Here is a 114613-nt window from a genome sequence, read left to right on the forward strand (position 1 = left end):
CACCTGCGCTTCGCGGCCCAACGTATTGCGCAGGTAATCATGCATGGCGAAGGTCAGGTAGCCCTTGCCCGAGCCAAAGTCGGCCACCCGCAGTACCTGCTGTGTCGGCACCGGGGCGCTGGCCAGGGCGTGGTCGAAGACCTCGATGAACTTGTTGATCTGCTTCCACTTGCGCGACATGGACGGGATCAGTGCCCCCTGCGCGTCGGTCACGCCAAGATCGCGCAGGAATGGGCGCGACAGCTCCAGGTAGCGTTTTTTCTCACGGTCATGGCCACTGGCGGGCGCGGCCTCGCGCGGGGCCTGTGCGCCATGGCGCTGAAGCATCGGCTTGCCCTTCTTGCTGAAGGTCAGCTGTACTTCGCCGTCGGCATCGAAGAGGTGGGCGTTACGGAAGCTGCCCGGCAGCAACTCGGCCACCAGCGTCAAGGCATCGTCCAGGGCCAGGTTGCGGGTGATGTCTCGGGCCTGGTGACGGTAGACCAGCGACAGGCAGGGCTGGCCCTTGACCTGCAGCGGCTTGGCGATGATTCGTTGCAGGGTCTGGTCGGCACCGACATGGCGTGCCAGCACCAGCTTGCTTAACGTGCCGCCCTGCAGGGCAGCGTTCAGCAGGTCGAGGAACTGGGCGAGTGCGTCCGGCGCGGCGGAAGCGGAATGACTGGCGGGCATGGACAAAGGGGCCTTGGGTAGCGGAACGCTCATTCTACCGTGTGCCGTGCGGCCAGGCATACCTTGGCCACCCACGGCCGCGTCACGCCCAGGCCAGGCGCTGCATAGCTTGTGGCAAACACCTGCCGCAAGCGCGACGCGGCCTGTGTGGGAGCGGGTGAGCCCGCGAAGAACCCAACGCGGTGGCTGGCACCGGCTACGCCGGTGTTCGCGGGCGCGCCCGCTCTCACATGGGCCCGGCTGAATCAACAAGTTATGGATTGTTCAATAGGAGCTGGCGATGGGCTGCACAGCAGCCCCTAACTGCCTGCCCTTATCCAAGTGCGCGCCTGCATGCTGCCTCAGTCGAGAATCACCAGGCGGTTTGGCAGTTCGTTACGCGCATGGGTCGGTGGCACCTGCTCGCTCAGTAACTCGCCGCAGGCCTCGATGCATTCGACAAAACCCTGCAGGGTCCGCCCCTGGCGCACCTGTTCGGCAAGCCGGCTGACGAGTGCCGCCCGAGCGCTGGCATCCAGGCAGTGCTCGATGCCGCGGTCAACCAGTATTTCCACATGCCGCTCCGCCTCGCTGACAAAAATCAGCACCCCCGTGCCAGCCGCCGTACGCTGCAGGTTCAGCTCGCGAAATTGCTGGTGCGCCAGGCGCGAAGCACGCCAGCGGCGCAGCACCCGGGGGATCAGCCAGCCGGCCAGGCGCGGGCTACGCAGCAGCAGGCACAAGCCGACAAACAGCAGCATGTTGGCCACCAACAAGCCACGCACGCCCGGCCAGCCCAGCAGCCACTGCAGCAGGCCCGGCACGGCCAGTGCCAGCACGGCAGCCCAGAGCAGCGGCCAATACGCATAGTCGTCGGCACGCCGCGCCAGTACCGTCACCAGTTCGGCGTCGGTGTGCCGCTCGGCACGGGCTATGGCTTCGGCAATCTGCCGCTGATCATACTCGTCAAAAGGGGTCATGCCGTCGGTCTCTGCGCTTTCTTATAGTTGTTGTCCCGGCATACGGGGCTTCGTCCGCGGGTGACATATTCAGGCATAATCGGCCGCTGGAAGCATTGCCTGCAAATCGTACAACAATAGCCGCCTGAAAACTTCGGCCGCGCGCGTACCACCCTGGATACGGCAGAGGCCCCACAACGGAACTGATGATGAAACTGTCTTTGCTGGGCCTGGCCATGGGCCTTGCCAGTCAGGCGGCCCTCGCCGCCACCTCCGCCCCGCCCCTGCAAGACAAGCAGGCCTTCATCGACCATCTGGTCAGCCAGATGACCGAAGCCGAGAAAATCGGCCAACTGCGCCTGATCAGCATCGGCCCGGAAATGCCGCGCGACAAGATTCGCGAGGAAATCGCCGCTGGCCGCATTGGCGGTACCTTCAATTCCCGCACCGCGCCGGAAAACCGGCCGATGCAGGATGCGGCCATGCGCAGCCGCCTGAAGATCCCGATGTTCTTCGCCTACGATACCGTCCACGGCGAGCGCACGATCTTCCCGATCGGCCTGGGCATGGCCGCCACCTGGGACATGGACGCGGTGGCCAAAGTGGGCCGCACCGCCGCCATCGAAGCCTCGGCCGACGCCCTGGACATGACCTTCGCCCCGATGGTCGATATTGCCCGCGACCCCCGCTGGGGCCGCACCAGTGAAGGTTTCGGCGAGGATACCTACCTGACCTCGAAGATCGGCCAGGTCATGGTGCGCTCGTTCCAGGGCAGCAGCCCGGCCAACCCCGACAGCATCATGGCCATCGTCAAGCACTTTGCCTTGTACGGTGCAGTAGAGGGCGGGCGCGACTACAACACGGTCGATATGAGCCTGCCGAAAATGTACAACGATTACCTGCCGCCCTACCGCGCCGCACTCGATGCCGGTGCCGGGGGCGTCATGGTGGCGCTGAACTCGATCAACGGTGTGCCGGCCACCTCCAACACCTGGCTGATGAACGACCTGCTGCGCAAGGAGTGGGGCTTCAAGGGGGTGACCATCAGCGACCATGGCGCCATCCAGGAGCTGATCCGCCATGGCGTCGCCCGCGACGGCCGCGAAGCCGCCAAGCTGGCTATCAAGGCCGGCATCGACATGAGCATGAACGACACCCTGTACGGCCAGGAACTGCCAGGCCTGCTGAAGTCTGGCGAGGTGAGCCAGCACGAACTGGACCAGGCCGTGCGCGAAGTGCTGGGGGCCAAATACGACATGGGCCTGTTCAAGGACCCGTACGTGCGCATCGGCAAGGCCGAAACCGACCTGAAAGACTACTACGGCAGCGACCGCCTGCACCGCGAAGCCGCCCGTGACGTGGCGCGTCGTAGCCTGGTGCTGCTGGAAAACCACAACCAGACCCTACCACTGAAAAAAACCGGCACCCTCGCGCTGGTCGGGCCCCTGGCCGATGCCCCGATCGACATGATGGGCAGCTGGGCCGCCGACGGCAAACCGGCGCATTCGGTCACCGTGCGCGAAGGCCTGCGCCGCGCCGTGGAAGGCAAGGCCAAACTGGTCTACGCCAAAGGCTCCAACATCACCGGCGACAAGGCCATCCTCGACTACCTGAACTTCCTCAACTTCGATGCCCCGGAAATCGTCGACGACCCGCGCCCCCCTGCGGTGCTCATCGATGAAGCGGTCAAGGCAGCGCAACAAGCCGATGTGGTAGTGGCCGTGGTTGGCGAGTCCCGCGGCATGTCCCACGAATCGTCGAGCCGCACCACCCTGGAGATTCCTGCCAGCCAGCGTGAACTGATCAAGGCCTTGAAGGCGACCGGCAAGCCACTGGTACTGGTGCTGATGAACGGCCGCCCGCTGTCGATCAGTTGGGAACGTGAACAGGCCGATGCCATTCTCGAAACCTGGTTCGCCGGTACCGAAGGCGGCAATGCCATTGCCGACGTGCTGTTCGGTGACTACAACCCGTCCGGCAAGCTGGCCATCACCTTCCCGAGGTCGGTCGGGCAGATCCCGATGTACTACAACCACACCCGTATCGGCCGGCCGTTCACGCCAGGCAAACCCGGCAACTACACCTCGCAGTACTTCGAAGAGCCCAACGGCCCGCTGTACCCGTTCGGCTACGGCCTGAGCTACAGCAGCTTCGAGCTGTCGGGCCTGACGCTGTCGGCCAACAACCTCAAGCGCGGCGATACGCTGCAAGCCAAGGTCACGGTGAAGAACACCGGCAAGCTGGCAGGCGAGACCGTGGTGCAGTTGTACCTGCAGGATGTCTCGGCATCGATGAGCCGCCCGGTCAAAGAGCTGAAGAACTTCCAGAAACTGATGCTCAAGCCCGGTGAGACGCGCACCTTGAGCTTCCGCATCAGCGAGGAAGACCTGAAGTTCTACAATGGCCAGTTGCAGCGGGTTGCCGAGCCCGGGGAGTTCAATGTCCAGGTCGGGCTCGACTCCCAGGCGGTGCAGCAGCAGAGTTTTGAATTGCTGTAACTGAACGGTCGCCTGTACCGGCCCTTTCGCGGGCTTGCCCGCTCCCACAGGTACTCACACGTGGGGGCGGGCAAGCCCGGGTAAGGGCCAGCCCCGATGCCCCAATGACCCGGATCCGCGCCATGCCCTTTTCCTTTCGCGCCCTGCGGCTGGGGCTGATTACCCTGCTGATCCTGCTAGGCACTGCCCTCAGTGCCGGTTGGGCGATGCACCAGGCCAAGCGCCAGGCCATGGAAAACGACGCACAACGTGCCCACCAGCAACTGGGCTTGTACGCCAATAGCCTGCATACGCTGATCGACCGCTACCGGGCCCTGCCAGCCGTGCTGGCGCTGGACCCGGAACTGATCGACGCCCTGCGCGGCCCGGTCAGCGAGACGGTGCAAGGCGCCTTGAACCGCAAGCTCGAACGTATCAACGGTGCGGCCAACTCTTCGACCCTCGAACTGCTCGACCACACCGGCCTGGCCGTGGCAGCCAGCAACTGGCGGCTACCCAGCACCTACGTCGGCTCCAACTACGGCTTTCGCCCCTACTTCAAGCAAACCCGCAGCCAGGGTACGGGCCGCTTCTATGCCGTTGGCGTGACCAGCGGGGTACCGGGGTACTTTCTGGCCAGCGCAGTCAACGACGAACATGGCCGTTTTCTCGGCGCCATGGTGGTCAAGCTGGAGTTCCCGGAGCTGGAACGCGAATGGCGCCAGGGCAGCGATATCCTGCTGGTCAGCGATGCCCGCGGCATCACCTTCATTGCCAACCAGGACGGCTGGCGCTACCGCGAGCTGCAGCCACTGAGCGGCGCCGACCGTGCCGAACTCGCCGAAACACGCCAGTACGACAAGCAGCCGCTGGTGCCGCTGCACCATCAGGTGCTCACGCGCTTCGCTGCCAACAGCACCCTCAGCCGCGTGCAAGGCCCCGACGGCAGCGCCGAGTACCTGTGGGAAAGCCTGCCGCTGGCAGGCGAAGGCTGGACCTTGCACCTGCTGCGCAAGCCGCAGGTGGCGGCAGACGGCCGCAATGCCGCCCTCGGCGCTGCTGCCGTATGGTTGAGCCTGGTGTTCGCGGCGTTGTTCATCAGCCAGCGCCTGCGCCTGGCACGGCTGCGCCAGCGCAGCCGGGAAGAGCTCAAGCGCCAGGTCGAGGAACGTACCCGCGAGCTGCGTACCGCCCAGGAGGGCCTGGTGCAATCCGCCAAACTGGCCGCGCTGGGCCAGATGTCGGCGGCCATGGCCCACGAAATCAACCAACCGCTGACAACCCAGCGCATGCAACTGGAAACCGTGCGCCTGCTGCTCGACAATGGCCGGCCTGCCGAAGCGCGGCAGGCACTCGAGCCGCTGGAGCAGATGCTCACGCGCATGGCCGCGCTCACCAGTCACCTCAAGACCTTCGCCCGTAACAGCCCGATGGGCTTGCGCGAGCGCCTGGACCTGGCCACCGTGGTCGATCAGGCACTGCACCTGCTGGAAACGCGTATCCGCAGCGAAGAGGTCGAGGTCGCGCTGTACCTCGCACGCCCGGCCTGGGTACGGGGCGATGCCATCCGCCTGGAACAGGTGCTGATCAACCTGTTGCGCAACGCCCTCGACGCCATGGCCGACAAACGCTACAAGCGCCTGGAGATCCGCATCGAAGCCGATGGCGCACGGTGGCGCCTGAGTGTGCTCGACTCCGGTGGCGGCATAGCCGAGGCCGACCTGGCCAAGGTCTTCGACCCCTTCTTCACCACCAAGCCCGTGGGCGAAGGGCTGGGCCTTGGCCTGGCGATCTCCTACGGTATCGTCCATGAGGTCGGCGGCCAGCTGCAGGCCGAGAACCTGTCTGGCGGTGCGCGCCTGAGCCTTACCCTGCCCCAAGATCTGGAGCCTGCATGTTCAATTCAGTGATCGTCATCGACGATGAAGCCAGTATCCGCACAGCGGTCGAGCAATGGCTGAGCCTGTCGGGTTTCAACGTGCAGCTGTTTGCCCGCGCCGAAGACTGCCTGAGCCAGTTGCCGAAGCATTTCCCGGGTGTGATCATCAGCGATGTGCGCATGCCCGGCATGGGTGGCCTGCAGCTGCTCGAACGCCTGCAGGCGGACGACCCCGACCTGCCTGTGATCCTGCTGACCGGCCACGGCGATGTCCCCATGGCCGTGGAGGCCATGCGCAACGGGGCCTACGACTTCCTGGAAAAACCCTTCACCCCGCAACATCTGCTGGGCAGCCTGCGGCGGGCTCTGGAAAAACGCCAGTTGGTGCTTGAGAACCGCCGCCTGCACGAGCAGGCCGACCTCAAGTCACGCCTGGAAGGCACGCTGCTGGGCATGTCCCAGGGCCTGCAACTGCTGCGGCGGCAGGTGCTGGACCTGGCCAGCCTGCCGGTCAATGTGCTGATCCGCGGTGAGACAGGCAGCGGCAAAGAACGTGTAGCCCGCTGCCTCCACGATTTCGGGCCACGCGCGGCCAAGCCATTCGTGGCGCTCAATTGCGCGGCCATTCCTGAGGCATTGTTCGAGGCCGAGCTGTTCGGCCATGAGAGCGGCGCCTTCACCGGTGCCCAGGGCAAGCGCGTCGGCAAGCTGGAATATGCCAACGGCGGCACGGTGTTTCTCGATGAAATCGAAAGCATGCCGCTGGCCCAGCAGGCCAAACTGCTGCGGGTGATCCAGGAGCAGAAGCTCGAGCGCCTGGGGGCGAACCAGAGTATCAACGTTGACCTGCGCATCATCGCCGCAACCAAGCCCGACTTGCTGGAGGAGGCCCGTGCCGGGCGCTTCCGTGAAGACCTTGCCTACCGCCTGAACGTTGCCGAGTTGCGCCTGGCGCCTTTGCGCGAACGACGCGAAGACATTCCGCTGCTGTTCGACCACTTCGCTCGCGCTGCTGCCGACCGGCTTGGCCGCGCTGCGCCGCCGCTGTCGGGCGCGCAACTGGCACAACTGCTGGCGCATGACTGGCCGGGTAACGTGCGCGAGCTGGCCAATGCGGCAGAGCGGCATGCATTGGGCCTGGGTTCACCCGGTACCGAGGTGGCCCCTGCCGGGCAATCGCTGAGCGAGCAGATGGAGGCGTTCGAGGCCCAGTGCCTGCGTGCAGCGTTGCGCCAGCATGGGGGCGCGATCAGTGCGGTGATGGAGGCGTTGCAACTGCCGCGGCGAACGCTGAACGAAAAGATGCAGCGGCACGGGTTGTCGCGGGACGATTTTACCGGCCAGTGATAAGCGGAATTCCGCCTATCACTGGCTGGCGATAGGCAGAATTCCGCCCATGCAAAGCACTTTCAGGGCCCGGCTCGCAGGCGCGCGGCCAGCGAAATGCCCGCAAAGCGGCCTATTGCCCCGATTTGGGTCGGCCCGCCCCGGTTTGGCACACCTTCTGCAAATGCTCGTGTCAGCTGCGCCCAGGCGCGCTCCACAACAACAACGAGAAGGTATCCCTGATGGATAACGCCACCTCCCTGCCCGCTGGGGCGGCCGCTGCGCCTGCCGCAGAAAAAACTACCGCCAGCCGCCTGAAGTCGATCTTCAGCGGGTCCATCGGCAACATGGTCGAATGGTACGACTGGTACGTCTACGCCGCATTCTCGCTGTATTTCGCCAAGGCCTTCTTCCCGGCCGGCGACTCCACTGCACAACTGCTCAACACCGCCGCGATTTTCGCCGTTGGCTTTTTGATGCGCCCGATCGGCGGCTGGCTGATGGGCCTTTACGCCGACCGCAAAGGCCGCAAGGCCGCGCTGATGGCCTCGGTACTGCTGATGTGCGCCGGCTCGCTGGTCATTGCCCTGACGCCTGGCTATGAAACCATCGGCTTCGCCGCACCGGTCCTGCTGGTCATCGCCCGCCTGATGCAGGGCCTGTCGGTGGGTGGCGAATACGGCACCTCGGCAACCTACCTCAGCGAAATGGCCAGCAAGGACCGCCGCGGCTTCTTCTCCAGCTTCCAGTACGTGACCCTCATCTCCGGCCAGCTCATCGCCCTGGCAGTGCTGATCGTCCTGCAACAGACCCTGACCACCGAGCAGCTGTATGCCTGGGGCTGGCGCGTACCCTTCGTGATCGGTGCGCTGTGCGCCGTGGTCGCGCTGTACCTGCGCCGTGGCATGGAGGAAACCGCCTCGTTCACCAAGAAGGAAAAAGCCAAGGAAAGCCTGATGCGCACCCTGCTGCGCCACCCCAAGGAACTGATGACCGTGGTTGGCCTGACCATGGGCGGTACCCTGGCCTTCTACACCTACACCACCTACATGCAGAAGTACCTGGTCAATACCGTGGGCATGAGCATCAGCGACTCGACCACGATCTCGGCCGCCACGTTGTTCCTGTTCATGTGCCTGCAGCCTGTGATCGGCGGTCTGTCCGACAAGATCGGCCGGCGCCCGATCCTGATCGCCTTCGGTGTACTGGGTACCCTGTTCACCGTGCCGATCCTCAGCACCCTGCATACTATCCAGACCTGGTGGGGGGCGTTCTTCCTGATCATGGCAGCGCTGATCATCGTCAGTGGCTATACCTCGATCAACGCCGTGGTCAAAGCTGAACTGTTCCCGACCGAAATCCGCGCCCTTGGCGTGGGCCTGCCCTACGCACTGACCGTTTCGATCTTCGGCGGCACCGCCGAGTACGTGGCGCTGTGGTTCAAGAGCGCGGGCATGGAAAGCGGCTTCTATTGGTACGTCACCGCCTGTATCGCCTGCTCGCTGCTGGTGTACGCGACGATGAAGGACACCAAACAGCACTCTCGTATCACCACCGAGTGACCCGGTAAGGCCGTTCTGCAAGGGCGCCCAACGTGCAGGGCGCCTTTTTTTATGCCCCCTAATGCCCCATGAGCCGATTAGCTGAGCTATTCGGCTCATGGGATGGGTGTGAAAGGCCGTTTGCTGGGCAAGCGTGAAAGCATTGACCCGTTACCGCATCAACATTCAGGACATTTCCAGCGCCTGACGCGGTTCACGACGCTGGTACCAGCTAGCCACCAGTACCAGTACCAGCAGCACGCCACCCAGCACGGCCGATGAACCGACCGTGCCGAAGTCCAGCTTGCCCTTCGCATGAGGTTTGGTCAGGAAGTCGCCCAGAGCGGTACCCAAGGTCAGCGGCAGGATCCCGATCAGCAGGGCCGTACCGGTGGCATAGACCATGCCCAGGGTAGGGTCCATGAAGTCGGACATCGTGGTGCCGACGGTGCTGGTGGGCTGAAAAATAGGTAGGTAAGCGATGAAAAAACGTTCATCGGTGATCTGCATCAGGTGTTCTTCTTAATCCCCTATTAATTGCCACCCTTCAGCCTTCACGGGCTGACTGATGAAGGGTGCATGCACCAACCCGTACCCGCCCAGGCAAACGCCTATACGACGATTACAGCACCTTAAAATATCGAATAAGTCGATTATTTAGTGCTTATATTTGCGCTTTTTAATCAGCATATTGGGCGTAATATTTAAGTCACGGAAACAAACAACCCACAAATCCCTGGAGCAATGACCATGAAAAACAAACTGATCCTCACCCTGGCCCTGTCGGTTTTCGCCACTAGCGCCTTTGCCGAAGATGGTTTCGACCGGACCAATGCCCACACCTTTGCCGCAGCCCAGACCCAGTCGGCCAGCTACGCTGAAGACGGCTTCGATCGTACTGGCGGCCAACGCTTCGCTGAAGACGGCTTCGACCGCACCGGCGGCCAACGCTTTGCCGAAGACGGCTTCGACCGCACCGGCGGCCAACGCTTCGCTGAAGACGGCTTCGACCGCACCGGCGGCCAACGCTTCGCTGAAGACGGCTTCGACCGCACCGGCGGCCAACGCTTTGCTGAAGACGGCTTCGACCGCACCAACGCCAACCGCATCAGCTGATCCCTGCTGCGAGCGCCCAGCCCGGCTTTTGCCGGGCTTGATCATTTGCAGGCAAGCAAAGGCTTGGCACACTAGGCTTCTTGTCTACCAGGAGGTAGGGCCAGTAAGCCCAGCACAATGTATTACTACGAACCCGCCAAAGGCCACGGCCTGCCCCACGACCCCTTCAACGCCATCGTCGGTCCACGTCCTATCGGCTGGATCTCTTCGCAAGACCGCGAGGGACGCTTGAACCTGGCGCCCTACAGCTTCTTCAATGCCTTCAACTACATCCCGCCAATCATCGGTTTCTGCAGTGTCGGGCGCAAAGACAGCCTGAACAATATCGAGCAGACCGGTGAATTCGTCTGGAACCTGGCCACGCGATCGCTGGCAGAGCAGATGAACCAGAGCTGTGCGCCGGTGGCTGCCGAGGTCAGTGAATTCGAGTTGAGCGGCCTCACCGCCACACCGTCAAGCCTGGTCAAGGTGCCGCGCGTGGGCGAAACCCCGGTCGCGTTCGAGTGCAAGGTCAGCCAGATCGTCCAGCTCAAGCGGGCCGACCAGGCGCTGGTACCCAGCTGGCTGATTCTTGGGGAAGTGGTGGCCGTGCACATTGCCGACCACCTGCTGAAGAACGGTATTTACGATACCGCGGCAGCAGAACCTATCTTGCGCGGTGGTGGCCCGGCGGACTATTTCGAGCTGGGCAACCTGTTCAAGATGGCCCGCCCGCCGGCCTGATCACCAGACCAGCTCACCCTCAGCGCTAACGCCTTGCAGGCGCTGCAGTTCGGCCGTGGCCGCTTCGTCGGCGGCCACGGCGCCCTTGAACACCTGGCCGTCGAGCACCTTGTGAAAACGCGGCGCGCCGCCCATACCCAGGGCTTTGACTGCGATGGCCGCGTGATAGCCACCACCTTCGGCCGGCACCATCGCCGACACCGCTTCGAACTGCGGGAATTCCCTACGTGCCATGTTGCTCTCTGCCTGCTTGATCATGGCCCGGCATGTTAACCCAAACCCCAGCCAGCGCGCGCGCTGTGGGAGGGGCCATGCCGTCAGTCGAATGTATGCAAGTCGAGGCTGCTGACCACCTGCGCCTGCACCAGCTCACCGAACATCTCCAGCGTGGGCGACGCAAAATAGCCACTCATGGCCTGTTGGTCCTGCCAACTGCCGCTGAGCAGCCACAGGTCAGCGTCGGCCTGCGAACGCTGTACGCTGAAACTCAGGCAACCCGGCGCACGCAGCGACGGCTCAAGCAGGTCACGCAGGCGCGCGCCAAGCTCCGCAGAACGCCCGCTGCTGGCACGAATGAACGCAAGATGGGTGACCGGTTGTTTTAGGGCCATTGCACTATCTCCTTGAAGCAAGCGGACGAAAAAGCCAGGCTGCCAAGGTTAGGGGTTCGCCCGCGCAACCCGTTAGGCCATTACTGCTTGCCGCTTGCCTGATCCTGCGGCGCGGCAGGATCAGGCAAGCGACGTGCAGCTTTCGACTAGCGTCGGCCGTTGCCCAAACCTATGCTGCGACCGTCAGCAGAGGAAAGCATCATGACCATCGCCACGCCCACCGACCCGACCCTGGAACTGCAGCGCCTGGAGCTGGCCGAGCTGATTACCCGCCATGCCGGCGAGCCCCACGGCCCGGCGTCGGCCATCGCGGATCTGTACCTGGTGCGCTACACCGAGAATGTGCGCTCGGTCCCTACCCTGGCGCAACCGGCCTTGTGCATCCTTGCGCAAGGCAGCAAAAGCCTGTTTCTGGGTGACGAGCAGTATGCCTACGATCCACTGCACTACATGGTGGTTTCGGTCACCCTGCCGTTGAGCGGCGTGCGGCTCGATGCCAGCCCCGAGCACCCCAGCCTGGGTTTGCGCATGGACCTGGACCCGGCCGAGATCAGCCAGTTGATCGCCGAAAGCGGCCCGATGCTGGTGCCCAACAAGCCATCGGGCCGTGGCCTGTACGTGGACAAAACCGATGCGGCGTTGCTCGACGCCCTGTTGCGGTTGCTGCGCCTGCTGGATAGCCCACGCGACATCTCCATGCTGGCGCCACTGGTCCGCCGTGAGATCCTCTACCGCCTGTTGCGTGGGCCGCAGGGTTATCGGCTGTACGAAATCGCCTTGGCGAACAGCCAGACCCACCGGGTTTGCCAGGCCATCGCCTGGCTCAACAACCACTACCAACAGCCACTGCGTATCGAGGACCTGGCCCGTGAGGTCAACCTCAGCACCTCGACCTTGCACCACCGCTTCAAGGCGGTGACCTCGATGAGCCCGTTGCAGTACCAGAAACAACTGCGCCTGCAGGAGGCACGGCGGTTGATGCTCAACGACGGGCTCGAGGCGGCGGTGGCGGCCTACCGGGTGGGCTATGAAAGCCCCTCGCAGTTCAGCCGCGAGTACAGCCGGCTGTACGGCGCGCCGCCGATTCGGGATGTGGCTCGGTTGCGGGCCAATGCTGGCTGAAGTTCAGGGTGGCTGTACCGGCCCCATCGCTGGCAAGCCAGCTCCCACAGGGATCGCCTTAGGGCTGACAGGTGTTTGTCAGAAGATATGCAGCGCCTGTTAGAGCGAGCGCCGCCCGCGCGGCGCATCGCGAGCTGCGCTCGCTCCTACGTTTGTTTCGGGCCAATTATTCCTGTGGGATTTGCGCGCGAACGCCTTGGTGCATGCCTCAATATCGCGCCGTACAAACAAGGCGGCCGCGCGCGCCTGTCACAGGCGTTACTGGCCCGAAACAAACGTAGGAGCGAGCGCAGCTCGCGATTGCGCCGCGCGGGCGGCGCTCGATCTCACAGGCGCTGAAGATGCTCCGGCTACCCTTGCCAGGAACCATAGAATCTCCCACAGGGTGGACTGCCCCCAAGAAATTGGATTGGTGTCCAACTTCTTGGGGGCAGTCCATTGGTGGGAGCTGGCTTGCCAGCGATAGGGCCGGCACCAGCAACCCAAGACTCAAGGTTCAACCGACAACCGTGCCCTGCCACTGGTGCTGGTCTACCTGGATCAATGTCGGCCCCTTGCGCTCCACCGCCTGCCCCAGCGCCGCCTGCAATTGCGCCACATCCGCCACGCTCTGCGCTGCGGCCCCCAACGCCCGCGCCACGCCGATGAAGTCTGGGGTATGGATATCCACCCCGACCGGCTCGATCGCCCGGTTGAGCATGTACTTCTTGATCTCTTCGTAGCCCTGGTTATTCCACAGCAGCACGATCAACGGCACCTGCGCCTCCACGGCACTGGCCAACTCCGGCAGCGTGAATTGCAGGCCGCCATCGCCAATCAGGCACACCACTGGCGCCCGCTCAGCAGCGTGCTCGGCACTGCCCAACCAGGCACCCATGGCCGCCGGCAAGGCATAGCCCAGGGTGCCGTACCCCGTCGAGGCGTTGAACCAGCGGCGCGGCTGGTCCATGTCCAAGGTCAGGTTACCGGTGTAGACCGGCTGGGTAGAATCGCCCACCAGCACCACACCGGGCAGGCGCTGCACGATGGCCGTCAACAAGCGTGTCTGGCTCAGGGTCGGCTGGTCCCAGCCGGTTGCCAAGGCTTCCCGCAGCCTGGTCACGCGAGCCCGCCCCCAGTTGCGGTCGTGTACCCCCTGCGGCTGCGCCTGCAAGGCCGCCAGCAGCGCTTCGGCAGCCAGTTCGGCGTCGGCCACCAGTGCCAGTTCCGGCAGGTAGTTGCGCACGGTCTGGTCCGGGTCGATGTCGATGCGCAGCAGGCTCCCCGGGATGTCGAAACCGCCTTTGAAGGTCACGTCATAATCGGTTTCGGCCAGTTCGGTACCGATCGCCAGCACCACGTCGGCCTCGGCCACCAGCGCCCGCGTAGCCGGTAGCGACTGGGTCGAGCCAATCTGCAGCGGGTGGCTGGATGGCAGCAAGCCCTTGGCATTGATGGTCAGGGCTACCGGTGCCTGCAGGTGCTCGGCCAGGCGGGCCAGCGCAGCACCTGCTGCCAAGGCACCCCCACCGGCCAGGATCAATGGCCGCCGCGCGCTGGCCAGGCGTTCAGCCATCTGCGCCACGGCCAGCGGTGCAGCCCCTGCACGGTTACCCCGTACCGGGCGGCCCGGCAACAGTTGGTCGGCGGGCTGAACCAGCACATCCAGCGGTATTTCGATATGCACTGGGCGCGGCCGGGCGCTGTCGAATACCGCGAAGGCCCGCGCCAATACCTGAGGCAGATCGGCTGCATTCATCAGGGTGTGCGAAAACGCCGCGACACCCGCCACCAGCGCCGCCTGATCAGGCAACTCGTGCAGCTTGCCACGGCCACCGCCCAACTGGTCACGCGACTGCACGCTGGAGATCACCAGCATCGGAATCGAATCGGCATAGGCCTGGCCCATGGCGGTGGCGATGTTGGTCATGCCCGGGCCGGTAATGATGAAGCACACCCCGGGTTTGCCACGGGTGCGCGCATAGCCGTCAGCCATGAACCCGGCGCCCTGCTCGTGGCGCGGGGTGATATGGCGAATGGACGAGCCCGCCAGGCCTCGGTACAGCTCCACCGTATGCACGCCGGGGATGCCGAAGACATGGTCCACGCCATAGCCTTCAAGGAGTTTGACCAGCACTTCGCCGCAGGTTGCCATGGGGTTCACCATCAATCTTGTTGGGTTATGCGCTTATTGGACCCAAGCCACGGCTATCGCCACAATGCAAAAAAACACATACTAGCCATGTCCTGAAGTCATGGCTTATTGCGATGAAACGCCTCCCGCCCCTACCCGCCTTGCATACCTTCCTGATCACTGCCCAGTGCTGCAATTTCACCCGCGCCGGGCAGCAGTTGCACATCACCCAGGGCGCCGTCAGCCGGCAGATCGCCGCCCTGGAGCAGCACTTGGGTTATGCCCTGTTCCAGCGCCAGGCCCGCGGTTTGAGCCTGACCCATGAAGGCCAGGACTGGCTGCCACGGGTGCAACAGGTGTTTGCGCTGATCGAACAAGGGGTGCGTGAGGTGGGAGAGCACAGCACGACCCTGCAGTTGAAGGCCCCCACGTGCGTGATGCGCTGGCTGCTGCCGCGCCTGATGGAGTGGCAGGCACTGCGCCCGGATGTACCGGTGGAACTGACCACGACCGTTCAGCATGGCGTGGATTTGCGCCGCGAGGGCTTTGATGCAGCGGTGGTCTATGGCGAGGCACCGAACCACGGGCTGCAGGTGCGCAAGCTGTTCGATGAGCAACTGACGCCGGTGTGCGCACCGTCTTTGCGTGAGGGGCCGCTGCCCTTGCAGCAGGTTGAAGACCTCGCGCGGCACATGTTGCTGCACCCCTCGCGGGATGAGCATGATTGGCGGTTATGGCTGCAGGCGGCTGGGGTAACGCTGGCTGCGCAGGGGCCGAAGCAGCACTTCGAAACGCTGGACATGGCCATGGCCATGGCGTCGCAGGGGACAGGCGTGGCTATCGGTGATTGGTCGCTGATTGGCGATGACTTGCGCGGCGGGCGGCTTTGCATGCCGTTTGCGCTGAAGGTGCGGACCGGTAAGGGCTACTACCTGGTTAGCCAGGCCAGGAACCTGCCGGCGGGGTTGCTGGAGTTGCTGGACTGGCTGGAGGGCCAGGCCAGCCTGTGAAGGCCTGTTCGCGGGCTCGCCCGCTCCCACAGGTGACGCACAGGATTTGAAACCTGTGCAATACCTGTGGGAGCGGGCGAGCCCGCGAAGCAGGCGACTCAATACCCGACCGTGAACCGCTGCCGCGAATGCTGCGGTTTCTCCAGCTCATCCAGCATGGCAATCGCATAGTCGGCAAAGGTGATCCAGCTCTTGCCATCCGCAGCGATCAGCAGATGGTCCTTGCCCAGCGTGTAGTGCCCGCTGCGCTCGCCTTCAACAAACTCCGCCGAGGGTGAGAGGAAGGTCCAATCCAGGTCCTGCTCGCCCTGCAACGCCTCCAGAAACCGCACACCGCCCGTGGCCTCGGCCTTGTAGGCCTCCGGGAAATCAGGGCTGTCGATCACCCGCTGCCCCGACGGCAGCAACAGGCTGGCGGCACCGCCAACCACCAGCAGGCGTTTGACCCCGGCACGCTTGACCGGCTCGATGATCGCCTGCGGCTCGATGGTGGAGAAGTGCGCTGCACTCAGTACTGCGTCCACACCTGTCACTGCGGCCTCCAGGGCTGTGCCGTCCTTGGCATCCAGCGCCTTGATAGTCACCCCGTCACGCCCCTGCAGCTGCGACGGGTCGCGGGCAATCGCGACCACGTTATGGCCACGGCGCAGGGCCTCTTCCAGCAACTGGCTGCCAGCACGACCGGTGGCGCCGATGATTGCAATCTTGCTCATGTCATACGCTCCCTCAATTGAACGGAATTACCACTTCATTTCGCCCTTGGCGACCTTGGCCCCCAGCTCCAGCGAGCTTTCATCGGCCAGGCCCGGGTAACGCTGCTTCATCGCCTTGATCAGCGCGCCGGCATCTTTCGCCTTGGCGGCCTCGCTGTCGAAATCGCGAATGTAGTTGGCCGTGAAACGCACGGCCTCCAACGAACGGCTGCTATCGCCCAGGTAGTGGCCCGGGACGACCGTGCGCGGCGCCAGCGCTTCGATGCGCGCCAGGGTGCTCAGCCAGTCGGCATGGGACTTGGGCGTTTGCGTATCCGCCATCCACACATGAATGTGCTCGGCTACCACGACACCGCCGACCACGGCCTTGATCGAAGGGATCCAGACGAAACTGCGGTCAGGCTGAGGGCCGTCCAGGCCGACCACTTCCAGGGCTTGCCCCTCCAGGGTCAGGCGGTCGCCTTCGAGCACCTGAGGCAGCACCAGCCGCGCCGGTTTGTCGGCCCCCATCTGCGGCCCCCAGTAGGCCAGCTTGGCCTCCATGGTCTGGCGGATGTGCGCAACGGTGGCAGCCGAAGCCAGCACCTTGGCGTCGGGGAACGCCTGGGTCACGGTATCCAGGCCAAAGTAGTAATCCGGGTCACCGTGGCTGATGTAGATGCTGGTCAGGTGCTTGCCACCCGCCCGCAGGCGTTGCACCAGTTGCTCGGCCTGGGCCTTGCCGAACTGGGCATCGACCAGCACCGCATCGTGCTCGCCACTGACGATTACCGAACTCACCGGGAAAATAGCGTCGTGGCCGGGGTTGTAGACTTCCAGGTGCAAAGGCTCTGCGGCCATGGCCGGCCCGGCGAGGGTGACGCAGGCCAGCAGCAGGCCACGCAGAGGGGTGAACAGGGACATTGGGTAAGCCTTCCGCTAGATCGATGACCCACAGCTTAGTTGCCCGATCCGTAACAAAAAATGCGATGCTTGGACATAGTTTGTTTCTGAAAGCGAGCAAGTCATGGACCGTCTGAACGCCATGCGCGTCTTTGTCACCGTTGTCGACCTGGGCAGCCAGTCAGCGGCGGCGGATCACCTGCAACTGTCGCGTCCGGTCGTATCGCGTTACCTGGCCGAGCTGGAAGACTGGGTGGGTGCACGCCTGATGCAACGCACCACACGCAAGCTCAGCCTGACGGCCGCTGGCCAGGAAACCCTGCCCCGTTGCCGGCACTTGCTGGACCTGGCAGGTGAACTGCAGGCCGCAGTACAACAACCGGACGATGCCCCCAAGGGGGCATTGCGTATCAGCGTCAGCACCTCGTTCGGCCAGGCCCAACTGGTGGATGCCATCGCGGCTTATGTGCAGCGTTACCCCGGTGTGAAGGTTGAACTGCAGATGCTCGACCGCACCGTCAACCTGGTGGACGAGCGCATCGACCTGGCCATCCGCACCAGCAACGACCTGGACCCCAACCTGATTGCCAGGCGGCTGAGCGTGTGCCGGTCGGTGGTCTGTGCGGCACCCGCCTATCTGCACGAGCATGGCACCCCGCAACAGGTCGAGGAACTGAGCCGGCACAACTGCCTGACCCATGCCTACTTCGGCCATAGCCTGTGGCACTTCGACGTGGCCGGCCAGCAGGTGAGCGTGCCGGTGGCCGGCAACATCAGCGCCAATGAGGCAATGACCTTGCAGAAGGCGGCACTGGCTGGGGCCGGCATCGCCATGTTGCCGACCTACCAGGCCGCCGACGCCCTGCGCAAAGGTGAACTGGTGCGGCTGCTGGCACACGCCAGGCCGCGCGAGCTGAACCTGAATGCGGTGTACACCTCGCGCAAGCACATGCCGGCCACCTTGCGCAGCATGCTGGATTTTCTGGTGGAGCGGTTCAAGGACGACCCAGAGTGGGACCGCGATCTGTCATGGGCATGATGGCCTCATCGCCGGCCAGCCGGCATGGCTATGCGCCTTGGTCCCACCTGTCGCTGTACCTTGAGCGCCGTCCGTTGAGTTGACGGCGCCCTGCCGGTCACTCCTCGACGCTCATGTACTCCTTGGCCCAGCGGATGTAGTCCTCGGGCTGGGTGTAGGTGTGCGAGAGTTCGGTGGCGCTGAGGTTGTCCGACTTGTTCTGCTTGCCGCGCTGCAGCCGCAAGCAGTCGTAGGTGGCTTTGATTGCAGCAAAGTACGCCGCGTGGCCATCGACGGCTATGCGCACGCCCAGGCGTGCCAGGCGCTCGTCGTCATGCAGGTTCGGGTTGCCATAGGTGACCAGCATCAGCGGCACGGTCAGGTGCTCGGCGATCTTTTCGAGCTGCTCGAAGTCCTTTACGCCCACCATGCAGATGCCATCGGCACCGGCCTTCTGGTAGCTCTGGGTACGCACGATGATTTCTTCGGTGGTGAGCACGCCAGCATTGGTACGGGCGATGATCGACAACGACGAATCGACCCGGGCCTCCAATGCCGCCCGGATCTTGCCAACGCCCTCATCAACCGGGATCAGGTCGGTGGACTTGCGCCCGAACTGGGCTGGCAGCAGGGTGTCCTCGATGGTCAGGGCAGCCACGCCGGCGCGCTCCAGCTCGATCACCGTGCGCATCACGTTCAGTGCGTTGCCATAGCCATGGTCGGCGTCGGCCAGCACCGGCAACTGCGCCACGCGGCCAATCCGGGTGGCCTGCTCGACGAACTCACTGAGGGTGATCAGCGCAAAGTCCGGCGCAGCCAGCACCTGCAACGAGGCGACCGAGCCGCCGAGGATACCGACCTCGAACCCCAGGTCAGCCGCAATGCGTGCCGACATCGGATCGAACACCGAGGCGGTGTGGTAACAGGAACCTGAAGCGAGCAGCTCGCGGAAGGCAAAACGCAGATCTTGATGGGAAGCCTTGGGCATGATCACTCCGCAATTATGTGCAAATTTTGAACGGTAACTACCGACCCCTGCAATCGGGTCTACCTGACCTGTTCCAACCGTCGCCATGTGGGCGGTCATGCTCGGCATGCAGGCAGAGGAATAAAAGGTGTGGGAGACAGAGGCCCGTGAAACCTGCGGCATAATGTTGCACCAAGCTGGTGCAACCCGCGGCATTCGGCCCCTGTGGCATACCAACGATATCACGCGGCCATGCTGCACTGGATGAATACGCCAATGCCGATTCGGCATAGGGGATGCAGTTAGTACATAGGAAGCTACCTAACTCGGGTTACAATTCGAGGGCCTGTTCGCGGGCACGCCCGCTCCCACAGATACGGCTCATGCTCGAGCCTGAGCTTTACCGGTGGGAGCCGGCATGCCCGCGAAGATGCCAAAACCGATAACCAAGGTACCCCCGTGACCGCCGCCCTGCCCCCCACCACCCTGCGCAACGTGCTCACCGCCCTGATGCTGGCGATCTTTCTCGGCGCCCTGGACCAGACCATTGTCGCCGTCTCGCTGCCAGCCATCTCGGCCCAGTTCAACGACGTCGGCCTGCTGGCCTGGGTCATTTCCGGCTACATGGTCGCCATGACCATCGCCGTGCCCATCTACGGCAAACTGGGCGACCTGTATGGCCGACGGCGCATGATCCTGACCGGCATCAGCCTGTTCACCCTGGCCTCGATCGCCTGCGCGCTGGCCCAGGACATGCAGCAACTGGTGCTGGCCCGGGTACTGCAAGGTATCGGCGCAGGTGGCATGGTTTCGGTCAGCCAGGCGATCATCGGTGACTTCGTGCCGCCCCGCGAGCGTGGCCGTTATCAGGGCTACTTCAGCAGCATGTATGCCGTGGCCAGTGTCGCCGGGCCCGTGCTGGGCGGTTGGTTGACCGAATACCTGTCATGGCGCGGCGTGTTCTGGATCAACCTGCCGCTGGGGCTGCTGGCCTTGTGGTCGATTCAGCGAGCCTTGGCGGGCATGCCGGTACAACGCCGCCAGGCGCAGGTCGACTACCTTGGCGCTGTACTGTTGATTCTCGGCCTGGGCAGCCTGCTGCTGGGCATTACCCTGGTCGGCCAGGGCCATGGCTGGGGCGACCCGGCCGTGCTGGCATTGTTCGCCTGCGCCGTGCTTGGCCTGGGCTTGTTCATTGCCCACGAAAGCCGCTGCGCGGAACCGTTGCTGCCACTTGGTCTGTTCGGCAATCGGGTAGCCGTGCTGTGTTGGGGGGTGATCTTCTTCGCCAGCTTCCAGTCCATTTCCCTGACCATGCTCATGCCCTTGCGCTACCAAGGCATCACCGGTGCAGGGGCCGACAGCGCCGCCCTGCATCTACTCCCGCTGGTGATGGGGCTGCCCATGGGGGCGTTCACCGGTGGGCGCATGACCAGCCTCACCGGGCGCTACAAACCGCAGATCCTTGCCGGCGCAATATTGATGCCGCTGGCCATCGTCGGCATGGCCTTCACCTCGCCGCAGTCGGCGTTGCCCAGCGCACTGTTCATGCTGTTGACCGGGATAGCCTGTGGCCTGCAGTTCCCGACCTCGCTGGTAGCCACGCAAAGCGCGGTGGCCAGCCAGGACATCGGCGTCGCCACCAGCACCACCAACCTGTTCCGCTCGCTGGGCGGGGCCATGGGCGTGGCATGCATGTCCAGCCTGTTGCTGGCACTGCTGCACCAGGGCGGTTTCGAATTGCTCGGTAACCCGTTGCTGGGGAGCTTGAAGGCAGGCGAGGTGGACGTGGCCACCCAAGGGCGGTTGCTGCAGACATTCCGCCAGCTGTTGCTGGGCAGCGCGGTGCTCGCGGTGCTAGGGCTGATCGCGGCGGTGGCGTTACCGGACCGGCAACTGCGCGGCCGTTGAGCACCTGGCCATGGTGCAGGCACGGTGCCTGGCTGAGGGAACGCAACGCATTAATCGTCCCTTAACACAAAGCGGAAACACTCCCTCACAATCCTTAACAAAGAGTCATTTGCACAGCGCCGGGCTCAAGCGCAGCATATCCAGCCCGGTGTCGACCCATTTGTCGACATCCGCCAACAGGTCAATGCTGTCCGGCAACAACAGCCAGCGCCCGATCAGGCCATCGACATAGGCAAACAGGGCCACCGCCGCGCGCTCGACATCCAGCTCGCCCGGCAACTGGCCCCGGCGCACGGCATTGGCCAGGGCCAGGGTAATGCCCCTGTGGCAATCCAGCACTGCGGCCTGGCGCTGCTGGCGAATCTCACACATGTCATCGGTGAACTCGCACTTGTGATGCAGGATCTCATTGATACGCCGGGTTCGGGCATCGAGCACCAGCTCGTTGAACACCTGCAACAGCAGCTTGCGCATGCAGCCCAGCGGGTCGACCTCGTCCTCGCTTTCGCTCGCGCGCGCCAAATGGTCATGGGTTTCATGCAGGCTGTCGAGCAACGCCTGCACCAGTTCGGCCTTGTTGTTGAAGTGCCAGTAGATCGCCCCGCGGGTCACCCCCGCCAACTCGGCAATATCGGCCAGCGTGGTTCGCGCAACCCCGCGCTTGTAGAAGGCCTTCTCCGCTGCCTCGATGATCTGGGCGCGGGTTTCCTGGGCTTCCTCTTTGGTTCGACGGACCATGGCAGTACAACCTCATCGGGCCCGAACGCGCGCTGCGCACGGGGGAACATTTCGCGGGCACCTCTGCAGGGCGCCTCGCGGCGGGGCTAATCACGGGCTGTGGCGGTACCTGGGTACAACCAAGCGGTATTTACAAACAACCATGAATGTAAGTATATTCCTTAGCAAGCTATTTATCTACCGGATAGCAAATTACTCCAGATCTCGACTCTTCCATTATTCTTGAGCGTCTACCTGCTCCTGCGACCCGAGGATCCTCATGCAATTCAAGCCAGCCGTTACCGCTCTGGTTTCCGCCGTCGCCCTGGCAACACTGCTCAGTGGCTGTAAGAAAGAAGAAGCAGCGCCAGCGGCGCAGGCTCCTCAGGTCGGCGTCGTAACCATCCAGCCACAACCTTTCACCCTGACCTCGGAATTGCCGGGGCGCACCAGTGCCTACCGCATTGCCGAAGTGCGCCCGCAGGTCAATGGCATCATTCTCAAGCGCCTGTTCAAGGAAGGCAGCGACGTCAAGGAAGGCCAGCAGCTCTACCAGATCGACCCTGCCGTGTACGAGGCAGCGCTGGGTAACGCCCAGGCCAACCTGCAAGCTACCCGCTCGCTGGCCGAGCGTTACAAGCAACTGATCGACGAGCAGGCCGTGTCGAAGCAGGAATACGACGACGCCAATGCCAAACGGTTGCAAGCAGAAGCATCGCTGAAAAGCGCACAGATCGACCTGCGCTACACCAAGGTGCTGGCCCCTATCAGCGGGCGTATCGGCCGCTCAGCGGTCACTGAAGGTGCGCTGGTGAACAACGGCCAGACCAACGCCATGGCCACCATCCAGCAACTCGACCCGATCTACGTCGACGTTACCCAGTCCACTGCCGAGCTGCTCAAGCTGCGCCGCGACCTGGAAAGCGGCCAGTTGCAGAAGGCTGGCGACAACGCCGCCTCGGTACAGCTGGTGCTCGAAGACGGCAGCCTGTTCAAGCAGGAAGGCCGCCTGGAGTTCTCGGAAGTCGCAGTCGACGAGACCACCGGTTCGGTGACCCTGCGTGCGCTGTTCCCCAACCCTGACCACACCCTGCTGCCCGGTATGTTCGTGCATGCGCGGTTGAAGGCCGGGGTCAACGCCAACGCCATTCTGGCCCCGCAACAGGGCGTTACCCGCGACCTGAAAGGTGCGCCAACCGCGCTGGTGGTGAACAAGGACAACAAGGTCGAACTGCGTCAGCTCAAGGCCAACCGAACCCTGGGCAGCGACTGGCTGATCGAAGAAGGCCTCAACCCGGGTGACCGCCTGATCACCGAAGGCCTGCAGTACGTGCGCCCTGGCGTCGAGGTCAAGGTCAGCGAAGCCACCAACGTCAAGAAGCCGGGCAGCCCTGATCAGGCCAACGCGGCGAAAGCAGACGCCAAAGCGGAGTAAACCATGTCGAAGTTCTTTATCGATCGCCCGATCTTCGCCTGGGTGATCGCCTTGGTGATCATGCTGGTCGGGGCCTTGTCGATCCTGAAGCTGCCGATCAACCAGTACCCCAGCATCGCGCCGCCGGCCATCGCCATCGCCGTGACCTACCCGGGCGCTTCGGCGCAGACCGTGCAAGACACCGTGGTCCAGGTGATCGAGCAGCAGCTCAACGGTATCGACAACCTGCGTTATGTGTCGTCGGAAAGCAACTCCGACGGCAGCATGACCATTACCGCCACCTTCGAGCAAGGCACCAACCCCGACACCGCGCAGGTGCAGGTGCAGAACAAGCTCAACCTGGCCACCCCGCTGCTGCCGCAGGAAGTGCAGCAGCAAGGTATCCGTGTTACCAAGGCAGTGAAGAACTTCCTGATGGTGATCGGCCTGGTGTCCGAAGACGGCAGCATGACCAAGGACGACCTGGCCAACTACATCGTCTCCAACATGCAGGACCCGATCTCGCGTACTGCCGGTGTGGGCGACTTCCAGGTGTTCGGTGCACAGTACGCCATGCGCATCTGGCTCGACCCGGCCAAGCTGAACAAGTTTCAGCTGACCCCGGTCGACGTCAAGAACGCCGTGGCTGCGCAGAACGTGCAGGTGTCCTCCGGCCAGCTTGGCGGCCTGCCGGCCATGCCGGGTACCCAGCTGAACGCGACCATCATCGGCAAGACCCGCCTGCAGACCGCCGAGCAGTTCGAGAAGATCCTGCTCAAGGTCAACAACGACGGTTCCCAGGTGCGCCTGGGGGATGTCGCCGAGGTTGGCCTGGGCGGTGAAAACTATGCCATCAGCGCCCAGTTCAACGGCAAGCCGGCCTCCGGTCTGGCCGTGAAGCTGGCCACCGGGGCCAACGCCCTGGACACGGCCAAGGCGCTGCGCCAGACCATCAGCGACCTGGAACCCTTCTTCCCACCTGGGGTGAAAGCGGTATTCCCGTATGACACCACGCCGGTGGTCACCGAGTCGATCAGTGGCGTAATCCATACGCTGATCGAAGCGGTGGTGCTGGTGTTCCTGGTGATGTACCTGTTCCTGCAGAACTTCCGCGCCACCATCATCACCACCATGACGGTGCCGGTGGTGTTGCTGGGTACCTTCGGCATCCTTGCCGCTGCAGGTTTCAGCATCAACACCCTGACCATGTTCGCCATGGTGCTGGCCATCGGTTTGCTGGTGGACGACGCCATCGTCGTGGTGGAGAACGTCGAGCGGGTCATGTCCGAAGAAGGCCTGCCGCCCAAGGAGGCGACCAAGCGCTCCATGGAGCAGATCCAGGGCGCCCTGGTGGGTATCGCCCTGGTGCTGTCGGCGGTTCTGCTGCCCATGGCGTTCTTCAGTGGCTCCACCGGCGTAATCTACCGGCAGTTCTCCATCACCATCGTTTCGGCCATGGGGCTGTCGGTGCTGGTGGCGCTGATCTTCACCCCTGCCCTGTGCGCGACCATGCTCAAGCCGCTGAAAAAGGGCGAGCACCACACCGCCAAAGGTGGCTTCTTCGGCTGGTTCAACCGCAACTTCGACCGCAGCGTCAACGGCTACGAGCGCAGCGTGGGTGCCATCCTGCGCAACAAGGTGCCGTTCCTGCTGGCCTATGCACTGATCGTGGTTGGCATGATCTGGCTGTTCGCCCGCATCCCTACCGCGTTCTTGCCCGAGGAAGACCAGGGCGTGCTGTTCGCCCAGGTGCAGACCCCGGCCGGCTCCAGTGCCGAGCGCACCCAGGTGGTGGTCGACCAGATGCGCGAATACCTGCTCAAGGATGAAGCCGACACCGTGTCGTCGGTATTCACCGTCAACGGCTTCAACTTCGCCGGCCGTGGCCAAAGCTCGGGCATGGCATTCATCATGCTCAAGCCATGGGGTGAACGGTCCCAGGAAAACAGCGTGTTCGCCTTGGCGCAACGCGCCCAGCAGCACTTCTTCACCTTCCGCGATGCCATGGTGTTCGCGTTTGCCCCACCGGCGGTGCTGGAACTGGGTAACGCCACCGGTTTCGACGTGTTCCTGCAGGACCGCGGTGGTGTCGGCCATGCCAAACTGATGGAAGCGCGCAACGAGTTCCTGGCCAAGGCGTCGCAGAGCAAAGTGCTCAGTGGCGTACGCCCGAACGGCCTGAACGACGAGCCGCAGTACCAGCTGACCATCGATGACGAGCGTGCCAGCGCCCTGGGCGTGACCATTGCCGACATCAACAACACCCTGTCCATCGCCTTGGGTGCCAGCTACGTCAACGACTTCATCGACCGTGGCCGGGTCAAGAAGGTGTACATCCAGGGCGAAGCCAACGCGCGGATGAGCCCTGAAGACCTGCAGAAGTGGTACGTGCGCAATGGCGCTGGCGAGATGGTGCCGTTCTCCTCCTTCGCCAAGGGTGAGTGGAGCTACGGTTCGCCCAAGCTGTCGCGTTACAACGGTGTGGAGGCCATGGAGATTCTCGGTGCCCCGGCGCCTGGCTACAGCACCGGTGAAGCCATGGCCGAGGTCGAGCGCATTGCCGGCGAACTGCCTAGCGGTGTGGGCTTCTCCTGGACCGGCATGTCCTACGAGGAAAAACTCTCCGGCTCGCAGATGCCGGCACTGTTCGCCCTCTCGGTACTGTTCGTGTTCCTGTGCCTGGCAGCGCTGTATGAAAGCTGGTCGATTCCGATCGCCGTGGTGCTGGTGGTACCGCTGGGTATCATCGGTGCACTGATCGCCACCAGCCTGCGCGGCCTGTCCAACGACGTGTACTTCCTGGTCGGCCTGTTGACGACCATCGGCCTGGCGGCGAAAAACGCCATTCTGATCGTCGAGTTCGCCAAGGAACTGCACGAGGAAGGTCGCAGCCTGTACGACGCCGCGATCGAAGCCTGCCGCATGCGTCTGCGCCCGATCATCATGACCTCGCTGGCATTCATCCTTGGCGTGGTACCGTTGACCATCGCCAGCGGCGCGGGCGCCGGCAGCCAGCACGCCATCGGCACCGGCGTGATCGGCGGCATGATCAGCGCGACCGTGCTGGCAATCTTCTGGGTACCGCTATTCTTCGTCGCAGTGTCGTCGCTGTTCGGCAGCAAAAAGCCGGAAAAAGACGCCACCCCTGAAACTCCACGTTATGAGGCTGGGCAATGACCAAGTCTTTGTTGTCCCTGGCGGTAACCGCTTTCATTCTGGGCGGCTGCTCGCTGATCCCTGACTACCAGACCCCGGAATCGCCGGTGGCTGCGCAGTGGCCGCAAGGCCCTGCATATTCCCCCACGCAGTCGGCAGACGTCGCCGCTGCCGAACAGGGCTGGCGCCAGTTCTTCCGTGACCCGGCACTGCAGCAGCTGATCCAGACTTCGCTGGTCAACAACCGCGACCTGCGTGTTGCCGCACTGAACCTCGACGCGTACCGCGCGCAGTATCGCATTCAGCGGGCCGACCTGTTCCCGGCGGTTTCCGCCAACGCCAGCGGTAGCCGCCAGCGGGTACCGGCGAACATGTCGCAAACCGGTAAGTCCAGCATCACCAGCCAATACTCGGCCACGCTGGGTGTCAGCGCCTATGAACTGGACCTGTTCGGCCGGGTACGCAGCCTGACCGAGCAAGCCCTGGAAACCTACCTGTCCAGCGAACAGGCACGGCGGTCCACGCAAATTGCCCTGGTGGCCAGCGTGGCCAACGCCTACTACACCTGGCAGGCCGACCAGGCGCTGTTCAAGCTGACCGAAGAAACGCTGAAGACCTACGAGGAAAGCTACAACCTCACCCGCCGCAGCAATGAAGTGGGCGTGGCCTCGGCACTGGACTTGAGCCAGGCGCGCACCGCCGTGGAAGGGGCCCGGGTCAAGTATTCGCAGTACCAGCGCCTGGTCGCCCAGGACGTCAACAGCCTGACCGTGCTGCTGGGCACCGGCATTCCTGCCAACCTGCCCAAGCCGCTGGAGCTCGACGCCGATCAACTGGCGGAAGTACCGGCCGGCTTGCCGTCCGACATCCTCCAGCGCCGCCCGGACATCCAGGAAGCCGAACACCTGCTCAAGGCCGCCAATGCCAATATCGGCGCCGCCCGCGCAGCGTTCTTCCCAAGCATCAGCCTGACGGCCAACGCCGGCAGCCTGAGCCCCGACATGGGCCACCTGTTCTCGGGCGGCCAGGGCACCTGGCTGTTCCAGCCGCAGATCAACCTGCCGATCTTCAACGCCGGCAGCCTGAAGGCCAGCCTGGACTACTCGAAAATCCAGAAGGACATCAACGTCGCCAAGTACGAAAAGACCATCCAGACGGCCTTCCAGGAAGTCTCCGATGGCCTGGCAGCGCGCAAGACCTTCGAAGAGCAATTGCAGGCGCAACGCGACCTGGTGCAAGCCAACCAGGACTACTATCGCCTGGCCGAGCGCCGCTACCGTATCGGTATCGACAGCAACCTGACCTTCCTCGACGCCCAGCGCAACCTGTTCAGTGCCCAGCAGGCGCTGATCGGCGATCGCCTGTCGCAGCTGACCAGCGAGGTCAACCTGTACAAGGCGCTTGGTGGCGGCTGGTACGAGCGCACTGGCCAAGCCAACCAGCAAGCCGCGGTGGATACGCCCAAAGGCTGACCTGGCTCGGTACAGCACAAGGCCCACCCTGGCGGTGGGCCTTTTTCATGGCTGCTGCAAAATGTGTCAGCAATTAACCAACTGGAACATTCCGTTCGATTATCGCCCCCTTCCGTTTGCGACGAATTGCCTCACCCCCGCCTCACGCAGCACCATCCCCCCACGCAACGCCCCATAAAAACAAGAGATCCACGACAGATGAGCACTTCGCAAACCGCACGCCAGCTGCTGCCCGGCCTGTTGGCCATGTCCTGCGCCCTCCCCGTCTTCGCTGCCGACCAAGGCGGTTTCCTGGAAGACGCCAAGGCCACCCTCAACCTGCGCAACTTCTACATCAACCGTAACTTCGTTGACCCGGCCAACCCACAGGGCAAGGCCGAAGAATGGACGCAGAGCTTCATTCTGGATGCCCGTTCCGGCTTCACCCAAGGCACCATCGGTTTCGGCGTGGACGTGCTGGGCTTGTATTCGGTCAAGCTCGACGGTGGCAAAGGCACCACCAACACCCACCTGCTACCCGTGCACGACGACGGCCGCCCAGCCGATGATTTTGGCCGCCTGGGTGTGGCGTTGAAGGCCAAGCTTTCCGAAACCGAACTGAAGGTCGGGGAATGGATGCCGGTGCTGCCGATCCTGCGTTCGGACGACGGCCGTTCGCTGCCGCAAACCTTCCGCGGCGGCCAGCTGACCTCCAGGGAAATCGCCGGCCTGACCCTGTACGCCGGCCAGTTCCGCGGCAACAGCCCGCGCAACGACGCCAGCATGGAAGACATGTCGATGAACGGCAAAGGCGCGTTCACCTCCGACCGGTTCAACTTCGGTGGCGGCGAATACACCTTCAACGACAAACGCACCATGATTGGCCTGTGGGATGCCCAGCTCAAGGACATCTACCACCAACAGTACCTGAACCTGACCCACAGCCAGCCGCTGGGCGACTGGACCCTGGGCGCCAACCTGGGCTACTTCATCGGCAAGGAAGACGGCGCCGAGCGTGCCGGCAAGCTGGACAACCGTACCGCCTCGGCGCTGCTTTCGGCGCGCTACCAGGGCCATACGTTCTACGTGGGCCTGCAAAAGGTCAGCGGCGACAACGCCTGGATGCGGGTCAATGGCACCAGCGGCGGGACCCTGGCCAACGACAGCTACAACTCCAGCTTCGACAACGCCAAGGAACGCTCCTGGCAGGTGCGCCATGACTTCAACTTCGCCACCGTTGGCGTTCCCGGCCTGACGCTGATGAACCGCTATATCAAGGGTGAGAACGTGACCGTCGGCAACGTTGATGATGGCAAGGAATGGGCCCGGGAAACCGAATTGGCGTACGTGATCCAATCGGGCAGTTTCAAGGACCTGTCGGTGAAATGGCGCAACTCCACCATGCGCCGTGACTTCAGCACCAACGCCTTCGACGAGAACCGCCTGATCGTGAGCTACCCGCTGAACCTGCTGTAAGCCCTGCCAATGTGCGCCATGGCCCCGCAGGATAAGCCCGCGGGGCGCCCCTGCCATTCGCCCCGCTGATGATAGTGGTGGCTGCGGGCTATCCTGAGCTATACCCATTGCCTGTACCGGGCCTGTCGCGGCGTGTAACCGCCGCGCAGGGCCCTGACAGGCAGCTTGACCAGCCCAAGCAAACCAGGGAGGCACAACAATGAAAACGCTCGTCGACCACCTGAGCCAGTACGCCAGTTACCACCGCGACCCGCGCAACATCGTCACCCACTTCATCGGCATCCCCATGATCGTGCTGGCAGTCACCATCCTGCTGTCCCGCCCCGGGTGGGAGGTTGCTGGCATATGGCTGTCCCCTGCCCTGCTGGCGGCAGCGGCTTCGGTCTGGTTCTACTTGCGCCTGGACCTGCGCTTCGGGCTGGTGATGGGGGCGTTGCTGGGCTTGTGCCTGTGGGTTGGCCAGGTGCTGGCGGTGCAGCCTACCGGGCTTTGGCTCGGTGCCGGGGTGGGCGCGTTCGTGCTGGGCTGGATCATCCAGTTCGTCGGCCACTATTACGAAGGCCGAAAACCAGCGTTTGTGGACGACATCAGTGGCCTGATCATCGGGCCTTTGTTCGTGGTGGCAGAAGCGGCCTTCATGTTGGGCTTGTGCCCGGCCCTGAAGCAGGCTGTGGAAAGCAATGCAGGCCCGGTGGCCATACGCTCGATGTAACCGTGGCACCTGAGCGGCCTTGTGTCGCGCTGTAACCCCGGCACCTGTGTAGGAGCGGCCTTGTGTCGCGATGGGCTGCGCAGCGGCCCCGGCAATCGTAGCTGCGAAGCTGATATTCCGGGGCTGCTGCGCAGCCCATCGCGACACAAGGCCGCTCCTACAGGCGGGGCCGCGTGAGGGTCAGCTACGCGACTCTACCCCTAGCTCGTCCCACACCGACTCCGCCAGGTGGAAGGTGGCGTTGGCCGCTGGAATGCCGCAGTAGATCGCGCTCTGCATCAGCACTTCCTTGATCTCGTCGCGGGTCACGCCGTTGTTGGCCGCCGCGCGCAGGTGCAGCTTCAGTTCGTCGTTACGGTTCATGCCGATCAGCATGGCAATGGTGATCAGGCTGCGGGTGTGACGTGGCAGGCCGGGGCGGGTCCAGATGTCACCCCACGCATGGCGGGTAATCATTTCCTGGAACTCGCCATTGAAGTCGTTGAGCTTTTCCAGGCTGCGGTCCACATGGGCATCGCCCAGTACCGCGCGGCGTACTTGCATGCCGGCGTCGTAGCGTTGTTTCTCGTCCATGGCAGGGTCCTCAGTGAGCCAACAGGAAAGCAAGCACGCGGCGGCTGAACGCCTCGCCAATCTCGACGTTGGACAGGTGCGCTGCCGGGAACTCGACGTATTCGGCACCGGCAATACCGGTTTGCATGAACTGGCCGTGCGCCGGGGTGGTTACCACATCTTCTGTCCCTGCCACGATCAACGTCGGCACCTGGATGCGACCGAGTTGCTCACGGAAGTCGGCATCGCGCACCGCCGCGCAGTTGCCGGCATACCCCTGGGGGCTGGTCTGCGCCAGCATCTGGCAGATACGCTGGGCCTCTGCGGCTTGTGCCTGGGCAAAGCCTGGGGTGAACCAGCGGGCAATGGACGCATCGCGCAGGTCGACCATGGCCTGCTGGCCGCCCTTGAGCACGGTGTCGATACGGGTGTTCCACACCTCGTCATTGGCGATTTTGGCGGCAGTGTTGCACAAGGTCAGGCTACGCAAGCGCTCACCGGCATTGATGCCCAGCCACTGGCCAATCAGGCCACCCATCGACAAGCCGACAAAGTGCGCCTTGGCAATGTCCAGGCCATCGAGCAGCGCCAGCACATCGCGGCCCAGTTGCTCGATGGAATAAGGGCCTTCGGTGACCAGCGATGCACCGTGGCCACGGGTGTCGTAGCGCAGCACCCGGAATTGCTCGGCCCACAGCGGCATCTGGGCGTCCCACATGCCCAGGTCGGTACCCAGCGAGTTGGACAGGACCAGCACCGGGGCGTCTGCCGGGCCATCGAGTTGGTAATTCAAAACGCCATCGGCCAGTTGCAAATGCGCCACAGCGGTCTCCTTCAGGCAGTGAAACGTTGATGTTCGGACACGGCGCGCGCCACCCAGACGCGGGCCTGGCCCAGGTAATGGGCAGGGTCGAGCAAGCGATCGAGTTCCTCGGCGGACAGTTCGGCGCTGACCTGCGGCTCGTCACCCAGCACGGCACGCAGGTGACGCTGCTCGGCCACGGCGCGCTGGCAGCATTGCTCCAGCAGGTGGTGGGCGCGGTCGCGGCCCAGGCGCTGTGCCAGCACAATGCTCACCGCCTCGGCCAGCACCAGGCCCTGGGTCAGGTCGAGGTTGCGGCGCATGCGCTCGGCATCCACCTCCATCCCCTCGGCAATCACCTGGGCCTGGCGCAGCGCACCGGAGACCAGGCAGCAGATTTCTGGCAGGGTTTCCCATTCGGCATGCCACAACCCCAGGCTGCGCTCGTGTTCCTGGGGCAAGGCGCTGAACATCGTCGAAACCAGCCCCGGCACCCGGGTGGCGGCCCCGATCAGAACGGCGGCCCCCACCGGGTTACGCTTATGGGGCATGGTCGAAGAGCCGCCCTTGCCCGGCGCGGAAGGCTCGAACACCTCGCCAGCCTCGGTTTGCATCAGCAAGCTGACATCGCGGCCGAACTTGCCCAGGCTGCCGGCGATCATGCCCAGCACCGAGGCAAACTCCACCAAGCGGTCGCGCTGGGTGTGCCAAGGCTGTTCCGGCAGGGCCAGCCGCAGTTGCTCGGCCAGCGCCTCGGCCACCGGCAGCGCCTTACTGCCCAAGGCCGCCAGGCTGCCCGAGGCGCCGCCGAACTGCAGCACCAGCAAGCGCGGGCGCAACGCCTGCAAGCGCTGGCGATGGCGGGTCACGGCGCCAAGCACCCCGGCCAGCTTCATGCCCAAGGTCACCGGCGTGGCATGTTGCAGCCACGTGCGCCCCACCATGGGGGTGTCGGCGTGCTTCAAGGCCTGCTGCGCCAAGGTTTCGGCAAGCTGGCCAAGGTCGCTTTCCAGCAAGTCGAGGGCAGCGCGCAACTGCAATACCAAGCCGGTGTCCATCGCATCCTGGCTGGTAGCGCCCAGGTGCACATAACGCTCGGCTTCGGGCACGCCGGTGGCGATCACCTTGCCCAACGCCTTCACCAGCGGGATTGCCGAGTTGCCAGCGCTGGCGATGGCATTGGCCAGGGCGCCTACGTCATAGCGCTCGGCCTGGCAGGCCGCCTCGATGGCGGCCACGGCGCTGTGCGGAACCAAGCCGACCGAAGCCTCGGCGCGGGCGAGCGCGGCCTCGAAATCCAGCATGCCCTGCAGGCGGCCACGGTCGGAAAACACCTCGCGCATGGCCGGCGCGGTGAAGTAGGCGTCGAACAGTTGGTTGCTCATGCAGCTTCCTTAATGATCATGGTGCAGGTACTCGGCCTGCTTCGGCAGGCGCAGGCTGAACAGGAAGGCTATCGCCATCATCGCTGTCACGTACCAGTAGAACGTATTCTCCATACCCATGGTCTTCAGCCCCAGGGCCACGTACTCGGCCGAACCGCCGAATGCTGCGTTGGCCACCGCATAGGCCAGGCCTACACCCAGCGCACGAACTTGCGGCGGGAACATTTCGGCCTTCACCAGGCCGCTGATCGAGGTATAGAAACTGACGATGCACAGTGCCAGGCTGATCAGTACGAAGGCCATGAACGGGCTGGTCACGGTTTTCAACGCCATCAGCAGCGGCACGGTGAACAGCGTTCCCAACGCGCCGAACAGCAGCATGGAATTGCGTCGCCCAATACGGTCGGACAGCATGCCGAAGAACGGCTGCAGCACCATGAACAGGAACAGCGCAGCCGTCATCACATAACTGGCGTTCTTCGCCGTCATGCCAGCGGTATTCACCAGGTACTTCTGCATGTAGGTGGTGAAGGTGTAGAAAATCAGCGACCCACCTGCGGTGTAGCCCAGCACGGTGATGAAGGCTGCAGCGTGGTTGCTGAACAAGCCTTTGATGGTGCCGGCATCCTTGTCCTGACGGGTTTCGGCGCTGCTGGTTTCGTGCAGCGAGCGGCGCAGCATCAACGAGATCAGTGCAGCAATGGCCCCGACCACGAACGGAATGCGCCAGCCCCAGGCACGCAGCTCATCCTCGGTCAGCAGCTGCTGCAGGATCACTACCACCAGCACGGCCAAAAGCTGGCCGCCGATCAGCGTCACGTACTGGAACGAGGCAAAGAAGCCGCGCTGGCCGCGCAGGGCCACCTCACTCATGTACGTGGCGGTGGTGCCGTACTCGCCACCCACCGACAGGCCCTGGATCAGGCGCGCCAGCAACAGCAGCGCCGGGGCCCAGGTGCCAATGCTGGCATAGGTGGGCAGGCAGGCGATCATCAGCGAGCCGAAGCACATCATCAGCACCGAGATCATCAGCGAGTTCTTGCGGCCATGGCGGTCAGCGAGGCGGCCGAAGATCCAGCCACCAATCGGGCGCATCAAGAAGCCTGCGGCGAATACCCCCGCGGTATTCAGCAACTGCACCGTGGGGTCGTCGGAGGGGAAGAACGCCGGGGCGAAGTAGATCGCACAGAAGGCATAGACGTAAAAGTCGAACCATTCCACCAGGTTGCCCGAAGAGGCACCAACGATAGCGAAGATGCGCTTGCTGCGCTCTTCACCGGTGTAATAGGTTGAGGTCATGGTGAGATTACTCCTGAAGGGTCCCAGGTTATTCTAGACATACCTGGTAACACCTCGTTCCGCCTTGAGGCTGGCAATTGGCCTTGAGTCGAAGGTGCCGGCCCCTTCGCGGGGCAAGCCTGCTGCCACAGTTTGCCGTTGTGCAGTGGGCAACGGCCATGCTGTGACACCCGGCTTGCCCCACGAAGGGGCCAGGACAGGTCAAACCCGTTCGATGGCCAGCGCCAAGCCTTGGCCGACGCCCACGCACATGGTCGCCAGGCCTTTACGGCCACCGCTTTTCTCCAGTTGATGCAGCGCCGTCAGCACCAGGCGAGCACCGCTCATGCCCAGCGGGTGGCCCAACGCGATCGCGCCGCCATTAGGGTTCACCTGCGGCGCATCATCGGCCACGCCCAGTTCACGCAGCACTGCCAGGCCTTGGCTGGCGAACGCTTCATTGAGCTCGATCACATCGAAATCATTCACCGCCACACCCAGGCGCTCGGTCAGCTTGCGCACTGCCGGGACCGGGCCAATGCCCATCACCCGTGGCGCAACGCCACCGCTGGCCATGCCCAGAACGCGGGCACGCGGGGTAAGGCCATGCTTCTTCACCGCTTCAGCCGAGGCCAGGATCAGTGCTGCCGCACCATCGTTGACGCCCGAAGCGTTGCCGGCGGTGACGGTCTTGTCCGGGCCGTTGACCGGCTTGAGCTTGGTCAACGCTTCCAGGGTGGTCTCCGGGCGCAGGTGTTCATCACGCTCGACGATCACTTCACCCTTCTTGTGGGCGATGCGCACCGGCACGATTTCCTCGGCAAAAAAGCCGGCTGCCTGCGCTGCAGCGGCCTTTTGCTGGCTGCGCAAGGCGAAAGCATCCTGGTCGGCGCGCGATACCTGATAATCGTCGGCCACGTTGTCGGCGGTTTCCGGCATGGAGTCCACGCCGTACTGGCTCTTCATCAGCGGGTTGATGAAACGCCAGCCGATGGTCGTGTCTTCCAGCTTCATGTTGCGCGAATAGCCGCTTTCGGCCTTGCCCATGACGAACGGGGCGCGCGACATCGATTCCACACCCCCGGCGATGGCCAGCTCCATTTCCCCGCTGGCAATGGCGCGGAAAGCAGTGCCAATGGCATCCATGCCCGAAGCACACAGGCGGTTAAGGGTAACGCCCGGAATGCTTTCGGGCAGGCCGGCCAGCAGCAGCGCCATGCGCGCCACGTTGCGGTTGTCTTCACCTGCCTGGTTAGCGCACCCGAAAAACACCTCGTCAACCTGGTCCCATTGCACACCGGGGTTGCGCTCGATCAGCGCCTTCAGTGGCACGGCGGCCAGGTCGTCGGCACGCACACCGGCCAGGGCGCCGCCAAAGCGGCCAATCGGGGTACGGATGGCGTCACAGATGAATACGTCTCGCATCAGGCTTCTCCTGCCGGCTGGCCATGGGCCGCGGCGGTACGGGCATCAAGGTCACGCGGGGTGGCAGCTTGATTTCGGTGGGTTCGGTGGTGGTCTGCACGTGGCATTGGAGGCTCCTGGTCAGGGTGCTTCAGTAAGCTCAGATTAAGGAGGCCGGTGGGTAGCTTACAATCCGATAATCGACTATTCGTGCGATTATCGAACTATTTGTTGCCTTGCTACCCACCTTCGTACAGCGCCTGGCCGGCAAGGGCGGCCTCGCTATCAGGTGGCGTCGGCGTGGCTCACCAGCCCTTTCACCACCACCCCAACGGTAGCCAGCGCCGCCGGCACCAGCAGCGCCGTGAGCACCTGCTCGAAGCTCCAGCCCAGGCCCAACAGGGTTGCGCCGCTCCAGGCACCGAGAATCGCGCCGAAGCGGCCGATGCCCAGCATCCACGATACCCCGGTCGCCCGGCCTTGGGTCGGGTAGAAGCGCGCCGCCAGCGACGGCATGGCCGACTGGGCGCCGTTCACGCACATACCAGCCACCAGCACCAGCGTCGCCAGCAAGGTGATATTGCCCAGGCTCTGCCCTACGGCGTAGGCGAAGACCCCGGCCAGCAGGTAGAAAACGCCGATCACCTTGTGCGGGTTGAAGCGGTCCATGGCCCAACCCACACCGACCGCACTCAGCACGCCACCGAACTGGAACAAGGCACCGATAAAGGCCGCCTGCTCCATGCTCGCGCCACTGTCACGCATCAGGGTCGGCAGCCAGCTGGTCAGCAGATAGACGATCACCAGGCCCATGAAATAAGTCAGCCACAGCAGTACGGTACCCAGGCCGTAGGTGCCAGAGAAAATCACCGAGAACACGTTGCGGGCGGCCACGGCCTTCTGTTCCGGCACGCTGAAGCTGGCCGCCTCGGCCACCACCTGCGGGGCGATCGGCGACAAGGTCTTGCGCACCCTGTCAGTGCCACGGTTACGCACCACCAGGAAGCGCGCCGACTCCGGCAGCCAGACCATCAGCACCACGGCCAGCAGCAACGGCAGCACGCCACCGACTACCAGCAGGCTGTGCCAGCCATAGGCCGGGATCATTTTCGCGGAAATGAAGCCACCGCCGGCCATACCCAGGTTGAAGCCGCAGAACATGCTGGTGACCAGCAGCGACTTGAGCCGCTCTGGGGTGTACTCCGACAGCAGCGTGGTGGCGTTGGGCATCCCCGCCCCCAGGCCAAGGCCGGTCAGGAAGCGCAGCACCAGCAGCTGGTCGACGTTGGTGGCATAGGCCGAGGCCAGGCTGAAGCCACCGAATACCAGTACAGCACCCACCAGCACGCCCTTGCGGCCAAAGCGGTCGGCCAGCGGCCCCGAGCCCAGGGCGCCGAAGACCATGCCGATCAACGCGGCACTCATCACCGGGCCCAGGCTGGCACGGTCAATGCCCCATTCCTGCGACAGGGCCGGGGCAATGAAGCCCATGGCGGCCGTGTCCAGGCCATCGAGGAAGACGATCAGAAAACACAGCAGCACGACCCGCCACTGATAGCGGGACAACGGTTGCTGATTGATGAACGACTGGACGTCAAGGCTTGCGCCGACGTTGGTTTGCGCTTGGTTCATTGTTGTTATCCAGAATAGGGGGCACAGCCAGGCCATTGCACTCGGCTAGCCGGTACAGGTGGGCAACGCTAGGGAAAATGGCCTGGGTCAGCCTGGATACAACGAAACTGCATGCGGGTGCGAGCGCAGCAGCCTAGGGACAGTATGCATGGTATGTGCCTCATGTTTTTCTTGTTCGGTCGGCATAGCCGACCGTTGCGAGAGACATTAATCAGCGGGCGCAGGTGAAGCAATTCGCCGCGAGCGACACTGTGCGTTTATCGCACAGGAAACCGTTTTGCCTGTTCAAAAAACCGCTGGCGCGCGCCCCGCAGGTTGCTGCGCGCCCCCCCTTGCGCGCTCAACCAAACAGCTGGTGGCATAGGTCCCGGCTGGCAGCCAGCAGGATCGGCAAGAAGCGCTGCTCCAGTTCGCTGCGCGTGACCCGCCCGACGTGGGTACTTACGTTCAAGGCTGCCAGCACCTGCCCGGAAGCGTCATACACCGGCACGGCAATCGAGCGCAGCCCCTGCTCCAGTTCCTGGTCCACCACACACCAGCCTTGGGCGCGGACCTGCTGAATACAGGCGAACAACGATTCGGCATCATGCAAGGTACGGCTGGTGCGCGCCTTGAGGTCGGCCCGCTCCAGGTATTCGCGCAGACTGGTGTCATCCAGCGCCGCCAGCAGAATGCGCCCCATCGACGTGCAGTAGGCGGGCAGGCGCCCGCCCACCGACAAATCGACCGAAATCAGGCGCTCGACCGTGGCCGAACGGGCTATATAAAGGATGTCGTCACCTTCGAGGGTGGCCATGTTGGCCGCCTCGTGCAGTTGGTCGCTGATGCGGTCCAGGTACGGCTGGGCCGAAATCGCCAATGGCGTGGATGACAGGTAGGCATGCCCCAGGGTCAGCACTTTGGGTAGCAGCGAGTAGGTGCGCCCATCCGTGGTGGCATAGCCCAGCTTGATCAGCGTGTGCAGGCAACGGCGCACGGCGGCCCGGGGTATTTCGGTACGGTGGCTGATCTGGGCGATGGTGAGGTGGCGCTTGCGCTCCTGGAAAGCCTGGATCACCGCCAGGCCACGGGCCAGGGATGTCATGAAGTCCGGGTCGCCGGTGAAAGCCTGGATGCGCTTGGCCGGCGAGGCCACGATCGGCGGCGCCATGGCCGCCAACACAGGCCGTGCCGCCTCTGGGCTGGCAGAAGCGTTGTCCACCGTTTCGTCACTCATCGCACACCTCAAAAAAAACGCCGATTCGTGCGATTATCGAACAAACGGCCGATAATCGCAATTGACCGCTGACACTTTTGCTTATACCTTTCTCCTGCCACATGTGGCTTCTTTGGAGAGACTGGTCAGGTACCCACCGTAGAAGTCCCCAGGCAACGGCCTCGCCTTTCGGCGGGGCCGTTTTTCATTCCCCCCTCGTCAGCTTGTTGCCCGAACTTTTATCCGGCATGCCTTTCAAACTTGTAAGAAAGCCCCAACTTGTTTACCGGCACATGCCATAACGTGCGTCGGATGATGGCGGTGCAGGTTAAATAACGATGTTCGGCAAATTATCGGTTGCTATAATCGGCACCACAGTCGTGACGCAATTGTGCCCACGGAACCTTCCGTGGAACCAAGCCGTTGCGGCCGGAACAGGGCGCACAAGCGCATAACGCGTTACCCCCGTGATTACACTTAATTCAGGTACTGCATGTGACGAAAGATGAACTGCGCGCAGAACTCGAGCGCCAGGCTGAACGTTACAAGGATGTCTACGGCGGCGAAGTCACCACCTATGCCGCACAAACGGAACCGGAGCGCAAACCCTGGCGCAAACGCGCCAGCCTGCGCGACCAGGCTTTCAGCCAGGAACTGGAACGGATGGAAAAGGAACTACGCAGCGAGAACCCCTGACCCGGGTCAATGCAGCGCTGTGTTCGCCCGGCTCGCCCGGGCGTGTTGGTCTTATTACCCAAGCGAAGTGAAATGGATTTTCACAAATTTCAAACGATCGTTTTAATTAGCACCGAAGCTGGACCTTTACGTTTTTGACCTGCTTTTCGCAGCAATTCGCCGATTTAAGCTGAACTTGCCCTGTAATCAAGGGCCGCTCGCAGGGCAGCTTTGGCGCTTTTGGCCGTGCCAACGGCCTGCTGGAGGTGCATCGATTGCCAAGGTTTTCTGGCATAATCCCGCCCCCCTATGACCGCCAGACAACCTTCATGATCGATTTATTCAGCGGACTGGATGCCTGGGTATTGGTGAGCCTGCTGCTCGCCTTGACCTTCGTACTCGCCTTCGAGTTCATCAATGGCTTTCATGACACCGCAAACGCGGTAGCTACCGTCATCTATACCAAAGCCATGCCTCCCCACCTCGCCGTGTTCTTCTCCGGCGTGTTCAACTTCTTCGGCGTACTGCTGGGCGGTGTCGGGGTGGCCTACGCCATCGTGCACCTGCTGCCGGTAGAGTTGCTGATCAATGTGAACACCGGGCACGGCCTGGCCATGGTCTTCTCCCTGCTGGCCGCGGCCATCACCTGGAACCTCGGCACCTGGTATTTCGGTATTCCCGCTTCCAGCTCGCACACGCTGATCGGCTCTATTCTGGGTGTAGGTTTGGCCAATGCCCTGATCAACGACATCCCGCTGGGAGACGGCGTTAACTGGCAGAAAGCCATCGACATTGCCATGTCGCTGGTGGTCTCGCCAATGGCCGGCTTCGCCGTAGCCGCCCTGGTGCTGCTCGGCCTGAAGTGGTGGCGCCCGCTGTCGAAGATGCACAAGACCCCCGAACAGCGCCGTAAACTCGACGACAAGAAGCACCCGCCCTTCTGGAACCGCCTGGTCCTGGTGGTTTCTGCCATGGGTGTGAGCTTCGTGCACGGTTCCAACGACGGCCAGAAAGGCATTGGCCTGATCATGCTGGTGCTGATCGGTATCGTTCCGGCCAAGTTCGTGCTCGACCTGAACAGCACCACCTATCAGATCGAGCGTACCCGCGACGCCACGCTGCACATGAGCCAGTTCTACGAGCGCAACGCCGCCACCCTGGGCGAGTTCCTGGCCCTGGGCAAGGCCAAGGCCAGCGACCTGCCGGAACAGTTCAGTTGCAACCCGCAGCAGACCGAGCCGACCATCGCCGCACTGCAGACCTCGTTGCAAGGCGTGACCGACTATCACAGCCTGGCTGCCGAGAAGCGCGTTGAAGTACGCCGCTACCTGCTGTGCCTGGACGACACCGCGAAGAAGGTTGGCAAGCTGCCTGGCCTGGAAGCCCGCGAAAAGGCCGACCTGGAAAAACTGCGCAAGGACCTTACCGCCACCACTGAATACGCCCCGTTCTGGGTAATCGTGGCCGTTGCCCTGGCCTTGGGCCTGGGCACCATGGTGGGCTGGAAGCGTGTGGTGCTGACCGTTGGCGAGAAGATCGGCAAGCAGGGCATGACCTATGCCCAGGGCATGTCGGCACAGATCACCGCGGCCTGTGCCATCGGCATGGCCAACGTGTTCGCCTTGCCGGTGTCGACCACGCATGTGCTGTCGTCCGGCGTGGCCGGCACCATGGTCGCCAACAAAAGCGGCCTGCAAGGTGGCACCGTCAAAACCATCCTGATGGCTTGGGTTCTGACCCTGCCAGCCTCGATGGGCCTGGCGGCCGGCTTGTTCTGGCTGGCGTCCAAGGCCATTGGCTGAGTGACACCGCAATTAGGAAAAGGCGTCCCCCGGGGCGCCTTTTTCATATCGGCAACTGGGCCCACAGGCACTGCGCAAGGCCCAGGCTCGATACGGTCCAGGTGGCAGCCAACTATTTTTTCTTGCCCCCCAACAACGACCCCATCAACCCCCGCACCAGCTGCCGCCCCAACTGGTTGGCTGCCTGGCGCACCGCCGACTTGATCGCCTGCCCCGCCGCACTCTGCAAGAACTCACCGGCCTTGTCGGCAAAGCTCTCTTCATCGGTCTTCGGTTGCGGCGCCGGCTCCACCGCCTCACCTTTGCGCTGGGTCAGCATTTCATAGGCCGACTCACGGTCCACCGGCTTGTCATAGCGCCCGGCCAGCGGCGAAGCAGCAATCAGCGCACCGCGCTCCGCAGCACTCAACGGCCCGATCCGCGATTGCGGCGGTGCCACCAACACGCGCTGGACCATGGCCGGGGTGCCCTTCTCTTCAAGCGCCCCCAGTAGCGCTTCGCCAATGCCCAGTTCGGTGAGCACGCTCAAGGTGTCGAACGCCGGGTTGGGGCGGAAGCCATCGGCTACCGCCCGCAATGCCTTCTGCTCCTTCGCCGTGAATGCCCGCAAGCCATGCTGAATGCGCAAGCCCAACTGGGCCAGCACCGCATCCGGCAAGTCACCCGGCGACTGGGTGACGAAGAACACACCCACACCTTTGGACCGGATCAGCCGTACCACCTGCTCCAGGCGCTCCTGCAGCGCCTTGGGCGTGCCGTTGAACAACAGGTGCGCCTCGTCGAAGAACAACGCCAGCAGCGGTTTTTCGGCATCGCCGCGCTCGGGCAACTGCTCGAACAATTCAGCCAGCAGCCACAACAGGAAGGTGGCGTAGACCTTGGGGGCCTCATGCACCAAGCGGCTGGCATCAAGCAGGTGGATCCGGCCGCGGCCATCGGGGTCCGGGCGCAGCACGTCTTCCAGTTGCAACGCCGGCTCGCCGAACAGCGCCTCGGCCCCCTGTTGCTCGAGGGTTGCCAGCCGGCGCAACAAGGCCTGGGTCGAGGCAGTGGTCATCAGCGCGCTGTCTTCACCCAGCAATTGCGGGTTGTCTTTCAGGTGGGCAAGCAGCGCCTTGAGGTCTTTCAGGTCGAGCAGCAACAGGCCTTCACGGTCGGCCACCTTGAACGCTGCATACAACGCCGCCTGCTGGCTGTCGGTCAGTTCCAGCAAGTTGCCCAGCAGCAGCGGCCCCATTTCACTGAGGGTCGTGCGCAGCGGGTGGCCGGACTGCCCCGCGATATCCCACAACGTCACCGGGTAGGCCCGTGGCGTATGCCCAAGCCACGGCATGCCGGCGATGCGCTCGGCCACCTTGCCCTGCGGTGCACCGGCGGCGCCCAGGCCACACAAGTCACCTTTCACGTCGGCGGCAAACACCGCGACCCCGGCGTCACTGAACACTTCCGCCAGGCGTTGCAAGGTGACGGTCTTGCCTGTACCGGTGGCGCCTGCCACCAGGCCGTGGCGGTTGGCCAGGCGCATGGCTTGCCCGAGCGGCTGGCGATCCGGGCCCGATCCCACAACTATGGTCGAAGTTTCCAACATCTCTTTAATCCCCTGCTCAAGCTTTAACTGAAACCGGCCGATACCTTCGGGTGATATTCGTCTTAGAAGAGAGGAACAACCGAAAAGGGATTTTTCCGGATATTGCACAGCCTTGCGGCCTCACTCGTGCGAACGCCCTGATTAAAACCTTAGCGGAACCGATTACGCCATGAATAAAAGCCTGCGTTTCAGCCACAAGATACTGTTGGCCGCCTCACTGATCGTCATACTCGCCTTCAGCCTTTTCACCCTTTACAACGATTACCTGCAGCGTAATGCCATCCGCGAGGACCTGGAAAACTACCTGGCTGAAATGGGTACTTCCACGTCCACCAACATCCGCAACCTGTTCGACGGGCGTATCAAACTGGTGGAAAACCTGGCGCAGAACATTGCCCAGAACCCGGCCAACGCTGAAACATTCATGGGCCAGCGCGCACTGCTCTCCAGCTTCCTGACCGTTTACCTGGGCAAGATCGACGGCGGCTTCAGTGTTCGCCCGGACGCGAAGATGCCCGACGGCTACGACCCTCGCATCCGGCCCTGGTACAAGGATGGCATGAATGCCAGCGGGGCCATGTTGACCGAACCGTACATCGACATGACCACCAACAAGATGGTCATCGGCATCCTCAGCAAGGTCTCCAGCAGCGTGGGTGTGGTCGGTGGCGACCTGGCGCTGGACGGTCTGGTGCAAATCATCAACTCGCTGGACTTTGGTGGTATGGGCTATGCCTTCCTGGTCAATGACCAGGGCAAGATCCTGGTACACCCGGACCAGGCCCTGGTGATGAAGTCGCTGTCAGACCTGTTCCCGCAACACACACCCAAGCTGAGCAACGAACTGACCGAAGTGCAAAGCGACGGCCAGGCACGCTTGCTGACCTTCACCCCGATCACCGGCCTGCCCTCGGCCAATTGGTACATCGGCCTGTCGGTGGACAAGGCCAAGGCCTTCTCGATGCTGAGCACCTTCCGCACCTCGGCAGTGGTTGCCACGGTCGTCGCCGTGGTCATCATCATCGCCTTGCTCGGCTTGCTGATTCGCGTACTGATGCAGCCGTTGCACACCATGACCCGCGCCATGGAAGACATCGCCGAAGGTGAGGGCGACCTGACCAAGCGCCTGCGCATCCATAACCATGATGAATTCGGCATTCTCGGCAACGCCTTCAACCGCTTCGTCGAGCGTATTCACAGCAGCATCCGCGAAGTGTCCTCGGCCACCGAGCAAGTCAACGAAGTGGCGCTGCGGGTGATCAGCGCCTCGAACTCATCAATGACCAACTCCGATGAGCAGGCCAACCGCACCAACAGCGTGGCCGCGGCCATCAACGAACTGGGTGCCGCGGCCCAGGAAATCGCCAGCAACGCTGCCCAGGCCTCGCAGCACGCCAGCTCCGCAAGGCTGCTGGCCGAAGAAGGCCAACAGGTGGTCGAGCGCAACATTGCGGCGATGAACCGGCTCTCGGACCTGATCGTCACTTCCAGCGAACACATCGAGACCCTCAACAGCAAAACCGTGAACATCGGCCAGATTCTGGAAGTGATTACCAGTATCTCCCAGCAGACCAACCTGCTGGCATTGAACGCCGCCATCGAAGCGGCCCGCGCCGGTGAAGCCGGGCGTGGTTTCGCCGTGGTGGCCGATGAGGTACGCAACCTGGCCCACCGCACCCAGGAATCGGCGCAACAGGTGCAGGCCATGATCGAAGAACTGCAGGTGGGTGCCCGCGCATCGGTGGAAACCATGGATCAGAGCCAGCGCCACAGCACCGACAGCATGCAGATCGCCAATCAGGCCGGCGAACGGCTGGACAGCGTGACCGTGCGCATTGGCGAAATCGATGGCATGAACCAGTCGGTGGCCACCGCCACCGAGGAGCAGACTGCCGTGGTCGAAGCCATCAACATGGATATCAACGAGATCAACATGCTCAACCAGGAAGGTGTGGAGAACCTGCAGGCCACCCTGCGTGCGTGCTCCGACCTGGAGCAGCAGGCCGGGCGCCTGAAGCACCTGGTGGGCAGTTTCCGGATCTAGTCCCACGTGCCCCAGGGGAGCAGGTACACCCCCTCCCCTGGGGCAGCTTGCCGCGCAACCCCGATCGAACAAACTATCCTTCTGAAAGGTCAACCTTTAGGCGTGTCATCGCCGCCAACCAAGCGCCAGATGACAGACCCGAAAGACGATCCCGGAGGGATGCTGATCGTGCACATCGCCGACATCACCATGTTCTACGCCCCCGCCAGCGGTGGCGTACGAACTTATCTTGATGCCAAACATCACCGCCTCGACGCCATCCAGGGCGTACGCCATAGCCTGTTGATTCCTGGTGCCAGCGCCCACAATGCCGACGGCATCTACCAAGTACCGGCACTGCCGCTGCCTTTTGGCAAAGGCTACCGCTTCCCGGTACGCCTGGCCCCGTGGTGCAAGACCCTGCGTTCGCTCAAGCCGGACCTGATCGAGGTCGGCGACCCGTACCTGACTGCCTGGGCGGCGCTGGAGGCCCGGCGCCAGCTGGACGTGCCGGTAATCGGCTTCTACCACTCCGACCTGCCGCTGCTGGTCAGCAACCGCATGGGCAACTGGTTCACGCCCAATGTCGAGGCCTATGTCAGCAAGCTCTACGGGAATTTCGACCGGGTGCTGGCCCCCAGCCGGGTCATGGCCGACAAACTGCGCCGTCTGGGCGTGCGCGATGTACACGTACAACCGCTGGGCGTGGACCTGGCCACGTTCCACCCGTCCAAACGCGACGCCAATGTGCGTGCCGAACTGGGTATCGCCGATACCACCCGCCTGCTGATCTACGCCGGGCGTGGCTCCCGGGAAAAGAACCTGCCGGTATTGCTGGCCTGCATGCAGCAGCTGGGCCACCCCTACCACCTGCTGTTGGTGGGCTCCGGCATGCCCGCCAATGTGCCGGACAACGTCAGTGTCATCGGCCAGTTCTGCCCGCCAGAGGAGGTCGCCCGGCTGATGGCCAGCGCCGACCTGCTGGTGCATGCCGGCGACCAGGAAACCTTCGGCCTGGTCATTCTCGAAGCCATGGCCAGTGCAACGCCGGTGGTCGCCGTGCGCGCGGGTGCCTTCGGCGAAATCGTCAATGACCAGTGCGGCCGCCTGTGTACAGCCAACGATGCCCAGGCCATGGCCACAGCCGTGCGCGAGGCATTCGAGGCAGGTGTGCGCAAGCTGGGCGCGCAGGCGCGCCGCCACGTCGAGCAACACTACTCATGGGACAACGTGGTCGCGGGCCTGCTGCTGCACTACCAGGCCGTGCTCGGCCATCAGCCTCTGGTGCGCGCCCATGCTTGAGTCACGCCCCGCACCGCGCAGCCTGATGCTGGTACTGCATGATGTCGCGCCTGAAACATGGCCCGACTACCAACCTTTCGTGGAGGCTGTGGATGCTATCGGCGGTGTGCCCATGACTTGGCTGGTGGTTCCGGACTTTCACCAGCGCAACCCGCTGTTGCGCTCACCGGCGTTCTGCCACCTGCTTGAACGGCGCCTGGCCGAGGGCGACGAACTGGCGCTGCATGGCTACTACCATGCCGACAACGGCCCGCCGCCGCGCACGCCAGGCGACTTCTTCATGCGCCGCATCTATACCCACGAAGGCGAGTTCTATGGCCTTGATCAACAGCAGGCCCTGCAGCGCCTGGAACAGGGCCTGGCCGTGTTCGCCCAACAGCAATGGCCGGTGGCAGGTTTCGTGGCGCCAGCCTGGTTGATGAGCGAAGGCACCCGCCAGGCGCTGCGCCAGCTGCCTTTGCGCTACACCAGCACACCGCAGCACCTGTACCGCTTGCCCGAGTTCACCCCGATCAAGGCGCCAGGGCTGGTGTGGAGCGCCCGCAGTGCCTGGCGCCGGGGGCTTTCGCGGGCCCTGTGCGACTGGCAGTGCAGACGGTGGCAGAACGCCGAAACCCTGCGCCTGGGCCTGCACCCGGTGGACATGCGCCACCGTAGCTCCCGCGAGTACTGGCTCAATACCCTGCGCACCCTGATGGCCCAAGGTCGCGAACCCCTCACCAAGTCCGCCTGGCTGGACCGACGGGTCAGCGCATGAGCCGTCTGGCCTGGCTAGGCCTGGCACTTGTCGCAGCAATGCTGGTGCCAGCCCTGCTTGGCGGCAGTGACCTGCTGCCCCGGTTGCAAGGGTTCGATCCCGGCCTGTTGCTGACCCTGTTGGGCATGATCCTGCTGTGCTGGGTGATCAACGCCATGCGCCTGCGCCTGTTGCTGGGCCAGCAAGGCGCAAGGCTTGGGCACCTGCGCAGCCTGGGCGTGGTGATGGCCACCGAGTTCGCCATCTGCACCACCCCCGGCGGCAGTGGTGGCCCGTTGACCCTGATGGCGCTGCTGGCACGCGAGCGCATCGGCCCGGCGCGCAGTGGCGCCGTGTTCGCCATGGACCAATTGAACGACCTGCTGTTCTTTTTCTGCGCGATGCTGGCGATTGCGGGCTACGCATTGTTTCACAGCCTGGGCCACAGCCAGCAGAGCATGTTGCTGGGCAGTGCGTTGCTGCTGTGCAGTGCGCTGGTTGGGGTGATCGGCTTGCTGCGCTACCGCCGCGCGCTCATGCGCCTCAACGGCAGGCTGCTGCAACGCCTGGGCGTGGCCGCACCGCGCAAGCGCCGCTGGGCCCGCAAACTGCTGCACTTCATCGCCGCACTGGCGCAGACCTGGCAGTTGCCCAAGCGCACGCTGGCGCTGGTGTTCACCCTCACCTGCATCCACTGGGGGCTGCGCTACAGCGTGTTGTACCTGGTATTGCGCGGGTTGGGCGGGGAGCTGGCATGGATCCCCAGCTTTCTGGTGCAGATGCTGTCGCTCAGTGCCGGGCAATTCAGCCTGCTACCGGGCGGGGCAGGTGCGGCCGAGCTGACGTCTGCAAGCCTGCTGACGCCGCTGGTGGGCAGCTCCACCGCCGCCGCGGCGATCCTCATCTGGCGGGCAGTCACTTATTACTTTTACCTGCTGGCAGGCGGGCCGGTGTTCGTGTGCCTGCTGGCGCGTCCGTTGCTGACGCGCTGGCGGCGCCAGGCGGTTTGAGCCGCTGCCACAGTTCGGCGGCGCCGGGGAAATCGGTGCCGTCGGTGTCGGCCAGCGCTTGCGGGTCGTAGCGCGCCAGGCAGCCTTCACCCACGGTGGGCGGGGCCGTAGCGGTGGGTTGGTTGCGCCGTTTGGCCATCGGTATGTTCCTCAAGCGTAGCGATAGGGCTGCCGAGCAGCCCCAAAGGCTTGCAGGCAACCCAACGGTATCAGTCGAAGACCACCGTCTTGTTGCCATGCACAAGCACGCGGTCTTCGAGGTGATAACGCAGGCCACGTGCCAGCACCATCTTTTCCACATCACGGCCAAAGCGAACCATGTCTTCGATGCTGTCAGCGTGGCTGACGCGCACCACATCCTGCTCGATGATCGGGCCGGCATCCAGTTCTTCGGTGACGTAGTGGCACGTTGCACCGATCAGCTTCACCCCACGCAGCGCGGCCTGGTGGTAAGGCTTGGCACCCACGAACGACGGCAGGAAGCTGTGGTGAATGTTGATGACCTTCTCAGCATAATCCCGGCATAGTTGCGGCGGCAGGATTTGCATGTAGCGGGCCAGCACCACGACATCGGCCGCGTGTTCTTCGACCAGGCGCGACACTTCGGCAAAGGCCGGGGCCTTGTCCTTGGGGTCGACCGGTACATGGAAGAACGGTATGCCGTGCCACTCGACCATGCTGCGCAGGTCGTCGTGGTTGGAAATGACACACGGGATCTCGCAGTCCAGTTCATCGGTATGCCAGCGGTGCAGCAGGTCAGCCAGGCAATGCGACTCGCGGCTGGCCATCAGCACCACGCGCTTTTTCTGCGCCGAGTCGGTAATCCGCCAGGTCATGGAGAACTCTTCGGCAATCGGCGCAAACGCCTCACGGAAGGCTTCGATACCGAAGGGCAATGATTCGGCGCGGATTTCATGACGCATGAAGAACCAGCCGCTCTGCTCATCGGAGTGATGGCTGGCTTCGTTGATCCAGCCATTGTACAAGGCCAGGAAATTACTGACTTTCGCCACGATCCCTACACGGTCGGGGCAGGCGATCACCAGACGATAGGTGCGCATGAATGAGACTCCAGAACTTCGCAAAGGCGCTTATTCTAGCGGCACGCAAGGAAAAGCGCAGTATTGATTGCAGCGGCCGCGGCCACTGTAGCAACCACGCTGGCAATGTGGACACTATCTGACACAGCCGGCGAAATGGCACACGCTAATGTAAATTTTTGTTCACCGGAGAAATATTGTCACAGCTTAATCAACAGTTAATTGCCCAACATTATGTTTACTTGCGAGTATCGGCTGTCTATTATTGCCCCACACATTTCTGAACACGCATTAAGGAACACTCCATGTCCCTGATCAACGAGTACCGCGCCACCGAAGAAGCCATCAAAGAACTTCAGGCTCGCCTGGCCAACCTGTCGCAGGACGACAAGCTGAAGAAAGAGCTGGAGTTCGAAGGCAAACTGCGCAACCTGATGGGCGAGTACTCCAAGTCCCTGCGCGACGTGATTGCCCTGCTCGACCCAGAGTCGAAACTGAGCAAAGCACCGCGTGGCACCGTCAAGGCTGTTGCTACCAAGCGTGCCCGCAAGGTCAAGCAATACAAGAACCCGCACAACGGTGAAGTGATCGAAACCAAAGGCGGCAACCACAAGACCCTGAAAGAGTGGAAAGCCAAGTGGGGCGGCGACGTGGTCGAGAGCTGGGCTACCCTGCTGGACTGATTGTTCAGCCCCTGCCCTCTTATCGATCGAGTAGGAGGCGGGTTCACACCCGCCGTCCTCTCACACCACCGTGCGTACGGTTCCGTACACGGCGGTTCAGGTTATGCGACTAAGCCGGTTGATCGTATCCAGTATCGAGACCAATCCGAGTTGATCCCACAGTTTCTTCGGTAGGGCCTGATTCACATGTGGCGCACCCGAGTTCCACCATGGGCCTCGGCCATTGAAAGCAGATTTACAAGCACGCTCTCGGCTTAGACCCAGACGCATCAGGTTGCTGATCCTCGTAGAGGGTTGCTTCCATTGCCGCCAGATGACACAGCGAAGTTTGTGCCTGATCCACCCGTCCAGCTCTTCTAGTGGGCGCCTGCTCTGACTGAGCTTGAAGTAACTCGCCCAGCCCCGTACCACGGGGTTCAGCCGCTCGATGATATAGGCCACCTTGCGGCCTCGCGCCCCGCGCAGCAGCTCCTTGAGCCGACTGCGCAGGCGACCAAGGCTCATCGTCGCTACCCTCAGCCTAGGCTGTTGATGCCAGCTCATCCCATAACCCAAGTAGTCGCATTTCCACGCCCGTGCCACTTGGCTCTTCTTCCTGTTCACCGTCAGTTTCAGACGCTCTTTCAGGAAGCGCTCGACGCTGGTCAGTACTCGCTCGCCTGCCCGCTGACTACGTACATAGATGTTCGCATCATCGGCATAGCGCACAAAACGGTGCCCCCGCCGCTCCAGTTCACGGTCAAATTCGTTGAGCAGGATGTTCGACAGCAACGGCGAGAGCGGGCCGCCTTGCGGCGTCCCTTCCTGCCGTGGGCTGACGACACCGCCCGACATGACCCCGGCTTCAAGGTAACGGCGGATAAGCCTGAGCACGCATTTGTCTTCGACACGGCGCTCGATACAGGCCATGAGTATGTCGTGGTTGACCCGATCAAAGAACTTCTCCAGATCAAGTTCCACGCACCAGCGATGGCCCGCCCCCACATGGGAGCGGGCCGTTTCGACGGCTTGATGAGCGCTTTTGCCCGGACGAAAGCCATAGCTGTAGTCCGAGAACAGCGGGTCAAAGATTGGCGTGAGCTGTTGCTGCAGGGCTTGCTGGATCAGGCGATCCACGACACTGGGAATCCCCAGTTGCCGGGTACCGCCCTGCGGTTTGGGAATTTCGACCGCCCGCACTGCCTGGGGATGGTATTCACCAGCCAGCAACCTGGCCTTGAGAGTTGGCCAATACTGTTTCACATAGCCAGCCAAGTCAGCGACCGTCATGCCATCGGCACCCGGTGCTCCCTTGTTGCTGACCACACGCTGATACGCACGTTTGAGGTTGGCCGGTGCAAGCACCCGCCCCATCAGCGTGTCCGGCTCCGCGTTCGTCCACGCCACAGACGCCGTCGATGCCTGCGCACTGCCAGCCGTCACTCTCGGATTCTGTCCGGAACTTGGGGTCACAGTTCTCCCTCGGAGAAATTTCTGCTTTTCGACATTCGACGAGACTCTGGCGCCTACTGGCGGCATAACCTGTTCGGCCCTTGGTGGCGCGGTTAACTGCCACTTACTACGGCTTCGGCTGACTTCTGCACGTCCATCCCGTCGCCTCTTGACGCTCGGTAGCACAATGGCAAACGTGCAGATCTCCCAGGGTAATTCGCGTGACCTTCCTGCTTATGCCTGTCGGATCTACGTCGCAGCGTTCCGTGCAAGTATCGGGCTTTGAAGATATTGGCCTTCTCACCCCGCTGCGCCGCCTCTATCCGCTTCCTGTTCGTCAGGCCAGCATTTTGCCTCGGGCTTCCTTCAGATTCGCGTTCGCCCGCGACACCCTTGCCTCTGGCTAACACTTCCCCTTGCCGGGTGTGTAGAGGACTTTCACCTCCAAGTCACCCGCTTGGCCACCATAGTCAAGCGGGTTGCGCTGACGCGCAACGCGCCATGCCTGGCGCACCAATACAAAACGCCGGCACATTGCCGGCGTTTTTGTTTGTCTGGCCTTCAGTCAATTGCAAACTGTTGTTGCAAGTTCCGGGCATGTACTTGCCATGCCTCCAGCACCCGCCGCCCGGCCTCGTCGGCGCGCTCCCAGGCCTGCAGACGCGCCTGCTCGAAATCACCCAATGTGTTCGGCGCCCCCCACTGCGGCTGGCTAAGGCGCTGCTGGCAGAACGCATACCACCGCTGGCGCTCCTCGGGGGTCAAGGTGTCCGGAAAGTTGCGCGCCCGGTAACGGAACAACAGCTCAGGCAAGCGCGGGTCATCGAACAGCCACTGCCCCCGGCCCAATTGCGCCGGCTCCAGCGCACGAACTTGCTCGCATAGACGCCGGTCACGGTCACCAATAAAACCGTTATACAACTGCTGCTCCGGGTCCTCACTCGGCGCGAAATCGTCCTTGCCGTAAATGTGCTCCAGCTTGTCCTGCCATTGCGCCTGTTGATCGGCCAACTGTTCACCGCGCGATTGTAACAACGTCAAGTCGATGCCCAGCCGCTGTTGATCGGCAGGGCGTAATACCGACAGTGGCGCAAGTACCGGGCAGCGATTGATCTGTACCAGTTTAAGCGGCACCGGTAGTTCGCCATCGGCCAAATCCTCGTGCCGGGTGTACAAGCGCTGACGCAATACTTCAGCACTTTCCCGGAGTAATGGCAGGGTTTCCTGATGCAGGTCGCAGACAATCAGTGCATTGCGATTGTGCGGGTGCCAGGCCAATGGCAAGACCACCCCCAGGTAATTACGCGCTGCTGAAAAACGCCCGGATACATGCACCAGCGGTTGTAGCAAGCGGATCTGTTCCATGACTTTATGCTTGCTGCGCAACTGGAACAGCCAGTCATACAACTTGGGCTGTTTTTGCCGGATCAGTCGCGCCAGGGCAATGGTTGCCCGCACGTCGGAAAGCGCTTCATGCGCATGCCCGTGATCAATGCCGTTGGCCTTGCTCAACAGCTCCAGACGCAGGCTGGTGCGCCCGTCCTGCTGCGGCCACTCGATGCCCTCCGGGCGCAGGGCGTAAGCCGTGCGCACGATGTCGATCAGGTCCCAGCGGCTGTTGCCGCCCTGCCATTCACGGGCATAGGGGTCGAAAAAATTCCGGTACAGGCTGTAGCGGGTCACTTCGTCATCGAAACGCAGGGTGTTATAGCCCGCCCCACAGGTGCCTGGTTGTGCCAGCTGCGCATGCACGCGGGTCATGAATTCGGCTTCGCACAGGCCTTGCTCGGCCAGTAACTGCGGGGTGATGCCAGTCACCAGGCACGCAGCCGGGTGCGGCAGAATATCGTCGGCGGGGCGGCAGTAAAGGCTGATCGGCTCGTCGATCTCGTTGAGGTCGAAGTCGGTGCGCAGGCCGGCGACCTGCAGCGGCCGGTCACAGCGCGGGTTGATGCCGGTGGTTTCGTAGTCGTGCCAGAAAATGCTGGAGGTCACGGGGTCGTCCTGTCTTGCGAGGTCGACCCGATTCTAACGCGATTCCAGGGCGCCAAGGCTCAGGCAGAGGCGTTGGCCGGGCGGAAGCTGAAATAGTCGCGCAGCGAGCGCACGAAATCGTCGTACTCGCGCGGGGCCTGCAGCAGCATGAAGCCCGAATCGTAATGCCCAGGGGTCTGGTCCTCACTGCACCACAGGCAACTGGCGGTCAGGTTGACGAACTGGAACCCGCCGCCGGCCAGCGGCATGCGAAGTTGCAGTTCATAATCGGGCCCTACCAGCACGGGCAGTTGGCTGATGACCATCAGGCCGTCTTCCGAGGCGTTGCCGAGCAGGCCGATTTCCTGGTCGGTAAAGCGGTTGAACACCTTGAGGGCACAAGGGAGCTGATGGCGTTCGATGCGGCGTTTGTTGAACATGATGGCGAGTGTATTCCGTACCTGATGCCAGGAATACAAGGTACTGGCGGTTGTTGTAACAGCTGGGTTACAGATTAGCGCAGCACGCGCCGCGAAGCCCGTGAAATAAACCACACCTTTGTATTAGCGCCAAGGTGCAGTAGTCGCCGGCCGGGCCACGGCCGCTTCGGTACCGCGCAAATGACCAAGTTTCTCAAGCGTCTGCAGGCGGGCCTGGGCGCGATAGGCGTACTCGTTGCGCGGGTATTGCTGGATCAAGTACTGGTAGGTCTGGGCTGCGTCCACGTACAACGCCTGGCGCTCCAGGCACTGGCCGCGCAGCAGCGACACTTCGGGGTGGATGAACGGGCGCGCGCGGCTGGTACGGTCTACTTGTGACAGCTCCAGCATCACCCGCGCGCAATCACCCCGGTCATAGGCGCGATAGGCATTGTTCAGGTGGTGGTCCATGGACCAGCGGGTACAGCCGACAGCACTGGCGGCGAGGGCGAAAACGATCAGGGCTCGCATGGCAATCTCCTTTGATAGCAAACCTATCGGCCGCTGTCGGGTTTTCTTCAGCGGCGCGCGACAAGTGCCAGGCCGCCACGAGCGGCATGAATGCCGCACGCGCTTTTCTCTGTAGCTTACTGCTTGTAGCTTGCAGCTGCCCTACCGCGGAAGTCACAGGTAGTGCAACGGAACAATGACTACAGCGAGATTCAGGAGTAGCCTTTCGCTGCGCTTCACTATAGGAGTCTGTGCATGAGCATCCGCCGTACCAAAATCGTCGCCACCCTTGGCCCCGCCAGCAACTCGCCGGAAGTGATCGAACAGCTGATCCTCGCCGGTCTCGACGTGGCACGCCTGAACTTCTCCCACGGCACGCCGGACGAGCACAAGGCCCGCGCGCGCCTGATCCGCGACATCGCTGCCAAGAACGGCCGCCATGTTGCACTGCTGGGCGACCTGCAGGGTCCGAAGATCCGCATCGCGAAGTTCGCCAACAAGCGCATCGAACTGAAGATCGGTGACAAGTTCACCTTCTCCACCGCCCACCCGCTGACCGAAGGCAACCAGGATATCGTCGGCATCGACTACCCGGACCTGGTCAAGGACTGCGGTGTCGGTGACGAACTGCTGCTCGACGATGGCCGCGTGGTCATGCGCGTCGAAACCGCCACCGCCGATGCCCTGCACTGCGTGGTGATCATCGGTGGCCCGCTGTCGGACCACAAGGGCATCAACCGTAAAGGTGGCGGCCTGACCGCACCGGCCCTGACCGAAAAGGACAAGGCCGACATCAAGCTGGCTGCGGAAATGGACCTGGACTACCTGGCCGTGTCGTTCCCGCGGGACGCCAGCGACATGGAATACGCGCGCAAGCTGCGTGACGAGTCCGGTGGCAGCGCCTGGCTGGTGGCCAAGATCGAGCGCGCCGAAGCCGTCGCCGACGACGAGACCCTGGACAAGCTGATCCTCGCTTCCGATGCCGTCATGGTCGCCCGCGGTGACCTGGGCGTGGAAATCGGCGACGCCGAGCTGATCGCCATTCAGAAGAAGATCATCCAGCACGCTCGCCGCAACAACAAGGCAGTGATCGTGGCGACCCAGATGATGGAGTCGATGATCCAGAACCCGATGCCGACACGTGCCGAAGTCTCCGACGTGGCCAACGCCGTGCTCGACAACACCGATGCGGTCATGCTGTCGGCGGAAAGTGCTGCCGGTTCGTACCCGATCGAAGCCGTACAGGCCATGGCCCGCATCTGTTCCGGTGCCGAGAAGCACCCGACCAGCCAGCGCTCCAGCCACCGCCTGCACACCACCTTCGAGCGCTGCGACGAAAGCATCGCCCTGGCGGCGATGTACACGGCCAACCACTTCCCGGGCGTGAAGGCGATCATCGCCTTGACTGAAAGCGGCTACACCCCGCTGATCATGTCGCGCCTGCGCTCGCACGTGCCGATCTTCGCGCTCTCGCCGCACCGCGCGACCCAGGCACGGGCCAACATGTTCCGTGGCGTCTACCCGATTGCCTTCGACCCCGCTTCGCTGCCCGCCGACAAAGTCAGCCAGGCAGCTGTCGACGAACTGCTCAAGCGTGGCTTGGTAGAACAAGGCGACTGGGTGATCCTGACCAAAGGGGACAGCTACCACACCATCGGTGGCACCAATGGCATGAAGATCCTGCATGTGGGTGATCCGCTGGTCGGCTGAGCCTGCCTCAAAGAGGGGCCGCTCTGCGGCCCTTCGCGGGCATGCCCGCTCCCACCGGTACAGCGTCAGCCTCACCCCTGTGGGAGCGGGCGAGCCCGCGAATAGGCCGGCACAGTCAACCTGGCTGCCTCAGGCATGTTCAACGAAGACGTCAGTAAATACTTGCCCCCGCGGCACGCCGGCAATGAACAGCCGCCGCGCAAACCGGTCCACACTCCCCGCTGCCCCACACACCAGCGCCACCGTCTGCCGCGAAGGCGGCCGCAACCGCGCCAGCGCTTCATCCATCTGCGCTTCCAGCACCAGCTCGACCTGCACGCCCTGCAGTTGCATCAGGGGTTCAGCCAGATAGTGCCCGGCGCTGTTGCGCGCCACATGCAGCACCCGAATCTCGCCGCGATGCCCCTGCCGCACAGCCTCACGCAAGATCCCCCACAACGGCGCAAGCCCGGTTCCGGCTGCCAGCAGCCAGAGCGGCCGATCCTGCCAATCCAGGTCGTAGTGCAACGCACCACCCCTGAATTCGCCCAGGCGCAGCACATCTGCTACCTGCAAACCACGAGCCTTGTCGCAAAAGGCGCCGGGGCGCCGGCAATCGATGTGAAACTCCAGGAAGTCATCTTCCCCCGGCAGGCTGGCCAGTGAATAAGGCCGCGCTACCGAACCATTCCACAGCACCACATGCTGCCCCGCCTGGTAACGCACCGCCCGCTCGGGCCGTAGCCGTACACGCAACAGGTCACCGTACCAGTCCAGCGCACAGACGTGCGCCGGCACACCATCGCGCTGCGGGTCGAACAACGCAACCTGCAAGTCCTCGATCACCCTGCACTGGCAAGCCAGGCGCCAGCCCAGGGCGTGCTGGTCCAGGGCCAGGGCCTCAGGCATGGCGTCCAGCGGCTGCCCGGCCTGGCAGTACACCAGGCAGGCGTGGCAGCTTCCGGCGCGGCAGCTGTAGGGCACGTTGAGCCCGGCCTCGTTCAGGGCATCGAGCAGGTTGCTGCCGGTCGGCACCGCCCAGCGGTGCTCGCCTACGCAAAGTTCGGGCATCTTCAGGTATCTCTTCCCGCTTCAGGTTGTGGGGGGCGCTCTGCGCGCCCGTCGATAGTAAGGCCAACCACAGGCGTCAGCAGCAAAAAGGATGCCCAGCCCCAACCGACCAAGGTCCAGACCACTCGCAGGTGTGCCACGCGGTGAGGCACGCTATACTGCCGCGCCCTTTTGCGTCGGCCATGCTGCCGGCGCGCCTTTGCAAGGCGTCTCGACATGCTGGTCGGCACCGTCGAGCGTCTCTATGAATGTTCCCGTCTTTAAGAGGAGCGCGCTGCATGACCGTGATCAAGCAAGACGACCTGATTCAGAGCGTCGCCGACGCCCTGCAATTCATCTCGTACTACCACCCCGTCGATTTCATCCAGGCCATGCACGAGGCCTATCTGCGCGAAGAGTCGCCTGCTGCCCGCGACTCCATCGCCCAGATCCTGATCAACTCGCGCATGTGCGCCACCGGCCACCGCCCGATCTGCCAGGACACCGGTATCGTCACCGTGTTCGTGCGTGTGGGTATGGATGTGCGCTGGGACGGTGCCACCCTGAGCGTCGACGACATGATCAACGAAGGTGTGCGTCGCGCCTACAACCTGCCTGAAAACGTCCTGCGCGCCTCGATCCTGGCCGACCCGGCCGGTGCCCGCAAGAACACCAAGGACAACACCCCGGCCGTTATCCACTATTCCATCGTGCCTGGCGACAAGGTCGAGGTCGATGTCGCCGCCAAGGGCGGCGGCTCGGAGAACAAGTCGAAGATGGCCATGCTCAACCCGTCCGACTCGATCGTCGACTGGGTGCTCAAGACCGTACCGACCATGGGTGCTGGCTGGTGCCCGCCTGGCATGCTCGGCATCGGCATTGGCGGTACCGCCGAGAAGGCCGCGGTCATGGCCAAGGAAGTGTTGATGGAGTCCATCGACATTCATGAGCTTAAAGCCCGTGGCCCACAAAACCGCCTGGAAGAAATCCGCCTGGAGCTGTTCGAGAAGGTCAACCAACTGGGCATCGGTGCCCAGGGCCTGGGTGGCCTGACCACCGTGCTCGACGTGAAGATCATGGACTACCCGACCCACGCCGCTTCGCTGCCGGTGTGCATGATCCCCAACTGCGCCGCCACCCGCCACGCGCACTTCGTGCTCGATGGCTCCGGCCCGGCCGAGCTGGAAGCGCCATCGCTGGACGCCTACCCGGAAATCGTCTGGGAAGCCGGCCCAAGCGCACGTCGCGTCAACCTCGACGATATCACCCCGGAAGAAGTCGCCAGCTGGAAGCCGGGCGAAACCATCCTGCTCAACGGCAAGATGCTGACCGGCCGCGACGCCGCGCACAAGCGCATGGTGGAAATGCTCAACCGTGGCGAAGCGCTGCCAGTGGACCTCAAAGGCCGCTTCATCTACTACGTTGGCCCGGTCGACCCGGTCGGTGACGAAGTGGTTGGCCCTGCCGGCCCGACCACTGCCACCCGCATGGACAAGTTCACCCGCCAGATCCTCGAGCAGACGGGCCTGCTGGGCATGATCGGCAAGTCCGAACGTGGCCCCACCGCGATCGAAGCGATCAAGGACAACAAGGCCGTATACCTGATGGCTGTGGGCGGCGCTGCCTACCTGGTAGCCCAGGCTATCCGCAAGTCCAAGGTACTGGCCTTCGCCGAACTGGGCATGGAAGCGATCTACGAGTTCGAGGTCAAGGACATGCCAGTTACTGTTGCCGTAGACAGCAACGGTGAGTCGGTGCACATCACTGGCCCTGCCCTGTGGCAGAGCAAGATTGCCCAGAGCCTGGCAGTCGAAGTCAAGTAAGCCTGATGTAACAGCGGCGCCTGCTTCGCGGGTGAACCCGCTCCTACAGGGACCTCATGTCCCCGGTGGGAGCGGGTTCACCCGCGAAGCAGGCGCCGCTGCTTTCAACGCACTCTGTCAAACTGCTCTGGCCAGTCCCTGCGGGTAAACACCTGCCCTTCCCGCCGCACCCGCCGTACTTCCTCAAGGTCCACGTCACACACCAGCCACTGGCTTCTGCCCGGCTCCAGCGCTGCGCTCAAGGCAACCACACCGTCCCCCGGCATGCCATGGTCCGGCGGTACGAACAACCCTGCCCGGCCAATATTCTCATCCAGCGCCGGCGACCAGGCCGCCAGCCCTACCGTCGGGCTCTGCAACACCGCTATCTGGTTCTCCAGCGCCCGTGCCTGGGCACCGATGCGCACCCGGTGATAGCCCGCCTCGGTGTCGGTGCAGCTCGGTGCCAGGATCAGGTCGGCACCCAACTCGGCCAACTGCCGCGCCAGCACCGGGAACTCATTGTCGTAGCAGATCAGAATGCCCACACGCCCCAGTGCAGTATCGAACACCCGCAGCCCCTGGCCTGCGCTGATGCCCCACTGCTCTCGCTCGAAGCGGGTCATCATCAGTTTGTCCTGGTAGCCCAGCGGCCCCTCGGGACCGAACAGCCAGGCGCGGTTGCGGTAGGCACCGTCATTGTCCAGCACCGGCACGCTCCCCGGCTGCAGGTAGATGCCCCAGCGCCTGGCCATGCGTTCACACAAGGCGGCCCAGGCGCCGATCAGCGGTTGGATCCCGGCAATCGAACCCAGCAGGTCGCCCCGCTGTTCACCTCTCAACTGGCCGCTGAGTACCAGCCCGGCATACTCGGGCAGCAACAGCAAACGGGCGCCCGCCGCCACCGCTTCGGCGCACAGGCCCTGCAGGTGGTCGGCATAGGCGTCCCAGGTTTCATGCAGTTCGATAGCGTACTGGCAGGCCGCCAAGCGGATCATACCGGCAGTTCCTTCAGCCAGAACGACATCAGCTTGTCGGAGCTTTCCTGCTCGTCCAGGTCACGCCAGGCATAGCGGGTGCGCAGCGACGGGTCGTGCAGGAAACCGCGGTTACGCCAGAAACCATGCAACGGCTTGTAGTCTGCAGGCCGGCGCGGGTGTACACCGGGCCGCTCGACCGCACAGAACGCGCAGTAGTCGAACTCGGCCAGTTTGTGGGCATAAGACTCGCGTTCGATGAAGAAACGCACGCCCAAACCTTGGCCGCGGTACTCCGGCAACACCAGCGACTCACCAAAGTAATAAACGCTGGCCGGGTCCCGCCCCTGGGCCAGGAACGGCTGCTGGAACTCCGGGGCCACGTCCACCAGCGGCAGGCCGGTAGATGCACCCACCACCTGGCCTTGGTCCAGCGCCAGCACCACCAGGCTGCGCCCGGAACGGGCATAGTTGGCCAGGTAGTCGGCTTCGTACTCCGGGGTGCCGTCGTACAGGTAGGGGAACTCGCGGAATACGGTAAGGCGCAAGCGAGCGAGGTCATCGATATAGGGCGCGATAGCGGCGCCGTGCAACAGGCGTATTTCCATGCTTGGCGGTCGTTTTGTCGATGTGGATGACGCGCTCGGCTAAGCCGGGCTTGAGGGGGAACCGTATCATCCGGGGCAACGACCCGCCTTTTCCCTACACGACAGGTATTGTTCCATGACCGCTACCGAACTGGTAAATGCGTACTACGCTGCCTTCAACGCCGGCGACATGCCGGGCTTTCTGGCACTGCTCAGCGAAGACGTGATCCACGACATCAACCAGGGCGAGCGGCAGATGGGCAAGGCCAGGTTTGCAGCGTTCATGGACAAGATGAACCGCTGCTACCGCGAGCGCCTGGCCGACATCGTGGTCATGCAGAACGCCGACGGCAGCCGTGCGGCGGCGGAGTTCACCGTGCATGGCCAGTACCTGGCCAATGACGATGGGTTGCCGCCTGCGAACGGGCAGACCTACGTGCTGCCGGCCGGGGCCTTCTTCTACATCCATTGCGGCAAGATTGCCCGCGTGACCAACTACTACAACCTCAATGACTGGGTTGAACAGGTAGGTTGAGCCTGTACGGGCCTGTTCGCGGGTTCACCTGCGAACACCCCTGTCAGGCGATGCGGGTGCCCAGCACCTTGAGGAAGGCCGCCAGCCACGCCGGGTGCGCCGGCCAGGCCGGGGCGGTTACCAGGTTACCATCCACATGGGCCTGGTCCACGGCGATGTCGATGAACGTCCCACCCGCCAGCCGCACCTCCGGCGCACACGCCGGGTAGGCGCTGCATTCGCGCCCTTCCAGCACCCCGGCCGCTGCCAGCAACTGCGCACCATGGCACACTGCTGCAATCGGCTTGCCAGCCTGGTCGAACGCCCGCACCAGCTCCAGCACCTTCTCATCCAGGCGCAGGTACTCCGGCGCCCGGCCACCCGGGATCAGCAGCGCGTCGTAGCGCTCGGGCCGCACCCGCACGAAATCGAAGTTCAGGGCAAAGTTGTGCCCGGGTTTTTCACTGTAGGTCTGCTCACCCTCGAAATCATGAATCGCGGTACGCACGGTCTGCCCCGCCAGCTTCTCCGGGCACACCGCGTGCACCGTGTGGCCGACCATGCTCAGTGCCTGGAACGGCACCATTGCTTCGTAATCCTCGACGTAATCGCCGACCAGCATCAGAATTTTTTTCGCCGTCATCGCACACACTCCTTCGCTCGCCCGTGAACAGTCATTGCACGATAGCCGCTATCAGTCGCGGCGGTCGAGCAGGTTCACCACCAGCCGGTCGAGCCAGCCCCAGATGCGCTGCTTGACCCGCCGCCACAGCGGCCGGGCGTGCCAATGGGCCAGGTCGACTTCCTCGCTCAGGGCAAAATCGCGCTCGAAGCTGGCGACCACGGCCGCCGTCAGCGGTGGGTCCAGTGCCTCGATGTTGGCTTCCAGGTTGAAGCGCAGGTTCCAATGGTCGAAGTTGCAGGAGCCAACGCTGACCCAGTCGTCCACCACGGCCATCTTCAGGTGCAGGAAGCACGGCTGGTACTCGAAAATGCGTACACCAGCGCGCAGCAGGCGCGGGTAGTAGCGGTGCCCGGCATACCGGACCGAGGGGTGGTCGGTGCGCGGCCCGGTCAGCAGCAGCCGCACGTCCAGGCCCTTGCTGGCGGCCCGGCGCAAGGAACGGCGTACACTCCAGGTTGGCAAGAAGTAGGGTGTGGCCAGCCATACCCGTTGCTTGCCGCTGTTCAAAGCGCGCACCAGCGCGTGCAGGATGTCCTGGTGCTGACGGGCGTCGGCGTAGGCAACCCGGCCCATGCCCTGCCCCTGCGCCGGCACCTTGGGCAGGCGCGGCAAGCCAAAGCCCTCGGCGGGGCGCCATGCGGTGCGGCGGTTGTTGGCATGCCACTGGCGGTCGAACAGCAATTGCCAGTCGGCCACCACCGGGCCTTGCATCTGCACCATTACCTCGTGCCAGTCACTGCGCGCCTGGCCGGGTGTCCAGAACTCATCGGTTACGCCCGTGCCGCCGACCACGGCCCAGCGCTCGTCCACCAACAGCAGCTTGCGGTGGTCGCGGTACAAGTTGCGCAGGCCGCGCTTCCAGCGCAGGGGGTTGTACCAGCGCAGCTCCACCCCCGCCGCCAGCAAGCGCTGGCGTAGCGTGCTGTTGAAGGCCAGCGAACCGTAGTCGTCAAACAGGCAGCGCACTCGCACACCCCGCCGGGCCGTGTGCTCCAGCGCTTCGACCACCGCCTCGGCACAGGCCCCAGCCTCGACTAGGTAGAGTTCCAGGTCTACCTGCGACTCGGCGCGCTCGATCGCCGCAAGCATGCGCGGAAAGAACTCGGGGCCGTCGATCAGCAGCTCGAACTGGTTACCCTCCCGCCAGGGAAATACCGGCCCCGGCATGTCAGCGCGCGGTGAAAATCAGCACCGCATTGACCGGCACCGACGGGTTGATGGACTTGAGCTTGGCAAACTTGCGCAGGTTTTCCAGCCCCGGCAGCAGGCCAAAGTCCTCGGCACGCAGCAGCAGTGGCTCGAGGGTGACCACCTGGAACCGTCGCGCATCCAGGCGGGTTGCCAGCAACAAGGCGTTGTAGCGGTGCGACTGCCCGTGCAAGGTGACCGTCAGCGGCAGGCGCAGCTCGATCTGTGCACCATCGGCCAGGTCATTGATCGGGCGCAGGTCGATTTGCGCCTTCACCGTGGCCTCGGCAAAGCGGCCGACCTCGAACAGCTGGTCACGCATCTGCTCGTCACGCAGGGGGATGCCACTGCTGACCGAATCCATCTCGATGCGCAAGCCCGCCACGCCCTTGTTGTCGACCGAACCATGCAGCACCAGGAAGCGATGCACTTCGGCGGTATCGCCGTTCTTGCCGGTAATGAACGACAAGCGCGAAGACTCGCCATCGAGGTGCCAGTTGGCATGGGCGGGCAGGCAAACAGCCAGCAACAGGGCGAAGAGCGCGGAGGGCAACTTGAACATGACAAATCTCAGAAAACCAAGCCGCCAACCTTACCCGCCCGCTTTACCGGCAGCAAGCGGCGTGCCCTGCAGGGTCTTGCGCACTCATGCAGAGCCCACAGCAGCCCAGGCCTTGTGCAGCCGTTTCTCCCGCGCCGCCGCAACCAGTGCCATCACCCCCTGATTCCGCTGCCGCAGCTCGGCCCAATGCGCCGGCCCCGCCGCCAACGCCGCGTCTACCTGCGGCCGCAGGGCCTGGAATGGCACGTACAAGCCCCAGGGGTTGTCACGCAAGCATCACCAAAGCTTCACCGGGGTGACACCGCGTCTACCTAGGCTGACTTTGCACAACAAAGCCGACCGGCCGCAACCCTTCATGGCTGGCTTATGGAGACTCGCAATGACTCGGATCGCTCACACTGGCGACAACAGCACTGAACGCCGTCTGCAAGCCGAACGCCTGGTTGGCGCCAAGGCGCTGCAAGAAGCCCAAGCCTTGCGCTACCAAGTGTTCAGCGCAGAATTCAAGGCCAAACTCAAAGGTGCCGAGCACGGCCTGGACATGGACGACTACGACGTGCACTGCCGCCATATTGGTGTACGCGACCTGAGTACCGGCAAGCTGGTGGCCACTACCCGGCTGCTTGACCACCAGGCCGCCAGCAGCCTGGGGCGGTTCTACAGCGAAGAAGAATTCCGCCTGCACGGCCTGTTGCAGCTGCAAGGGCCAGTCCTTGAACTGGGGCGCACCTGCGTAGCCCCCGCCTACCGCAACGGCGGCACCATTGCCGTGCTCTGGGGCGAGCTGGCCGAGGTCCTCAACGAAGGCCGCTACCGTTACCTGATGGGCTGCGCCAGCATCCCCATGCAGGACGGTGGCGTACAGGCCCAGGCCGTGATGCAGCGCCTGCGCGAGCGCTACCTGTGCACCGAGCACCTGCGCGCCGAACCGAAGAAGCCGCTGCCGAACCTGGCGCTGCCCAACAACGTCATCGCCGAACTGCCACCGCTGCTCAAAGCCTATATGCGCCTGGGTGCAAAGATCTGCGGCGAGCCGTGCTGGGACGAAGACTTCCAGGTCGCCGACGTGTTCATCCTGCTCAAGCGCGACGACCTGTGCCCGCGCTACGCCCGCCACTTCAAGGCGGCAGTCTGATGCCCAGGCTGCGGGTGCTGGCCCGCGTCTGCAGGCTGCTGCTGGTCGTGCTGCTCGGCGTGCTGATGGCCTGCGTGATCGCCGTGGGGCAGCGGCTGGGCCTGAAGGCCTCGCTCGAAAGGCGCCAGCGCTGGACCTGCCTGTTCATGAAGCGCCTGGTCGCAGCCCTGCCCTTCGACGTACAGGTGCGCGGGGCGCTGCCGCAGCGGCCGATGTTGTGGGTCAGCAACCATGTGTCGTGGACCGACATCCCCCTGCTGGGCATGCTGATGCCCCTGTCATTCCTGTCCAAGGCCGAAGTGCGCCAGTGGCCGCTGGCCGGCTGGCTGGCGGAACAGGCCGGCACCCTGTTCATTCGTCGTGGGGGCGGCGACAGCGAACGGCTGCGCGAGCAGATGGCCAGGCAACTGGGCCTGGCCAGGCCGCTGCTGATCTTTCCTGAAGGCACCACCACCAGCGGTCACGCCTTGCGCACTTTCCATGGCCGCCTGCTGGCAGCGGCCATCGACCGTGGCGTAGCGGTTCAGCCAGTGGCCATTCAATACCTGCGCGACGGCCAGATCGACCCGGTTGCGCCCTTTGTTGGTGACGATGACCTGGTGGCGCACCTGCTGCGCCTGTTCGCCCAGCCACGTGCGCAGGTGTGCATTCACCTGTTGCCGCCGATCGGGACCGTGGGCAAGGAACGTGCGCTGCTGGCAATGCAGGCACAGCAGGCGATTCACCTGGCGTTGTATGGGTTCGAAAACGTCGAGGCGGCGCCACGGCGGCCGGCGCGGGCTGCCTGATCTCTATCCCATGTTGCGGCACTATCGCCGGCAAGCCGGCTTTACAGGTACTGCGTTGGCCTGCAAACCTGCAGTGAACTTGTGGGAGATTCTATGGTTCCTGGCAAGGGTAGCCGGAGCATCTTCAGCGCCTGTGAGATCGAGCGCCGCCCGCGCGGCGCAATCGCGAGCTGCGCTCGCTCCTACGTTTGTTTCGGGCCAGTAACGCCTGTGACAGGCGCGCGCGGCCGCCTTGTTTGTACGGCGCGATATTGAGGCATGCACCAAGGCGTTCGCGCGCAAATCCCACAGGAATAATTGGCCCGAAACAAACGTAGGAGCGAGCGCAGCTCGCGATTGCGCCGCGCGGGCGGCGCTCGATCTCACAGGCGCTGCATAACTTGTGGCAAACACCGACAGCCCTGACGCGATCCCTGTGGGAGCTGGCTTGCCGGCGATAGGGCCGCAACAGGCAACCAACATCAGCTGCCTGACACACGCCCCGCCGCTGCAAACGCCTGCAATTGCGGGTAGAACGCGCGAAAGTCCGCCAGCAGCGGCTCGTACAGCCGCTCCAGCTCCACCATCACCCCCGCCATCGCGTCTGGCCGCGACAGCCGCCGGCCGATGCCGTTGAACACCTGTTCCAGCGTGGCGAAGTCGCCATAAGCGCCCAACCAGTCATCGGCAGCCATGAACGGCGCAATGCGCGCCAGCCGCCCCGGCAGCTCAGGCTCCGCCAGCAATACCCGATAAAACGCGCCCGTGAACTGCGCCAAGGGCTGCTCGGCATAGTCGTGCCAATGCCGCGCCAGGCAGTGGTCGAAAAACACGTCCAGCACGATGCCGGCTAAGCGCCGCCGCTCACGCGGGAACCGCGCCAGCGCCGCCAGTACCAAGGGGTGCCGGTCGGTATAGCTGTCGATATGCCGGTGCAACCGGATAGCCGCCTCCAAAGCAGGCGGGAAGCGCCCGTGCAGCGAGCCTTTGACGAAATCGCCGTACAGGCTGCCCAGCAGTTGTTGCGGGGCCGGCCCGCCCAGGTGCAAATGTGCAAGGTAGTTCATGAGCGCAGTCTACCACCGCGGCGCCCAATATCGTTATAACGCGATATAGCGATTTGAACTCAGCTAAGCACCACTGGATATTTGGATATCGGCATTCAGCGATTTATATTTCGCCCTATCGCGATATACCGCTACAACGAGCCTCACGCCATGCCACTCGATCTCGACGAAATCATAAAAGCGCTGGCCCACCCGGTCAGGCGAGAAATTCTCAGCTGGCTGAAAGACCCGGCAAACCAGTTCCCGAACCAGTACCACAGCACCGAAAACGGTGTGTGTGCCGGGCAGATCGACCAACGCTGCGGCCTTTCGCAGTCGACCGTCTCCGCCCACCTGGCCACCTTGCAGCGTGCCGGGCTGATCAGCAGCCAGAAGATCGGCCAATGGCATTTCTTCAAACGCAACGAAGCCACCATCCAGGCGTTCCTGGAACAACTGCGCCAAGCGCTTTGACCAGCAGGTAACCGACATGACCACGCTTTTCGATCCGATCACCCTGGGCGACCTGCAGTTGCCCAACCGCATCATCATGGCCCCACTCACCCGCTGCCGTGCAGACGAGGGCCGCGTGCCCAATGCCCTGATGGCCGAGTACTACGTCCAACGCGCCAGCGCCGGGCTGATTCTCAGCGAGGCAACCTCGGTCACCGCCATGGGCGTCGGCTACCCGGATACGCCCGGTATCTGGAACGATGAGCAAGTCCGCGGCTGGACCAATGTCACCAAGGCCGTGCATGGCGCGGGCGGGCGCATATTCCTGCAGCTGTGGCACGTGGGGCGTATCTCGCACCCCAGCTACCTGAACGGCGAACTGCCGGTGGCCCCCAGCGCGATCCAGGCCAAGGGGCATGTCAGCCTGGTACGCCCGCTGAGTGACTACCCCACCCCGCGCGCACTGGAAACCGAAGAAATCAGCGACATCGTCGAGGCCTACCGCAGCGGTGCGGAAAACGCCAAGGCCGCCGGTTTCGATGGTGTGGAAATTCACGGCGCCAATGGCTACCTGCTCGACCAGTTCCTGCAAAGCAGTACCAACCAGCGCACCGACCGCTACGGCGGCTCGCTGGAAAACCGCGCGCGCCTGCTGCTGGAGGTGACCGATGCAGCCATCGAGGTGTGGGGGGCCAACCGGGTCGGCGTGCACCTGGCACCACGTGCCGACGCCCACGACATGGGTGACGCCGACCGTGCCGAGACGTTCACGTACGTTGCCCGCGAACTGGGCAAACGCGGCATCGCTTTCATCTGCTCGCGGGAGCGTGAAGCCGACGACAGCATCGGGCCGTTGATCAAGGCGGCGTTTGGTGGGCCATACATCGTCAACGAGCGTTTCGACAAGGCAAGTGCCAATGCAGCCCTGGCCGATGGCAAGGCCGATGCGGTGGCGTTCGGGGTGCCGTTCATTGCCAACCCGGACCTGCCGGCACGCCTGGCAGCGGATGCACCGTTGAACGAGGCGCACCCCGAAACGTTCTATAGCAAGGGGCCGGTGGGGTATATCGATTACCCGCGCCTGTAACCCAGTGAACCCGCTGCTACCGTGCACCTGTAGCAGCGGGTTCAGGCCATTTCAGGGCCGAGCGTTGATTTGCTGCTGCAGGTTCTGGATCTGGCTCTGTAGGGTGTTGAGGTTGCGCGTGGTCTGCCCGCGGAACGCATCGAACTCCTGTACCGATGCGCCACTTGAGCCCGACGAGCCGCGGTTTTCCATTTGCGTCTTGAGCACCAGCACGTCCTGCTCCAGGCTTTCGATCGCCGCACTCGGGTTGCCCTGCTTCTTCAGCGCAGCCACCTCTTCGCTCAGGTTTTTGAGCTGCCCATCAAGCTTGCCACCGTCTACCTGGCCCGACTTCAACGCCGCCAGCTCGGCATTCACCGCCTTCAACTGCGCCTGCAGTTGGCCCTGCAATTCGGTCACAGCTTTCTGCTGCTCACGGGTATCGGCCAGCACCTGCTCCAGGCGCTTGCCCAGGTCGCCGGCCTGGCCAGCCACGCCTTGCTGCTGCTTGCTCTGCTCGGCCAGGCTGGCCTGCAACTGGCGGATCTGCAGCTTGAGCGCCTCGCTGCCGGTGTTGACCGACGATTCGCTGGCAGCGACCTTGCCACTGATTGCCTGCAAGCGCCCCGCTGCATCCTCACTGATGCGGGCAAAGCTTTCCTGGGTGGCCACCAGTTGCTGCTCCATCAGCGAGATCTGCTGGAAGCTCCACCAGCCCAGCCCGGCCAGGGCTATGAACGAGGCCCCCAGCAGCACCCACAAAGGCCCGGTGCTGGCCGGCCTGGCCGCCTTCTGGCGGCTACGGGCCACGTGCGCCGGCAACAGTTCGTCATCATCAGGGGTGCCGGCCCGCAGGGTTGGCACATCATCGAAATCGTCGTGAGCATCGTTGCGCATGGGTGAGTTCAACCGCGGTAATAGCAAAGAAACAGGAGTATAAACCGCTCGCGCGGCGCACTGCTGACCCTAATCGGCGCGCCGCGTTCACTGCCCCGGGGGCTGATGTTTCCACCAGGCGCAGAATTCATCCAGCGCCGTCCACAGGCTGATCTTCGGCTGATAGTCCAGGTACTGCCTGGCGCGGCTGATGTCGAGGGTGAAATCACGGCTCATGACCTGCATTCCCAACCGCGACAAGGTCGGTTGCGGGCGCCCCGGCCATAGCATGCAGGCGGCTTCGTTGAGCGCAGCCAGGCTGTAGGCCAGGCCGTAGGAACGGTAGCGGCTCACCTGCGGCAACTGCATCTGGCGCATTACGTAGTTGACCACGTCCCACAACGGCAGCGGCTGGCCGTTGCTGATGTTGTAGGCCTGGCCCAATGCCCGGTCATCGGCGAACAGGGCGCTGAGCAGTGCCTCGTTGAGGTTGTGCACACTGGTGAAATCAACCTTGTTCAGGCCATTGCCGATGATCGCGACCCGGCCCTTGCGCTGCATCTGCATCAGCCGCGGGAAGATGCTGGCATCGCCGGCCCCGGTGACGAAGCGGGGGCGCAGTGCCAACACCTCGAGGCCAAACTCCTGCGCACCGAACACTTTCTGCTCGGCCAGGTACTTGGTTTTCCCATAATGGTCATGGAACCGGCGCGGCAGCTGGTCTTCCCGGATGTCGAGGCGCGAGCGGCCGTTGAAGTACATGGACGGCGACGACAGGTGTACCAGGCGCCGCACGTGCTCCTTGAGGCACCCTTCGACCACGTTCTCGGTGACCACCACGTTGGCTTGGTGGAAATCCTGATAGCGCCCCCAGTGCCCCACCGCGCCGGCACAGTGCACCACCGCTTCGACGCCCTGGCAAAGGCGCCGGGCCAGCTCGGCATCGTTCAGGTCGCCGGGGATGAACTGGGCACCGCGCTTGACCAGGTGCTCCACCCCCTCCGCACGGCGGCCGCTGACCCGCACGTCCAGGCCCTGCTCCAGGGCGAAACGCGCAAAGCGCCCGCCAATGAAGCCACTCGCGCCGGTGACCAGAATTCGCATGTAACACTCCGTCTTGCCAGATTTCAGATGCAACTGACGCCAGCCGCGGCTACAACGGCACCAGCCATTGCCCTGCCGTATGCCGCAGATGCTCGGTCAGTTGCGCGAGCAATTGCCCGCCATTGCGCCAATGATGCCAGTACAGCGGCACATCGATGGGGGTATCGCTGCAAATTTCCACCAACTGCCCAGCGGCCAGTTGCTCGCGGGCCTGCAATTCGGGCACCAGCCCCCAGCCCAGGCCCGCCTCGGTCATGCGCAGGAAGCCTTCGGATGACGGGCACAGGTGGTGCAGGAAACCATCCTCCATGCCCAGCGACGCCAGGTAGCGGTGCTGCAGGAAGTCGTCCGGGCCGTACACGATGGCCGGGGTGCGGGCCAGGCGGCTGGCGACAAAGCCTTGGGGAAAATGGCGCGCCATGAACCCGGGGCTGGCCAACGCCCGATAACGCATTGCCCCCAACGGTAGGCTGCGTGCCCCGGCCACAGGCCGTTCACTGCCACACAGGCAGGCCGCCACCTCACCCGCACGCATGCGCTTCAGGCCCACTTCCTGGTCCTCTACCACCAGGTCGGTCAGCACGTTCTGCTGCGCACAGAAGTTGCCCACCGCGCCAGCCCACCAAGTGGCCAGGCTGTCGGCGTTGAGGGCGATGCGCAGGCGCTCTGGCATGCCTTGTTCGTCCAGCGCCGGCACCTGGCGCTGCAGGTCACGTTCAAGCAGGCGTACCTGCTGCACATGGTTGAGCAACTGGCGGCCGACCTCTGTCGGGCTGGGCGGGGTAGCGCGCACCAGCACGGGCTGGCCGACCCGCGCCTCGAGCAGTTTGATGCGCTGGGAAATGGCCGATTGCGACAGGCCCAGCACTTGCGCGGCACGCTCGAAACCGCCCTGTTCGATCACGGCCGCCAGGGCGGCAAGCAGCTTGTAGTCGAACATCGATTTTCCTAATGAGGGATCAGCTTTATTTGTTTTTCTTATACAGCCCCAACCCACACAATGGCCAGCATCTTTTGTGACCTTTTCGGAGAGCCTCGCCATGTGGCAAAGCTACCTCAACGGCATGCTGGTGGCCTTCGGCCTGATCATGGCCATCGGCGCCCAGAACGCCTTCGTACTTGCTCAAAGCCTGCGCCGCGAGCACCACCTGCCGGTGGCAGTGCTGTGCATCGTCTGCGATGCCATCCTGGTGGCGGCCGGTGTGTTTGGCCTGGCCACCGTACTGGCACACAACCCGACCTTGCTGGCGATCGCCCGCTGGGGCGGGGCGGTGTTCCTCATCTGGTACGGGGCCAAGGCTTTGCGCAGTGCCTGTTCGAAACAAAGCCTGCAGCACCAGCAGGGCCAGGGCACACGTTCACGTCGTGCGGTACTGCTCAGTGCCTTGGCGGTGACGTTGCTGAACCCGCACGTGTACCTCGACACGGTGTTGCTGATCGGCTCGCTGGGCGCCCAGCAGACCGAGCCCGGGGCTTATGTGGCCGGTGCCGCCAGCGCTTCACTGCTGTGGTTCTCGACCCTGGCGCTCGGCGCGGCCTGGCTGGCCCCGTGGCTGGCGCGGCCGGCAACCTGGCGCATGCTCGACCTGATGGTGGCGGTCATGATGTTTGCGGTGGCGGCGCAGTTGATCTTCAACTGATCCCAAGGGCCCTGGCAGGCAGAGCCCGAGACCACCGGTCGGCATGGCTCGACCGCCCCGGAACCTCTATTCCCTATGTTTGTTGCGTGGTTATGCGCCGGACCCGGTGCTATGATCCAGCCCTTGCGTCGCAAAGAGTAAAAACTCGCCGACGCTGATCGGGCCGCCCGTGATCGGCCTTGCGCAAACCGCAAACAGACCTGAATCAGGAGATCCACCATGGCTTTTGAATTGCCGCCGCTGCCGTACGCCCACGATGCCCTGCAGCCGCACATCTCCAAGGAAACCCTGGAGTATCACCACGACAAGCACCACAACACCTATGTCGTGAACCTGAACAACCTGGTCCCAGGCACCGAATTCGAAGGCAAGTCCCTCGAAGAAATCGTCAAGGCCTCTTCGGGCGGCATCTTCAACAACGCCGCTCAAGTCTGGAACCACACCTTCTACTGGAACTGCCTGTCGCCAAACGGCGGCGGCCAGCCAACCGGCGCCCTGGCCGATGCCATCAACGCGGCCTTCGGTTCTTTCGACAAGTTCAAGGAAGAGTTCACCAAGACTTCGGTCGGCACCTTCGGTTCCGGCTGGGGCTGGCTGGTGAAGAAAGCCGACGGCTCCCTGGCCCTGGCCAGCACCATTGGCGCCGGCTGCCCGCTGACCAGCGGCGACACCCCGCTGCTGACCTGCGACGTCTGGGAACACGCCTACTACATCGACTACCGCAACCTGCGTCCGAAGTACGTCGAGGCGTTCTGGAACCTGGTCAACTGGGCCTTCGTTGCCGAGCAGTTCGAAGGCAAGACCTTCAAGGCCTGAGTCACCCAGCCTTGAACAGAAAACCCGGCCATGTGCCGGGTTTTTTTGTGCCTGCCAGGGGCCGCCGCGCCGGTACACCGAGCCGCACGGTTTTGCTTGCTCAGGCGGCAGAGCGCGCTAACATCAAATCTTTGGAAGATTGAGACAGCGCACTCAAGTTGCAGGGGCAGGCAACCGATACACTGCTCATGGTAGGCCGATAGTGTATCGTCATCGTTGATGGCAAAATGATGCCATGCGCATGGATTAAGGAAACCCCATTGAAGCTGGAATTGCGGAACAGCTTGTCGGTCAAGTTGCTCAGGGTCGTGCTGCTGTCGGCGCTGGCGGTCGGCGTACTGCTCAGCTGTGCGCAAATTGTCTACGACACCTACAAGACCCGCCAGACCGTGAACAACGATGCCCAGCGCATCCTCGACATGTTCCGCGACCCGTCGACCCAGGCGGTGTACAGCCTCGACCGTGAAATGGGCATGCAGGTGATGGAAGGCCTGTTCCAGGACGAGTCGGTACGCATGGCGTCCATCGGCCACCCGAATGAAACCATGCTGGCAGAAAAGTCCAGGCCGCTGCGGGACACCTCCATGCGCTGGCTGACCGACCTGATTCTCGACCAGGAACGTACCTACACCACGCAACTGGTCGGCCGCGGCCCCTACAGCGAATACTACGGCGACCTCAGCATCACCCTCGACACCTCTTCGTATGGTGAAGATTTCCTGATCAACGCGGTCATCATCTTCATCTCCGGCGTATTGCGCGCCCTGGCCATGGGCCTGGTGCTGTACCTGGTCTACCACTGGCTGTTGACCAAGCCGCTGTCGAAGATCATCGAGCACCTCACGCAGATCAACCCCGACCGCCCCAGCCAGCACCAGATCCCGCTGCTAAAGGGGCACGAAAAGAACGAACTGGGCCTTTGGGTCAACACGGCCAACCAGTTGCTGGCTTCGATCGAGCGCAACACCCACCTGCGTCACGAAGCGGAAAACAGCCTGCAGCGCATGGCCCAATACGACTTCCTGACCGGCCTGCCCAACCGCCAGCAGCTGCAACAGCAACTGGACAAGATCCTGGTCGACGGTGGCCGCCTGCAACACCGGGTGGCGGTACTGTGCGTGGGCCTGGACGACTTCAAGGGCATCAACGAACAATTCAGTTACCAGGTGGGTGACCAACTGTTACTGGCCCTGGCCGACCGCCTGCGGGCGCATAGCGGCCGCCTGGGTGCCCTGGCGCGGCTGGGCGGCGACCAGTTTGCCCTGGTGCAAGCCAACATCGAGCAGCCCTACGAGGCTGCCGAACTGGCGCAAAGTATTCTGGATGACCTGGAGGTGCCGTTCGACCTCGATCACCAGCAGATCCGCCTGCGCGCCACCATCGGCATCACCCTATTCCCAGAAGACGGCGACAGCACGGAAAAGCTCCTGCAGAAAGCCGAGCAGACCATGACCCTGGCCAAGGCCCGCTCGCGCAACCGCTACCAGTTCTACATTGCCAGCGTCGACAGTGAAATGCGCCGCCGCCGCGAGTTGGAGAAGGACCTGCGCGAAGCCCTGCCGCGTAACCAGCTGTACCTGGTGTACCAGCCACAGATCAGCTACCGCGACCACCGCGTGGTCGGCGTGGAGGCCCTGCTGCGCTGGCAGCACCCGGAACTGGGCATGGTGCCGCCCGACCAGTTCATCCCGCTGGCCGAACAGAACGGCAGTATCATCAGCATCGGCGAATGGGTACTCGACCAGGCCTGCCGGCAATTGCGCGAATGGCACGACCTGGGCTTCAGCGACCTGCGCATGGCGGTCAACCTGTCTACCGTGCAGTTGCACCACAGCGAGCTGCCGCGGGTGGTCAACAACCTGTTGCAGGCCTACCGCCTGCCACCGCGCAGCCTGGAGCTGGAGGTCACCGAAACCGGCCTGATGGAAGACATCAGCACCGCCGCCCAGCACCTGCTGAGCCTGCGCCGTTCCGGGGCGCTGATTGCGATCGACGACTTCGGCACCGGTTACTCGTCGCTCAGCTACCTGAAGTCATTGCCGCTGGACAAGATCAAGATCGACAAGAGCTTCGTCCAGGACCTGCTTGACGACGATGACGACGCTACCATCGTTCGCGCCATCATCCAGCTGGGCAAGAGCCTGGGCATGCAGGTCATCGCCGAGGGCGTGGAAACCGCCGAGCAGGAAACCTACATCATTGCCCAGGGCTGCCACGAGGGCCAGGGCTATCACTACAGCAAGCCGTTGTCGGCGCGTGAACTGACCCACTTCCTCAAGCAAGCCCAACGCAATCAGGTCTCGATGCTCTGAAACTGCTCGCCCGGCCAAGCCAGCGACCTGGATTTGCATGAAATGCGCCCCCGCCCCTTTACAGCAAATGCAAATCTTTCGCATGATGTTGCCGTTTCGCATGCCTAGGCGCACTGTCCAACCACACGACGCAGGAAACCCATAATGATTCGAATGCCTCTGGCCTCCGCCAGTCTGCTGGCCATGGCCATCGCCCTCGCCGGTTGCGGCGAAAAAGACGACAAGGCTGCCGCTGCGCAAGCGCAGGCACCCGCTGCCGCCAGCACCACCGCTGCAGCGCCAGGGGCTGTCGACGAAGCCGCTGGCAAAGCCGTGGTCAAGCATTACGCAGAAATGGTCTATGCCGTGTACAGCGACTCGCTGAGCACCGCAAAAACCCTGCAGACCGCTGTCGACGCCTTCCTTGCCAAGCCAGACGATGAAACCCTGAAGGCTGCCAAGCAAGCCTGGGTTGCTGCACGCGTGCCTTACCTGCAGAGCGAAGCCTTCCGCTTCGGCAACACCATCATCGACGACTGGGAAGGCCAGGTGAATGCGTGGCCGTTGGACGAAGGCCTGATCGACTATGTCGACAAGAGCTACGAGCATGCCCTGGGCAACCCCGCCGCCAGCGCCAACATCATCGCCAACACCGAGATTCAGGTCGGCGAAGAAAAGATCGACGTCAAGGACATCACCCCCGAGAAGCTGGCCAGCCTGAACGAACTGGCAGGGTCCGAAGCCAACGTCGCCACGGGCTACCACGCCATCGAATTCCTGCTGTGGGGCCAGGACCTCAACGGTACCGGCCCAGGCGCAGGCGCCCGCCCGGCGTCGGACTACCTGGAAGGCCAGGGTGCTACCGGCGGCCACAACGAGCGCCGCCGCGCCTACCTCAAAGCCGTGACCCAGTTGCTGGTCACCGACCTTGAAGAGATGGTCGGCAACTGGGCTCCGAACGTCGCCGACAACTACCGCGCCAAGCTCGAAGCCGAGCCGGTCAACGATGGCCTGCGCAAGATGCTGTTCGGCATGGGTAGCCTCTCGCTGGGCGAACTGGCCGGTGAACGCATGAAGGTTTCCCTGGAAGCCAACTCGCCGGAAGACGAGCAGGACTGCTTCAGCGACAACACCCACTACTCGCACTTCTACGATGCCAAGGGTATCCGCAATGTCTACCTGGGCGAGTACACCCGCCCGGACGGCACCAAGGTCAGCGGCCCGAGCCTGTCGTCGCTGGTAGCCAAGGTTGACCCGGCGGCCGACGCCACCCTCAAGGCCGACCTGGAGGCCACCGAGGCCAAGATCCAGGTCATGGTCGACCATGCGCAGAAAGGCGAGCACTACGACCAGTTGATCGCCCCCGACAACGCTGCCGGCAACCAGATCGTTCGCGATGCCATCGCCGCCCTGGTCAAGCAGACCGGTGCGATCGAACAGGCGGCGGGCAAGCTCGGTATTGCCAACCTGAACCCGGATACCGCGGACCACGAGTTCTGATTCGGTAACGGCGCCTCACCCCGAACGCCCGGCCTTGTGCCGGGCGTTTGCGTTTGTGCTGCAGGTGCTGTGGTTCCAGCTGCCTGTCGTGCCTTTCGCCCTTCATTCTGGCCCCATTCACGGGATCACCAGGCCGGAGGGCGCAGTGCTACAGATTCTTGATGTTTGGGGGGAAGGCCGAATCGTTCAGCGTGTGGGGGGCAAGGACATCGTGACCGGCTTCACCCACGCCTATAACCTGAATAAAGCCGGCCAGCGCATTTCCAACGGGCCGCGCACAGGCGAGCGCATCCCCCACCTGTATCAGGTCGACGAATACGATGCGCCCCGTTTCCCGCTGGACACCCGCGCCATACCCCACGTAACCCTGATGGGCGCCCCCATCACTTACCATGTGGCCCTGGAGATGTGCAGGGTGCTTGCCCACTCCGGCAAGATCTACCTGTACGACCCCAACGAATCCGACCGCAAGATGTTCGAGGCTGTCGCCCTTGCCCAGGGCCTGCAGCTGCTGGGGCGCTTTGACCCCGCCGAACTGGACCCGCCTTTCAACGAGATCACCTTGCTTGGCGTGTACGTCTACCGCAGCCCGAGCAGCCCGCTACCCCGCCCAGAAACCCGACCGTAAAAGGACCTTCACATGGCCAGCGTCACCTACCTGTGCTCCATCGCCAACAACACCCCCTACACCCTCACCGTGGTCGACGGTGAGAACCGCGGCAAAAGCGTTGCAGTCGGCGCCCAGGACGCCTGGAACGGCGAACTGGCCGTACCGTGGATCGGCAATACCAATGAAAACCACAAAGCCTTGCGTTTGATCCTCGGCCCCGCTGCCGAAGCCAGCATCTGGGTCTTCCAGGATTACTGGAAACCGGCCCACGAGAATGCCATCAAACAGCTCACTGCCCGCACCATGGACTATGACAGCGACGAAGTCATCGAAGTGGCCGGCAACAATCGCAATGGTGGCAACAAGAACCTGATCGTCAGCCTGGTGAACCGCCAGTTCAAGCTCTATATCGCCTGAGGGCCACAAGTAACGACGATTTCATCGAGCAAACGCAAATTGCTCTTATTCAATGATCCTGGGCCTGCTAAGCTTGCACGCCGGTTTTTTGCCCAAGCCCAGGATTCTCGATGTCCTTGTCGCTGTTTCGACTCAGCCCCCTGCTGCTGGCCTTTGCCCTCGCTGCCTGTGACGACGCCCCGCGCTTCACCCAGGCCGAGCCCGGCGAAGCCTTGTCGGCTGGCCTGGCCACCGTACAGCGCAGTGACCGCAACGCCTACGCCCAGCCCTCGGCCAACCTTTCGCCGGAACGGCGGCTGGACTTCGCCGTAGGCAACAGCTTCTTTCGTAGCCCCTGGGTGATCGCCCCCTCCACCACGACTGCACGCGATGGCCTGGGCCCGCTGTTCAACACCAATGCCTGCCAGAACTGCCATGTGCGCGACGGCCGTGGTCATCCCCCAGCCGCCAATGACAGCAACGCCGTCGGCATGCTGGTGCGCCTGTCGATCCCCGACCAACCCTACCTGGCCAAGGTGATCGAGCGCATCGGTGTGGTGCCGGAACCGGTCTATGGCACCCAGTTGCAAGACATGGCCATCCCCGGCGTGGCCCCGGAAGGCAAGGTGCGGGTGAGCTATGCCCAGCACACGGTGACGTTCGAGGATGGCCATCAGGTGCAACTGCGCAAGCCAAGCCTGCAGATCACCCAGTTGGGCTACGGCGTGATGCACCCCGACACCCGGTTTTCCGCACGGGTGGCCCCGCCGATGATCGGCCTGGGCCTGCTCGAAGCCATCCCCGAAGCCGCCCTGCTGGCCAACGAAGACCCCGACGACCGTAACCACGACGGCATTCGCGGGCGGGCCAACCGGGTATGGGATGACGCCCAGGGCAAGACCGTGGTCGGGCGCTTCGGCTGGAAGGCCGGCCAACCCAACGTCAACCAGCAGAACGTGCACGCCTTCGCCGGCGACATGGGCCTGACCAGTACCCTGCAGCCCAAGGACGACTGCACCGCGGCGCAAACCGCGTGCCTGGCTGCGCCCAATGGCGATGGCGCCGATGGCGAGAAGGAAGTCAGCGACAACATTCTGCGCCTGGTCACCTTCTATACCCGCAACCTGGCCGTGCCGGCACGCCGCGACGTGGGCGCGCCACAGGTGCTGGCGGGCAAGAACCTGTTCTACCAGGCCGGCTGCCAGGGTTGCCATACACCGCAGTTCACCACCGCCGCCGATGCAACCGAGCCAGAGCTGGCCAACCAGGTCATCCGCCCCTACAGCGACCTGCTGCTGCACGACATGGGGCCGGGCCTGGCCGACGAGCGCACCGAATTCGCCGCCAACGGCCAGGACTGGCGTACCGCGCCGCTGTGGGGCATCGGCCTGAGCGAAACGGTCAGTGGCCACAGCCAGTTCCTGCACGATGGCCGCGCGCGCAACCTGCTCGAAGCCGTGCTTTGGCATGGCGGCGAAGCCGAAGCGGCACGCAATTTCGTTCTCACCTTCAATGCCGAGCAGCGCGCCGCGCTGCTGGCGTTCCTGAATTCCCTTTAAACGCGCAAAGGAGCCGGCATGTTCCGACCCAAATTGTTGTTCACCAGCCTCGCCGCACTCGCCCTCGGCGCCTGCTCGCCGCAGGACCCGCAAGCAGTGACCTCCGCCGCCATCGCCAAACAGGTGATCCTGCCCACCTACAGCCGCTGGGTCGAAGCCGACCGTACCCTGGCCGCCAGCGCCTTGGCCTACTGCGAAGGCAAGGAAGACCTGGAAAAGGCCCGTGCCGACTTCCTCAACGCACAAAAAGCCTGGGCTGAACTGCAACCGCTGCTGGTGGGCCCTCTGGCCGAAGGCAACCGCGCCTGGCAGGTGCAGTTCTGGCCCGACAAGAAAAACCTGGTCGGCCGCCAGGTAGAGCAACTGGTCAACGGCGACAAGCCAGTCGATGTGGCCGCGCTGGGCAAGGCCAGCGTGGTGGTACGTGGGCTGTCGGCCTATGAATACATTCTGTTCGACAGCAAGCCGGACATCGCCACAGCCGAACAGAAGGCCCGTTATTGCCCGCTGCTGGTCGCCATCAGCGAGCACCAGAAGCTGTTGGCCGAGGACATCCTCAAGAGCTGGAACAGCACCGACGGCATGCTCTCGCAGATGACCAAGTTCCCCAACCAGCGCTACGCCGATTCCCACGAGGCCATCGCCGACCTGCTGCGCTCCCAGGTGACCGCACTGGATACGCTGAAGAAAAAACTCGGTGCCCCCATGGGCCGCCAGAGCAAGGGCATCGCGCAGCCGCTGCAGGCCGAGGCCTGGCGCAGCCACAGCTCACTGAAAAGCCTGGAGGCCACCCTCAAGGCTGCCCAGACCGTGTGGGTTGGGGTCGACAACCAGGGTTTGCGCGGCCTCCTGCCCAGCGATCAGAAAGCGCTGGCAGACAAGATCGACGCCGCCTACGCTACCTCGCTCAAACTGCTGGCCGACAACCAGAAGACCCTGGGCGAGTTGCTGGCCGACGACGCCGGCCAACAAACCCTCAACCAGCTCTATGACAGCCTCAACGTGGTCCACCGCCTGCACGAAGGCGACCTGGCCAAGGCGTTGAACATCCAGCTGGGCTTCAATGCCAACGACGGTGACTGATCATGCTGCGACGCCAGGCAATCAAACTCGGTAGCGTACTGCTCAGCGCCCTTACCCTGGGTGGCTGGAGCCTGTTCCGCAACAAAGGCAGCGAACCCTTGCTGCTCTCGGCGCGTGACGACGGCGACGGCAAGCACTATGCCGTGGGGTTCCGCCTGGACGGCACCCAGGTGTTCAGCACCCAGGTTGCCCAGCGTTGCCATGCCATCATCCATCACCCTGAACAGCCGATCGCCCTGTTCGTCGCTCGCCGCCCCGGTACCGAAAGCTACCTGGTCGACTTGCGCGACGGGCGCTTGCTGCAAACGGTGGTTTCGCAAGCGGACCGGCACTTCTACGGCCATGCGGTGGTGCACAAAAGCGGCGAATGGCTGTACGCCACCGAGAACGACACCCGTGACCCGGGGCGGGGCGTGCTTGGCGTGTACCGCTTCGAAGGTGCGCGCCTGGTACACACCGGCGAGCTCCCCACCCACGGCATTGGCCCGCACGAGGTGGCCTGGCTACCCGACGGCGAAACCCTGGTGGTGGCCAACGGCGGGATCCGCACCGAGGCCGAAAGCCGGGTCGAGATGAACCTCGATGCCATGGAGCCGAGCCTGGTGCTGATGCAGCGTGACGGCACCTTGTTGAGCAAGGAAACCCTCGCCCAGCAGATGAACAGCGTGCGCCACCTGGCAGTGGGCAGCGATGGCACCATTGCCGCCTGCCAGCAGTTCATGGGCGACGCCGATGAAACGGCCGAGTTGCTGGCCATCAAGCGCCCGGGCGAGCCGTTCAAGGCCTTTCCGGTGCCCGAGCAGCAACTGCAGGCCATGGCCCAGTACACCGCCAGTGTAGCGATTCACAGCGAGCTGCGGCTGGTGGCGCTGACCGCACCACGGGCCAACCGCCTGTTTATCTGGGACCTGGACAGCGGCGCTGTGCGGCTCGACGCCCCTATGCCCGACTGTGCCGGGGTCGGTGCGGTCAAGGACGGGTTTGTCGTGACCTCCGGGCAGGGCCGCTGCCGCTTCTACGATTGCACCAAGGCACAACTGGTCGGGCAACCGATGAGCCTGCCGTCCGGGTTCTGGGACAACCACCTGCATCTGGTCTGATTGATCCGTGGCCTTCACCGGCCCTATCGCAGGCAAGCCAGCGCCCACAGGGGTCGCATCAGGGCTGATAGGTGTTTGTCACAAGATATGCAGCGCCTGTGAGAGCGAGCGCCGCCCGCGCGGCGCATCGCGAGCTGCGCTCGCTCCTACGTTTGTTTCGGGCCAGTAACCCCTGTGCCAGATGCGCGCGGCCGCTTTGTTCGTACGACGCGATTTTGAGGCATGCGCCAAGGCGTTCGCGCGCAAATCCCACAGGAATAATTGGCCCGAAACAAACGTAGGAGCGAGCGCAGCTCGCGATGCGCCGCGCGGGCGGCGCTCGCTCTAACAGGCGCTGCATACCTTGTGGCAAACACCTGTCAGCCCTGATGCGATCCCTGTGGGAGCTGGCAAGCCAGCGATAGGGCCGGTGCAGACAATTTACTCCCCTTCAGACAAAAAACAGTCAATACTTCCCCCATCCACGTGGGCAGGATCGCCCGTTGTCGTGCCAGAACGAATAACAACCGTATCCAAGGAACCGGACCTATGCTGCGCCGCCGCATGCTCATCATGTTGGCCGTGGTTCTGCTGATCGTGCTGGCCCTGGGGGGCTACAAGGCTTTCTCGATCTACCAGCAGATCCAGATGTTCACTGCCCCCAAGCCGCCTATCACCGTGGCGGCAGCCTTGGCCGAACAACGCCAGTGGCAACAGCGCCTGCCCGCGGTCGGCAGCCTCAAGGCGCTGCAGGGTGTCGAGCTGAGCCTGGAGGTCGAAGGCATCGTCAAGGCCCTGTATTTCGACTCTGGGCAAACGGTCAAGGCCGGGCAGCTGCTGCTGCGGCTCAACGATGACCAGGAAACCGCATTGCTCGGCACCGCCGTGGCCGACCTGGGCCTGGCCAAGGTCGACTTCGGCCGCGGGCGGCAACTGGTGGGCGACTCGGCGATCTCCCGTGGCGAATACGACCGCCTCAATGCCCAGTACCAGCGCAACCAGGCGGTGGTCGAGCAGCTCAAAGCTTCGAAGAACAAGAAAAGCATCAGCGCGCCCTTCAGTGGCACCCTGGGCATCCGCCAGGTGGATGTAGGCGATTATCTGGCGCCAGGCACCGTCATCGCGACCCTGCAGGACACCTCCGGCCTGTACGTAGACTTCAACGTGCCGGAACAGGCCTTGCCCCAGCTGAGCCTCGGCCAGCAGGTGCTGGTGCAAGTGGCTGCCTACCCGGACCAGACCTTCCCCGCCCGCCTCAGCGCCATCAACCCCAAGGTCGATGAAACCACGCGAAACCTGCTGGTGCGCGCGACCCTGGCCAACCCCGACGGCAAATTGCTGCCGGGCATGTTCGCCAGCCTGCAGGTACTGCTGCCCGATCTGCAGTTGCAGGTGGTGGTGCCGGAAAGTGCCATTACCTACACCCTGTACGGCAACTCGGTATATGTCGCCACCGCGAAAAAGGACCAGCACGGCAAGCCGCAGCACGATGAACAGGGCCACCCCCAATGGGTCGCCGAACAGCGCACCGTGCAGACCGGCGAGCGCCGTGACGGCGTGGTGGTGGTCAGCAAAGGGTTGCAGGCCGGGGAACAGGTAGTCACTGCCGGGCAGCTGAAGCTGACCCCCGGCGCCGCAATCCGAATCGGCCAGGACCAGGCCGTCAAGCCCGCCCCGGGCGCCGCGACCAAGGACTGACTGGAGGCTGGCATGGCGTTCACCGACCCGTTCATCCGTCGCCCGGTGCTGGCCAGCGTGGTCAGCCTGCTGATCCTGTTGCTGGGTATCCAGGCCTGGCACACGCTGCAGATCCGCCAGTACCCGCGCATGGAAAACGCCCTGATCACCGTCACCACGGCCTACCCCGGGGCCAACGCCGAAACCATCCAGGGCTACATCACCCAGCCGCTGCAGCAAAGCCTGGCCAGCGCCGAAGGTATCGACTACATGACCTCGGTGAGCCGGCAGAATTTTTCCGTCATATCCATTTACGCGCGCATCGGTGCCGACAGCGACAGGCTGTTCACCGAACTGCTGGCCAAGGCCAACGAAGTGCGCAACAAACTGCCGCAGAACGCCGAAGACCCGGTACTCAGCAAGGAAGCCGCCGATGCTTCGGCGCTGATGTACATTAGCTTCTACAGCGAACAGATGAGCAACCCGCAAATCACCGACTACCTGTCACGGGTGATCCAGCCCAAGCTGGCCACGCTACCCGGCATGGCCGAGGCAGAAATCCTCGGTAACCAGGTATTTGCCATGCGTCTGTGGCTGGACCCGGTGAAACTGGCCGGTTTCGGCCTGGCGGCCAGCGACGTGACCGACGCCGTGCGCCGCTACAACTTCCTGTCCGCTGCCGGCGAAGTCAAAGGCGAATACGTGGTCACCAGCATCAACGCCAGCACCGAGCTGAAGTCAGCCGAGGCGTTCGCCGCCCTGCCGGTCAAGACCAGTGGCGACAGCCGCGTACTGCTGGGTGACGTGGCGCGTGTGGAGATGGGGGCAGAGAACTACGACACCGTCAGCTCATTCGACGGCACGCCCTCGGTGTACATCGGCATCAAGGCCACGCCCGCCGCCAACCCGCTGGAGGTGATCAAGGAAGTGCGGCGGGTCATGCCCGACCTGGAAAGCCAGTTGCCCTCGGCGCTGAAGGTGTCGATCGCCTACGACGCCACGCTGTTCATCCAGGCCTCCATCGACGAAGTGATCAAGACCCTCGGCGAAGCGGTGCTGATCGTCATCCTAGTGGTGTTCCTGTTCCTTGGCGCCCTGCGCTCGGTGCTGATCCCTGTGGTGACCATTCCGCTGTCGATGATTGGCGTGTTGTTCTTCATGCAGATGATGGGCTACTCGCTGAACTTGCTCACACTGCTGGCCATGGTCCTGGCCATCGGGCTGGTGGTGGACGATGCGATCGTGGTGGTGGAAAACATTCACCGGCATATCGAAGAAGGCCAGTCGCCGTTCGATGCAGCCCTGGAAGGCGCGCGCGAGATCGCCATGCCGGTGGTGTCGATGACCATCACCCTGGCAGCGGTCTATGCGCCCATCGGCTTTCTCAGCGGGCTCACCGGGGCACTGTTCAAGGAGTTCGCCCTGACCCTGGCCGGCGCAGTCGTCATTTCCGGTATCGTCGCCCTGACCCTGTCACCGATGATGTGCGCCCTGCTGCTGCGCCGCGAGCAGAATTCCAGCGGCCTGGCCCACTGGCTCGATCGGCAGTTCGCGCGCCTGAAGGTACGCTACCAGCGCCTGCTGCACGGTACGCTCGACAGCCGGCCGGTGGTACTGGTGTTTGCCGTGATCATCCTGTGCCTGATTCCGCTACTGCTGAAGTTCACCCAGAACGAACTGGCCCCCAACGAGGACCAGGGGGTGATCTTCATGATCAGCAGTTCCCCGCAGCCAGCCAACCTAGACTACCTCAACGCCTACACCAACCAGTTCACCCCACTGTTCAAGACCTTCCCCGAATACTATTCGTCGTTCCAGATCAACGGTTTCAATGGTGTGCAGAGCGGCATCGGTGGCTTCCTGCTCAAGCCCTGGAACGAGCGCGAGCGTACGCAAATAGAGCTGCTGCCACTGGTACAGGCCAAGCTGGAAGAGGTCGCCGGCCTGCAGATCTTCGGCTTCAACCTGCCGTCGCTGCCCGGCACCGGAGAAGGCCTGCCTTTCCAGTTCGTGATCAACACCGCAGGCGACTACCCGGCACTGCTGGAAGTGGCCCAACGCATCAAGGCTCGGGCCCAGGCATCGGGCAAGTTCGCCTTCCTCGACATAGACCTGGCCTTTGACAAACCCGAGGTAGTGGTCGATATCGACCGGGCCAAGGCGGCGCAAATGGGGGTATCGATGGACGTTCTCGGCAGTACCCTGGCCACCTTGCTGGGTGAAGCCGAAATCAACCGTTTCACCCTCGAGGGGCGCAGCTACAAGGTCATTGCCCAAGCCGAGCGCGCATACCGCGACAACCCCGGCTGGCTGAACAACTACTACGTGAAGAACGACCAGGGCAAGCTGCTGCCGCTGGCGACCCTGGTCACCCTCACCGACCGCGCTCGCCCGCGGCAGCTCAACCAGTTCCAGCAGTTGAACTCGGCGATCATTCAAGGCGTACCGATGGTCAGCCTGGGCGAAGCGCTGAAGACCGTGCAGGACATCGCCCGCGAAGAGGCACCGGAAGGTTTCGCCTTCGACTATGCCGGCGTGGCCCGCCAGTACGTGCAGGAAGGTAGCGCACTGTGGGTGACCTTTGGCCTGGCGCTGGCGATCATCTTCCTGGTCCTGGCGGCCCAGTTCGAAAGTTTCCGGGATCCGCTGGTGATCCTGGTTACGGTACCGTTGTCGATCTGCGGGGCGCTGTTGCCACTGTTCCTGGGCCTGTCGAGCATGAACATCTACACCCAGGTCGGGCTGGTGACATTGATCGGGCTGATCAGCAAACACGGCATCCTGATCGTCGAGTTCGCCAACCAGTTGCGTGATGAGCTTGGCCTGGGCGCGCGCGAGGCAATCGAAGAAGCGGCGGCGATTCGCCTGCGGCCGGTGCTGATGACCACGGCGGCAATGGTATTCGGCATGGTGCCGCTGATCCTCGCGACCGGGGCCGGGGCGGTAAGCCGCTTCGACATCGGTGCCGTGATCGCGACCGGTATGTCGATCGGCACGTTGTTCACCCTGTTCGTGCTGCCTTGTATCTACACCCTGCTGGCGCACAAGACGGTGGCCAAGGAACCTGCTGCCGCCTGAAACCCGCCCACCGAGGGCCACCTGCAGAAACGCCAGAGGCCTCGCGCTTGCGAGGCCTCTGGCATGTACAGCTACACCGGTTTCAACCAAATGGCCGCAACCCTTGGCGCAGGCCGAACAGCAACAGCAACAGATCCTGATCCGGCTCTACCCTGGCCTTCTGCTGCGGTTTCACGTCCCGCGGCAGTGCGCACTGGGCGGCCATCTCAGCCTTGCTGAATACCGTTGGCCTCGGCTCTTCCCAGGCAGCCACCGCTACAGTGGTCACCGCCAGGCCCGCTACCAGGAACAAAGCTCGAGCTATTTCTAGTTTCATTACCCTAACCCTTTGACAGCGCTGCCAAACGCCACCTTGTAAAAGTAGAGTAGCGTCTGCCATTCCGCCTCGTTGAGCGACGAATGGCGGCGCAATTGGCGCAGGTCGTTACCCGCCGCGCGCTGGCAACTGAAACGTCGCCGACACTTCTCGAGGTCGAGCAGCGCCACTTCGACACGGGCTTGCTCGCCCTCGCCCAGCACCTTGACGAACACATGCTTGCCGTACAGGCAGCCGTGCTGCCAATGGCCCAGGTGCATGCGCGCCAGGTTTTCGGCAAGGTCCTTGAGCATGCGCTCGTGGACCACCTGTGGGTAACGGTCTCGGGCACCTTGGGCATGCCAGGTGTCCAGCTCCACAAACCCGTCCAGTGCTTCGCTGACCAGCAGCGCCCGCCACTGGTGGTCGGCATCGCGCTGGGCACCACAGAACACCAGGCGCGGTACACGCACCCCGAGTTGCTCGAAGCTGTTCAGCGCATCGAGTTCACGCAGCACGGTTGGCCGGCCGAAGGGGTGCAACAGGCTGCGATAAATGTGCCCGACCTGACGCTTTGCATACAGCAGTTTGCCGTTGGCATCGTTGAGCCGTTGCACACCACTTTCGCCACCCCGGCGCTGGTTAGGCTCCTCTACCCACTCGCCTTGCTGGCGCCAGTAAAAATCGAAGCGCGACTCCCCATTCTGGGCTACAGCCATCAAACACTACCCCTTACGCAATACATAAACCCGCCACATGGCATAGAACGGCAGGAAGTCGAGGCGTTCCTGGATCCTGAAACCGGCGGCGCGGAATTCTTCTTCGACCGTGTCGGCCGGTAACACAAACCGGTTCTGGTAATGGTTCTGCTCGGCTTTGGTGCTGCGGCGCTGTTCCAGTTTTCTGCGCCGCCAAGCCTTGAAGTTGCCGTCCACCCACAGTGACAAGATCACACTATCACGGCTAACTCGTTGAAATTCAGAAAGAATTTTCTTTCTGTGGGCTGCCTCGCCAATATGGTGAAACAGCCGCATGCAAAAAATGCTGTCGACGGAGTTGTCTGGCAAGTCGATGTCGAATGCCGATGTCTGCAAAGGCCGTACCCGCGCGACCACTTCTGGCGGTTGCGCAGCACAGGCGGTGTCGATCATCGCCTGGGAATTATCGGCACCGATGATGACCCGGTTGTTCTTTTCTGCCAGCAGCGGCCAGAAACGACCAGCGCCGCAGGGCAAGTCCAGGACCAGGCCAGGCTCACCCGCCAGCGCCAGTGCGCGGCGGGCCAGCTGCTCATCTCGCTTGTGAGACAGCCGGCGGGCCAAGCCATCCTGGTGCTTGAGAAAATACTCTCGGGCATGGTCTTTGTCGTACTTCTCAGAAAATTCAAGCTTGATAGGGCTACGCATTGAGCATCTCCTGATTCCATTGCGCTCACATTAGGTAAATGCGCGTAGGAATCAGGTCATGCTGATGTGAAAAAAGTGTTGGCCACGGTAACACGTGTAACAACACATTACCCAGCCACGACGTCCGGCTCTTCTTTCACCCGCGTATTGCTCAAGTCGACATGGAAACGGCAGCCATGGGGTACAGAAGAGGTCAAGGTCACCCGCCAGCCCTGGTCGTCGCAGATGCGCTGCACCAGCGACAAGCCCAGCCCAAGGCCCTCGCCGCGCCGCTCGTCACCGCGCACGAACGGCTTGAACATGGCTTCGCGCTGTTCTTCCGGTATGCCCACGCCACTGTCTTCCACGCTGAAGCCATTGCTTTCCAGGCTCAGGCGGATGTAGCCGGCATCGGTGTAGTGCGCCGCATTGCGCAGCAGGTTGCCCATCACCGACTGCAGGAAGGTCGCGTTGTACAACACTGCGCTGGCACTGGCCTGGCCATCGAAATACAGGGTCAGGCCCTTCTGTTCGATGGTGTCGCGCCACACCCCGATCAGCTCGTTGGCCACTTCGCGCAGGGTCGCCCGGGAGGCTACTGCGCCTTCATCACGTTGCGCCCTGGCCAGCATCAGGAAGGTCTTGACCAGCTCGCGCATCTCTTCGGTTGCCCGCGCCACGCGCTCCACCTGGCTGCGCGCGCGGGTGTCGAGGTTGGGGTTTTCCTGCAGCAGCTCGCAGGACGTGGCCAGCACCATCAATGGGGTGCGCAACTCATGGCTGACGTCACTGGTGAACAGCCGTTCACGGGTCAGCGCATCGCGCAGGCGGCCCAGCGTGTCATCGAACGCCACCGCCAGCTGGCCGACTTCGTCCGCCGCGTAGTCCGGCGCCAACGGCGGCGCCAGGCCCAGCAGCTGGTCACGGTGGCGAACTTGCCGCGCCAGGCGGATCACCGGTGCCATCACCCGCCGCGCCACCAGCCAGCCCAGGATCACCGCCAGCACCAGGCTGAGCACGAAGCCCACCAGCACCACCGCGAACAGCACACGCTCGCGCTCCTCGAAGTCGCTTTGGTCCTGCAGCAATACATAGCGGCGGCCATCGACGATCTCGACCATCGCGTGGTAGGAAAGCTGGTCGCGGAATACTTCGTGGAAGCCACGGTCCAGGTGGCGCAGGTCTTTGGGCAGCTCAAAGTCGTCCCGCCCGCCGCTGAAGTAGAACAACTGGTCGGGGCGCGGGCGGTGGCTCCAGTCGCTGACGCTGTCCATGCGCAGCAGGCGCTGCAAGTCACCGCCCAGTACCGATGAAATCAGCCGCTCTTCGACCAGGTGCACGGTGCCGACGATACCGAAGGCGAAGGCCCCGGCCACCAGCGCGCTCATCAGGGCAAAGGCGATGATGATGCGCTGGGCAAGGCTTTGCTTAAACTCCATCACGACCCTCGGCGAGGCGATAGCCGACGCCATGGACGGTATGCAGCAGCGGTTTTTCGAACGGTTTGTCGATCACCTGGCGCAGTTGGTGCACATGGCTGCGCAGGCTGTCACTGTCGGGGCAGTCGTCCCCCCACAGGGCTTCTTCCAGCACTTCGCGGCGCAGTACATGAGGGCTCTTCTGCATCAACACGGCCAACAGCTTGAGGCCGACCGGGTTGAGCTTGAGCATGCGGCCCTGGCGGGTGACCTCCAGGGTGTCGAGGTCATAGCTCAGATCAGCCACCTGCAGGCTGCGCCGCCCGCCGCCCTGGGCCCGGCGCAGCACGGCTTCGATGCGTGCCGCCAGCTCGGACAGGGCGAAAGGCTTGAGCAGGTAGTCGTCGGCCCCGGAACGGAAGCCTTGCAGGCGGTCGTCCAACTGGTCGCGAGCGGTAAGCATGATCACCGGCGTGTCGCGGCGGGCGTCTTCGCGCAGGCGCTTGCACAGCGTGTAGCCATCGATACCGGGCAACATGATGTCGAGCACGATCAGGTCATAGTGCTCGGTGGCAGCCAGGTGCAGCCCGGACAGGCCATCCTGGGCGCAGTCGACGGTATAGCCCTTCATGCCCAGGTAATCGGCCAGGTTGGCCAGGATATCGCGGTTGTCTTCAACCAAAAGAATGCGCATCGGTTTCTCCTGTGCGGCGCTTCTCGCTGTGGTGCGCGGCAGGCGCAGCTTACGGCCTATGCCTGCAGGGTGCCAGCCCCCGGAAAAATTCACCGCACTTGACGGTTTTTTCACTGATCCTTCACGGACACAGGATAGCGGGCCGACGACAATGGCCGATCTTTTTTCCGCCCTGGAGCCGCCATGCAGCAAGCAACCCGCCCTCGCCCGATCAATTACTGGCTGTACCTGGGTATTCCGTTGGCGACCGCGTTGGCCCTGATTCTGCTGGAGCTGACGTCGATCGACATGGACCTCGCCAAGCTGTTCTTCGACCCTGTAGCCGGGCAGTTCATTGGCCGTCACAGTTATTGGCTGGAAAACATCCTGCATGACCGGGTCAAACAGGGGGTGATCCTGCTGGGGCTGATAGCGCTGCTGACCTTCGCCGCCAGCTTTTTCGTAAAGCGCCTATTTGGCTGGCGCCGCGAGCTGGGCTGCCTGGTGTTGGCGCTGGGTTTGTCCACCGCGTTTGTCACGCCCCTGAAGAAGGTGACGCAGGTGCAGTGCCCCTGGAGCCTCACCCAGTTTGGCGGTACCGAAACCTACAGCAAGCTGCTGCAACCACGGCCGGCCACCGACAAGCCCGGGCTGTGCTGGCCGGGCGGGCATGCCGCGACCGGGTTCTGCCTGTTCGGCCTGTTCTTCATGTTGCGTGACCGCAAGCCGCGCCTGGCGCGGGCGGCATTCGTGGTGGCCTTGCTGGCAGGTTCGCTGCTTGGCGTTGGGCGCATGCTGCAAGGGGCGCACTTCCTGTCGCACAACGTGTGGACGGCGGTGTTCTGCTGGTTGATTGGGTTGGGGTCGTATTATCTGGTGCTGTATCGCCGGGGCATGGTAGAAGTGCCCGCGGTCAAAAACAGCGTTGCCTGAAGCCGGGGCCGCTTAGCGGCCCAATGGCGCCCACAGGAGAATAAAAAAAGCCCCGGTTCTCGCGAACCGGGGCTTTCTCATGGTGCAGGGGGTAAGGCTGGCTTACATCATGCCGCCCATGCCACCCATGCCGCCCATGTCAGGCATGCCAGCAGCTGGCTTGTCTTCTGGCAGGTCGGCAACCATGGCTTCGGTGGTGATCATCAGACCGCCGATCGAAGCAGCAGCTTGCAGCGCCGAACGGGTGACCTTGGCTGGGTCCAGGATACCCATCTCGATCATGTCGCCGTACTCGCCGGAGGCAGCGTTGTAACCGAAGTTACCCGAACCTTGCTTGACCTTGTCAGCGACAACGCTTGGCTCGTCGCCGGCGTTGGCAGTGATCTGGCGCAGCGGCGCTTCGACAGCGCGGCGCAGCAGGGCGATACCGACGTTCTGGTCTTCGTTGTCGCCTTTGAGGTCGATAATGGCTGCCAGGGCGCGAACCAGGGCAACACCACCGCCAGGCACCACGCCTTCTTCAACGGCTGCACGGGTAGCGTGCAGGGCGTCTTCAACGCGGGCTTTCTTCTCTTTCATTTCAACTTCGGTACCAGCACCGACCTTGATCACGGCAACACCGCCGGCCAGCTTGGCCAGACGCTCTTGCAGCTTCTCACGGTCGTAGTCCGAAGAGGTTTCTTCGATCTGGGCACGGATCTGCTTGACGCGTGCTTCGATCTCGGTGTCAGCGCCAGCACCATCGATGATGGTGGTGTTTTCCTTGGACAGGATCACGCGCTTGGCGTTACCCAGGTGCTCCAGGGTAGCGGTTTCCAGCGACAGGCCGATTTCCTCGGAGATGACCTGGCCACCGGTCAGAACGGCGATGTCCTGCAGCATGGCCTTGCGGCGGTCGCCGAAGCCAGGTGCCTTGACCGCAGCAACCTTGACGATGCCGCGCATGTTGTTGACTACCAGGGTAGCCAGCGCTTCGCCTTCAACGTCTTCGGCAACGATCAGCAGTGGGCGGCCGGCCTTGGCAACGGCTTCCAGCACTGGCAGCAGCTCGCGGATGTTGGAGATTTTCTTGTCGACCAGCAGCAGCAGCGGGCTTTCCAGCTCAACGGCACCGGTGTCTGGCTTGTTGACGAAGTAAGGCGACAGGTAGCCGCGGTCGAACTGCATGCCTTCTACGACGGACAGTTCGTTTTCCAGGCCCGAGCCTTCTTCAACGGTGATCACGCCTTCTTTACCGACTTTTTCCATGGCTTCGGCGATGATTTCACCGATGGAGCTGTCGGAGTTGGCGGAGATGGTACCGACCTGAGCGATGGCCTTGGAATCGGCGCATGGCTTGGACAGGTTCTTCAACTCGGCGACAACGGCAGCAGTGGCCTTGTCGATACCGCGCTTCAGGTCCATCGGGTTCATGCCGGCAGCGACGGCTTTCAGGCCTTCGTTGACGATGGCCTGGGCCAGTACGGTAGCGGTGGTGGTGCCGTCACCGGCGGCGTCGTTGGCCTTGGAAGCGACTTCCTTGACCAGCTGGGCGCCCATGTTCTCGAAGGCGTCTTTCAGCTCGATTTCTTTGGCGACGGAAACGCCGTCCTTGGTGATGGTTGGCGCGCCGAAGCTCTTGGCCAAAACCACGTTACGACCTTTCGGGCCGAGGGTAGCTTTTACCGCGTCAGCCAGAACGTTGACACCAACCAGCATTTTTTTACGAGCGGAGTCGCCGAATTTTACGTCTTTAGCAGCCATGATCGTTTAATCCTTGGAAATTCTTTGGAGTAACGGGAAGTCGGGGAAATCAGCCTTCGATAACGGCGAGGATTTCATTCTCGGCCATGACCAGCAGGTCTTCGCCATCGACTTTCACGGTGTTGCTGCCCGAGTAAGGGCCGAAAACCACTTTGTCACCGACCTTGACGGCCAGTGCACGGACTTCGCCGTTTTCCAGAACGCGACCGGTGCCAACAGCAACGACTTCGCCGCGGTTAGGTTTTTCAGCGGCCGAACCCGGCAGGACGATACCGCCAGCGGTTTTCGATTCTTCTTCGCTGCGACGGATGACTACGCGGTCATGCAGAGGACGAAGCTTCATTGTCGATCTCTCCCAAATTGTGGTTTTCATCGGCCGGTATCGAAACCGGCGGGTTGAGGCTGTCCGGCGTTGCCGGAAGGTAGCCCGCCAAGGGCAAGCCACCTGAGTAATGTCTGGCGTTAATGCCAGAAACCTTGCGGTGACCACATACATGAGGCCGCCATATCCAATTACAAGGCTTGCCCTACAAAATTTTTCAGCTCGCGGAAAAAACGCGGGGCCGCATGTGCGGCCCCGTAGTGGAAAGCGGTGGTTACTTGTCGCGGCGCTCGTACTCGCCCTCGATCACGTTCGGCCGGTGGCCGCCATCGCGCGGCTGGGCCTGGAACGGGTCGTCCTGGAACGCGCGCTGGCGCATGGCCTGGGCCTCGGCGCGTTCGCGCAGCTTGCGCGCGGCCAGATGGCGGGTGAACGGCAGCAGGCACAGCAGGCCCAGCACGTCGCTGATAAAGCCCGGCAGCAGCAGCAAACCACCGCCCACCGCCAGCATCATGCCCTGGAACATGTCCTCGGCGGGCAGCTCACCGCGCTGCAGGCTTTCCCGGGCGCGCAGGGCGGTGGCCAGGCCAGCCACACGCATGACCAGCACCCCCAAGGCGGAACCGGCAATGATCAGCAACAGCGCCGGGAAGAAACCGATGGCCGCGCTGACCTTGACGAATACGAACAGCTCCAGCACTGGAAACAGCAGAAGCAACAGTAGAAAAGCACGCATCAAAGCATTCCTCGTCGGAAGAGAACCTTCCTTTAAGACCATCAAGTGGATGCAAGTGCACGCTTTTTCAACCCTCGCCTCCTGCCGGCATGGGCCACTGGTCGGCCCGCGCCAGCAAAACCAGGGCTTCGCGGACTTGTGTCGGCGTATTGCAAATATGCGGGAAGGGTAACCAGTACACCCCCTGGCCGATGCGCAGGTGCATGCCTTCGCTGTCCACCCCGGCCAGTTGCGCTGTGGCATGGTTCGGCAGGCCGGTCAGTTGCACATAGTGGGCTATGGCATTGGCGTGGTCGCTGTTCATGTGTTCGACCATGCTGGCCTCGGCCGTGCCGGCGAACGGGTTGGCCAGGGTGACCTGGTCGAGCCAGTGGATCGCGCCGAAGCCGCCGATGTAGCGGTGGCGTACCGGCTGCAGCACCCAGAAGTCGAAATCGTGAGCCTTATGGTAGCCGGCAGCGTCCGGGAAGTAGCGGTAGTAACGCTCGGCGGCAGCCTCGATGGCGTCTGCCTCGACCAGCTTGTGCGCTTCGGCCATTACCGTAAGGCGCCCCACCGCCTGCACATCCTCAGCTTCGCGCTCGCCTACCAGCAGCGAGCACTTGGGATCTTTTTGCAGGTTGTGGGTGTGCTGGGCAATGCGGCTGATGAGGATCAGCGGGTTGCCGTGAGCGTCCAGGCAGTACGGCACCACCGAGCCGAACGGGTAGCCCGGCATCGACTTGGAATGCGTCGAGAGCACGCCGCGGTATTCCTTGAGCAGCAGTTCCCGGGCTGGGCGAATGGCGTTGGTACTCACTGGGTGCGGCTCCTGGTGGCAAACGGGATGGGTGACAAGATAAGCATTATCACACCGGGTGCCAATGGGGCCGCGGTGCGGCCCGGCGGTTTACCAGGTCACGCCAAAGCCCGCGGTATAGCGCGTCTTCTCCAGATCGCTTTCACTCGTGCCGCTGATGATGTCACGCTCCGCCTTGAGGTTGAGCGAAGCCCATTCGGTAACCTTGTAGCGCAGCCCCACCTCGGCATCCAGCGAATAGTCGGCCACCCCACCCAGCGGTTTGGCGAGCTCGCCGTTGGTGAACAGCTGCACGTTCTTGCCGATCAGGTAACGGGTGTAGTCCCACTTCACGGCAGCGGAATAGAAGTTGTCCTTGCTGCCGTCCTGGTACTCGAAGTCGGTGCGGTTGATCAGCGACCCCAGCGAGAATGCGCCAAGTTCATTGTCCCAGAACTGGTAACCCGGGCCGGTACCGACGGTGCGCTGGCGGGCAAGGTCTTCGATGCGGTCACGCTTGTATTCGGCCCGCCCCTGCCAGAACCACTTCTCGGTAATGAAGCGCTCCAGCGCGTATTCGGCACTCCAGTTGTCGGTGGTGGTGACGTCGTCCTTGGTTTCGCGGTTGTACTCGCCTTCGGCGTTGTGCCGCCAGCGGCCGTGGCGGGCCGTGGTCTTGAAGCTGACATCGTAGTCGTCGGTATCGTTTTCGGCGCGCTTGTAGTCCAGCGCCACATCCACGTTGCCTTTCCACACGAAGTCTTCGACCAGGGGCTTGGGCTTCATGATCTGCTCGATGCTGGCCAGCTCCACGGTCTTGGGTGCCTCGCCGTTGGCCAAGGTCACCTTGCCCGGTTCAGCGGCCTTCAGCGACTTGGCCTTCTCGCCCGTGTAGGCATCCTGCTTGACCAGCAGTTCCTGGTCGCTTTCCAGGGTCTGCACCTGTTTCCAGTCCAGGGCAATGGAGCCGCCGTAGGGCGTTTCCAGCAGCAGCTTGCCGCCATCGAAGACTTTGATCTTGCCACTGAGCCGGTCACCGTTCTTCATCCACACGGTATCGGCCAACGCCGGTGAGGCGCACAGGGAAGCAGCGAGCAGGCACAACAAGGATCTAGAATGCATAGACGTAATACGGTTCGATTCGAAGAAAAAAGCCGGGCATTATCCAGCTACCGCCGACCAGAGCAAGCACAGACCGGCAGCCTGGCATTGAGTTCAATACGCATTTACCTGACCATTTGTCTGGTTTCATCCACAGCCCAAGGGGGGCGCCATGTCTGGGGGACCTGAGCACATGCCGGAATCGGCCGAAGGTCGACGAACGGCACTGTATTCGGTGCTTGGCCAAGTACCGGCGGGCAAAGTCGTCAGCTATGGCCAGCTCGCAGCGCTGGCCGGGCTTGGCCGCGCAGCCCGCTGGGTAGGGCGCACCCTCGGGCAACTGCCTGCGCAAACCCGCCTGCCATGGCATCGGGTGCTGGGCGCAGGGGGCCGCCTGAGCCTGGCGCTGGGCACACCGGCCGGGGATGAACAACGGGCGCGGCTGCGTGCAGAAGGCGTGAATGTGACCAACAATCGTGTGGATATGACGCGCCATGGCTGGCGCCCGACAGAGCACAGCGGTTAGAGTGCGCGCTTTGTTTTCGAAAACTTGAGGCAGATGTTGGCCCATGCCCCGTAAAACCTGGCGCGCTGCGCTCGCTGCCTATGCCAGCCCGTCAACCCTGGTACTTTTGCTGCTCGGTTTCGCCGCCGGCCTGCCCTACATGTTGGTGTTCTCGACCCTGTCGGTGTGGCTGCGCGAGGCTGGGGTGGCCCGCGAAACCATTGGTTACGCCAGCCTGATCGGCCTGGCCTACGCCTTCAAGTGGGTGTGGTCACCGTTGCTCGACCAATGGCGCCTGCCACTGCTCGGCGGCCTGGGGCGCCGGCGCTCGTGGCTGCTGCTGTCGCAGGCACTGGTGGTGATCGGCCTGGTCGGCATGAGCCTGTGCGACCCGCAACAACATCTGTCCTGGTTGATCGCCATGGCCGTGCTGGTGGCCTTTGCCTCGGCCACCCAGGACATCGCGGTGGATGCCTACCGCCTGGAAATCGCCGACGACCAGCGCCAGGCCGCCCTGGCCGCCAGCTACATGGCCGGCTACCGGGTCGCCGCCCTGCTCGCCACCGCCGGCGCGCTGTTCTTCGCCGAGTGGTTCGGGTCTACCGGCTTCAGTTACCTGCATAAAGCCTGGGCCGGCACCTACGTGATGTTCGGGGTGATGATGCTGCCTGCGCTGTTCACGACTCTGGTCATGCGCGAACCGCCGGTGCCGCTGCGCACCCAGCTGTCGGCTGCGCGCTACGGCCTGGTGCACCAGATGGCCTCGGTGTTCGTGCTGATCATCCTGCTGGTGTCGGTGCCCGCCAGTTTCACCCAGATGTTCAATACCGGCTGGTCCACGGTCATCTCCGGGGATGCCACGCCGCTCGACCTGTTGCTCGAAGACCGCGCCTTCCTGCGCCTGATCCTCTATGTGCTGCTGACCTGGGCGTGCCTGTCGAGCCTGGGCCGCCGCGGCCTGGCCCCGGTGCTGACCCCGGTCAACGACTTCATTGCCCGCTACCGCTGGCAGGCTTTGCTATTGCTAGGTCTGATCGCCACCTACCGCATGTCGGACACGGTCATGGGCGTGATGGCCAACGTGTTCTATATCGACATGGGCTTCACCAAAGACCAGATCGCCAGTGTCAGCAAGATCTTCGGCCTGATCATGACCTTGGTCGGTGCCGGTATCGGCGGGCTGCTGATCGTGCGCTTCGGCATCATGCCCATCCTGTTCATTGGTGGCGCGGCATCGGCGGGCACCAACATCCTGTTCCTGATGCTGGCGGACATGGGGCCTAACCTGGAAATGCTGGTGGTCACCATCTCGCTGGACAACTTCAGTTCCGGCATGGCCACGTCTGCGTTCGTGGCGTACCTGTCGAGCCTGACCAACCTGAAGTTCTCGGCCACCCAGTACGCGCTGCTCAGCTCGATCATGCTGTTGCTGCCGCGGTTGATCGGGGGGTACTCGGGGGTGATGGTGGAGAAGTTCGGTTATCACGACTTTTTCCTGATTACCGCCCTGCTGGGCGTGCCTACGCTGATCCTGATCGCCTTGCAGTGGCGCCAGGAGACTGGCCGCGGTAAACCGCAGGCAGAGCCAGGCGCGGCGGCCTGATGGGCAACGCGGGTAAAAAGCCACATTGCGATTGTGTGTGGCTGTCACAGCGCCAGTGCGCCCGCCAGCCCCGCCTGTAGGAGCAACTGTCTTTCTCAAAATTTGAAAAGCCTGCGCGATTCATTGTGGGAGCGGGCGACGCGGTGTCTGGCACCGGCTGCGCCGGTGTTCGCGGGCACGCCCGCTCCCACAGGAACCGTGTGATCTTCGAGTCCTGCATTTTAGCTGTTGATCTACACCCTCTTCGGCTGAGGCAACACCAGATCCAGCCAAGGCTCGCCAGTCCTGAGCATGGCATTGAGTCGCACCAGGAAGACCCGCATGCAGGCCACGATAGCGACCTTGGCAAGTTACAGATCGACAAGGCACAGGTACTGCAGATCAGTCAGCCACGGCCCCTTGCCCCGGCCGGCCGCCCACCACAAACCACAACGGCCACAGCGCCAGCGCGCCCGCCAGCCCCGCCGCCAGTGCGAAATGCAGCAAGCTGGCACCGGCGCCGATCATTGCCAGCAATGCCCCACCCAGCCCCAACAGGGCGATGGTGATCATCCCCAGCATGGCCGAGACCAGGCCTTTGCTTTGCTCGCTGGAAAACAGCGTCATGCGATACAGCACCGCATTGGCCACACCCAGGCCCAGTGCATACAACGACATGCCTGCCACCAAGCTGGTCACGCTCGGCCAATACCATGTCGCCAGCACCATCACGCTCAACCCTGCCAGGTACGGCCACAGGGCACCACGGACCAGGGCCGGCAACGGGTAGCGGTCGGCAATACGGTTGATGATCAGGTTGCCCAGGATCAACCCGCCAAACACCGGCAGCTGCCACAGCGCATATTCCAGGGTCGTCAGGCCCTCATCATGAATCAGCAATACCGGTGACAGGCCAATCCAGCCAATCAGCGGCAGCCCGACCAGGCCCAGGGCGGCGCTGCCCGCGACAAAGCGGCGGTTGCCGAGCAATTGGCCGTAGCCTGCCAGCAATGGCAGCAGGTGGATCGGCGTGAACGCCAGGCGCGAACCGTCGCGGCGCTCTACCCCCAGGGTTTCGGGCATGAGCCGGTACAGCAGCCCCCAGCACACCACGGCCCCCACGGCGAAAGCCACGAACAGCCAACGCCAGTCCAGCCACTGCAACAGCAAGGCCCCGACCAGCGGGCCGAGCAGCGGCGACAGCAGGGCGATGTTGGCCAGCAGCGCCATCATGCGTACAGCGTCCGCCTCGCTGAATGCCTCGTTCAGCGCCGGGTAGCTGACCGTGACCACAAAGCCCAGGCCTATCCCCTGCAACAGGCGCAACAGGTTGAACAGGCCAATATCATGGGCCCAGAAGGTCGCCAGGCAGGCCAGGCCGAAGAACGCGCAGCCGGCCAGCAGCAACGGGCGCCGACCATAGCGGTCTGCCAGCGGGCCGATCAGCCACTGCAGCACAACGCCACCGAGCAAGTACAGGTTGAGGGCATGAGGGATGTATTCAGGGCTGGCGTTCAGGTCGCCGACCACGACCGGCATGGCCGGCATCACCGCGTCACTGGCCAGATAGGTCAGCAGTTCGAACAGGGCCAGGGTCAGGCCAAACAGCAAGGCCCGCAGGGGGGTGATGTACAGCAGTGGTTTCATGATGGCATATCAGGGGTGACAGGCAGGAGCAGGGTATATGCCAGAAATTGCAGGGGTTTGCTGTGAACAAGTGTAATCGGGGCGAAAAAAGCGGGGCCGCTGTGCAGCCCCGGCGCTGATGCGCTGTTACTGGGCGGCAGTTTCCTGCACCACCCGAATGACCCGCTGCGGGAACGGAATGTCGATCCCTTCGGCCTTCAGGCGGTCACGCGCCTGCTCGTTGAGCATGAACATCACATCCCAGTAATCGGCGGTCTTGGTCCACAAGCGCAGCGACACGGTGATCGAACTGTCACCCAGCGTCGCCACCACCGCTTGCGGAGCGGGGTCGGCCAGCACGCGAGGGTCCTGGGCCAGCTCCAGCAACACATTGCGGGCCTTCTGCAAATCGGCCTCGTAATCCACGCCCACATCGAACACCACCTTGCGCGTGGGCTGGCGGTTGGTGTTGGTGATGATGCCATTGGACAGGCTGCCGTTGGGCATGATCACCGTCTTGTTGTCGCCGGTGCGCAGCACGGTGTGGAAGATCTGGATGCTGTCGACAGTGCCGGCAACGCCTTGTGCCTCGATCCAGTCGCCGATGCGAAACGGGCGGAACATCAGGATCAGCACGCCGCCAGCGAAGTTGGCCAGGCTACCCTGCAGCGCCAGGCCGATGGCCAGGCCGGCGGCACCGATAGCCGCGACGAACGAGGTGGTCTCGATGCCGATCATCGACGCCACGCTGACCAGCAGCAGCACCTTCAGCACGATGTTGGCCAGGGTGCTGATGAAGCCCTGCAACGCCAGGTCGGCATTGCGCAGGCCGACCAGCTTGCCCAGGCGGGCGCTGACCTTGTTGATGATCCACCAGCCGACCGCCAGGGTCACCAGCGCCAGCAGCACACGGCTGCCGTATTGCATGATCAAGGGGATCCAGGTTTGCGACTGGCGAACCAGCTGATCGACTTCAGCGTTCAAATCCATATTCATCTCCTGATGCCGAACGGCAAGTACACGGTAGAACAGACCGCGCTAACACACGGCCCCGGCCCCCATGGACATCATTGAGCCATGGGGGTTCCTGGCCAAACCCGCATCAGTCGCGGAAGTTGTTGAACTGCAGCGGCATCTCGAATTCCTTGGTCCGCAGCAAGGCAATGGCCTCCTGCAGGTCGTCGCGTTTCTTACCGGTTACCCGTACCTGCTCACCCTGGATGGCGGCCTGCACCTTCAGCTTGCCGTCCTTGATGGTGGCGACGATCTTCTTGGCCAGGTCCTTGTCGATACCCTCGCGGAACTTGGCTTCCTGTTTCTTTTCCTTGCCGGACGCATACGGGTCCTTGGTTTCCAGGCATTTCACGTCGATCTTGCGCTTGACCAGCGCCAGGCGCAGGATTTCCAGCATGGCTTCGAGCTGGAACTCTTCCTCGGCGGTGAGCATCACGGTCTGCTCTTTGTCCTTGAACTCGAAGGAGCCCTTGCCTTTGAGGTCGTAACGGCGGTCCAGGTCCTTGATGGCGTTGTCCACCGCGTTCTGCACTTCGTGCTTGTCCAGTTCCGATACCACGTCGAACGAAGGCATGGTTGTTCTCCCAAAATAAAAGCGCGCTCAGGCTGAAGATGGAGCGCGCCAGGTTTGACGGTTAAAATGCGGGCTCATTATAACGGGTTGCGAAACGCATATGAGCAGCACCTGGCATATTCTCGGCGCCGGCAGCCTCGGCAGCCTGTGGGCCTGCCGCCTGGCACGCGCGGGCAAGGCAGTGCGCCTGGTGCTGCGCGATCGGCAACGGCTGCAGGCCTATGAGCAGGCTGGCGGCCTGACGTTGATCGAGCAAGAACAGCCCCGGCACTACGCCATACCCGCCGAAACCGCCCAGGCTGACGGGCCGATCCATCGCCTGCTGGTGGCCTGCAAGGCTTACGACGCGGCCCCGGCGATTGCCGGCCTGGTACCACGCCTGGCCGAGGGCGCAGACGTGCTACTGCTACAGAACGGCCTGGGCAGCCAGGACGCGGTGGCAGACCTGCTGCCACAGGCGCGCTGCGTTTTCGCCTCCAGCACCGAAGGCGCCTTCCGCGAAGGCGACTGGCAGGTGCGTTTTGCCGGGCATGGCTTCAACTGGCTGGGCGACCCGCGCAACCCGGCGCTGCCGGCCTGGTTCGATGACCTGCACGAAGCAGGCATCCCTGCCGAATGGACGGTGGATATTCTCACCCGCCTGTGGCGCAAGCTGGCCCTCAACTGCGCGATCAACCCGCTGACCGTGCTGCACGCTTGCCAGAACGGCGGCTTGCTGGGCCACCTGGCGGAAGTACATGGCCTGTGCACCGAACTGGCCGCACTGCTGCGCCGCTGTGGCCAGCCGCAAGCGGCCGAGGGCCTGGAAGAAGAAGTGCAACGGGTGATCGTGGCCACCGCAGCCAACTACTCTTCCATGTACCAGGACGTGCACGCAGGCCGACGCACCGAGGTGCATTACCTGCTCGGCCATGCCTGCCGGGTTGCCGCGCGGCACGGCCTGCAGCTGCCGCAACTGGAACACCTGCTGCAACGCCTGGTCGAACACCTGCGCTTACGTGGCTTGCCCTGCGACTGACGCAGCCCTATTACCTGGATACGGACACTGCCTAGCCCATGACCTTGCGCCATCGCCTGGAAAACCTCCCGGTCGGGCAGAAGCTGCTGGCGGCCCTGCTGGTATTGCTGGTGACCATCCTGCTGGTGGCCAACCTCACCTTCATCAGCGCGGCTTACTGGATCACCCAGGAGAGCATGGCACCCCAGGCCCTGCAGACCATCGGCCGGCTGGTGGCCAACCCGCAACTGGCTGAGCGCGCGGGCGACACCCCAGACACCGCCAGTGCCCTGCTCAAGGAGCTGGACAGCTACACCCCGCTGCGCGCGGCAGCCGTGTACGGGGGGGACGGTCGCATGCTGGCGCAACTCCAGCATGGCGACCCGCTAACCCTGCCCAAGCGCTTTCGCAACATCGACGGCTGGCGCCTGATGGAGTTTCGCAGCACCCAACTGATCCGCATCCCGCGCGAGGCCAACCCGCCGGCCCACCTGTTGCTGGTGGCCAGCAGCGAGCTGCCCACCGCGTTCTACACCGGCACGCTCAGTGCCAGCCTGGCTATCCTGGTGTTCAGCATCCTGCTGTGGATCTTCATTGCCCGCCAGATCAAACGCCTGATCACCCAACCGATCAACCAGCTTGAAGAACTCAGCCGCCAGGTCACCCGCGAAGAGAGCTACGCCCTGCGCGCCCGGCGTGGCAACGACGATGAGATCGGCAGCCTGGCCGACGCCTTCAACACCATGCTTTCGCGCATCGAGGCCCGTGAGCAGCAACTCAAACGCGCCCGTGACGAGTTCCAGGATGCCTATGACCAGGCCCAGGGCCTGGCCGAGGAAACCCGCCATACCAACCGCAAGCTGGAACTGGAAGTGCAGGTGCGCAGCAAAATCGAGAAAAAACTCACCGGTTTCCAGAACTACCTCAACAGCATCATCGACTCGATGCCTTCGGCATTGATTGCCCTGGACGAACAGCTCTATGTCACCCAGTGGAATCACGAAGCCACGGTCCTCTCCGGCACGCCGTTGCATGAGGCGCTGAACCAGCCGGTGTTCATCGCCTTCGAGCCGCTGAAGCCGTTCCTGCCGCAACTCAAGGAAACCGTGGAAAAGCACCGGGTGGCCAAGATCGAGCGGGTCACCTGGCCCAAGGGCGACGAGCTGCGCCATTACGCCCTCACCTTCTACCCGCTCACCGGCGGCGGCGGGCGCGGCGTGGTGATCCGCATCGACGACATCACCCAGCGCCTGTCGCTGGAAGAAATGATGGTCCAGTCGGAAAAAATGCTCTCGGTCGGCGGCCTGGCGGCGGGCATGGCTCACGAAATCAACAACCCGCTGGGCGCCATCCTGCACAACGTACAGAACATCCGCCGACGCCTGTCGGCAGACCTGCCCCGCAACCAGGAACAGGCCAGCGAGCTTGGCCTCGACCTGGCCATGATCAACCGCTACCTGGCCAGCCGCGAAGTGCCGCAACTGCTCGATGGCATTCAGCAGGCCGGGGCCCGCGCGGCGAAGATCGTCACCCACATGCTCAGCTTCAGCCGCCGCAGCAACCGACGGCTGGAGCCTTGCGAGCTGCCGGCGCTGATCGACCAGGCGGTGGAAATTGCCGGCAACGACTTCGACCTGGCGATCGGTTTCGACTTCAAGGGGCAGGCCATCGTGCGGCAGTTCGACCCTGAACTGGGGCCCGTGCCGTGCACTGCCAACGAACTGGAACAGGTACTGTTGAACCTGTTGAAGAACGCCGCCCAGGCCATCCACCTGCGCCCGCAACCGAGCGAGCCGGGGCGGATCACCCTGCGCACCCGGCTGAACCCGCCGTGGGCGGAGATCCAGGTCGAGGACAATGGCGTCGGCATGCCAGAGGCCGTGCGCAAGCGCACCTTCGAGCCGTTCTTCACCACCAAGGAAATCGGCCAGGGCACCGGGCTGGGCCTGTCGGTTTCGTACTTCATCATCACCAACAACCACAAGGGGCAGATGGAGGTGCACTCCACGCCTGGCCAGGGTACGTGCTTCACCCTGCGCCTGCCCCTCGGCCAGCCGGCAGCAGCGGCGCCGACCTTACCGGAGCAATGACATGGGCAACCGCCTATCGAAGATCTACACCCGTACCGGCGATCAGGGCGAAACCGGCCTGGGCGACGGCCGGCGGGTGCCGAAAAGCCACCCGCGCATAGAAGCCATTGGCGAGGTAGACAGCCTCAACAGCCAGCTCGGCGTGCTTTTGGCAGGCCTGGCCGAGCAAGGCCTGGAAGAGGTCACTGCGGTGCTCGCGCCGTGTCAGCACCGCTTGTTCGACCTGGGTGGCGAGCTGGCCATGCCCAGCTACCAGGCCTTGAACCAGGCAGAAGTGGAGCGCCTGGAGGCGGTCATCGATGTGTGGAACGAAGAGCTGGGGCCGCTGAAGAACTTCATCCTGCCCAGTGGTTCGATGCTGGTGGCGCAGGCCCATGTGTGCCGCAGCCTGGCGCGCAGCGCCGAGCGGCGCTGCCAGCAGCTGCATGCGCTGGAACCACTGGAAGGGGTGGGTCTGGCGTACATCAACCGTCTGTCCGACCTGCTGTTCGTGGCGGCCCGGATCATCGGGCGGCGACAGGGGGTGGCCGAGGTGTTGTGGCAGCCTGCTGAAAAACCGCAGGGCTGACAGGTTCGGGGCGGCCTGCGCGGTGTCGCGAAGGGCCGCCCCAATGGCTCAGGCCTCGGGCCAGAATGCCCGGATGCCGGCCACACCCTGGGCCCCGGCTTCCCAGGCTCGCTCGCGCTCACCCGGCCCTACCCCACCCAGCAAGTACACCGGCTTGCTGAACCCGGCCAGCAAACGTCCAGCTTCGTCCCAGCCCAACGGCGCCGCCTCGGGGTGGGTCTGGGTTGCCTGGACTGGCGACAGGGTGACGAAGTCGACGCCCATCTGCTCGGCCAGTGCCAGCTCTTCGGCGCAGTGGCAGGAAGCCGCCAACCAACGCTCGCGGGGAAACGGCCGACCTTTGGCGGCGTACTTGCGTAACTGCGCCGCGGTCAGGTGCCAGCCGGCCGAAGGGAAATCGCCCAGCCATTCCAGCGGCCCCTTGAGCATCAACTGCGCCTTGCCCGCACATAGCCCAACCGCATCCACCGCCACGTCGCGGTACTTGGGGTCGTACATGTCCGGGGCGCGCAACTGAATCAGCCGAATGCCGCTGGCAACCGCCTTCTGGATGCCCTTGAGCAGTTGCGGCACTTCCAGGCCATCGGGGGTAATCAGGTACTGGTCCGGCAGGCGCGCGGCAGCCACGATCGGCTGGTTGGCCTCGGGAAATTCGTACTGCGGCAAATCGCGCGGGGCAACCCACGCCAGCGGCTGACCCTCGGCGCCATGCGCTTCGCCGGTGAAGGCCTGCACTTCACGCACGTCCAGCAACACCTGCTTGTCCGGGTAGTCGTGGCTGACCTTGATCAGCGCACGCGAACGGCTCACCTCGATACCCAGCTCTTCGCGCAGCTCGCGGGCCAGTGCCGCTTCCACGCTTTCACCGGCTTCGACCTTGCCGCCGGGAAACTCCCACAGGCCACCCTGGTGCTGGGTGGCGGCCCGCCGCGCGATCAGAATGCGGCCATCGGCGCCACGAATGACCGCTGCTACAACATGAATCCGTTTCACACTTCACGCTCCGCCAGGCCAGCCTGCAACAAGGCGCGCAACGTGTCGCCGAAGTTCAGGTGATCGCTCATGGTTCGTCTCCTGGTTCTGGAATTGTGGGGCCGTTGCCCGACCCCATCACTGCATCAGGTACGGTATTCGGCGTTGATCTTCACGTACTCGTGCGACAGGTCGGTGGTCCAGATGGTTTCGCTGCACTGGCCACGCCCCAGTTCGATCCGGATCGTGATCTCTTCCTGGGCCATCACTGCCGAGCCCTGGGCTTCGGTGTAGCTGGGGCTGCGGCCGCCCTGGCTGGCGATGCACACGTTATCCAGGTAGACGTCGATCAGGCTCACGTCCAGCTCGGGCACACCGGCACGGCCCACCGCGGCGAGAATACGGCCCCAGTTCGGGTCCGACGCGAACAGTGCGGTCTTGATCAGCGGTGAGTGGGCCACTGCGTATCCAACGTCCAGGCATTCCTGGTGGTTGCCACCGCCGTTGACCTGCACGGTCACGAACTTGGTCGCACCTTCGCCGTCACGCACGATGGCCTGGGCCACGTCCATGCACACCTCGAACACGGCTTTTTTCAGGGCCTCGAACAGCGCACCACTAGCTTCGGTGACTTCTGGCAGGTTGGCCTTGCCGGTGGCGATCAGCATGCAGCAATCGTTGGTCGAGGTGTCGCCATCGATGGTGATGCGGTTGAACGACTTGTTGGCGCCGTCCAGCATCAGGTCCTTGAGCACCGCCGGGGCAACCTTGGCGTCGGTGGCGATGTAGCCAAGCATGGTGGCCATGTTCGGGCGGATCATGCCGGCGCCCTTGCTGATACCGGTCACGGTCACGGTCACGCCATCGTGCTGGAACTGGCGGCTGGCGCCTTTGGGCAAGGTATCGGTGGTCATGATGCCGGTGGCCGCTTCGGCCCAGTTGTTCTCCGACAGGTTATCGAGGGCGGCCTGCAGCGCGCCTTCGATCTTTTCGACCGGCAGTGGCTCGCCGATCACCCCGGTGGAGAACGGCAGTACCGATTCGGCGGGTACGCCGGCCAGTTCGGCCAGCTTGGCGCAGGTGCGTTCGGCGGCTGCCAGCCCAGGGGCGCCGGTACCGGCGTTGGCATTACCGGTGTTGGTCAACAGGTAGCGCACGGTGCCCTGTACACGCTGCTTGGAGAGGATCACCGGTGCCGCGCAGAAAGCGTTGAGGGTGAACACGCCCGCCACGCTGGAGCCTTCGGCGCAGCGCATGACCACCACATCCTTGCGCCCAGGACGCTTGATGCCGGCAGAAGCGATGCCGAGTTCAAAACCCGCAACCGGGTGCAGGGTGGGCAAAGGACCAAGACCAACAGCCATTAGAGCGCTCCTAGAAAATTCGGTGGATGTACAAAAAACGGGGCCGCAAAGCGGCCCCAGGATGTATCAGGTTACAACACCCAGGTCAGATCATTCGATCTGCCCGTGGCAATGCTTGAACTTCTTGCCCGAACCACACCAGCAAGGCTCATTGCGGCCCAGCTTCTGCTCGTTGCGCACCGGCGCCGAGGCAACGGCCACTTCGGCCTCCTCCTCGCTCAGCTGCTCGCCTTCCAGGCCAGGGGCTGGGGCGTGCTCAAACTGCATGCGGCTGGCCAGCTCCTCGGCCTCGCGGCGCAGGCGGGCTTCCTCTTCGACCGGGTCTTCGCGGCGTACCTGAACGTGCGACAGCACGCGGATGGTATCGCGCTTGATCGACTCCAGCAGTTCCTGGAACAGGCTGAACGACTCGCGCTTGTACTCCTGCTTGGGGTTCTTCTGCGCATAGCCACGCAGGTGAATACCGTGGCGCAAGTGGTCCATGGTCGACAGGTGGTCTTTCCACAGGTCGTCCAGCACACGCAGCAGAATCTGCTTCTCGAAGGTACGCAGGGCGTCGAGGCCGGCCTGGTCTTCTTTCTCGGTGTAGGCCGTGGTGATCTCGTTCAGCAGCTTCTCGCGCAGCGTCTCCTCGTAGAGGTGATCGTCTTCGTCGAGCCACTGCTGAATCGGCAGCTTGATGGCGAAGTCGCTGGCCAGCGATGCCTCCAGGCCGGCCACGTCCCACTGCTCGGGCAGCGACTGCGGCGGAATGTGCTGGCTGATGGTAGCGTCCAGGACTTCCTTGCGGAATTCGACGATGGTGTCGCCAATGTTCTCGGCCGCCAGCAGGCTGTTGCGCATGTGGTAGATCACCTTGCGCTGCTCGTTGGCCACGTCGTCGTATTCAAGCAACTGCTTGCGGATGTCGAAGTTGCGGCCTTCGACCTTGCGCTGCGCCTTCTCGATGGCATTGGTGACCATGCGGTGCTCGATGGCCTCGCCCGCCTGCATGCCCAGGGCCTTCATGAAGTTCTTCACCCGGTCGGAGGCAAAGATACGCATCAGGCTGTCTTCCAGCGACAGGTAGAAGCGGCTGGAGCCCGGGTCGCCCTGACGGCCGGAACGGCCACGCAACTGGTTGTCGATACGGCGCGACTCGTGGCGCTCGGAGGCGATCACGTGCAGGCCACCGGCCTCGATCACCTGCTGGTGACGCTTCTGCCAGTCGGCCTTGATCTGGGCGATCTGCTCGGCGGTCGGGTTTTCCAGGGCGGCCACTTCGGCTTCCCAGTTACCGCCCAGCAGAATGTCGGTACCACGGCCGGCCATGTTGGTGGCGATGGTCAGGGCACCCGGCGCACCGGCCTGGGCGATGATTTCGGCTTCTTTCTCGTGGTACTTGGCGTTCAGCACCTTGTGGTCGATACCTTCTTTCTTCAGCAGGTTCGACATGTGTTCGGACGTTTCGATGGTCGCGGTACCAACCAGAATCGGCCGGCCCTGCTTCATGCTTTCCTTGATGTCGGCAATGATCGCGGCGTACTTCTCGTCGGCGGTCAGGTACACCAGGTCGTTGAAGTCCTTGCGCGCCAGCGGCTTGTTCGGCGGGATGACCATCACGTTCAGCGCGTAGATCGACTGGAACTCGAAGGCTTCGGTGTCGGCAGTACCGGTCATGCCGGACAGCTTGGTGTACAGGCGGAAGTAGTTCTGGAAGGTGGTCGAGGCCAGGGTCTGGCTCTCGGCCTGGATGTTCAGGTTTTCCTTGGCCTCGATGGCCTGGTGCAGGCCTTCGGACAGGCGCCGGCCCGGCATGGTCCGGCCGGTGTGCTCGTCGATCAGCAGTACCTGGCCGTCCTGGACGATGTACTCGATGTTGCGGTGGAACAGCTTGTGTGCGCGCAGGCCGGCATACACGTGGGTGAGCAGGCCCAGGTTATGCGCCGAGTACAGGCTCTCGCCTTCAGCCAGCAACCCGGCCTGGGTCAGCATCTCTTCGATGAACTGGTGACCGGCCTCGTTGAGCTCGACCTGGCGGCTCTTCTCGTCGATGGTGAAGTGGCCTTCCTGAGTGACCTGGCCTTCGACTTCTTCGATGTGCTGGGTCAGGCGCGGGATCAGGCGGTTGATCTCGATGTACAGCTTGGAGCTGTCTTCGGCCTGGCCGGAGATGATCAGCGGGGTGCGCGCTTCGTCGATGAGAATGGAGTCCACTTCGTCGATCACGGCGAAGTTCAGTTCACGCTGGAACTTCTCGTCCTGGCTGAACGCCATGTTGTCGCGCAGGTAGTCGAAACCGAATTCGTTGTTGGTGCCGTAGGTGATGTCGGCCGCATAGGCAGCACGCTTTTCTTCCGGCGGCTGGAAGGCCGATACGATACCGACCGACAGGCCGAGAAACTCGTACAGCGGGCGCATCCAGTTGGCGTCACGGCGGGCCAGGTAGTCGTTGACGGTAACCACATGCACGCCCTTGCCGGACAGTGCGTTGAGGTACACGGCCAGGGTACCGACCAAGGTCTTGCCTTCACCAGTACGCATTTCTGCGATCATGCCTTCGTGCAGGGTCATGCCGCCAATCAACTGAACGTCGAAGTGGCGCATGCCCATCACGCGCTTGCCGGCCTCGCGGGCCACGGCAAAGGCTTCGGGCAACAATTGGTCCAGTGTCTCGCCTTTGGCCAGGCGCTCCTTGAACTCTGCAGTCTTGCCCCGCAGTTGCTCGTCGGAGAGGGCCACCATCTTCTCTTCGAAGGCATTGACGATACTCACCGTCTTGAGCATGCGTTTTACTTCACGCTCGTTCTTGCTTCCAAAAAGTTTTTTTAACAAAGGCGCAAACATATCGGCAGGATCTTCCACACGTAGGGATGGAGGGCGGCCCCATGAGTCGCCCGTGCAGCCCTGAGGCCGCATGCGAACGAGCATTCTACCCGGAAACGATGGTGAGGAAAGTGGTGGATTTCCACGATGCTGGCACAGCGCTTTGGCAGGGGCTTGGTTTAGATAGGGGCATTTTCCCTGAGTTCAAGGTTTGGCAACATGAAAGGTATCGAGAACCAGTCTTATCTTGCGTTGCCTGTGCAGGCCTCTTCGCGGGCACGCCCGCTCCCACAGGGACCCCACAATACTCAGGCCTGGAGTAATCCTGTGGGAGCGGGCGTGTCCGCGAAGCGGCCAGCACAGGTTCTACAGGTGTTAAACTGCCGATCTTGTAACCTCATGCGTACCCCCAATGGCCTACAAACCCTCCCCCGCCCAGCCACCCTCGGCCCTGCTGCGCCAGGTGCGCCCGCTGCGCCTGCTGCTGAACCAGGCCGAACGCCTGGAACACCTGCAGCGCCTGCTGGAAAGCCAGCTGCAACCGGCTGCCCGCGAGCATTGCCACGTGGCCTCATGGCGCGATGGCACCTTGTTGCTGGTGGTGACCGATGGCCATTGGGCTACCCGCCTGCGCTACCAGCAGAAGCGCCTGCTGGCCGCATTGCAGGCCATGGAAGCTTTTGGCAACCTCCGGCGCATCCTCTACAAGGTGCAGCCGCCCCTGGTACCGGCCAAACGCGGCGGGCATGCTGCCGAGCTGTCCACCAGCGCCGCGGCAAGCCTGCGTGACACCGCCGAGGGCATCGCCGACCCCAAGCTGCGCGCTGCACTGGAGCGCTTGGCCGCCCACGCTGGCGACAAGATCGAGTAGGAGGCGGGTTCACACCCGCCGTCCTCTCACACCACCGTGCGTACGGTTCCGTACACGGCGGTTCAGGTTATGCGACTAAGCCGGTTGATCGTATCCAGTATCGAGACCAATCCGAGTTGATCCCACAGTTTCTTCGGTAGGGCCTGATTCACATGTGGCGCACCCGAGTTCCACCATGGGCCTCGGCCATTGAAAGCAGATTTACAAGCACGCTCTCGGCTTAGACCCAGACGCATCAGGTTGCTGATCCTCGTAGAGGGTTGCTTCCATTGCCGCCAGATGACACAGCGAAGTTTGTGCCTGATCCACCCGTCCAGCTCTTCTAGTGGGCGCCTGCTCTGACTGAGCTTGAAGTAACTCGCCCAGCCCCGTACCACGGGGTTCAGCCGCTCGATGATATAGGCCACCTTGCGGCCTCGCGCCCCGCGCAGCAGCTCCTTGAGCCGACTGCGCAGGCGACCAAGGCTCATCGTCGCTACCCTCAGCCTAGGCTGTTGATGCCAGCTCATCCCATAACCCAAGTAGTCGCATTTCCACGCCCGTGCCACTTGGCTCTTCTTCCTGTTCACCGTCAGTTTCAGACGCTCTTTCAGGAAGCGCTCGACGCTGGTCAGTACTCGCTCGCCTGCCCGCTGACTACGTACATAGATGTTCGCATCATCGGCATAGCGCACAAAACGGTGCCCCCGCCGCTCCAGTTCACGGTCAAATTCGTTGAGCAGGATGTTCGACAGCAACGGCGAGAGCGGGCCGCCTTGCGGCGTCCCTTCCTGCCGTGGGCTGACGACACCGCCCGACATGACCCCGGCTTCAAGGTAACGGCGGATAAGCCTGAGCACGCATTTGTCTTCGACACGGCGCTCGATACAGGCCATGAGTATGTCGTGGTTGACCCGATCAAAGAACTTCTCCAGATCAAGTTCCACGCACCAGCGATGGCCCGCCCCCACATGGGAGCGGGCCGTTTCGACGGCTTGATGAGCGCTTTTGCCCGGACGAAAGCCATAGCTGTAGTCCGAGAACAGCGGGTCAAAGATTGGCGTGAGCTGTTGCTGCAGGGCTTGCTGGATCAGGCGATCCACGACACTGGGAATCCCCAGTTGCCGGGTACCGCCCTGCGGTTTGGGAATTTCGACCGCCCGCACTGCCTGGGGATGGTATTCACCAGCCAGCAACCTGGCCTTGAGAGTTGGCCAATACTGTTTCACATAGCCAGCCAAGTCAGCGACCGTCATGCCATCGGCACCCGGTGCTCCCTTGTTGCTGACCACACGCTGATACGCACGTTTGAGGTTGGCCGGTGCAAGCACCCGCCCCATCAGCGTGTCCGGCTCCGCGTTCGTCCACGCCACAGACGCCGTCGATGCCTGCGCACTGCCAGCCGTCACTCTCGGATTCTGTCCGGAACTTGGGGTCACAGTTCTCCCTCGGAGAAATTTCTGCTTTTCGACATTCGACGAGACTCTGGCGCCTACTGGCGGCATAACCTGTTCGGCCCTTGGTGGCGCGGTTAACTGCCACTTACTACGGCTTCGGCTGACTTCTGCACGTCCATCCCGTCGCCTCTTGACGCTCGGTAGCACAATGGCAAACGTGCAGATCTCCCAGGGTAATTCGCGTGACCTTCCTGCTTATGCCTGTCGGATCTACGTCGCAGCGTTCCGTGCAAGTATCGGGCTTTGAAGATATTGGCCTTCTCACCCCGCTGCGCCGCCTCTATCCGCTTCCTGTTCGTCAGGCCAGCATTTTGCCTCGGGCTTCCTTCAGATTCGCAGTCGCCCGCGACACCCTTGCCTCTGGCTAACACTTCCCCTTGCCGGGTGTGTAGAGGACTTTCACCTCCAAGTCACCCGCTTGGCCACCATAGTCAAGCGGGTTGCGCTGACGCGCAACGCGCCATGCCTGGCGCACCAATAAAAAAGGCCACCCGAAGGTGGCCTTGATTACAACACTAGAGAGAGTGTTCGAACTTACACGGCCGCAACAGGGCGCATGTACGAGATCGGTGCCGTACTGGCATCTTCGAACGTGACCACTTCCCAGGCATCGGTTTCGGCAATCAGCTTGCGCAACAGCTGGTTGTTCAGCGCGTGGCCGGACTTGTAGCCCTTGAACTCGCCGATCAGGCTGTTGCCCAGCAGGTAGAGGTCGCCAATGGCGTCGAGGATCTTGTGCTTGACGAATTCGTCATCGGAACGAAGGCCGTCTTCGTTGAGCACACCTGTCTCGTCGACCACGATGGCATTCTCGACACTGCCACCCAACGCAAGGTTGTGCTTGCGCAGGTACTCGATGTCACGCATGAAACCGAACGTGCGGGCGCGGCTGACTTCCTTCACGAACGAGGTGCTGGAGAAGTCGACAACCGCGCTCTGGGTCTGGCCCTTGAGGACCGGGTGATCGAAGTCGATCTCGAAGCTCACCTTGAAACCGTCGAAAGGCAGGAAAGTGGCGCGCTTGTCGCCCTCTTCCACAGTCACCTCACGCAGGATGCGGATGAACTTCTTGGCTGCGTCCTGTTCTTCCAGGCCGGCAGACTGAATCAGGAATACGAAGGGACCGGCGCTGCCATCCATGATCGGCACTTCCGAGGCGGAGAGCTCGACGTAGGCGTTATCGATGCCCAGGCCCGCCATGGCGGAGAGCAGGTGCTCGACCGTATCGACCTTGACGTCACCGTTGACCAGCGTCGTCGACATGGTGGTCTCGCCGACGTTGGCCGCACGCGCAGGGATCTCGACCACAGGGTCGAGGTCGGCGCGGCGGAAGACGATGCCGGTGTCAACAGGTGCAGGCTTGAGGGTCAGGTAAACCTTCTCCCCGGAGTGCAGGCCGACACCTGTGGCACGGATGGTATTCTTCAGGGTGCGTTGTTTAATCATGGCATTGGCCGCTTCAGCGCAAATTGCGAACAGGTATCAACAAAGGCTAGGGATGATAACAGACCCAACCTTTGATGAATACCAATCACCTTTATACCCCTGATAAATTCCATTAATCAGCCTGACGACGCAGGAATGCCGGGATATCCAGGTAATCCAGGTCATCCTGAGGGTTCATTTTCGCGGCTGCCGCAGCACCGGCGTGGGCCTGGTTGCGCATTACGGTCGGGCGCTCCAGGTCACGGTAGTTCACGGCTGGCTGCTCCTGACGAACTGGCGCCGGGTTGGACGCTTCATACGCCTGCTGGGCAGTCTGCAGGGTGTTGTCGACCACTTTCACAGGCTTCTCGATACGCGCGCCCAGGCCGGTGGCCACAACGGTCACGTGCAGTTCGTCACGCATGTCCGGATCGATCACGGTACCGACCTTGACCATGGCGTGGTCAGAGGCGAAGGCTTCGATGATGCTACCCACGTCGGAGTATTCACCCAGCGACAGGTCCGGGCCAGCGGTGATGTTCACCAGGATGCCGCGGGCGCCCTGCAGGTTGACATCTTCCAGCAGCGGGTTGCGGATGGCTGCTTCGGTGGCTTCGCGTGCACGGTTCGGGCCGCTGGCGCAACCAGTACCCATCATCGCCATGCCCATTTCACCCATGACGGTGCGCACGTCGGCGAAGTCGACGTTGATCATGCCCGGGCGCTTGATGATGTCGGAGATACCGCGCACGGCACCGGCCAGTACATCGTCGGCCTTGGCGAAGGCGGACAGCAGGCTGGCATCCTTGCCCAGGATGGTCAGCAGTTTCTCGTTGGGGATGGTGATCAACGAGTCGACGCTTTCAGCCAGCATGCGGATGCCTTCATCGGCGATCTGCATGCGCTTGCGGCCCTCGAACGGGAACGGACGGGTCACCACGGCTACGGTGAGGATGCCCATTTCCTTGGCCACTTCGGCGATGATCGGTGCAGCACCGGTACCGGTACCGCCGCCCATGCCAGTGGTGATGAACACCATGTTGGTGCCTTGCAGCACTTCGGCGATGCGCTCACGGTCTTCCAGTGCGGCCTGACGGCCGACTTCCGGATTGGCGCCAGCACCCAGGCCCTTGGTCACGCCAGTGCCCAATTGCAGGATGGTGCGTGCACCAATGTTTTTCAGGGCCTGAGCATCCGTGTTGGCGCAGATGAATTCCACACCTTCGATGCTGCTCTTGACCATGTGGTTGACGGCGTTGCCGCCACCACCACCAACGCCGATCACTTTGATGACCGGGCTTTGCGGGACGTTGTCTACGAGCTCGAACATTTTCCCTCTCCTTACAGTTCTCTAGTTGTTGCGCCTACCACTACTGCTTTGAAACTTAGAAGTTGCCCTGTACCCAGCGCTTGAAGCGTTCAAGCACTGGGGCCTTCGGTTCATCGCCATAGCTGTTGTTGCTGCTGTTGCTGCTGCCGGTCAGGACCATGTCCTCGGACTGCTTGAGCAGGCCGTAGGTGAGCAAGCCCACGCCGGTGGAATAAATGGGGTTGCGAACCACGTCGCTCAGGCCCCGAACGCTGTGCGGTACGCCCAGGCGTACCGGCATGTGGAAGATTTCCTCGGCCAGTTCCACGGCACCTTCCATCTTCGCGGTACCGCCGGTGAGGACGATGCCCGCTGGCACCAGGTCCTCGTACCCGCTGCGGCGCAGTTCGGCCTGGATCAGGGTGAAGAGCTCGTCGTAACGCGGCTCCACCACCTCGGCCAGGGCCTGACGCGACAGCTCGCGCGGTGGGCGGTCGCCCACGCTCGGCACCTTGATGGTCTCGCCAGCGCCCGCCAGTTTGGCCAGGGCGCAGGCGTAGCGGATCTTGATTTCTTCGGCGTACTGGGTCGGGGTACGCAGGGCCATGGCGATGTCGTTGGTCACCTGGTCGCCGGCAATCGGAATGACCGCGGTGTGGCGGATCGCGCCTTCGGTGAAGATGGCGATGTCGGTGGTACCGCCACCGATGTCGACCAGGCACACGCCCAGTTCCTTTTCATCGTCGGTGAGCACCGAATAGGCCGAAGCCAACTGCTCGAGGATGATGTCGTCGATTTCCAGGCCGCAGCGGCGCACGCACTTTTCGATGTTCTGTGCCGCGTTGACCGCGCAGGTCACCACGTGAACCTTGGCTTCCAGACGCACGCCAGACATGCCCAGCGGCTCGCGGACGCCTTCCTGGTTGTCGATCACGTAGTCCTGCGGCAGGGTGTGCAGCACGCGCTGGTCTGCCGGAATGGCCACCGCCTGGGCCGCGTCCAGTACCCGCTCCAGGTCGGCCAGGCTGACCTCGCGGTCACGGATGGCGACGATGCCGTGGGAGTTCAGGCTGCGGATATGGTTACCGGCGACGCCCACGAACGCCGAGTGGATGCGGCAGCCGGCCATCAGCTGCGCTTCTTCGACGGCGCGCTGGATCGATTGCACGGTCGACTCGATGTTCACCACCACGCCTTTTTTCAGGCCGCGGGACGGGTGTGTGCCGATACCGACGATTTCCAGGGTGCCGTCTTCGCCCACTTCGCCGACCAGTGCCACCACCTTGGAGGTGCCAATATCCAGCCCGACGATCATTTTGCCGCTATGCGCGTTTGCCATGGTCCTGCCTCTCTCTAATTCTTCGCAACGGCGGGTTGGGCCGTCGTCGGTGCAATCGGTTCCCGCCAACCAACGGCAAGTCCGTTGGAATAACGCAGATCAATGCGGGCGATAGTGCTGATCTGGTCTTTGAGTG

The 114613-nt window shown here is 63.1% G+C and carries 100 protein-coding genes and 4 pseudogenes (2 of these 104 cut by a window edge); 48 read left to right on the forward strand and 56 right to left on the reverse strand.

Features of this window, described 5'->3' with window-relative positions:
* Together AACG97_RS22460 and AACG97_RS22465 are read right to left on the reverse strand one after the other, a co-directional pair.
* On the reverse strand, window positions 1-672 hold the 5' portion of the coding sequence (locus AACG97_RS22460) for a class I SAM-dependent methyltransferase (protein WP_009683077.1). The gene continues 543 nt to the left of window position 1, outside the view; the window shows 672 of its 1215 coding nt (coding positions 1-672); it begins with the start codon at window positions 670-672; its stop codon lies beyond the left edge, outside the window.
* 341 nt (window positions 673-1013) lie between these two features.
* Complete coding sequence (locus AACG97_RS22465) at window positions 1014-1631, reverse strand: TPM domain-containing protein (RefSeq protein WP_009683078.1); 618 nt, start codon at window positions 1629-1631, stop codon at window positions 1014-1016.
* Between the two features lie 185 nt (window positions 1632-1816).
* On the opposite strand from AACG97_RS22465, the gene bglX reads away from it, so the two are divergent.
* From bglX to AACG97_RS22485, 4 genes are all read left to right on the forward strand, one after another.
* Complete coding sequence (gene bglX / locus AACG97_RS22470; protein ID WP_047149744.1) at window positions 1817-4108, forward strand: beta-glucosidase BglX; 2292 nt, start codon at window positions 1817-1819, stop codon at window positions 4106-4108.
* A gap of 122 nt (window positions 4109-4230) precedes the next feature.
* Window positions 4231-5997, forward strand: coding sequence for a sensor histidine kinase (locus AACG97_RS22475; protein ID WP_047149745.1), 1767 nt, complete (start codon window positions 4231-4233; stop codon window positions 5995-5997).
* Window positions 5982-7313 carry a sigma-54-dependent transcriptional regulator gene (locus AACG97_RS22480; protein ID WP_054881649.1) on the forward strand — a complete coding sequence of 444 codons (1332 nt, stop codon included), beginning with the start codon at window positions 5982-5984 and terminating at the stop codon, window positions 7311-7313. The genes AACG97_RS22475 and AACG97_RS22480 overlap by 16 nt, the downstream gene beginning before the upstream one ends.
* A 221-nt stretch (window positions 7314-7534) precedes the next feature.
* Window positions 7535-8854: an MFS transporter gene (locus tag AACG97_RS22485; RefSeq protein WP_009683086.1), complete on the forward strand. Its 1320-nt coding sequence runs from the start codon at window positions 7535-7537 to the stop codon at window positions 8852-8854.
* Window positions 8855-9019: 165 nt separating this feature from the next.
* Here AACG97_RS22485 and AACG97_RS22490 read toward each other — a convergent pair.
* Window positions 9020-9310: pseudogene (locus AACG97_RS22490) on the reverse strand (hypothetical protein); the annotation flags it as partial.
* 273 nt (window positions 9311-9583) lie between these two features.
* Here AACG97_RS22490 and AACG97_RS22495 point away from each other — a divergent pair.
* Window positions 9584-9949, forward strand: a complete 366-nt coding sequence (locus AACG97_RS22495) for a hypothetical protein (RefSeq protein WP_054881650.1) — start codon at window positions 9584-9586, stop codon at window positions 9947-9949.
* A 117-nt stretch (window positions 9950-10066) separates the two neighbouring features.
* On the forward strand, window positions 10067-10672 hold the full coding sequence (locus tag AACG97_RS22500; RefSeq protein WP_009683089.1) for a flavin reductase family protein: 606 nt from the start codon (window positions 10067-10069) through the stop codon (window positions 10670-10672).
* Here AACG97_RS22500 and AACG97_RS22505 read toward each other — a convergent pair whose 3' ends face one another.
* Together AACG97_RS22505 and AACG97_RS22510 are read right to left on the reverse strand one after the other, a co-directional pair.
* On the reverse strand, window positions 10673-10930 hold the full coding sequence (locus AACG97_RS22505; RefSeq protein ID WP_009683090.1) for a hypothetical protein: 258 nt from the start codon (window positions 10928-10930) through the stop codon (window positions 10673-10675).
* 59 nt (window positions 10931-10989) lie between these two features.
* Complete coding sequence (locus tag AACG97_RS22510; RefSeq protein WP_009683091.1) at window positions 10990-11283, reverse strand: putative quinol monooxygenase; 294 nt, start codon at window positions 11281-11283, stop codon at window positions 10990-10992.
* Window positions 11284-11484: 201 nt separating this feature from the next.
* Between AACG97_RS22510 and AACG97_RS22515 the strand changes: the two genes are divergently transcribed.
* Window positions 11485-12405: an AraC family transcriptional regulator gene (locus tag AACG97_RS22515; RefSeq protein ID WP_029884879.1), complete on the forward strand. Its 921-nt coding sequence runs from the start codon at window positions 11485-11487 to the stop codon at window positions 12403-12405.
* Between the two features lie 496 nt (window positions 12406-12901).
* On the opposite strand, the gene AACG97_RS22520 is transcribed toward AACG97_RS22515, so the two are convergent.
* Window positions 12902-14539 carry a 5-guanidino-2-oxopentanoate decarboxylase gene (locus tag AACG97_RS22520; RefSeq protein WP_009685602.1) on the reverse strand — a complete coding sequence of 546 codons (1638 nt, stop codon included), beginning with the start codon at window positions 14537-14539 and terminating at the stop codon, window positions 12902-12904.
* Between the two features lie 113 nt (window positions 14540-14652).
* On the opposite strand from AACG97_RS22520, the gene AACG97_RS22525 reads away from it, so the two are divergent.
* Window positions 14653-15528 (forward strand): LysR substrate-binding domain-containing protein, encoded by an 876-nt coding sequence (locus AACG97_RS22525; protein WP_047149618.1) that lies wholly within the window; start codon window positions 14653-14655, stop codon window positions 15526-15528.
* Window positions 15529-15626: 98 nt separating this feature from the next.
* Here AACG97_RS22525 and AACG97_RS22530 read toward each other — a convergent pair whose 3' ends face one another.
* Together AACG97_RS22530 and AACG97_RS22535 are read right to left on the reverse strand one after the other, a co-directional pair.
* A complete protein-coding gene (locus AACG97_RS22530) occupies window positions 15627-16241 on the reverse strand; it encodes an NAD(P)-dependent oxidoreductase (protein WP_009685604.1) in 615 nt (204 codons plus the stop codon).
* Between the two features lie 27 nt (window positions 16242-16268).
* Window positions 16269-17144 carry an MBL fold metallo-hydrolase gene (locus tag AACG97_RS22535; RefSeq protein ID WP_009685605.1) on the reverse strand — a complete coding sequence of 292 codons (876 nt, stop codon included), beginning with the start codon at window positions 17142-17144 and terminating at the stop codon, window positions 16269-16271.
* 103 nt (window positions 17145-17247) lie between these two features.
* Here AACG97_RS22535 and AACG97_RS22540 point away from each other — a divergent pair, with 103 nt between their 5' ends.
* Window positions 17248-18162 carry a LysR family transcriptional regulator gene (locus tag AACG97_RS22540; protein ID WP_009685606.1) on the forward strand — a complete coding sequence of 305 codons (915 nt, stop codon included), beginning with the start codon at window positions 17248-17250 and terminating at the stop codon, window positions 18160-18162.
* A 97-nt stretch (window positions 18163-18259) separates the two neighbouring features.
* On the opposite strand, the gene AACG97_RS22545 is transcribed toward AACG97_RS22540, so the two are convergent.
* A complete protein-coding gene (locus AACG97_RS22545; protein ID WP_009685607.1) occupies window positions 18260-19129 on the reverse strand; it encodes an isocitrate lyase/PEP mutase family protein in 870 nt (289 codons plus the stop codon).
* 438 nt (window positions 19130-19567) lie between these two features.
* Here AACG97_RS22545 and AACG97_RS22550 point away from each other — a divergent pair, with 438 nt between their 5' ends.
* Window positions 19568-21019: an MDR family MFS transporter gene (locus AACG97_RS22550; RefSeq protein WP_009685608.1), complete on the forward strand. Its 1452-nt coding sequence runs from the start codon at window positions 19568-19570 to the stop codon at window positions 21017-21019.
* A gap of 105 nt (window positions 21020-21124) precedes the next feature.
* Here the strand turns inward: AACG97_RS22550 and ttgR are convergent, their stop codons facing one another.
* Complete coding sequence (ttgR, locus tag AACG97_RS22555; RefSeq protein ID WP_009685609.1) at window positions 21125-21757, reverse strand: efflux transport transcriptional regulator TtgR; 633 nt, start codon at window positions 21755-21757, stop codon at window positions 21125-21127.
* A 259-nt stretch (window positions 21758-22016) separates the two neighbouring features.
* Between ttgR and ttgA the strand changes: the two genes are divergently transcribed.
* The 5 genes from ttgA (at window position 22017) to AACG97_RS22580 (ending at window position 29945) form a co-directional block, all read left to right on the forward strand.
* Window positions 22017-23171 carry a toluene efflux RND transporter periplasmic adaptor subunit TtgA gene (ttgA, locus tag AACG97_RS22560; RefSeq protein WP_009685610.1) on the forward strand — a complete coding sequence of 385 codons (1155 nt, stop codon included), beginning with the start codon at window positions 22017-22019 and terminating at the stop codon, window positions 23169-23171.
* Window positions 23172-23174: 3 nt separating this feature from the next.
* Window positions 23175-26327, forward strand: a complete 3153-nt coding sequence (ttgB, locus tag AACG97_RS22565) for a multidrug efflux RND transporter permease subunit TtgB (protein ID WP_009685611.1) — start codon at window positions 23175-23177, stop codon at window positions 26325-26327.
* Complete coding sequence (locus AACG97_RS22570; protein ID WP_047149619.1) at window positions 26324-27778, forward strand: AdeC/AdeK/OprM family multidrug efflux complex outer membrane factor; 1455 nt, start codon at window positions 26324-26326, stop codon at window positions 27776-27778. Before ttgB ends, AACG97_RS22570 begins: the two co-directional genes overlap by 4 nt.
* Before the next feature lie 198 nt (window positions 27779-27976).
* Window positions 27977-29233, forward strand: coding sequence for an OprD family porin (locus tag AACG97_RS22575; protein WP_009685614.1), 1257 nt, complete (start codon window positions 27977-27979; stop codon window positions 29231-29233).
* A 199-nt stretch (window positions 29234-29432) separates the two neighbouring features.
* Window positions 29433-29945, forward strand: a complete 513-nt coding sequence (locus tag AACG97_RS22580; RefSeq protein ID WP_029887531.1) for an Mpo1 family 2-hydroxy fatty acid dioxygenase — start codon at window positions 29433-29435, stop codon at window positions 29943-29945.
* Window positions 29946-30125: 180 nt separating this feature from the next.
* On the opposite strand, the gene pcaC is transcribed toward AACG97_RS22580, so the two are convergent.
* The 7 genes from pcaC to pcaR all read right to left on the reverse strand — a co-directional run bounded on the left by pcaC (window position 30126) and on the right by pcaR (window position 38214).
* A complete protein-coding gene (gene pcaC, locus AACG97_RS22585) occupies window positions 30126-30518 on the reverse strand; it encodes a 4-carboxymuconolactone decarboxylase (RefSeq protein ID WP_047583944.1) in 393 nt (130 codons plus the stop codon).
* 10 nt (window positions 30519-30528) lie between these two features.
* Window positions 30529-31320 (reverse strand): 3-oxoadipate enol-lactonase, encoded by a 792-nt coding sequence (gene pcaD / locus AACG97_RS22590; RefSeq protein ID WP_009685618.1) that lies wholly within the window; start codon window positions 31318-31320, stop codon window positions 30529-30531.
* A gap of 11 nt (window positions 31321-31331) precedes the next feature.
* Window positions 31332-32684, reverse strand: a complete 1353-nt coding sequence (locus AACG97_RS22595) for a 3-carboxy-cis,cis-muconate cycloisomerase (RefSeq protein WP_047149622.1) — start codon at window positions 32682-32684, stop codon at window positions 31332-31334.
* Window positions 32685-32693: 9 nt separating this feature from the next.
* Window positions 32694-33983: an MFS family transporter gene (locus AACG97_RS22600; protein ID WP_009685621.1), complete on the reverse strand. Its 1290-nt coding sequence runs from the start codon at window positions 33981-33983 to the stop codon at window positions 32694-32696.
* Window positions 33984-34184: 201 nt separating this feature from the next.
* Complete coding sequence (gene pcaF, locus AACG97_RS22605; RefSeq protein WP_175442624.1) at window positions 34185-35390, reverse strand: 3-oxoadipyl-CoA thiolase; 1206 nt, start codon at window positions 35388-35390, stop codon at window positions 34185-34187.
* A gap of 261 nt (window positions 35391-35651) precedes the next feature.
* Window positions 35652-36998 carry an MFS transporter gene (locus AACG97_RS22610; RefSeq protein ID WP_009685623.1) on the reverse strand — a complete coding sequence of 449 codons (1347 nt, stop codon included), beginning with the start codon at window positions 36996-36998 and terminating at the stop codon, window positions 35652-35654.
* Window positions 36999-37338: 340 nt separating this feature from the next.
* Window positions 37339-38214, reverse strand: coding sequence for a pca regulon transcriptional regulator PcaR (gene pcaR, locus AACG97_RS22615; protein ID WP_009685624.1), 876 nt, complete (start codon window positions 38212-38214; stop codon window positions 37339-37341).
* A gap of 474 nt (window positions 38215-38688) precedes the next feature.
* Here pcaR and AACG97_RS22620 point away from each other — a divergent pair, with 474 nt between their 5' ends.
* Both AACG97_RS22620 and AACG97_RS22625 read left to right on the forward strand, forming a co-directional pair.
* Entirely contained in the window at window positions 38689-38889 is a 201-nt protein-coding gene (locus AACG97_RS22620) for a hypothetical protein (protein WP_009685625.1), read from the forward strand.
* A 308-nt stretch (window positions 38890-39197) separates the two neighbouring features.
* Window positions 39198-40670, forward strand: a complete 1473-nt coding sequence (locus tag AACG97_RS22625; RefSeq protein WP_009685626.1) for an inorganic phosphate transporter — start codon at window positions 39198-39200, stop codon at window positions 40668-40670.
* Window positions 40671-40782: 112 nt separating this feature from the next.
* Here the strand turns inward: AACG97_RS22625 and AACG97_RS22630 are convergent, their stop codons facing one another.
* Window positions 40783-42258 (reverse strand): helicase HerA-like domain-containing protein, encoded by a 1476-nt coding sequence (locus AACG97_RS22630; RefSeq protein WP_009685627.1) that lies wholly within the window; start codon window positions 42256-42258, stop codon window positions 40783-40785.
* Window positions 42259-42427: 169 nt separating this feature from the next.
* Between AACG97_RS22630 and AACG97_RS28150 the strand changes: the two are divergent.
* The 5 genes and pseudogenes from AACG97_RS28150 to AACG97_RS22650 form a co-directional block, all read left to right on the forward strand.
* Window positions 42428-43444 (forward strand): annotated as a pseudogene (locus AACG97_RS28150) (cache domain-containing protein); the annotation flags it as partial.
* Window positions 43445-43537: 93 nt separating this feature from the next.
* Window positions 43538-44302: a methyl-accepting chemotaxis protein gene (locus tag AACG97_RS28155; RefSeq protein WP_370593824.1), complete on the forward strand. Its 765-nt coding sequence runs from the start codon at window positions 43538-43540 to the stop codon at window positions 44300-44302.
* A 159-nt stretch (window positions 44303-44461) separates the two neighbouring features.
* Entirely contained in the window at window positions 44462-45583 is a 1122-nt protein-coding gene (locus AACG97_RS22640) for a glycosyltransferase family 4 protein (RefSeq protein WP_009685629.1), read from the forward strand.
* A complete protein-coding gene (locus AACG97_RS22645) occupies window positions 45576-46340 on the forward strand; it encodes a DUF2334 domain-containing protein (RefSeq protein WP_009685630.1) in 765 nt (254 codons plus the stop codon). The genes AACG97_RS22640 and AACG97_RS22645 overlap by 8 nt, the downstream gene beginning before the upstream one ends.
* Entirely contained in the window at window positions 46337-47329 is a 993-nt protein-coding gene (locus AACG97_RS22650; RefSeq protein ID WP_009685631.1) for a lysylphosphatidylglycerol synthase transmembrane domain-containing protein, read from the forward strand. The genes AACG97_RS22645 and AACG97_RS22650 overlap by 4 nt, the downstream gene beginning before the upstream one ends.
* Before the next feature lie 209 nt (window positions 47330-47538).
* On the opposite strand, the gene purU is transcribed toward AACG97_RS22650, so the two are convergent.
* Window positions 47539-48390, reverse strand: coding sequence for a formyltetrahydrofolate deformylase (gene purU / locus AACG97_RS22655; RefSeq protein WP_047149623.1), 852 nt, complete (start codon window positions 48388-48390; stop codon window positions 47539-47541).
* 284 nt (window positions 48391-48674) lie between these two features.
* Between purU and mvaT the strand changes: the two genes are divergently transcribed.
* Complete coding sequence (gene mvaT / locus AACG97_RS22660) at window positions 48675-49052, forward strand: histone-like nucleoid-structuring protein MvaT (RefSeq protein ID WP_009685634.1); 378 nt, start codon at window positions 48675-48677, stop codon at window positions 49050-49052.
* A 96-nt stretch (window positions 49053-49148) separates the two neighbouring features.
* Here mvaT and ltrA (AACG97_RS22665) read toward each other — a convergent pair whose 3' ends face one another.
* The 4 genes from ltrA (AACG97_RS22665) to AACG97_RS22680 all read right to left on the reverse strand — a co-directional run bounded on the left by ltrA (AACG97_RS22665) (window position 49149) and on the right by AACG97_RS22680 (window position 53407).
* Window positions 49149-50570 (reverse strand): group II intron reverse transcriptase/maturase, encoded by a 1422-nt coding sequence (gene ltrA, locus AACG97_RS22665; protein ID WP_042914345.1) that lies wholly within the window; start codon window positions 50568-50570, stop codon window positions 49149-49151.
* A gap of 474 nt (window positions 50571-51044) precedes the next feature.
* On the reverse strand, window positions 51045-52478 hold the full coding sequence (gene sbcB, locus AACG97_RS22670; protein WP_047149624.1) for an exodeoxyribonuclease I: 1434 nt from the start codon (window positions 52476-52478) through the stop codon (window positions 51045-51047).
* Between the two features lie 59 nt (window positions 52479-52537).
* Window positions 52538-52897: a PilZ domain-containing protein gene (locus AACG97_RS22675; protein ID WP_009685637.1), complete on the reverse strand. Its 360-nt coding sequence runs from the start codon at window positions 52895-52897 to the stop codon at window positions 52538-52540.
* A gap of 123 nt (window positions 52898-53020) precedes the next feature.
* Window positions 53021-53407: a tetratricopeptide repeat protein gene (locus AACG97_RS22680; RefSeq protein WP_009685638.1), complete on the reverse strand. Its 387-nt coding sequence runs from the start codon at window positions 53405-53407 to the stop codon at window positions 53021-53023.
* 234 nt (window positions 53408-53641) lie between these two features.
* Here AACG97_RS22680 and pyk point away from each other — a divergent pair, with 234 nt between their 5' ends.
* Complete coding sequence (gene pyk, locus AACG97_RS22685) at window positions 53642-55096, forward strand: pyruvate kinase (protein WP_009685639.1); 1455 nt, start codon at window positions 53642-53644, stop codon at window positions 55094-55096.
* Between the two features lie 129 nt (window positions 55097-55225).
* Here the strand turns inward: pyk and AACG97_RS22690 are convergent, their stop codons facing one another.
* Window positions 55226-56146, reverse strand: coding sequence for an iron-sulfur-binding ferredoxin reductase (locus tag AACG97_RS22690; RefSeq protein ID WP_009685640.1), 921 nt, complete (start codon window positions 56144-56146; stop codon window positions 55226-55228).
* Window positions 56147-56424: 278 nt separating this feature from the next.
* Here AACG97_RS22690 and AACG97_RS22695 point away from each other — a divergent pair, with 278 nt between their 5' ends.
* Complete coding sequence (locus AACG97_RS22695) at window positions 56425-57948, forward strand: fumarate hydratase (protein WP_009685641.1); 1524 nt, start codon at window positions 56425-56427, stop codon at window positions 57946-57948.
* 104 nt (window positions 57949-58052) lie between these two features.
* Here the strand turns inward: AACG97_RS22695 and AACG97_RS22700 are convergent, their stop codons facing one another.
* Window positions 58053-58925, reverse strand: coding sequence for a carbon-nitrogen hydrolase family protein (locus tag AACG97_RS22700; protein WP_009685642.1), 873 nt, complete (start codon window positions 58923-58925; stop codon window positions 58053-58055).
* Window positions 58922-59512, reverse strand: coding sequence for a GNAT family N-acetyltransferase (locus AACG97_RS22705; protein ID WP_009685643.1), 591 nt, complete (start codon window positions 59510-59512; stop codon window positions 58922-58924). Before AACG97_RS22705 ends, AACG97_RS22700 begins: the two co-directional genes overlap by 4 nt.
* A gap of 115 nt (window positions 59513-59627) precedes the next feature.
* On the opposite strand from AACG97_RS22705, the gene AACG97_RS22710 reads away from it, so the two are divergent.
* Entirely contained in the window at window positions 59628-60026 is a 399-nt protein-coding gene (locus AACG97_RS22710) for a nuclear transport factor 2 family protein (RefSeq protein WP_029887342.1), read from the forward strand.
* A gap of 43 nt (window positions 60027-60069) precedes the next feature.
* On the opposite strand, the gene AACG97_RS22715 is transcribed toward AACG97_RS22710, so the two are convergent.
* The 4 genes and pseudogenes from AACG97_RS22715 to AACG97_RS22730 form a co-directional block, all read right to left on the reverse strand.
* Complete coding sequence (locus AACG97_RS22715) at window positions 60070-60648, reverse strand: DJ-1/PfpI family protein (RefSeq protein WP_009685645.1); 579 nt, start codon at window positions 60646-60648, stop codon at window positions 60070-60072.
* A 51-nt stretch (window positions 60649-60699) separates the two neighbouring features.
* A complete protein-coding gene (locus AACG97_RS22720; protein WP_054881643.1) occupies window positions 60700-61857 on the reverse strand; it encodes a phospholipase D-like domain-containing protein in 1158 nt (385 codons plus the stop codon).
* 1 nt (window position 61858) lies between these two features.
* The gene (locus AACG97_RS22725) at window positions 61859-62440 is read right to left on the reverse strand and encodes a YceI family protein (protein WP_009685647.1); all 582 of its coding nucleotides are present in this window, start codon (window positions 62438-62440) and stop codon (window positions 61859-61861) included.
* 84 nt (window positions 62441-62524) lie between these two features.
* Window positions 62525-62695, reverse strand: a pseudogene (locus AACG97_RS22730) (acyl-CoA dehydrogenase); the annotation flags it as partial.
* Between the two features lie 124 nt (window positions 62696-62819).
* Between AACG97_RS22730 and olsB the strand changes: the two are divergent.
* Window positions 62820-63575, forward strand: coding sequence for an L-ornithine N(alpha)-acyltransferase (gene olsB, locus AACG97_RS22735; protein ID WP_054881644.1), 756 nt, complete (start codon window positions 62820-62822; stop codon window positions 63573-63575).
* Complete coding sequence (locus AACG97_RS22740) at window positions 63575-64363, forward strand: lysophospholipid acyltransferase family protein (protein ID WP_054881645.1); 789 nt, start codon at window positions 63575-63577, stop codon at window positions 64361-64363. Before olsB ends, AACG97_RS22740 begins: the two co-directional genes overlap by 1 nt.
* A 461-nt stretch (window positions 64364-64824) precedes the next feature.
* Here the strand turns inward: AACG97_RS22740 and AACG97_RS22745 are convergent, their stop codons facing one another.
* The gene (locus AACG97_RS22745) at window positions 64825-65409 is read right to left on the reverse strand and encodes an acyl carrier protein phosphodiesterase (protein WP_054882078.1); all 585 of its coding nucleotides are present in this window, start codon (window positions 65407-65409) and stop codon (window positions 64825-64827) included.
* Window positions 65410-65559: 150 nt separating this feature from the next.
* Between AACG97_RS22745 and AACG97_RS22750 the strand changes: the two genes are divergently transcribed.
* Together AACG97_RS22750 and AACG97_RS22755 are read left to right on the forward strand one after the other, a co-directional pair.
* Window positions 65560-65862 (forward strand): ArsR/SmtB family transcription factor, encoded by a 303-nt coding sequence (locus tag AACG97_RS22750; protein WP_009686831.1) that lies wholly within the window; start codon window positions 65560-65562, stop codon window positions 65860-65862.
* Between the two features lie 16 nt (window positions 65863-65878).
* Window positions 65879-66928: an alkene reductase gene (locus AACG97_RS22755; protein WP_009686830.1), complete on the forward strand. Its 1050-nt coding sequence runs from the start codon at window positions 65879-65881 to the stop codon at window positions 66926-66928.
* Between the two features lie 51 nt (window positions 66929-66979).
* On the opposite strand, the gene AACG97_RS22760 is transcribed toward AACG97_RS22755, so the two are convergent.
* From AACG97_RS22760 to AACG97_RS22770, 3 genes are all read right to left on the reverse strand, one after another.
* Window positions 66980-67804: a hypothetical protein gene (locus tag AACG97_RS22760; RefSeq protein ID WP_009686829.1), complete on the reverse strand. Its 825-nt coding sequence runs from the start codon at window positions 67802-67804 to the stop codon at window positions 66980-66982.
* 87 nt (window positions 67805-67891) lie between these two features.
* On the reverse strand, window positions 67892-68887 hold the full coding sequence (locus AACG97_RS22765) for an NAD-dependent epimerase/dehydratase family protein (RefSeq protein WP_009686828.1): 996 nt from the start codon (window positions 68885-68887) through the stop codon (window positions 67892-67894).
* Between the two features lie 49 nt (window positions 68888-68936).
* Complete coding sequence (locus AACG97_RS22770) at window positions 68937-69827, reverse strand: LysR family transcriptional regulator ArgP (RefSeq protein WP_009686827.1); 891 nt, start codon at window positions 69825-69827, stop codon at window positions 68937-68939.
* Window positions 69828-69927: 100 nt separating this feature from the next.
* Here AACG97_RS22770 and AACG97_RS22775 point away from each other — a divergent pair, with 100 nt between their 5' ends.
* The 11 genes from AACG97_RS22775 (at window position 69928) to AACG97_RS22825 (ending at window position 84616) form a co-directional block, all read left to right on the forward strand.
* Window positions 69928-70527 (forward strand): LysE/ArgO family amino acid transporter, encoded by a 600-nt coding sequence (locus tag AACG97_RS22775; RefSeq protein WP_009686826.1) that lies wholly within the window; start codon window positions 69928-69930, stop codon window positions 70525-70527.
* A 219-nt stretch (window positions 70528-70746) separates the two neighbouring features.
* A complete protein-coding gene (locus tag AACG97_RS22780; protein WP_009686825.1) occupies window positions 70747-71343 on the forward strand; it encodes a superoxide dismutase in 597 nt (198 codons plus the stop codon).
* 260 nt (window positions 71344-71603) lie between these two features.
* Entirely contained in the window at window positions 71604-73655 is a 2052-nt protein-coding gene (locus AACG97_RS22785) for a putative bifunctional diguanylate cyclase/phosphodiesterase (RefSeq protein ID WP_009686824.1), read from the forward strand.
* A gap of 144 nt (window positions 73656-73799) precedes the next feature.
* Window positions 73800-75134, forward strand: a complete 1335-nt coding sequence (locus AACG97_RS22790; protein ID WP_009686823.1) for an imelysin family protein — start codon at window positions 73800-73802, stop codon at window positions 75132-75134.
* Window positions 75135-75279: 145 nt separating this feature from the next.
* Window positions 75280-75762 carry a hypothetical protein gene (locus tag AACG97_RS22795; RefSeq protein WP_033691313.1) on the forward strand — a complete coding sequence of 161 codons (483 nt, stop codon included), beginning with the start codon at window positions 75280-75282 and terminating at the stop codon, window positions 75760-75762.
* Window positions 75763-75774: 12 nt separating this feature from the next.
* Entirely contained in the window at window positions 75775-76161 is a 387-nt protein-coding gene (locus AACG97_RS22800; protein ID WP_009686821.1) for a hypothetical protein, read from the forward strand.
* A gap of 110 nt (window positions 76162-76271) precedes the next feature.
* Entirely contained in the window at window positions 76272-77699 is a 1428-nt protein-coding gene (locus tag AACG97_RS22805; protein WP_009686820.1) for a di-heme oxidoreductase family protein, read from the forward strand.
* 18 nt (window positions 77700-77717) lie between these two features.
* Entirely contained in the window at window positions 77718-78782 is a 1065-nt protein-coding gene (locus AACG97_RS22810; RefSeq protein WP_009686819.1) for an imelysin family protein, read from the forward strand.
* Between the two features lie 2 nt (window positions 78783-78784).
* Window positions 78785-79882: a DUF1513 domain-containing protein gene (locus tag AACG97_RS22815; RefSeq protein WP_047150033.1), complete on the forward strand. Its 1098-nt coding sequence runs from the start codon at window positions 78785-78787 to the stop codon at window positions 79880-79882.
* 528 nt (window positions 79883-80410) lie between these two features.
* The gene (locus tag AACG97_RS22820) at window positions 80411-81559 is read left to right on the forward strand and encodes an efflux RND transporter periplasmic adaptor subunit (protein ID WP_009684385.1); all 1149 of its coding nucleotides are present in this window, start codon (window positions 80411-80413) and stop codon (window positions 81557-81559) included.
* A 12-nt stretch (window positions 81560-81571) separates the two neighbouring features.
* Entirely contained in the window at window positions 81572-84616 is a 3045-nt protein-coding gene (locus tag AACG97_RS22825; RefSeq protein WP_047149984.1) for a multidrug efflux RND transporter permease subunit, read from the forward strand.
* An 82-nt stretch (window positions 84617-84698) separates the two neighbouring features.
* On the opposite strand, the gene AACG97_RS22830 is transcribed toward AACG97_RS22825, so the two are convergent.
* From AACG97_RS22830 to colR, 5 genes are all read right to left on the reverse strand, one after another.
* Window positions 84699-84932 carry a hypothetical protein gene (locus tag AACG97_RS22830; protein WP_029887498.1) on the reverse strand — a complete coding sequence of 78 codons (234 nt, stop codon included), beginning with the start codon at window positions 84930-84932 and terminating at the stop codon, window positions 84699-84701.
* Window positions 84932-85630 (reverse strand): lipopolysaccharide kinase InaA family protein, encoded by a 699-nt coding sequence (locus AACG97_RS22835; RefSeq protein ID WP_009684388.1) that lies wholly within the window; start codon window positions 85628-85630, stop codon window positions 84932-84934. Before AACG97_RS22835 ends, AACG97_RS22830 begins: the two co-directional genes overlap by 1 nt.
* Before the next feature lie 6 nt (window positions 85631-85636).
* Window positions 85637-86317, reverse strand: coding sequence for a class I SAM-dependent methyltransferase (locus AACG97_RS22840; protein ID WP_009684389.1), 681 nt, complete (start codon window positions 86315-86317; stop codon window positions 85637-85639).
* A 107-nt stretch (window positions 86318-86424) separates the two neighbouring features.
* Window positions 86425-87735 carry a sensor histidine kinase gene (locus AACG97_RS22845; protein ID WP_009684390.1) on the reverse strand — a complete coding sequence of 437 codons (1311 nt, stop codon included), beginning with the start codon at window positions 87733-87735 and terminating at the stop codon, window positions 86425-86427.
* Window positions 87725-88408: a two-component system response regulator ColR gene (gene colR, locus AACG97_RS22850; RefSeq protein WP_009684391.1), complete on the reverse strand. Its 684-nt coding sequence runs from the start codon at window positions 88406-88408 to the stop codon at window positions 87725-87727. Before colR ends, AACG97_RS22845 begins: the two co-directional genes overlap by 11 nt.
* A gap of 183 nt (window positions 88409-88591) precedes the next feature.
* Here colR and AACG97_RS22855 point away from each other — a divergent pair, with 183 nt between their 5' ends.
* Window positions 88592-89320 carry a phosphatase PAP2 family protein gene (locus AACG97_RS22855; protein WP_009684392.1) on the forward strand — a complete coding sequence of 243 codons (729 nt, stop codon included), beginning with the start codon at window positions 88592-88594 and terminating at the stop codon, window positions 89318-89320.
* 102 nt (window positions 89321-89422) lie between these two features.
* Here the strand turns inward: AACG97_RS22855 and groL are convergent, their stop codons facing one another.
* The 5 genes from groL to AACG97_RS22880 form a co-directional block, all read right to left on the reverse strand.
* A complete protein-coding gene (groL, locus tag AACG97_RS22860; RefSeq protein ID WP_338464104.1) occupies window positions 89423-91063 on the reverse strand; it encodes a chaperonin GroEL in 1641 nt (546 codons plus the stop codon).
* Between the two features lie 49 nt (window positions 91064-91112).
* Window positions 91113-91406 carry a co-chaperone GroES gene (locus AACG97_RS22865; protein WP_009684394.1) on the reverse strand — a complete coding sequence of 98 codons (294 nt, stop codon included), beginning with the start codon at window positions 91404-91406 and terminating at the stop codon, window positions 91113-91115.
* Window positions 91407-91659: 253 nt separating this feature from the next.
* Window positions 91660-92121, reverse strand: a complete 462-nt coding sequence (locus AACG97_RS22870) for an FxsA family protein (protein WP_009684395.1) — start codon at window positions 92119-92121, stop codon at window positions 91660-91662.
* Between the two features lie 67 nt (window positions 92122-92188).
* Entirely contained in the window at window positions 92189-92920 is a 732-nt protein-coding gene (locus tag AACG97_RS22875) for a HugZ family pyridoxamine 5'-phosphate oxidase (RefSeq protein WP_047149985.1), read from the reverse strand.
* A 90-nt stretch (window positions 92921-93010) separates the two neighbouring features.
* On the reverse strand, window positions 93011-94021 hold the full coding sequence (locus tag AACG97_RS22880) for a DUF481 domain-containing protein (RefSeq protein ID WP_064314685.1): 1011 nt from the start codon (window positions 94019-94021) through the stop codon (window positions 93011-93013).
* A gap of 151 nt (window positions 94022-94172) precedes the next feature.
* Between AACG97_RS22880 and AACG97_RS22885 the strand changes: the two genes are divergently transcribed.
* Entirely contained in the window at window positions 94173-94526 is a 354-nt protein-coding gene (locus AACG97_RS22885) for an MGMT family protein (RefSeq protein WP_033690708.1), read from the forward strand.
* 43 nt (window positions 94527-94569) lie between these two features.
* Complete coding sequence (locus AACG97_RS22890) at window positions 94570-96108, forward strand: AmpG family muropeptide MFS transporter (RefSeq protein ID WP_047149986.1); 1539 nt, start codon at window positions 94570-94572, stop codon at window positions 96106-96108.
* Between the two features lie 233 nt (window positions 96109-96341).
* On the opposite strand, the pseudogene AACG97_RS22895 reads toward AACG97_RS22890, so the two are convergent.
* The 4 genes and pseudogenes from AACG97_RS22895 to AACG97_RS22910 all read right to left on the reverse strand — a co-directional run.
* Window positions 96342-96455: pseudogene (locus tag AACG97_RS22895) on the reverse strand (IS110 family transposase); the annotation flags it as partial.
* A 34-nt stretch (window positions 96456-96489) separates the two neighbouring features.
* Complete coding sequence (locus tag AACG97_RS22900; RefSeq protein ID WP_009682792.1) at window positions 96490-97734, reverse strand: MFS transporter; 1245 nt, start codon at window positions 97732-97734, stop codon at window positions 96490-96492.
* Between the two features lie 126 nt (window positions 97735-97860).
* Window positions 97861-98703 carry a mechanosensitive ion channel family protein gene (locus AACG97_RS22905; RefSeq protein WP_009682793.1) on the reverse strand — a complete coding sequence of 281 codons (843 nt, stop codon included), beginning with the start codon at window positions 98701-98703 and terminating at the stop codon, window positions 97861-97863.
* A gap of 112 nt (window positions 98704-98815) precedes the next feature.
* Window positions 98816-99301: a YajQ family cyclic di-GMP-binding protein gene (locus AACG97_RS22910; RefSeq protein WP_009682794.1), complete on the reverse strand. Its 486-nt coding sequence runs from the start codon at window positions 99299-99301 to the stop codon at window positions 98816-98818.
* Between the two features lie 100 nt (window positions 99302-99401).
* Here AACG97_RS22910 and AACG97_RS22915 point away from each other — a divergent pair, with 100 nt between their 5' ends.
* The 3 genes from AACG97_RS22915 to AACG97_RS22925 are packed head-to-tail and all read left to right on the forward strand — an operon-like array spanning window position 99402 to window position 102956.
* The gene (locus tag AACG97_RS22915; RefSeq protein WP_009682795.1) at window positions 99402-100319 is read left to right on the forward strand and encodes a putative 2-dehydropantoate 2-reductase; all 918 of its coding nucleotides are present in this window, start codon (window positions 99402-99404) and stop codon (window positions 100317-100319) included.
* Between the two features lie 38 nt (window positions 100320-100357).
* Window positions 100358-102388 (forward strand): sensor histidine kinase, encoded by a 2031-nt coding sequence (locus AACG97_RS22920; protein WP_009682796.1) that lies wholly within the window; start codon window positions 100358-100360, stop codon window positions 102386-102388.
* A gap of 1 nt (window position 102389) precedes the next feature.
* Entirely contained in the window at window positions 102390-102956 is a 567-nt protein-coding gene (locus tag AACG97_RS22925) for a cob(I)yrinic acid a,c-diamide adenosyltransferase (RefSeq protein WP_054881171.1), read from the forward strand.
* 48 nt (window positions 102957-103004) lie between these two features.
* On the opposite strand, the gene AACG97_RS22930 is transcribed toward AACG97_RS22925, so the two are convergent.
* The 3 genes from AACG97_RS22930 to secA form a co-directional block, all read right to left on the reverse strand.
* On the reverse strand, window positions 103005-103949 hold the full coding sequence (locus AACG97_RS22930) for a Nudix family hydrolase (protein WP_009684403.1): 945 nt from the start codon (window positions 103947-103949) through the stop codon (window positions 103005-103007).
* A gap of 125 nt (window positions 103950-104074) precedes the next feature.
* Window positions 104075-105292 (reverse strand): bifunctional glutamate N-acetyltransferase/amino-acid acetyltransferase ArgJ, encoded by a 1218-nt coding sequence (argJ, locus tag AACG97_RS22935; protein ID WP_009684404.1) that lies wholly within the window; start codon window positions 105290-105292, stop codon window positions 104075-104077.
* A gap of 90 nt (window positions 105293-105382) precedes the next feature.
* Window positions 105383-108118 carry a preprotein translocase subunit SecA gene (secA, locus tag AACG97_RS22940; RefSeq protein WP_009684405.1) on the reverse strand — a complete coding sequence of 912 codons (2736 nt, stop codon included), beginning with the start codon at window positions 108116-108118 and terminating at the stop codon, window positions 105383-105385.
* Window positions 108119-108509: 391 nt separating this feature from the next.
* Between secA and AACG97_RS22945 the strand changes: the two genes are divergently transcribed.
* Window positions 108510-108968, forward strand: coding sequence for a DUF721 domain-containing protein (locus tag AACG97_RS22945; protein WP_104148197.1), 459 nt, complete (start codon window positions 108510-108512; stop codon window positions 108966-108968).
* A 62-nt stretch (window positions 108969-109030) separates the two neighbouring features.
* Here AACG97_RS22945 and ltrA (AACG97_RS22950) read toward each other — a convergent pair whose 3' ends face one another.
* From ltrA (AACG97_RS22950) to AACG97_RS22970, 5 genes are all read right to left on the reverse strand, one after another.
* Complete coding sequence (gene ltrA, locus AACG97_RS22950; RefSeq protein ID WP_042914345.1) at window positions 109031-110452, reverse strand: group II intron reverse transcriptase/maturase; 1422 nt, start codon at window positions 110450-110452, stop codon at window positions 109031-109033.
* A 486-nt stretch (window positions 110453-110938) separates the two neighbouring features.
* A complete protein-coding gene (gene lpxC, locus AACG97_RS22955) occupies window positions 110939-111850 on the reverse strand; it encodes a UDP-3-O-acyl-N-acetylglucosamine deacetylase (RefSeq protein ID WP_003260771.1) in 912 nt (303 codons plus the stop codon).
* Between the two features lie 112 nt (window positions 111851-111962).
* Window positions 111963-113159: a cell division protein FtsZ gene (ftsZ, locus tag AACG97_RS22960; RefSeq protein ID WP_009684407.1), complete on the reverse strand. Its 1197-nt coding sequence runs from the start codon at window positions 113157-113159 to the stop codon at window positions 111963-111965.
* 55 nt (window positions 113160-113214) lie between these two features.
* On the reverse strand, window positions 113215-114477 hold the full coding sequence (ftsA, locus tag AACG97_RS22965) for a cell division protein FtsA (protein ID WP_009684408.1): 1263 nt from the start codon (window positions 114475-114477) through the stop codon (window positions 113215-113217).
* A gap of 14 nt (window positions 114478-114491) precedes the next feature.
* Window positions 114492-114613, reverse strand: the final stretch of a protein-coding gene (locus AACG97_RS22970; protein ID WP_029886561.1) for a cell division protein FtsQ/DivIB. Its footprint extends 748 nt past the window's final position; only the last 122 of its 870 coding nucleotides appear in the window; its start codon lies off the right edge, out of view — the gene reads right to left on this strand; the stop codon is at window positions 114492-114494.

It is taken from the genome of Pseudomonas sp. Nvir (assembly GCF_963778085.1).
GTDB lineage: Bacteria > Pseudomonadota > Gammaproteobacteria > Pseudomonadales > Pseudomonadaceae > Aquipseudomonas > Aquipseudomonas juntendi.

Coding starts and splice junctions, on each gene's coding strand:
- AACG97_RS22760 (WP_009686829.1), bottom strand. CDS start 67,804: ATGCGCAACGATGCTCACGACGATTTCGATGATGTGCCAACCCTGCGG.
- AACG97_RS22475 (WP_047149745.1), top strand. CDS start 4,231: ATGCCCTTTTCCTTTCGCGCCCTGCGGCTGGGGCTGATTACCCTGCTG.
- AACG97_RS22810 (WP_009686819.1), top strand. CDS start 77,718: ATGTTCCGACCCAAATTGTTGTTCACCAGCCTCGCCGCACTCGCCCTC.
- colR (WP_009684391.1), bottom strand. CDS start 88,408: ATGCGCATTCTTTTGGTTGAAGACAACCGCGATATCCTGGCCAACCTG.
- AACG97_RS22740 (WP_054881645.1), top strand. CDS start 63,575: ATGCCCAGGCTGCGGGTGCTGGCCCGCGTCTGCAGGCTGCTGCTGGTC.
- AACG97_RS22525 (WP_047149618.1), top strand. CDS start 14,653: ATGAAACGCCTCCCGCCCCTACCCGCCTTGCATACCTTCCTGATCACT.
- AACG97_RS22535 (WP_009685605.1), bottom strand. CDS start 17,144: ATGTCCCTGTTCACCCCTCTGCGTGGCCTGCTGCTGGCCTGCGTCACC.
- AACG97_RS22775 (WP_009686826.1), top strand. CDS start 69,928: ATGTGGCAAAGCTACCTCAACGGCATGCTGGTGGCCTTCGGCCTGATC.
- AACG97_RS22855 (WP_009684392.1), top strand. CDS start 88,592: ATGCAGCAAGCAACCCGCCCTCGCCCGATCAATTACTGGCTGTACCTG.
- AACG97_RS22750 (WP_009686831.1), top strand. CDS start 65,560: ATGCCACTCGATCTCGACGAAATCATAAAAGCGCTGGCCCACCCGGTC.
- AACG97_RS22900 (WP_009682792.1), bottom strand. CDS start 97,734: ATGAAACCACTGCTGTACATCACCCCCCTGCGGGCCTTGCTGTTTGGC.
- AACG97_RS22825 (WP_047149984.1), top strand. CDS start 81,572: ATGGCGTTCACCGACCCGTTCATCCGTCGCCCGGTGCTGGCCAGCGTG.
- AACG97_RS22905 (WP_009682793.1), bottom strand. CDS start 98,703: ATGGATTTGAACGCTGAAGTCGATCAGCTGGTTCGCCAGTCGCAAACC.
- AACG97_RS22925 (WP_054881171.1), top strand. CDS start 102,390: ATGGGCAACCGCCTATCGAAGATCTACACCCGTACCGGCGATCAGGGC.
- AACG97_RS22530 (WP_009685604.1), bottom strand. CDS start 16,241: ATGAGCAAGATTGCAATCATCGGCGCCACCGGTCGTGCTGGCAGCCAG.
- AACG97_RS22630 (WP_009685627.1), bottom strand. CDS start 42,258: ATGTTGGAAACTTCGACCATAGTTGTGGGATCGGGCCCGGATCGCCAG.
- pcaC (WP_047583944.1), bottom strand. CDS start 30,518: ATGGACGAGAAACAACGCTACGACGCCGGCATGCAAGTACGCCGCGCG.
- AACG97_RS22640 (WP_009685629.1), top strand. CDS start 44,462: ATGCTGATCGTGCACATCGCCGACATCACCATGTTCTACGCCCCCGCC.
- AACG97_RS22910 (WP_009682794.1), bottom strand. CDS start 99,301: ATGCCTTCGTTCGACGTGGTATCGGAACTGGACAAGCACGAAGTGCAG.
- AACG97_RS22865 (WP_009684394.1), bottom strand. CDS start 91,406: ATGAAGCTTCGTCCTCTGCATGACCGCGTAGTCATCCGTCGCAGCGAA.
- AACG97_RS22885 (WP_033690708.1), top strand. CDS start 94,173: ATGTCTGGGGGACCTGAGCACATGCCGGAATCGGCCGAAGGTCGACGA.
- AACG97_RS22540 (WP_009685606.1), top strand. CDS start 17,248: ATGGACCGTCTGAACGCCATGCGCGTCTTTGTCACCGTTGTCGACCTG.
- AACG97_RS22700 (WP_009685642.1), bottom strand. CDS start 58,925: ATGATCCGCTTGGCGGCCTGCCAGTACGCTATCGAACTGCATGAAACC.
- AACG97_RS22690 (WP_009685640.1), bottom strand. CDS start 56,146: ATGCCCGAACTTTGCGTAGGCGAGCACCGCTGGGCGGTGCCGACCGGC.
- groL (WP_338464104.1), bottom strand. CDS start 91,063: ATGGCTGCTAAAGACGTAAAATTCGGCGACTCCGCTCGTAAAAAAATG.
- ttgB (WP_009685611.1), top strand. CDS start 23,175: ATGTCGAAGTTCTTTATCGATCGCCCGATCTTCGCCTGGGTGATCGCC.
- AACG97_RS22790 (WP_009686823.1), top strand. CDS start 73,800: ATGATTCGAATGCCTCTGGCCTCCGCCAGTCTGCTGGCCATGGCCATC.
- AACG97_RS22845 (WP_009684390.1), bottom strand. CDS start 87,735: ATGGAGTTTAAGCAAAGCCTTGCCCAGCGCATCATCATCGCCTTTGCC.
- AACG97_RS22835 (WP_009684388.1), bottom strand. CDS start 85,630: ATGGCTGTAGCCCAGAATGGGGAGTCGCGCTTCGATTTTTACTGGCGC.
- ltrA (WP_042914345.1), bottom strand. CDS start 110,452: ATGCCGCCAGTAGGCGCCAGAGTCTCGTCGAATGTCGAAAAGCAGAAA.
- AACG97_RS22815 (WP_047150033.1), top strand. CDS start 78,785: ATGCTGCGACGCCAGGCAATCAAACTCGGTAGCGTACTGCTCAGCGCC.
- AACG97_RS22745 (WP_054882078.1), bottom strand. CDS start 65,409: ATGAACTACCTTGCACATTTGCACCTGGGCGGGCCGGCCCCGCAACAA.
- AACG97_RS22495 (WP_054881650.1), top strand. CDS start 9,584: ATGAAAAACAAACTGATCCTCACCCTGGCCCTGTCGGTTTTCGCCACT.
- AACG97_RS22800 (WP_009686821.1), top strand. CDS start 75,775: ATGGCCAGCGTCACCTACCTGTGCTCCATCGCCAACAACACCCCCTAC.
- AACG97_RS22755 (WP_009686830.1), top strand. CDS start 65,879: ATGACCACGCTTTTCGATCCGATCACCCTGGGCGACCTGCAGTTGCCC.
- AACG97_RS22485 (WP_009683086.1), top strand. CDS start 7,535: ATGGATAACGCCACCTCCCTGCCCGCTGGGGCGGCCGCTGCGCCTGCC.
- ltrA (WP_042914345.1), bottom strand. CDS start 50,570: ATGCCGCCAGTAGGCGCCAGAGTCTCGTCGAATGTCGAAAAGCAGAAA.
- AACG97_RS22675 (WP_009685637.1), bottom strand. CDS start 52,897: ATGTTCAACAAACGCCGCATCGAACGCCATCAGCTCCCTTGTGCCCTC.
- AACG97_RS22915 (WP_009682795.1), top strand. CDS start 99,402: ATGAGCAGCACCTGGCATATTCTCGGCGCCGGCAGCCTCGGCAGCCTG.
- AACG97_RS22520 (WP_009685602.1), bottom strand. CDS start 14,539: ATGGCAACCTGCGGCGAAGTGCTGGTCAAACTCCTTGAAGGCTATGGC.
- AACG97_RS22610 (WP_009685623.1), bottom strand. CDS start 36,998: ATGAACCAAGCGCAAACCAACGTCGGCGCAAGCCTTGACGTCCAGTCG.
- AACG97_RS22765 (WP_009686828.1), bottom strand. CDS start 68,887: ATGCGAATTCTGGTCACCGGCGCGAGTGGCTTCATTGGCGGGCGCTTT.
- AACG97_RS22595 (WP_047149622.1), bottom strand. CDS start 32,684: ATGAGCAACCAACTGTTCGACGCCTACTTCACCGCGCCGGCCATGCGC.
- AACG97_RS22645 (WP_009685630.1), top strand. CDS start 45,576: ATGCTTGAGTCACGCCCCGCACCGCGCAGCCTGATGCTGGTACTGCAT.
- AACG97_RS22465 (WP_009683078.1), bottom strand. CDS start 1,631: ATGACCCCTTTTGACGAGTATGATCAGCGGCAGATTGCCGAAGCCATA.
- AACG97_RS22725 (WP_009685647.1), bottom strand. CDS start 62,440: ATGTTCAAGTTGCCCTCCGCGCTCTTCGCCCTGTTGCTGGCTGTTTGC.
- AACG97_RS22480 (WP_054881649.1), top strand. CDS start 5,982: ATGTTCAATTCAGTGATCGTCATCGACGATGAAGCCAGTATCCGCACA.
- lpxC (WP_003260771.1), bottom strand. CDS start 111,850: ATGATTAAACAACGCACCCTGAAGAATACCATCCGTGCCACAGGTGTC.
- AACG97_RS22505 (WP_009683090.1), bottom strand. CDS start 10,930: ATGATCAAGCAGGCAGAGAGCAACATGGCACGTAGGGAATTCCCGCAG.
- AACG97_RS22880 (WP_064314685.1), bottom strand. CDS start 94,021: ATGCATTCTAGATCCTTGTTGTGCCTGCTCGCTGCTTCCCTGTGCGCC.
- pyk (WP_009685639.1), top strand. CDS start 53,642: ATGAGCATCCGCCGTACCAAAATCGTCGCCACCCTTGGCCCCGCCAGC.
- AACG97_RS22575 (WP_009685614.1), top strand. CDS start 27,977: ATGAGCACTTCGCAAACCGCACGCCAGCTGCTGCCCGGCCTGTTGGCC.
- AACG97_RS22830 (WP_029887498.1), bottom strand. CDS start 84,932: ATGAAACTAGAAATAGCTCGAGCTTTGTTCCTGGTAGCGGGCCTGGCG.
- AACG97_RS22870 (WP_009684395.1), bottom strand. CDS start 92,121: ATGCGTGCTTTTCTACTGTTGCTTCTGCTGTTTCCAGTGCTGGAGCTG.
- AACG97_RS22805 (WP_009686820.1), top strand. CDS start 76,272: ATGTCCTTGTCGCTGTTTCGACTCAGCCCCCTGCTGCTGGCCTTTGCC.
- AACG97_RS22510 (WP_009683091.1), bottom strand. CDS start 11,283: ATGGCCCTAAAACAACCGGTCACCCATCTTGCGTTCATTCGTGCCAGC.
- AACG97_RS22780 (WP_009686825.1), top strand. CDS start 70,747: ATGGCTTTTGAATTGCCGCCGCTGCCGTACGCCCACGATGCCCTGCAG.
- AACG97_RS22920 (WP_009682796.1), top strand. CDS start 100,358: ATGACCTTGCGCCATCGCCTGGAAAACCTCCCGGTCGGGCAGAAGCTG.
- AACG97_RS22600 (WP_009685621.1), bottom strand. CDS start 33,983: ATGACCTCAACCTATTACACCGGTGAAGAGCGCAGCAAGCGCATCTTC.
- AACG97_RS22840 (WP_009684389.1), bottom strand. CDS start 86,317: ATGCGTAGCCCTATCAAGCTTGAATTTTCTGAGAAGTACGACAAAGAC.
- ttgR (WP_009685609.1), bottom strand. CDS start 21,757: ATGGTCCGTCGAACCAAAGAGGAAGCCCAGGAAACCCGCGCCCAGATC.
- AACG97_RS22680 (WP_009685638.1), bottom strand. CDS start 53,407: ATGCGAGCCCTGATCGTTTTCGCCCTCGCCGCCAGTGCTGTCGGCTGT.
- bglX (WP_047149744.1), top strand. CDS start 1,817: ATGATGAAACTGTCTTTGCTGGGCCTGGCCATGGGCCTTGCCAGTCAG.
- AACG97_RS22500 (WP_009683089.1), top strand. CDS start 10,067: ATGTATTACTACGAACCCGCCAAAGGCCACGGCCTGCCCCACGACCCC.
- AACG97_RS22715 (WP_009685645.1), bottom strand. CDS start 60,648: ATGACGGCGAAAAAAATTCTGATGCTGGTCGGCGATTACGTCGAGGAT.
- AACG97_RS22890 (WP_047149986.1), top strand. CDS start 94,570: ATGCCCCGTAAAACCTGGCGCGCTGCGCTCGCTGCCTATGCCAGCCCG.
- ftsZ (WP_009684407.1), bottom strand. CDS start 113,159: ATGTTCGAGCTCGTAGACAACGTCCCGCAAAGCCCGGTCATCAAAGTG.
- AACG97_RS22545 (WP_009685607.1), bottom strand. CDS start 19,129: ATGCCCAAGGCTTCCCATCAAGATCTGCGTTTTGCCTTCCGCGAGCTG.
- pcaR (WP_009685624.1), bottom strand. CDS start 38,214: ATGAGTGACGAAACGGTGGACAACGCTTCTGCCAGCCCAGAGGCGGCA.
- AACG97_RS22625 (WP_009685626.1), top strand. CDS start 39,198: ATGATCGATTTATTCAGCGGACTGGATGCCTGGGTATTGGTGAGCCTG.
- AACG97_RS22720 (WP_054881643.1), bottom strand. CDS start 61,857: ATGCCGGGGCCGGTATTTCCCTGGCGGGAGGGTAACCAGTTCGAGCTG.
- AACG97_RS22695 (WP_009685641.1), top strand. CDS start 56,425: ATGACCGTGATCAAGCAAGACGACCTGATTCAGAGCGTCGCCGACGCC.
- purU (WP_047149623.1), bottom strand. CDS start 48,390: ATGCGCACCTATCGTCTGGTGATCGCCTGCCCCGACCGTGTAGGGATC.
- AACG97_RS28155 (WP_370593824.1), top strand. CDS start 43,538: ATGACCAACTCCGATGAGCAGGCCAACCGCACCAACAGCGTGGCCGCG.
- secA (WP_009684405.1), bottom strand. CDS start 108,118: ATGTTTGCGCCTTTGTTAAAAAAACTTTTTGGAAGCAAGAACGAGCGT.
- olsB (WP_054881644.1), top strand. CDS start 62,820: ATGACTCGGATCGCTCACACTGGCGACAACAGCACTGAACGCCGTCTG.
- ftsA (WP_009684408.1), bottom strand. CDS start 114,477: ATGGCAAACGCGCATAGCGGCAAAATGATCGTCGGGCTGGATATTGGC.
- AACG97_RS22820 (WP_009684385.1), top strand. CDS start 80,411: ATGCTGCGCCGCCGCATGCTCATCATGTTGGCCGTGGTTCTGCTGATC.
- AACG97_RS22705 (WP_009685643.1), bottom strand. CDS start 59,512: ATGGAAATACGCCTGTTGCACGGCGCCGCTATCGCGCCCTATATCGAT.
- AACG97_RS22650 (WP_009685631.1), top strand. CDS start 46,337: ATGAGCCGTCTGGCCTGGCTAGGCCTGGCACTTGTCGCAGCAATGCTG.
- AACG97_RS22710 (WP_029887342.1), top strand. CDS start 59,628: ATGACCGCTACCGAACTGGTAAATGCGTACTACGCTGCCTTCAACGCC.
- AACG97_RS22945 (WP_104148197.1), top strand. CDS start 108,510: ATGGCCTACAAACCCTCCCCCGCCCAGCCACCCTCGGCCCTGCTGCGC.
- argJ (WP_009684404.1), bottom strand. CDS start 105,292: ATGGCTGTTGGTCTTGGTCCTTTGCCCACCCTGCACCCGGTTGCGGGT.
- AACG97_RS22570 (WP_047149619.1), top strand. CDS start 26,324: ATGACCAAGTCTTTGTTGTCCCTGGCGGTAACCGCTTTCATTCTGGGC.
- AACG97_RS22580 (WP_029887531.1), top strand. CDS start 29,433: ATGAAAACGCTCGTCGACCACCTGAGCCAGTACGCCAGTTACCACCGC.
- AACG97_RS22515 (WP_029884879.1), top strand. CDS start 11,485: ATGACCATCGCCACGCCCACCGACCCGACCCTGGAACTGCAGCGCCTG.
- ttgA (WP_009685610.1), top strand. CDS start 22,017: ATGCAATTCAAGCCAGCCGTTACCGCTCTGGTTTCCGCCGTCGCCCTG.
- mvaT (WP_009685634.1), top strand. CDS start 48,675: ATGTCCCTGATCAACGAGTACCGCGCCACCGAAGAAGCCATCAAAGAA.
- AACG97_RS22770 (WP_009686827.1), bottom strand. CDS start 69,827: ATGTTCGACTACAAGCTGCTTGCCGCCCTGGCGGCCGTGATCGAACAG.